The 115,343-nt window shown below is 47.0% G+C and carries 99 protein-coding genes, 2 tRNA genes and 5 pseudogenes; 37 read left to right on the top strand and 69 right to left on the bottom strand.

Annotated elements, in window-relative coordinates; all coding sequences use genetic code 11:
* The first annotated feature begins 115 nt into the window (after positions 1 to 115).
* Positions 116 to 1,150: a Fic family protein gene (locus ADH68_RS12125; protein WP_068960604.1), complete on the top strand. Its 1,035-nt coding sequence runs from the start codon at positions 116 to 118 to the stop codon at positions 1,148 to 1,150.
* A 71-nt stretch (positions 1,151 to 1,221) separates the two neighbouring features.
* Positions 1,222 to 2,754: a DUF1186 domain-containing protein gene (locus ADH68_RS12120; protein ID WP_068960605.1), complete on the top strand. Its 1,533-nt coding sequence runs from the start codon at positions 1,222 to 1,224 to the stop codon at positions 2,752 to 2,754.
* Between the two features lie 540 nt (positions 2,755 to 3,294).
* On the opposite strand, the pseudogene ADH68_RS12115 reads toward ADH68_RS12120, so the two are convergent.
* A pseudogene (locus tag ADH68_RS12115) lies at positions 3,295 to 3,720 on the bottom strand (ATP-binding protein); the annotation flags it as partial.
* 67 nt (positions 3,721 to 3,787) lie between these two features.
* Between ADH68_RS12115 and ADH68_RS12110 the strand changes: the two are divergent.
* The 4 genes from ADH68_RS12110 to ADH68_RS12095 all read left to right on the top strand — a co-directional run bounded on the left by ADH68_RS12110 (position 3,788) and on the right by ADH68_RS12095 (position 5,993).
* Positions 3,788 to 4,123, top strand: a complete 336-nt coding sequence (locus ADH68_RS12110; protein WP_068960607.1) for a hypothetical protein — start codon at positions 3,788 to 3,790, stop codon at positions 4,121 to 4,123.
* Positions 4,124 to 4,308: 185 nt separating this feature from the next.
* Positions 4,309 to 4,764, top strand: coding sequence for a hypothetical protein (locus ADH68_RS12105; protein ID WP_068960608.1), 456 nt, complete (start codon positions 4,309 to 4,311; stop codon positions 4,762 to 4,764).
* Positions 4,748 to 5,395, top strand: coding sequence for a hypothetical protein (locus ADH68_RS12100; RefSeq protein ID WP_068960609.1), 648 nt, complete (start codon positions 4,748 to 4,750; stop codon positions 5,393 to 5,395). The genes ADH68_RS12105 and ADH68_RS12100 overlap by 17 nt, the downstream gene beginning before the upstream one ends.
* Positions 5,376 to 5,993: a SanA/YdcF family protein gene (locus ADH68_RS12095; RefSeq protein WP_068960610.1), complete on the top strand. Its 618-nt coding sequence runs from the start codon at positions 5,376 to 5,378 to the stop codon at positions 5,991 to 5,993. The genes ADH68_RS12100 and ADH68_RS12095 overlap by 20 nt, the downstream gene beginning before the upstream one ends.
* Before the next feature lie 9 nt (positions 5,994 to 6,002).
* Here the strand turns inward: ADH68_RS12095 and ADH68_RS12090 are convergent, their stop codons facing one another.
* The 3 genes from ADH68_RS12090 to ADH68_RS12080 are packed head-to-tail and all read right to left on the bottom strand — an operon-like array spanning position 6,003 to position 7,860.
* Positions 6,003 to 6,893 carry a head GIN domain-containing protein gene (locus ADH68_RS12090; protein ID WP_068960611.1) on the bottom strand — a complete coding sequence of 297 codons (891 nt, stop codon included), beginning with the start codon at positions 6,891 to 6,893 and terminating at the stop codon, positions 6,003 to 6,005.
* Positions 6,894 to 6,925: 32 nt separating this feature from the next.
* Complete coding sequence (locus tag ADH68_RS12085; RefSeq protein ID WP_068960612.1) at positions 6,926 to 7,489, bottom strand: DNA-3-methyladenine glycosylase I; 564 nt, start codon at positions 7,487 to 7,489, stop codon at positions 6,926 to 6,928.
* Complete coding sequence (locus ADH68_RS12080; RefSeq protein WP_068960613.1) at positions 7,465 to 7,860, bottom strand: MmcQ/YjbR family DNA-binding protein; 396 nt, start codon at positions 7,858 to 7,860, stop codon at positions 7,465 to 7,467. Before ADH68_RS12080 ends, ADH68_RS12085 begins: the two co-directional genes overlap by 25 nt.
* A gap of 492 nt (positions 7,861 to 8,352) precedes the next feature.
* Here ADH68_RS12080 and istA (ADH68_RS12070) point away from each other — a divergent pair, with 492 nt between their 5' ends.
* The gene (gene istA / locus ADH68_RS12070) at positions 8,353 to 9,954 is read left to right on the top strand and encodes an IS21 family transposase (protein ID WP_068959738.1); all 1,602 of its coding nucleotides are present in this window, start codon (positions 8,353 to 8,355) and stop codon (positions 9,952 to 9,954) included.
* Positions 9,955 to 9,991: 37 nt separating this feature from the next.
* Positions 9,992 to 10,774 (top strand): IS21-like element helper ATPase IstB, encoded by a 783-nt coding sequence (gene istB, locus ADH68_RS12065; protein WP_068962006.1) that lies wholly within the window; start codon positions 9,992 to 9,994, stop codon positions 10,772 to 10,774.
* A gap of 23 nt (positions 10,775 to 10,797) precedes the next feature.
* Here the strand turns inward: istB (ADH68_RS12065) and ADH68_RS12060 are convergent, their stop codons facing one another.
* The 9 genes from ADH68_RS12060 to ADH68_RS12020 all read right to left on the bottom strand — a co-directional run bounded on the left by ADH68_RS12060 (position 10,798) and on the right by ADH68_RS12020 (position 17,092).
* Entirely contained in the window at positions 10,798 to 12,024 is a 1,227-nt protein-coding gene (locus tag ADH68_RS12060; RefSeq protein ID WP_068960215.1) for a transposase, read from the bottom strand.
* Positions 12,025 to 12,293: 269 nt separating this feature from the next.
* Positions 12,294 to 12,719, bottom strand: a complete 426-nt coding sequence (locus tag ADH68_RS12055; protein WP_068960615.1) for a PH domain-containing protein — start codon at positions 12,717 to 12,719, stop codon at positions 12,294 to 12,296.
* A gap of 18 nt (positions 12,720 to 12,737) precedes the next feature.
* On the bottom strand, positions 12,738 to 13,193 hold the full coding sequence (locus ADH68_RS12050; RefSeq protein WP_068960616.1) for a macro domain-containing protein: 456 nt from the start codon (positions 13,191 to 13,193) through the stop codon (positions 12,738 to 12,740).
* A 112-nt stretch (positions 13,194 to 13,305) separates the two neighbouring features.
* Positions 13,306 to 13,593, bottom strand: a complete 288-nt coding sequence (locus ADH68_RS12045) for a hypothetical protein (protein ID WP_068960617.1) — start codon at positions 13,591 to 13,593, stop codon at positions 13,306 to 13,308.
* A 15-nt stretch (positions 13,594 to 13,608) separates the two neighbouring features.
* Positions 13,609 to 14,097: an META domain-containing protein gene (locus ADH68_RS12040; RefSeq protein ID WP_068960618.1), complete on the bottom strand. Its 489-nt coding sequence runs from the start codon at positions 14,095 to 14,097 to the stop codon at positions 13,609 to 13,611.
* A complete protein-coding gene (locus tag ADH68_RS12035; RefSeq protein WP_068960619.1) occupies positions 14,094 to 14,621 on the bottom strand; it encodes a hypothetical protein in 528 nt (175 codons plus the stop codon). Before ADH68_RS12035 ends, ADH68_RS12040 begins: the two co-directional genes overlap by 4 nt.
* A gap of 12 nt (positions 14,622 to 14,633) precedes the next feature.
* Positions 14,634 to 15,308 (bottom strand): SIMPL domain-containing protein, encoded by a 675-nt coding sequence (locus ADH68_RS12030; RefSeq protein ID WP_068960620.1) that lies wholly within the window; start codon positions 15,306 to 15,308, stop codon positions 14,634 to 14,636.
* Positions 15,309 to 15,329: 21 nt separating this feature from the next.
* Positions 15,330 to 16,499: a class A beta-lactamase gene (gene bla, locus ADH68_RS12025; RefSeq protein ID WP_068960621.1), complete on the bottom strand. Its 1,170-nt coding sequence runs from the start codon at positions 16,497 to 16,499 to the stop codon at positions 15,330 to 15,332.
* A gap of 5 nt (positions 16,500 to 16,504) precedes the next feature.
* Positions 16,505 to 17,092 carry a DUF4893 domain-containing protein gene (locus tag ADH68_RS12020; protein WP_068960622.1) on the bottom strand — a complete coding sequence of 196 codons (588 nt, stop codon included), beginning with the start codon at positions 17,090 to 17,092 and terminating at the stop codon, positions 16,505 to 16,507.
* A 257-nt stretch (positions 17,093 to 17,349) separates the two neighbouring features.
* Here ADH68_RS12020 and ADH68_RS13835 point away from each other — a divergent pair, with 257 nt between their 5' ends.
* From ADH68_RS13835 to ADH68_RS12005, 4 genes are read left to right on the top strand one after another with little or no spacing between them, the layout of a single operon-like run.
* Positions 17,350 to 17,508 carry a hypothetical protein gene (locus tag ADH68_RS13835; RefSeq protein ID WP_394364973.1) on the top strand — a complete coding sequence of 53 codons (159 nt, stop codon included), beginning with the start codon at positions 17,350 to 17,352 and terminating at the stop codon, positions 17,506 to 17,508.
* Complete coding sequence (locus ADH68_RS12015; RefSeq protein ID WP_068960623.1) at positions 17,496 to 17,777, top strand: hypothetical protein; 282 nt, start codon at positions 17,496 to 17,498, stop codon at positions 17,775 to 17,777. The genes ADH68_RS13835 and ADH68_RS12015 overlap by 13 nt, the downstream gene beginning before the upstream one ends.
* 22 nt (positions 17,778 to 17,799) lie before the next feature.
* Positions 17,800 to 18,384, top strand: a complete 585-nt coding sequence (locus ADH68_RS12010) for a glycoside hydrolase family 108 protein (protein ID WP_068960624.1) — start codon at positions 17,800 to 17,802, stop codon at positions 18,382 to 18,384.
* On the top strand, positions 18,381 to 18,995 hold the full coding sequence (locus ADH68_RS12005; protein WP_068960625.1) for a hypothetical protein: 615 nt from the start codon (positions 18,381 to 18,383) through the stop codon (positions 18,993 to 18,995). Before ADH68_RS12010 ends, ADH68_RS12005 begins: the two co-directional genes overlap by 4 nt.
* 201 nt (positions 18,996 to 19,196) lie before the next feature.
* Here ADH68_RS12005 and ADH68_RS12000 read toward each other — a convergent pair.
* Positions 19,197 to 19,284, bottom strand: a tRNA-Ser gene (locus ADH68_RS12000).
* A gap of 581 nt (positions 19,285 to 19,865) precedes the next feature.
* Positions 19,866 to 21,296 carry a DUF3943 domain-containing protein gene (locus tag ADH68_RS11995; RefSeq protein ID WP_232321486.1) on the bottom strand — a complete coding sequence of 477 codons (1,431 nt, stop codon included), beginning with the start codon at positions 21,294 to 21,296 and terminating at the stop codon, positions 19,866 to 19,868.
* A 314-nt stretch (positions 21,297 to 21,610) separates the two neighbouring features.
* Between ADH68_RS11995 and asnA the strand changes: the two genes are divergently transcribed.
* Positions 21,611 to 22,645 (top strand): aspartate--ammonia ligase, encoded by a 1,035-nt coding sequence (gene asnA, locus ADH68_RS11990; RefSeq protein WP_068960627.1) that lies wholly within the window; start codon positions 21,611 to 21,613, stop codon positions 22,643 to 22,645.
* Positions 22,646 to 22,904: 259 nt separating this feature from the next.
* Here asnA and ADH68_RS11985 read toward each other — a convergent pair.
* The 11 genes and pseudogenes from ADH68_RS11985 to ADH68_RS11940 all read right to left on the bottom strand — a co-directional run.
* Positions 22,905 to 23,543 (bottom strand): annotated as a pseudogene (locus ADH68_RS11985) (MFS transporter); the annotation flags it as partial.
* 10 nt (positions 23,544 to 23,553) lie between these two features.
* On the bottom strand, positions 23,554 to 23,898 hold the full coding sequence (locus ADH68_RS11980) for a TonB-dependent receptor domain-containing protein (protein WP_157755896.1): 345 nt from the start codon (positions 23,896 to 23,898) through the stop codon (positions 23,554 to 23,556).
* A 48-nt stretch (positions 23,899 to 23,946) separates the two neighbouring features.
* Positions 23,947 to 24,090, bottom strand: coding sequence for a TonB-dependent receptor (locus tag ADH68_RS14230; protein ID WP_107033569.1), 144 nt, complete (start codon positions 24,088 to 24,090; stop codon positions 23,947 to 23,949).
* 18 nt (positions 24,091 to 24,108) lie between these two features.
* A complete protein-coding gene (locus ADH68_RS11975) occupies positions 24,109 to 24,723 on the bottom strand; it encodes a hypothetical protein (protein ID WP_133165720.1) in 615 nt (204 codons plus the stop codon).
* Positions 24,724 to 25,052: 329 nt separating this feature from the next.
* The gene (locus tag ADH68_RS11970) at positions 25,053 to 25,310 is read right to left on the bottom strand and encodes a FecR domain-containing protein (protein ID WP_068960629.1); all 258 of its coding nucleotides are present in this window, start codon (positions 25,308 to 25,310) and stop codon (positions 25,053 to 25,055) included.
* 27 nt (positions 25,311 to 25,337) lie between these two features.
* Entirely contained in the window at positions 25,338 to 25,907 is a 570-nt protein-coding gene (locus tag ADH68_RS11965; protein WP_157755895.1) for a FecR domain-containing protein, read from the bottom strand.
* Positions 25,908 to 25,981: 74 nt separating this feature from the next.
* Positions 25,982 to 26,266 carry a sigma factor-like helix-turn-helix DNA-binding protein gene (locus tag ADH68_RS14300; protein WP_084274005.1) on the bottom strand — a complete coding sequence of 95 codons (285 nt, stop codon included), beginning with the start codon at positions 26,264 to 26,266 and terminating at the stop codon, positions 25,982 to 25,984.
* 43 nt (positions 26,267 to 26,309) lie between these two features.
* On the bottom strand, positions 26,310 to 26,570 hold the full coding sequence (locus tag ADH68_RS11955; RefSeq protein ID WP_084274006.1) for an RNA polymerase sigma factor: 261 nt from the start codon (positions 26,568 to 26,570) through the stop codon (positions 26,310 to 26,312).
* Between the two features lie 117 nt (positions 26,571 to 26,687).
* Positions 26,688 to 28,751, bottom strand: a complete 2,064-nt coding sequence (locus ADH68_RS11950) for a ComEC/Rec2 family competence protein (RefSeq protein WP_068960631.1) — start codon at positions 28,749 to 28,751, stop codon at positions 26,688 to 26,690.
* A gap of 42 nt (positions 28,752 to 28,793) precedes the next feature.
* Entirely contained in the window at positions 28,794 to 29,750 is a 957-nt protein-coding gene (locus ADH68_RS11945) for a YeiH family protein (RefSeq protein WP_068960632.1), read from the bottom strand.
* 175 nt (positions 29,751 to 29,925) lie between these two features.
* Positions 29,926 to 30,687: a shikimate dehydrogenase family protein gene (locus ADH68_RS11940; protein WP_068960633.1), complete on the bottom strand. Its 762-nt coding sequence runs from the start codon at positions 30,685 to 30,687 to the stop codon at positions 29,926 to 29,928.
* A gap of 203 nt (positions 30,688 to 30,890) precedes the next feature.
* On the opposite strand from ADH68_RS11940, the gene ADH68_RS11935 reads away from it, so the two are divergent.
* Positions 30,891 to 31,592: a Crp/Fnr family transcriptional regulator gene (locus ADH68_RS11935; RefSeq protein WP_068960634.1), complete on the top strand. Its 702-nt coding sequence runs from the start codon at positions 30,891 to 30,893 to the stop codon at positions 31,590 to 31,592.
* A gap of 9 nt (positions 31,593 to 31,601) precedes the next feature.
* Here ADH68_RS11935 and ADH68_RS11930 read toward each other — a convergent pair whose 3' ends face one another.
* From ADH68_RS11930 to ADH68_RS11905, 6 genes are read right to left on the bottom strand one after another with little or no spacing between them, the layout of a single operon-like run.
* Complete coding sequence (locus ADH68_RS11930) at positions 31,602 to 32,594, bottom strand: AMP-binding protein (RefSeq protein ID WP_068960635.1); 993 nt, start codon at positions 32,592 to 32,594, stop codon at positions 31,602 to 31,604.
* Positions 32,585 to 33,637, bottom strand: a complete 1,053-nt coding sequence (locus ADH68_RS11925) for an o-succinylbenzoate synthase (protein WP_068960636.1) — start codon at positions 33,635 to 33,637, stop codon at positions 32,585 to 32,587. Before ADH68_RS11925 ends, ADH68_RS11930 begins: the two co-directional genes overlap by 10 nt.
* A 2-nt stretch (positions 33,638 to 33,639) precedes the next feature.
* Positions 33,640 to 34,458: a 1,4-dihydroxy-2-naphthoyl-CoA synthase gene (gene menB, locus ADH68_RS11920; protein ID WP_068960637.1), complete on the bottom strand. Its 819-nt coding sequence runs from the start codon at positions 34,456 to 34,458 to the stop codon at positions 33,640 to 33,642.
* A 46-nt stretch (positions 34,459 to 34,504) separates the two neighbouring features.
* Positions 34,505 to 34,744 carry a hypothetical protein gene (locus tag ADH68_RS11915; protein WP_068960638.1) on the bottom strand — a complete coding sequence of 80 codons (240 nt, stop codon included), beginning with the start codon at positions 34,742 to 34,744 and terminating at the stop codon, positions 34,505 to 34,507.
* Positions 34,741 to 36,255, bottom strand: coding sequence for a Y-family DNA polymerase (locus ADH68_RS11910; protein ID WP_068960639.1), 1,515 nt, complete (start codon positions 36,253 to 36,255; stop codon positions 34,741 to 34,743). Before ADH68_RS11910 ends, ADH68_RS11915 begins: the two co-directional genes overlap by 4 nt.
* Positions 36,256 to 36,275: 20 nt before the next feature.
* Positions 36,276 to 38,093, bottom strand: a complete 1,818-nt coding sequence (locus ADH68_RS11905) for a right-handed parallel beta-helix repeat-containing protein (RefSeq protein WP_068960640.1) — start codon at positions 38,091 to 38,093, stop codon at positions 36,276 to 36,278.
* A gap of 122 nt (positions 38,094 to 38,215) precedes the next feature.
* Here ADH68_RS11905 and ADH68_RS11900 point away from each other — a divergent pair, with 122 nt between their 5' ends.
* Positions 38,216 to 40,474, top strand: a complete 2,259-nt coding sequence (locus ADH68_RS11900; protein ID WP_068960641.1) for a helix-turn-helix domain-containing protein — start codon at positions 38,216 to 38,218, stop codon at positions 40,472 to 40,474.
* Between the two features lie 12 nt (positions 40,475 to 40,486).
* On the opposite strand, the gene ADH68_RS11895 is transcribed toward ADH68_RS11900, so the two are convergent.
* The 8 genes from ADH68_RS11895 to folD all read right to left on the bottom strand — a co-directional run bounded on the left by ADH68_RS11895 (position 40,487) and on the right by folD (position 49,827).
* On the bottom strand, positions 40,487 to 41,815 hold the full coding sequence (locus ADH68_RS11895; protein WP_068960642.1) for a dihydrolipoyl dehydrogenase family protein: 1,329 nt from the start codon (positions 41,813 to 41,815) through the stop codon (positions 40,487 to 40,489).
* Positions 41,816 to 41,827: 12 nt separating this feature from the next.
* Positions 41,828 to 43,285, bottom strand: coding sequence for an aminomethyl-transferring glycine dehydrogenase subunit GcvPB (gcvPB, locus tag ADH68_RS11890; protein WP_068960643.1), 1,458 nt, complete (start codon positions 43,283 to 43,285; stop codon positions 41,828 to 41,830).
* A gap of 374 nt (positions 43,286 to 43,659) precedes the next feature.
* Positions 43,660 to 44,991 (bottom strand): aminomethyl-transferring glycine dehydrogenase subunit GcvPA, encoded by a 1,332-nt coding sequence (gcvPA, locus tag ADH68_RS11885; RefSeq protein ID WP_068960644.1) that lies wholly within the window; start codon positions 44,989 to 44,991, stop codon positions 43,660 to 43,662.
* A gap of 37 nt (positions 44,992 to 45,028) precedes the next feature.
* Positions 45,029 to 45,394, bottom strand: coding sequence for a glycine cleavage system protein GcvH (gene gcvH, locus ADH68_RS11880; RefSeq protein WP_068960645.1), 366 nt, complete (start codon positions 45,392 to 45,394; stop codon positions 45,029 to 45,031).
* Between the two features lie 64 nt (positions 45,395 to 45,458).
* On the bottom strand, positions 45,459 to 46,571 hold the full coding sequence (gene gcvT / locus ADH68_RS11875) for a glycine cleavage system aminomethyltransferase GcvT (protein ID WP_232321488.1): 1,113 nt from the start codon (positions 46,569 to 46,571) through the stop codon (positions 45,459 to 45,461).
* Between the two features lie 93 nt (positions 46,572 to 46,664).
* On the bottom strand, positions 46,665 to 47,657 hold the full coding sequence (locus tag ADH68_RS11870; RefSeq protein ID WP_068960646.1) for a lipoate--protein ligase: 993 nt from the start codon (positions 47,655 to 47,657) through the stop codon (positions 46,665 to 46,667).
* Between the two features lie 67 nt (positions 47,658 to 47,724).
* On the bottom strand, positions 47,725 to 48,906 hold the full coding sequence (locus ADH68_RS11865) for a CapA family protein (RefSeq protein WP_084274007.1): 1,182 nt from the start codon (positions 48,904 to 48,906) through the stop codon (positions 47,725 to 47,727).
* 33 nt (positions 48,907 to 48,939) lie between these two features.
* A complete protein-coding gene (gene folD / locus ADH68_RS11860; protein WP_068960648.1) occupies positions 48,940 to 49,827 on the bottom strand; it encodes a bifunctional methylenetetrahydrofolate dehydrogenase/methenyltetrahydrofolate cyclohydrolase FolD in 888 nt (295 codons plus the stop codon).
* A gap of 506 nt (positions 49,828 to 50,333) precedes the next feature.
* On the opposite strand from folD, the gene ADH68_RS11855 reads away from it, so the two are divergent.
* The 4 genes from ADH68_RS11855 to ADH68_RS11840 all read left to right on the top strand — a co-directional run bounded on the left by ADH68_RS11855 (position 50,334) and on the right by ADH68_RS11840 (position 54,680).
* Entirely contained in the window at positions 50,334 to 51,155 is an 822-nt protein-coding gene (locus tag ADH68_RS11855) for a transposase (RefSeq protein ID WP_232321490.1), read from the top strand.
* 99 nt (positions 51,156 to 51,254) lie between these two features.
* Positions 51,255 to 52,856: an IS21 family transposase gene (gene istA, locus ADH68_RS11850; protein ID WP_068959738.1), complete on the top strand. Its 1,602-nt coding sequence runs from the start codon at positions 51,255 to 51,257 to the stop codon at positions 52,854 to 52,856.
* A 37-nt stretch (positions 52,857 to 52,893) separates the two neighbouring features.
* Entirely contained in the window at positions 52,894 to 53,676 is a 783-nt protein-coding gene (istB, locus tag ADH68_RS11845) for an IS21-like element helper ATPase IstB (RefSeq protein WP_068961956.1), read from the top strand.
* A gap of 62 nt (positions 53,677 to 53,738) precedes the next feature.
* Positions 53,739 to 54,680, top strand: a complete 942-nt coding sequence (locus ADH68_RS11840) for a hypothetical protein (protein ID WP_068960650.1) — start codon at positions 53,739 to 53,741, stop codon at positions 54,678 to 54,680.
* A 375-nt stretch (positions 54,681 to 55,055) separates the two neighbouring features.
* On the opposite strand, the gene ADH68_RS11835 is transcribed toward ADH68_RS11840, so the two are convergent.
* The gene (locus ADH68_RS11835) at positions 55,056 to 56,669 is read right to left on the bottom strand and encodes an RNA-binding domain-containing protein (protein ID WP_068962033.1); all 1,614 of its coding nucleotides are present in this window, start codon (positions 56,667 to 56,669) and stop codon (positions 55,056 to 55,058) included.
* A 100-nt stretch (positions 56,670 to 56,769) separates the two neighbouring features.
* Entirely contained in the window at positions 56,770 to 56,982 is a 213-nt protein-coding gene (locus ADH68_RS13975) for a hypothetical protein (protein ID WP_133165752.1), read from the bottom strand.
* 453 nt (positions 56,983 to 57,435) lie between these two features.
* On the opposite strand from ADH68_RS13975, the gene ADH68_RS11830 reads away from it, so the two are divergent.
* Together ADH68_RS11830 and ADH68_RS13970 are read left to right on the top strand one after the other, a co-directional pair.
* A complete protein-coding gene (locus ADH68_RS11830; RefSeq protein ID WP_068960651.1) occupies positions 57,436 to 57,648 on the top strand; it encodes a hypothetical protein in 213 nt (70 codons plus the stop codon).
* 12 nt (positions 57,649 to 57,660) lie between these two features.
* The gene (locus ADH68_RS13970; RefSeq protein WP_157517400.1) at positions 57,661 to 57,807 is read left to right on the top strand and encodes a hypothetical protein; all 147 of its coding nucleotides are present in this window, start codon (positions 57,661 to 57,663) and stop codon (positions 57,805 to 57,807) included.
* Between the two features lie 87 nt (positions 57,808 to 57,894).
* Here ADH68_RS13970 and ADH68_RS11825 read toward each other — a convergent pair whose 3' ends face one another.
* Positions 57,895 to 58,719 (bottom strand): tyrosine-type recombinase/integrase, encoded by an 825-nt coding sequence (locus ADH68_RS11825; RefSeq protein WP_068960652.1) that lies wholly within the window; start codon positions 58,717 to 58,719, stop codon positions 57,895 to 57,897.
* 17 nt (positions 58,720 to 58,736) lie between these two features.
* On the opposite strand from ADH68_RS11825, the gene ADH68_RS11820 reads away from it, so the two are divergent.
* The 6 genes from ADH68_RS11820 to ADH68_RS11795 all read left to right on the top strand — a co-directional run bounded on the left by ADH68_RS11820 (position 58,737) and on the right by ADH68_RS11795 (position 67,618).
* Positions 58,737 to 59,963 (top strand): transposase, encoded by a 1,227-nt coding sequence (locus ADH68_RS11820; RefSeq protein ID WP_068960653.1) that lies wholly within the window; start codon positions 58,737 to 58,739, stop codon positions 59,961 to 59,963.
* A 336-nt stretch (positions 59,964 to 60,299) separates the two neighbouring features.
* The gene (locus tag ADH68_RS11815; protein ID WP_068960654.1) at positions 60,300 to 61,139 is read left to right on the top strand and encodes an alpha/beta hydrolase; all 840 of its coding nucleotides are present in this window, start codon (positions 60,300 to 60,302) and stop codon (positions 61,137 to 61,139) included.
* 15 nt (positions 61,140 to 61,154) lie between these two features.
* Complete coding sequence (locus ADH68_RS11810; RefSeq protein ID WP_068960716.1) at positions 61,155 to 64,727, top strand: 1-acyl-sn-glycerol-3-phosphate acyltransferase; 3,573 nt, start codon at positions 61,155 to 61,157, stop codon at positions 64,725 to 64,727.
* A complete protein-coding gene (locus ADH68_RS11805; RefSeq protein WP_068960656.1) occupies positions 64,711 to 66,057 on the top strand; it encodes an alpha/beta hydrolase-fold protein in 1,347 nt (448 codons plus the stop codon). The genes ADH68_RS11810 and ADH68_RS11805 overlap by 17 nt, the downstream gene beginning before the upstream one ends.
* A 12-nt stretch (positions 66,058 to 66,069) precedes the next feature.
* Positions 66,070 to 66,294 carry an acyl carrier protein gene (locus ADH68_RS11800; protein WP_068960657.1) on the top strand — a complete coding sequence of 75 codons (225 nt, stop codon included), beginning with the start codon at positions 66,070 to 66,072 and terminating at the stop codon, positions 66,292 to 66,294.
* A 7-nt stretch (positions 66,295 to 66,301) separates the two neighbouring features.
* Positions 66,302 to 67,618 (top strand): class I adenylate-forming enzyme family protein, encoded by a 1,317-nt coding sequence (locus ADH68_RS11795; RefSeq protein WP_068960658.1) that lies wholly within the window; start codon positions 66,302 to 66,304, stop codon positions 67,616 to 67,618.
* Between the two features lie 313 nt (positions 67,619 to 67,931).
* Here the strand turns inward: ADH68_RS11795 and ADH68_RS11790 are convergent, their stop codons facing one another.
* The 8 genes and pseudogenes from ADH68_RS11790 to ADH68_RS11755 form a co-directional block, all read right to left on the bottom strand.
* Positions 67,932 to 68,657, bottom strand: a complete 726-nt coding sequence (locus ADH68_RS11790; RefSeq protein WP_068960659.1) for a DUF5131 family protein — start codon at positions 68,655 to 68,657, stop codon at positions 67,932 to 67,934.
* A 3-nt stretch (positions 68,658 to 68,660) separates the two neighbouring features.
* Positions 68,661 to 69,050 (bottom strand): hypothetical protein, encoded by a 390-nt coding sequence (locus ADH68_RS11785; RefSeq protein WP_068960660.1) that lies wholly within the window; start codon positions 69,048 to 69,050, stop codon positions 68,661 to 68,663.
* Positions 69,051 to 69,085: 35 nt separating this feature from the next.
* On the bottom strand, positions 69,086 to 69,676 hold the full coding sequence (locus ADH68_RS11780) for a DNA-3-methyladenine glycosylase I (protein ID WP_068960661.1): 591 nt from the start codon (positions 69,674 to 69,676) through the stop codon (positions 69,086 to 69,088).
* Positions 69,677 to 69,822: 146 nt separating this feature from the next.
* Positions 69,823 to 70,203: pseudogene (locus tag ADH68_RS11775) on the bottom strand (HU family DNA-binding protein).
* A pseudogene (locus tag ADH68_RS11770) lies at positions 70,193 to 71,155 on the bottom strand (IS30 family transposase). Before ADH68_RS11770 ends, ADH68_RS11775 begins: the two co-directional pseudogenes overlap by 11 nt.
* 324 nt (positions 71,156 to 71,479) lie before the next feature.
* A complete protein-coding gene (locus ADH68_RS11765; protein WP_084274009.1) occupies positions 71,480 to 71,698 on the bottom strand; it encodes a DUF3873 family protein in 219 nt (72 codons plus the stop codon).
* A gap of 50 nt (positions 71,699 to 71,748) precedes the next feature.
* Positions 71,749 to 73,011: a PcfJ domain-containing protein gene (locus ADH68_RS11760; RefSeq protein ID WP_068960662.1), complete on the bottom strand. Its 1,263-nt coding sequence runs from the start codon at positions 73,009 to 73,011 to the stop codon at positions 71,749 to 71,751.
* A gap of 11 nt (positions 73,012 to 73,022) precedes the next feature.
* Positions 73,023 to 73,466 carry a PcfK-like family protein gene (locus ADH68_RS11755; RefSeq protein ID WP_157755894.1) on the bottom strand — a complete coding sequence of 148 codons (444 nt, stop codon included), beginning with the start codon at positions 73,464 to 73,466 and terminating at the stop codon, positions 73,023 to 73,025.
* 1,087 nt (positions 73,467 to 74,553) lie between these two features.
* Between ADH68_RS11755 and ADH68_RS11745 the strand changes: the two genes are divergently transcribed.
* The 4 genes from ADH68_RS11745 to ADH68_RS11730 all read left to right on the top strand — a co-directional run bounded on the left by ADH68_RS11745 (position 74,554) and on the right by ADH68_RS11730 (position 79,566).
* The gene (locus ADH68_RS11745) at positions 74,554 to 75,753 is read left to right on the top strand and encodes an AAA family ATPase (protein WP_068960664.1); all 1,200 of its coding nucleotides are present in this window, start codon (positions 74,554 to 74,556) and stop codon (positions 75,751 to 75,753) included.
* 3 nt (positions 75,754 to 75,756) lie between these two features.
* Positions 75,757 to 76,371, top strand: coding sequence for an RloB family protein (locus ADH68_RS11740; protein WP_068960665.1), 615 nt, complete (start codon positions 75,757 to 75,759; stop codon positions 76,369 to 76,371).
* Between the two features lie 401 nt (positions 76,372 to 76,772).
* Positions 76,773 to 77,756, top strand: a complete 984-nt coding sequence (locus ADH68_RS11735) for a MarR family transcriptional regulator (RefSeq protein WP_068960666.1) — start codon at positions 76,773 to 76,775, stop codon at positions 77,754 to 77,756.
* Between the two features lie 583 nt (positions 77,757 to 78,339).
* On the top strand, positions 78,340 to 79,566 hold the full coding sequence (locus ADH68_RS11730) for a site-specific integrase (protein WP_068960667.1): 1,227 nt from the start codon (positions 78,340 to 78,342) through the stop codon (positions 79,564 to 79,566).
* A 381-nt stretch (positions 79,567 to 79,947) separates the two neighbouring features.
* Here ADH68_RS11730 and ADH68_RS11720 read toward each other — a convergent pair whose 3' ends face one another.
* Positions 79,948 to 80,493: an RteC domain-containing protein gene (locus ADH68_RS11720; protein WP_255201374.1), complete on the bottom strand. Its 546-nt coding sequence runs from the start codon at positions 80,491 to 80,493 to the stop codon at positions 79,948 to 79,950.
* Between the two features lie 111 nt (positions 80,494 to 80,604).
* Here ADH68_RS11720 and ADH68_RS11715 point away from each other — a divergent pair, with 111 nt between their 5' ends.
* On the top strand, positions 80,605 to 81,987 hold the full coding sequence (locus tag ADH68_RS11715) for a transposase (RefSeq protein WP_088294828.1): 1,383 nt from the start codon (positions 80,605 to 80,607) through the stop codon (positions 81,985 to 81,987).
* A gap of 163 nt (positions 81,988 to 82,150) precedes the next feature.
* Here the strand turns inward: ADH68_RS11715 and ADH68_RS11710 are convergent, their stop codons facing one another.
* The 3 genes and pseudogenes from ADH68_RS11710 to ADH68_RS11700 form a co-directional block, all read right to left on the bottom strand.
* On the bottom strand, positions 82,151 to 82,390 hold the full coding sequence (locus ADH68_RS11710) for an RteC domain-containing protein (protein ID WP_068960669.1): 240 nt from the start codon (positions 82,388 to 82,390) through the stop codon (positions 82,151 to 82,153).
* A gap of 236 nt (positions 82,391 to 82,626) precedes the next feature.
* Complete coding sequence (locus tag ADH68_RS11705; RefSeq protein WP_088294827.1) at positions 82,627 to 84,009, bottom strand: transposase; 1,383 nt, start codon at positions 84,007 to 84,009, stop codon at positions 82,627 to 82,629.
* A gap of 202 nt (positions 84,010 to 84,211) precedes the next feature.
* Positions 84,212 to 84,754 (bottom strand): annotated as a pseudogene (locus tag ADH68_RS11700) (permease); the annotation flags it as partial.
* 119 nt (positions 84,755 to 84,873) lie between these two features.
* On the opposite strand from ADH68_RS11700, the gene ADH68_RS11695 reads away from it, so the two are divergent.
* Positions 84,874 to 86,256, top strand: a complete 1,383-nt coding sequence (locus tag ADH68_RS11695) for a transposase (protein WP_068960596.1) — start codon at positions 84,874 to 84,876, stop codon at positions 86,254 to 86,256.
* Positions 86,257 to 86,634: 378 nt separating this feature from the next.
* On the opposite strand, the gene istB (ADH68_RS11690) is transcribed toward ADH68_RS11695, so the two are convergent.
* The 3 genes from istB (ADH68_RS11690) to ADH68_RS11680 form a co-directional block, all read right to left on the bottom strand.
* On the bottom strand, positions 86,635 to 87,417 hold the full coding sequence (istB, locus tag ADH68_RS11690; protein WP_068961956.1) for an IS21-like element helper ATPase IstB: 783 nt from the start codon (positions 87,415 to 87,417) through the stop codon (positions 86,635 to 86,637).
* A 37-nt stretch (positions 87,418 to 87,454) separates the two neighbouring features.
* Positions 87,455 to 89,056, bottom strand: a complete 1,602-nt coding sequence (gene istA / locus ADH68_RS11685; protein WP_068959738.1) for an IS21 family transposase — start codon at positions 89,054 to 89,056, stop codon at positions 87,455 to 87,457.
* 124 nt (positions 89,057 to 89,180) lie between these two features.
* Complete coding sequence (locus ADH68_RS11680) at positions 89,181 to 90,227, bottom strand: ISAs1 family transposase (protein ID WP_232321493.1); 1,047 nt, start codon at positions 90,225 to 90,227, stop codon at positions 89,181 to 89,183.
* Between the two features lie 402 nt (positions 90,228 to 90,629).
* Between ADH68_RS11680 and ADH68_RS11675 the strand changes: the two genes are divergently transcribed.
* Together ADH68_RS11675 and ADH68_RS11670 are read left to right on the top strand one after the other, a co-directional pair.
* Positions 90,630 to 90,702: transfer RNA gene (locus ADH68_RS11675), tRNA-Lys, on the top strand.
* 500 nt (positions 90,703 to 91,202) lie between these two features.
* On the top strand, positions 91,203 to 92,441 hold the full coding sequence (locus ADH68_RS11670) for a site-specific integrase (protein ID WP_068960670.1): 1,239 nt from the start codon (positions 91,203 to 91,205) through the stop codon (positions 92,439 to 92,441).
* A 58-nt stretch (positions 92,442 to 92,499) separates the two neighbouring features.
* Here the strand turns inward: ADH68_RS11670 and ADH68_RS11665 are convergent, their stop codons facing one another.
* The 5 genes from ADH68_RS11665 to ADH68_RS11640 form a co-directional block, all read right to left on the bottom strand.
* A complete protein-coding gene (locus ADH68_RS11665; protein WP_084274010.1) occupies positions 92,500 to 92,739 on the bottom strand; it encodes a helix-turn-helix domain-containing protein in 240 nt (79 codons plus the stop codon).
* A gap of 465 nt (positions 92,740 to 93,204) precedes the next feature.
* Positions 93,205 to 95,163 carry a DNA topoisomerase gene (locus ADH68_RS11655; protein ID WP_068960673.1) on the bottom strand — a complete coding sequence of 653 codons (1,959 nt, stop codon included), beginning with the start codon at positions 95,161 to 95,163 and terminating at the stop codon, positions 93,205 to 93,207.
* A gap of 193 nt (positions 95,164 to 95,356) precedes the next feature.
* Positions 95,357 to 96,805, bottom strand: a complete 1,449-nt coding sequence (locus tag ADH68_RS11650; RefSeq protein ID WP_068960674.1) for a DUF4099 domain-containing protein — start codon at positions 96,803 to 96,805, stop codon at positions 95,357 to 95,359.
* A gap of 45 nt (positions 96,806 to 96,850) precedes the next feature.
* A complete protein-coding gene (locus ADH68_RS11645; RefSeq protein WP_016411857.1) occupies positions 96,851 to 97,219 on the bottom strand; it encodes a hypothetical protein in 369 nt (122 codons plus the stop codon).
* A 179-nt stretch (positions 97,220 to 97,398) separates the two neighbouring features.
* A complete protein-coding gene (locus ADH68_RS11640; protein ID WP_068960675.1) occupies positions 97,399 to 97,995 on the bottom strand; it encodes a hypothetical protein in 597 nt (198 codons plus the stop codon).
* A gap of 302 nt (positions 97,996 to 98,297) precedes the next feature.
* On the opposite strand from ADH68_RS11640, the gene ADH68_RS11635 reads away from it, so the two are divergent.
* Entirely contained in the window at positions 98,298 to 99,635 is a 1,338-nt protein-coding gene (locus ADH68_RS11635; protein ID WP_068960676.1) for a sigma-54-dependent transcriptional regulator, read from the top strand.
* A gap of 51 nt (positions 99,636 to 99,686) precedes the next feature.
* Here the strand turns inward: ADH68_RS11635 and ADH68_RS11630 are convergent, their stop codons facing one another.
* From ADH68_RS11630 to ADH68_RS11600, 6 genes are all read right to left on the bottom strand, one after another.
* Positions 99,687 to 105,830, bottom strand: a complete 6,144-nt coding sequence (locus ADH68_RS11630; protein ID WP_088294826.1) for a MutS N-terminal domain-containing protein — start codon at positions 105,828 to 105,830, stop codon at positions 99,687 to 99,689.
* Positions 105,820 to 106,275 carry a DUF1896 family protein gene (locus ADH68_RS11625; RefSeq protein ID WP_068960678.1) on the bottom strand — a complete coding sequence of 152 codons (456 nt, stop codon included), beginning with the start codon at positions 106,273 to 106,275 and terminating at the stop codon, positions 105,820 to 105,822. Before ADH68_RS11625 ends, ADH68_RS11630 begins: the two co-directional genes overlap by 11 nt.
* A gap of 22 nt (positions 106,276 to 106,297) precedes the next feature.
* Positions 106,298 to 108,256, bottom strand: a complete 1,959-nt coding sequence (gene mobC / locus ADH68_RS11620; protein ID WP_394370495.1) for a conjugal transfer protein MobC — start codon at positions 108,254 to 108,256, stop codon at positions 106,298 to 106,300.
* Positions 108,257 to 108,313: 57 nt separating this feature from the next.
* On the bottom strand, positions 108,314 to 109,564 hold the full coding sequence (mobB, locus tag ADH68_RS11615) for a conjugal transfer protein MobB (RefSeq protein ID WP_068960680.1): 1,251 nt from the start codon (positions 109,562 to 109,564) through the stop codon (positions 108,314 to 108,316).
* Positions 109,565 to 109,645: 81 nt separating this feature from the next.
* Complete coding sequence (locus ADH68_RS11610) at positions 109,646 to 111,454, bottom strand: reverse transcriptase/maturase family protein (protein WP_068960681.1); 1,809 nt, start codon at positions 111,452 to 111,454, stop codon at positions 109,646 to 109,648.
* Between the two features lie 673 nt (positions 111,455 to 112,127).
* The gene (locus ADH68_RS11600; RefSeq protein ID WP_068960682.1) at positions 112,128 to 112,553 is read right to left on the bottom strand and encodes a plasmid mobilization protein; all 426 of its coding nucleotides are present in this window, start codon (positions 112,551 to 112,553) and stop codon (positions 112,128 to 112,130) included.
* Between the two features lie 656 nt (positions 112,554 to 113,209).
* On the opposite strand from ADH68_RS11600, the gene ADH68_RS11590 reads away from it, so the two are divergent.
* Entirely contained in the window at positions 113,210 to 114,403 is a 1,194-nt protein-coding gene (locus ADH68_RS11590; protein WP_068960683.1) for an IS4 family transposase, read from the top strand.
* Positions 114,404 to 115,343 lie beyond the last annotated feature (940 nt).

Below are 115,343 nucleotides of genomic sequence, written 5' to 3'. Positions count from 1 at the left end.
ATAGACACTATGAATATATCGGCTCAAATCACGTGCAAGTATGGCAAAAATCGGCTCGAATTGAGCCGATAATCCAATAATTTTTAGCAATTTTGAGCCGATAAAACTTTCAGATATGAATCAAGAGATTGAAATCCTTCAGTTCCTTCACTACAATCCAGAGGCATCACGTGCTGAAATAGGCTCGTCATTGACCAATACACCAAGTCCGGCAACACTCAAACGATTGATTGCCGATGGCGTCGCTAAAGGACACATAGAGGTTGTCGGTCGTGGTCCGGCTACTCGTTATAGACTTACTCCGCAGGCTCATGTGACTATGGAGCTGAACCTTGACACATACTTTGACAAGGATATCGACGAGCGTCAGGTGCAGGAGTCGTTCAATTTTGAGCTCATAAATGAAATTCTTCCAAAGGTGGATTTATTCTCCGATGAGGAACTGCAACGGCTTGATGACGCACAGCAAGTCTTCCGTCAGCATCTCTCGGAGATGTCCGAGTTGGAATATCGCAAAGAGATGGAACGTCTCGGAATCGATTTGTCATGGAAATCTTCGCAGATAGAGGGCAACACTTATTCTTTACTTGAAACTGAAAGGCTGCTGAAAGAGAAACAAACGGCAAGCGGAAAGACCAAGGAGGAAGCCGTGATGCTACTCAATCACAAGGATGCGCTCGACTTTATTCTCGATGTGCCAGACTATCTTAAAGATTTGACTGTCGCCCGTATCGAGGAGATTCATGCCCTACTAACAAAAGAATTAGGTGTTGAGAGAAATATCCGTCACCGCCGAGTAGGTATTACCGGAACCAACTACACTCCCCTCGACAATGAGTTTCAGATTCGCGAGGCTCTTGAAGATACCGTGCGACTAATAAACGGCAAGAATAATATCTTTGAGAAAGCCCTGCTCGCGCTCGTTTTACTCAGCTATATTCAGGCGTTCACCGACGGTAACAAACGTACAGCACGAATAGTGAGCAACGGCATTCTAATCGCCAACGGCTATTGCCCGATTTCATTCCGCACAGTGGATTCGATTGACTACAAAAAGGCAATGCTAATGTTCTACGAGCAGAACAACATCGCCGTTTTCAAACACATTTTCATCGACCAATTCCTTTTCGCCGTCAAGACTTACTTTTAGAAAATTTATATGGAACGGTAATCAATCTCTCTTTCAAATTTGTTTCATCAATAACAACATATCCAACTATTATGGCTAAGAAGAAATCCAAGAATAAAAGCAAGGGACAAAAGCAGCCCGCACTTTCTCCATATCGGTTCATGCGTGAAAAAGCGCGAACCCTGCCAGTTGGCAAATGTTATATCGCTCCTCCTGATTGGCAGGAATCCGGAATGGCTCATGTCATCGTTACCCGAATGCGACCAAGCGGCAATCTGGTTATGGGATCCTTTCTTGTCGATACGTTCTGTCTCGGCGTAAAGGATGCCGGGTACCATGAAAATATAACTCCGTATGATTTTGAACAGTACCTTGACAATTATAAAAACGGGATGGGACTTGAAGAAATCAGTTATAATGAAGCCCACAACATTATCTATGGAGCAATGGCTTTCGCTGAGGAAGGTGGCATTAAACCGTCAAAAGAGTTTGATCCGGCCGGATATATTCTGGAAGAGGATACGGATGACATACCGCTGATTGAATATGATTTCGGTAAAAACGGCAAACATTTTCTTGTTGTCAATCCTGACAGAAAGGAAATGCCATATTACCATACACTGAAGAAAAACCTTGGCGATGATTTTGAATATGTCATGCCTTTTGGAGAGGAATACGAGGACGACAGTGATGATGACGATGAATACTCTCCGTTATCCAAAATCGACTCTGAGACCATAAAGAAAGCGTTTGAAGGGATGAGCAAATGGCAAGAGGAGTCAGACCGTCATCCCGATGAAAAATACACCTATCAATACCCCGACTATCCTCAGACGCTTTCCGTCAAGAATCAGTTTATAGCGGATGAGCTGCTTTCGCCTGATAATTACAGCTGTCTGCCCCGTGAGGTCATCGACCGCATACTTGCTCTGCCGAAGGACGAAGCGGCACAAGACATCAGCAATGTCATGCTCTATTCTATCGGCAAAACATATAAAGGTATCAATGATGATACAATCGAGAGTTGGAACAACAGTGCTATTATGCACTCGCTCATACTTCTCGCCCAACTTCAAAGCGACAAGGGTCTTGATGCAGTTCTTGAGATTATGCGACAGACCGATGAGTTTGCCGACTATCATCTTGGCGACCTGACTCCGGAACTACTACACCCTGCTCTGTATGCGTGTGGCAAGGATAATATCACCGCAATAGAAGCGTATCTGAGCCAACCCGGACTGGACTCTTATCTCCGCTCACAGGCACCCGATGCTTTAGCAATGATAATCTTCAATCAGCCGGAAAGACGTGGCGAAATTATCGAAGTGTTCCGACGACTTCTGAACAATATGGTTTCAAATCTTCCTGTTCAGAGAGCTTGTGACGGCACATTCGCCGGTTTTGTGATGAGCAATCTGATGGACATAGACGCGAAGGAACTCATCCCCGAAATCAAAGCCACATTCGCAACAGATTGTGTGAATAAGACCATAGCCGGAGACTGCAAAAATGTCATCAAAGACATCGAACTCGGTCGTGGAGCAATACACAATGACAAATATCAGATTCCTGACATATATGAGCAATATGAGAGTCTCAAAAAATTCATAACGAAACCAGAATAGTCCCGTTTTGTACGCTCATCTGTATGTCGCGAAAAGTTAAAGATGCGATATCCCTTTGATAATCGGATTATTGTAGCTACCTTTGCATTGAGTCACTGTTGTCGGTTTGGCAAATGCGGCTTGTAATGATTTAAGTAGCAGACGGTTATCAACTTACAACTATAGAAAATTCACGTCACTTGTACGGATTAGAGTTACACTTATCTGTATATAAACAAATTAACCGCTTCTGCATCGGCAAGTAATTGGTTGATTATCAATGTGTTATATTGATAGCAATTGACTGTTACTGAACGATAAAACTTAAATCTTACAAGAACGCCTAATGCTGATAACTGTCAGTGTTAGGCGTTTTTATGCACTATTTTGTACGGATTTTGTACGACAGCGACTCATTTCACCACAAGCGTCAGCAAGGTGGTGGAGGTTTGCGGACGTAGACGGACGTCAACGGACGCGCACGAACTGTATCTAACATTTGAAAATGGACCCGGATAGCATTTGAAAAGGGGACCACCCGGGATGGGGATGCAAAGATAATTATATTTGTTGAGTCATCATTTCCTGAGTTTCTTTCATGCGGTATGATTTGCCTGTCATGTTAAGCAGTATAGCCTTGTGGGTCAGGCGGTCTACCATTGCGGTGACCAGTACTTTGTCGTCAATAATCTCGTTCCAGCGGTTGAAGGCGAGATTGGTTGTGACGACGGTCGTCTTCTTGTCGGTGCGGAGGGAGAGATGGTTAAAGAGCATCTCTGCGCCGGCCTTGTCGCAGGAGACGTATCCGAACTCATCACAGATGACCATGTCGTATCTCTCGAACTTGTTTTCCAGCGACCGGAGTGTCAAAGCGTTGCGGCACTCGCGTATCTGCGTGAGCAGTCTTGGCACGGATGTGAACAGCACCGAGTGTCCGGCATTACATGCGGCGATACCGAGAGCTGTCGCCAGATGAGTCTTGCCTGATGGCAGCAACAGCGCCCGGCGAGAGCTTTTAATCCCGCAGTTTCCATACCAAGTTTACCTTGATTCGATGGGCGAAGACCAGTGGTCTCCAAATATCGGAGATGACGGAGAAGGATTCGTGGCCATCAGCCACAAAATTCGTTATCCGGAAATGCCGGACACATTGACGTTGAGTCATTTTGTTGACTCTCTGCTTCAATGCTACAACATTGCTTTGGCCTTCAACACAATGGCCTATGATGTAAGCACCGCTGAACGCTATATGTCAGAATCGGACTTCGGATTGGAACAAGCCGATGCACTCGACTCAATAAATGTTTCCGGAATCAGTGAACGAGATATAAGAGAAGCCCTATTGTCGGCCTCCAAAACTGCCGCCGTATGGATAAGAAAAGGCAAATAACCCAATTCCCAAGAAAATCCTGATGTAGACAGATTCTATGAGGCTTATAATCGTATTCAACTGCCTTTATCGAAAACCATATATCCGATGAGGAGTTTAAGCCTGAAACAATCCTTAAGGAGTATTCAGAGATTCACGCCAAAGCACTGGCTGACACCGCTTCATTCCGTCGGGAGTTGTTGAGAATGACTCTTGAGGAGACAGATTTCTCAAAGCAGTGTGTTCTGGCTCGTGAGTTTGCTTATTGTAACTATCGCCATCCGCAAAGAAGTGACAAGGAAATGGTTGCAGTACTTGATAAGTTGCTTAGAGAAAATAAGTATTCGCCTCTGCTGGGCGAATTATGGAGAATGTGGCGAGTAGCTCTTCAGATAAATATTTTCGGCAGTAGAAGTAATGATGGTGCCATGTATAACTTGTTCTACAATGATATGCGGAATCGTGTCGCATTGGTCTATATTGCACACCTGAAGACTCATCCTCATGATAAGGTTGCTTTTAAGGAGCTCCTTCGATTGGCTCAGGCGTACAACATTACCAGGAATAGTCCATGCTTGTTTGGCAATAACGCCAATCTGGAGGATATGGAATTGTTTTACTCTGTTTATAATGAAAACACATCCGATGAAAACAACAGCTGATATTCTCGTATTATTGATAAGTATGGTGGCATTGTTAAGTTGCAATCAACGTAATTCTGCAAATGGTACAAACCGTGACTGGGATTCCGACAAAAAGCTTGTCGCCCAAAATGATTCCGTTGCATTGTATATTCAAATCGTCGATTCTGCAAAGGATGAATTTGATATCCCGGAGGTTGCACTATGGATAAAGAATAAAACCACCAAGAAGGAAACCAAACTCTATCAGACTATTCGGCCAGACTGGCATTGCTGGTATATGGCAGATGGAGACAGGTTTTATCCTGTGCCTATTGACTCGATTCTTGTTACGAGCAGAGTGAAGATTTACAATTATGATCCTCTACAGCTGATAGTTGAGGGATGTCCAGATATGAGGAATGAATTCTCGTACTTAATTGATGTAGATAAACGTAAAGCTTGGTATGTGCCCGCGAATCAAGGCTATATTGGTTCGACCTCTGAAGAAGGATATATGATATTTCAGTCGTATCGATATGTTTCAGATCCTGATATAGCAGGCAGATATACCTTCTTGCAGATATTTGACGAAACGGGTAATTTGGTGGATTCTCTCGACCTTGAACATGTACGATTAAAAGAGTATCGTAATGCTGTACAAACGAACTAAACAAATCTCATTCATCGCTATCGGATGTATGTTGACCGCGGTAGTAATTATTGCAATCTGCAATTATATTGTGGCAAACAATGCAAAAGGACGTACTTTCGATAATTTAGCTGATGTTCCGTCAAGAGAAATAGGCTTATTACTCGGAACTTCTCCAATAACACCCGATGGAGTGCATAACTACTACTTCGATAACCGCATCAAGCCTACAGCCGACCTATATCATGTCGGGAAAATCCGTCGGATACTTGTCAGTGGAGGTGATTACACAATGACGGAGAAACATGGATGTGATGAACCGACAGCAATGCGGGATTCATTAGTATCTCACAATGTTCCCGACACCTGCATCATTGAGCATTGGCAAGGATGGCGAACAATAAATTCCATTGATGCTGTCAGAAACCTTTATGATTTTGATTCCATCACAATTATTTCTCAAAAATATCACAATGAGAGAGCTTTATATCAGGCAGACCATTTTGGTTTGAATGCAGTCGGGTATAATGCCGAGCCTTCGCCCATCACAAGTAGCCGCATCAGAAATACTGTAAGAGAATATTTTGCAAGAGTCAAATTGTTTTTAGATCTTTTGTGAATCAACTCATTAATGATATTTGTTGTGGATGTCGCCGGAGCCTCTGACTCGGTCAGAGAGCCGTTCGACATTACAACGTATATCGCCAGAACCGGCAACGGAGGCTTTGCCTGTGTCTGCCTTGAAGTCACCTGCGTCTATGTCGCCGGAGCCTGCTATTGAGAAATTAACAGATTCCGTGCTCCCATTGATTTTCACATCGCCTGAGCCTTTTATGTCAATGGAGCATATCTTCGTTTTGGCAGTGCCGCAGTCAACATCAGCAGAACCGGATATGTGTACCATGAAAACATAAGCCTCTACTCCGGCAAGCTCTATATCTCCGGAACCGGATGTGGAAACAGTAACATCTTTACTGTCTGCTTTGATGACTCCACATTTAAAGTCGCTACTGCCGGAGCTGCGAACAGAGAATCCGTCAGAGGCGTTCAGATTGCCGTTTACTGTAAAATCGCCGCTACCGGAAGATGATACATCTTTCAATGTCTTGTTACTGACATAGATTGTGGGAGCTTCGCCATGAACGACAATGTTTTCGTATGAACCTGATTTCATGGAGATGTATAGCGTTCCACCTGAGACCTCAATGTTCATCTTTTTGATAAGATTCTCGGGCAGTCTTCCTCTGACCTCAAAATCGTCTTCTTTATCAGACTGAGTGAACACCACATCGACAAATCCTTTCGATATGATGGAATCGAAATCCGATGAAACATCGAACTTGTGGTCTGTCATCTTGCCGGGTGTAAATGGTTTGTAGTCTTCTCCCGTTCCGGCCTCAGATTCCGGAACATAGTGAATTCCATCAACATACACTTCTCCGTTAATGATAGAGATATTTCTGCCGTTTAGATTGCAGGAAGCCATACCACCTGCGAATATGTTTGAGTATCGTGCCATATAACTTTAACAACAATATGGGGATAATGTTATTATTTGCCCTGATATAAATAGCAGTCGGGGGCGTGTGAGTTGAATACTCCTATGGACTGAAGGAAGGCGTGGATTGTCGTAGAGCCTACAAACTTCATGCCCCTTTTACGCAGGTCGGCTGACAGGGCATCTGAAATTGTGGAGGTTGTGGACGTATGGTCGAAAATAGGCTCTTTGGGACACAAGCCTGAAAGATAAGCATCAAACGAACCAGATTCTTCCTGAATAGACTTGAAAACTGAAGTGTTAGATATCGCTGCCTTGATTTTTGCTCTATTGCGAATGATTCCGGAAGTGGACATAAGCTCATCAATCTTTTTTTCGTCGTAAGCAAGGATTGTGTCGCGATCAAATCCATCGAAAGCCTCGCGGAAAGCCTCTCGCTTGTTGAGCACACATTCCCATGACAATCCTGCCTGAAAGCATTCCAGAATAAGCAGTTCAAGCAATTTTGCATCATCATGAACCGGCTGTCCCCATTCCTCATCGTGGTATTTTATATAAAGCGGATTTTTTGGATTTGCCCAAAAGCACCGCTTCACTTGTTTCTGTCGTTCTTCCATAAAGTATCCAATAATTCTGTGAGACCAAGTTGAGTCTGTATCTTCTTTGGGAGTTTCATTGCTGTCTGACAATATGAATGAAATATTAGTTGTTCCTGAAGTCTGTCAGGCACATCGCCGTAGAAATCCACAGAAACCCAATGTCGCTTGTTCATGTGGTAGCCGGGGCGTATTCCTGAAAATCTATCACACAACTCCACTCCATAGTCAGGAGCGACTTTGAGATTATAAAAATCCCTCTGTCCGTCAAGTGTCATAAGACAAAACATTCTTCCACCAATTTCCATAGCAAGAGTGTCAGGTCCGAAAGGACTCCTCTCAGTGGCAAATGGCAATGAAAGACAATAATCCCGGACTTCCTCTATATTCATTTCTTTAGTCTATTGATGATTGCAATAGCGAAATGAACGAACATGCCATAAACCAGAGTTGCCAACAGTGCCATACCTTCATTGATTATGATGATGTGCGACAAAGGCATAGACCATTCCGGTCGTGCATGCTGAAAAGCAGCGACAATGGCGCATACCGAGAGGACGATGAAAACAACTATCATCGACAGTGGTGCGAATCCCAATTTATATCTGCCTATCTGTATCATCTGAATATTTTGACCCGGCCAAAGAGATTCCCTCGTTTGACCTGCTTTCGATAACACATATAGAAATGCTCGCAAATAGCAAATAGAGCAATTGTCACAAGCAAAGTCCACCAATGGGTAATACCATTGACTACACGCGCACATCTGTGCATCTAACATTTGAAAAGGGACCCAGGTAGAGCAATTGAAAAGGGACCCACCCCATGGGTAAGTTCAACCGGATATCGTTGATTAGAAAGAACGACATCAACGATTCCACAAAATGCTACACATGGAGGAAAAAACATCCATTATTCTGTCTCATCGCCGCGAGGGGATGAGCATCCGCGAGATAGCGCGCCGCAACGGCATGAGCCGCAAGACCGTGCGCAAGTATCTGCGCGAGTTCGAGAGAGAGGCCGGCCCGTCACCGACAGAGCGGGAGGTTGACGATTATCTGCTGACCAGGCCGAAGTATGACAGCAGCGGACGCGTCAGGCGTGTTGTGACCGATGATGTCCGCCGTCGCATCGATGGTTTTATCGCCCGCAACCGGGAGAACGTCGCTGCCGGATTGCACAAGCAGCAGATGCGCAAGCTCGATATGTGGCGACGTCTTCAGGACGATGGCGTGCGTATCGCCTATTCCACAGTATGTCAGTATGTCCGTGCGCTGGAGGCAGCGCCGAAGTCGCAAGAAAAGCCTGCAAAGGCATATATCCGTCAGGACTATGAGCCTGGATTCCGTTGCGAGTTCGACTGGGGCGTGCTTACCCTGTGGATCGGTGGAGTCAGGACTCGCCTTCACATGGCGGTATTCACCCTCGACCACAGCAATATGCGCAAGGCATATCTGTTTTCGCGCGAAGATACCCTGGCTCTTATGGAAGCCCACCGCAACTGCTTCCGGGAGTTGGGGGGCACCCCGCGCGTGATGGCCTATGACAACATGCGTACCGCCGTAAAGAAGTTCCTCGGGCGCGACCGCGAGCACACGGATGCGCTGCTGCGCATGGAGGTACACTACTGTTTCACACCCCATTTCTGCAACCCTCGCTCGGGATGGGAAAAAGGCAAGGTGGAACGTTCGGTGGAATATATCCGGCGTCGTGCATTCTCGTTCGAGGTCCGGTTTGACTCCCTGGATGCCGCGCAGACGCATCTGGCGGCAGTCTGCGACAGGCTCAACACAGAGGCGTCCAACATGTCGGCGGAAGAAAAACGCCTGCGCATACAGGCCGATCTGGCGGCGCTACGTCCGTTGGACCACGGTGACATCGGCTGCTTCGAGCAGCGGCTGTACCGCGTCGGAAAGTATTCAACGATAACCGTTGACGGAGTGCACTACTCTGTGCCCGACCGTCTGGTGGGCTCGCAGGTGGCGGTAAAGCTGTATTCCGAGCGCATCGTGGTGCTTTACGGACGCGACAAGGTGGCCAATCATGCCCGAAGCCGACGCTCCGGCGACTGGGTCATCGACCTGATGCATTATCTGGGTACATTCCTGCGCAAACCGGCCGCTCTGGGGCGGTCTGTGGCTCTGCAACAGGTACATCCGTCGGTGGCGGCGCTTTACCGCGAACACTTCCGCGAGTCTCCGCGAAGCTTCATAGAACTGCTTGTGTTCACCCGCGACAACAATCTGGCATACACTGACATCGTCCGTGCCGCCACAAGTCTTTCGTCCCGCGGGCTCCAGCGCCTCTCATCTGAACAGATACAGGCTCAGATGATCTCGGCGGAAGGACATATGCAGTCAACCGCCGATATCGCGGCAACGAACGTTCCCGACCCGCAACAGGCTGAAATAGAAAGTTCGGCAAGCCATACCCTTGACATGCTTTCATCATTTATGGAATATACCCGCGCATCGCAGGCAGACTGAATACCCCCCCAAAAAACAACCAATACACTGAATGACAATGACAGACATACATGAAACAGACCGTGACGGACTTCGGGAGCTCATTCGCTCATGCGCTTTCGACCTTAAACTCCCGCTTGTGCGGCGCGACATCGACCTGCTTATACAGCAGAGCGCCGACGAACAATGGAACCTATGGCGGTTTACAGCCGAACTGCTCCGGCGCGAAAAAGAGAACCGCTCTGAAAACCAGCGCCGTCACCGCATCAAAAACGCAGGGTTCCCGCAACTTCGCTATCTTAACGAAATCGACACCGACGCTCTGCCCGCCGATGCCCGGAAAGCGCTCCCGACACTCGAGACACTCGACTTCATCAAAAACGGACGCAACCTCATTCTATACGGCAATCCCGGAACAGGCAAGACTCATCTGGCGACAGCTCTCGGTATCGCCGCATGTAATGCCGGACACTCGGTGCTGTTCACATCCGTGCCAAGACTGCTCACGCAGATACGCGAGTGCCGCAACGCTTTGACACTCCGGTCGCTGGAAAACAAGTTCGAGAGATACGACATGGTCATCTGTGATGAGTTCGGATACGTCTCCTGCGACAAGGCCGGCGCAGAGATGCTCTTTAACCATCTCTCCCTCCGCACCGACAAGAAGACGACCGTCGTCACAACCAATCTCGCCTTCAACCGCTGGAACGAGATTATTGACGACAAAGTACTGGTCACCGCAATGGTAGACCGCCTGACCCACAAGGCTATACTGCTTAACATGACAGGCAAATCATACCGCATGAAAGAAACTCAGGAAATGATGACAATGATTCGGTAAAATTTGAGGTTGTTCAGCCTTGGCTAAGCCGCTAACTGAGCCAATCGATGATTTATTTTCTGAATTATTTTGAGATGCGGAGATTTTCCGCAAGTCGAAATAATTGTTGAGGCGAGATAAGATTCAAACATAAGCCGCTTGAACTGCGCTACCGAAAGATCCGGATAATCCTTCCTTATGACCTCTTTGCAGACATTGAGGGCTGTGAAGGAAAGATTGAACGCAAAGTCAAGCCGGGCTTTGTCGCGGGTCTGCTGTGACTGAAGTCCGGTGAACTGCTTGGCATCGCGTATGCCGAACTCAATCTGAAAGCGGGTGCGGTAGAAACCGATGATCTTTTCAGGCCTCATGTCGGTGTCGGTAGAGAAGTAAAGAAGAGACTCTCCGTTTTCAACCGGACAGACCACGATACGGATGTCGCGTTTCAATGCCCTCGAATGTACGACCGCCGTGTGACATCGGGTTTTGTTTCCTTTGGAATCCTCATATATGAATGAAGTGAACACGGACATATCAAGGTTGGAGAAATCCACTTTCTCTCCATACTTTTTCTTTCTGCCGCGTCTTCGCGGGGCGGAGGAATCCGGTATGGCCAGATACCTCAGATATGAATTGGCACGTAATCTCCCGACAAATCGGAATCCCATGCCAATCACTTCATTTACAAACTCATATTTGGAGAAAAATGCATCTGCGACCAGAATATCCGTCAGTGAAAGCAGCTCAGTAGCCTTTGACCTGACAAGTGCCACATACCAGTCAAGCATTGACATTTGTTTCTCGGATTCAAGAGTCCTGAAGTCCGGTGACTGGACAGCACCGAGCATCACGCATGTATGTTTACTCAGACTTATTGCTCCAATTGCCATTATCTCCAGACCGCGTTTCACACGTTGTGCCACCCCTGACCAGAAACGGCCTATGCCATACGTCAGTCTGCCTGCTTTTGAAATGAACGACGGATCGATTGCCACTGCCATGTCATCGGTCGGTCCAAAACAATCCTGCGCCATACCTATGTTGACTTTCATCCAGTCTACGGATGTCTTGAAATTGGAGGCAAAGGTCTTGGCTGTACGACCGCCATAGCGCGACAGCCGGGTAAAATTGACTTTGCCCGGAATCAACGCTACAGTGCGTATTGTTAAAATCAGCCAGTTGAGGAACCTTTTGCTCATCTTGGTTGTAGTATTTTCAAATACCGACTTACACCGAAAGGTGAAGTCTTTGAGAATCGCCAATACGTTCATACGCTAAGTTTTTTATAATGAACGATTTGGCGATTCATTTGTATTTGATAATTCGTTATATTAACTTAAGTTTCAACTACTTCGGTAATTTTTACCGAATCATTGTGATGACTCAACAAATATAATTATCTTTGCATCCCCATCCCGGGTGGTCCCCTTTTCAAATGCTATCCGGGTCCCTTTTCAAATGTTAGATACACATCTGTCAGGAATCATTAGGAATGACAAAATGGTTAACGTCAGCCATATATTTCGTTTTACTCGATTGCTCAGCATAATATTTCAATATTGGGATTGATAGATTTAAGCTGTGTCATGAATCCATCACGGTCTTTAGGGGAGATTTCAATCGGAGCATAGCTTTTCAACACCGAGCGGTATGTTAAACTTATCGAGACTCGAAGGTGTGACATTCCGGCTGTAGCGAGATAACCGGAGGTTTTCTTAACGTCCTTGATTTTTGATATTGGCAGTCGTGTAGGTCTGAAGAACTGATAAATCACGAGGTCTTCGCCGTCTATCTCATACCAGCATCCGAACATCAGCCACGCATAGAGCAGTGTCATACCTCCACATACAAAAACTACATACCACCATGACATGCCGATTGCCGATAGCCATATAACAGCGAGAAAGCCTACTGTCACAAGCCAGACCCACCAGTCGATTTTAGAACGATAGATTGTCTTTGTCATAGAAACATAGTGCCACTTTTATAACTTGCAATAATTCTCAACAGCGTATAAATCAACAGAAATATGTTGTACCGCACCCTTTTCCAATATTTGTTTAACATCTCCCCATAGAAGACCACCCAAGCCTGCGCCTATCGCAGGAAGGGCAATTTTTTCAACACCAGCACATTCAGCAATTTCCATCATTCTCTCTATCGCGTTCTCGATAAATTCGAGTTTTGCCTTTGTTCGCCATGTGGCTTGAGTCCCGAGGTTAAACACATATCCAGAGCCATAATTATAGGCATAGACATCCCCGGGATTAAACTCCCCGTTATCGCATAGGCGTTTGTATTCAACATACATTTCAGGGAATTTAGTCTTAAACTGTAATGCAATTCCTTTGCCCATGGCTCCGGCACAATTACATCCGTGGGCGTAACTCGTCACACCAGGAATCTTAAATATATCACCGTATTCAATGTAATGTATCATAAATGTTTATCTGATTTGAAATTCAACGTATGCCGTATCACTCTTCTGAATCACAAGCCAGACCCACCAGTCGATTTTAGAATGGTAGATTGTCTTTGTCATATTTTCCTGTTTAGCCGTTCACAATCCACTCCTCTGCCGGAGATTCCCTTTCCGCATAGCTGCCGCAAGGCATATCCTTCAGCAGACCGACCGAATGGTCAAGTTCATAAATATATCTAAGGGAGACGATTCTTGCTTCATCTTCCGAATGCTCTCCGCCACAAAGAAATTGCCACATGCCGTCGTCCTCGTCATGCGAAACGTAAAGCACGGGAGCGCCATCGTCTGTCACATGGCAACATGTTATTACTGCCGTGTCGGGAGCATCTGTGAAGGGGATCAGTTTATTTTCTTCCATAAGTTTTCAGTTATTTCATTTTATCTCTATCTGTGCCTTGCGAAGCACGATGTATTCCGACGGATTGCGGCTGTCAAGCCGGGCGATGGAATCAGTCTGGATATACACCGTAGCGATATTCGGGAGAATCCTGCGGAGAGCCTCCTCGACTGACATGTCGTCGCAGGCCATTTCTGTCATAGCTCCGTCGCCAAGGGTGATTGAATCCCCCTTGATGGTATATGAACCGGAAATTGTGTTGCAGTTTGTCTTGATAAAATATGTGTTGTCTTCAAAGACGATATACTGATGTATGCTTGAAAGCCGTTCGTCGGGACGCACGCGAACATAGTCGGAATCACTGAATACGATGCTATCCAGATACCACTGACCGCGCATGTCCACATTCGCTACGGTCTCTTTCTGCAGATTGCCGGCAGCCTCTTTATTTTCCTTGTTGCCTCCGCATGAGGCGGTGAGTATTGTCAGTGCCGTGGCTACCGACAGAATTGATTTTCTTGTCATATCTTTAGTTTTGATATTTTTGATTTTGTCTGACGGAGTGCGCTTTTCAGTCCCGGAGAGAGTGGCTGATATTGCATCATGTAAAGATGTCCCTCCAATTCAGAAAGTAGTTCGGGGAAATGTCGGCTCATCTTATAGGCAGCATATATGCAGTAACCTCTGACTGCGTATGACTCACACTCGGAATTGATTTTTGACATACAGTAGTCAAGGAAATCTGTCCGAATATCGCCAACGGCATATTCTTGTTCTCTAAGAAGATGGAGAAGCATACGCTTCTTGCCCGTGTCTGTCTCGGTCAGCAGTATATCAATCATCTCGTCGCGCAATGACAACAGCCATTCAGCGTCCGTTTCCGGCAGATGGGTCATGACCCAAAGCGCGTTCACACTTGTCCGCCTGTCGTCCGACCGGGCAAAGCCCCAAAGCATATTCAAGTTATCCCCTGAGCCGGAAGCCCATGAAACCACGCTTTTGATTTGCGGAAGATTGATTTTCTGCGACAGCAGTTCCCCGATGTTCATGCCGTTACTGTTTCACTGAAAGAGGTAGCGCACTTTCACGCTGTAACGACGCACGATGCGGCGCATGTTCTCCATGCCGGAACCGCCGTCATAAGCCACGTTGCTGAACGCTGAATACATTGACGGCTCATTTGTGGTCTCAACTATCTCATAAGGCATAAGCAGTTTCAGCCCCTCGTTCTCGGCGATAAACTCCGCTTTCTGCCGGGCCGCGTCGAGAGCCGCCTTTAGTCCCTGACGGTTGTACTGCCCCATGTCGGAGTTGTCGATTTTCGTGATATTGAAGCATACAATGCCCTTGCGGTCAAGGCGGTCGGATATGCGTTCTATATGATCGAAGTCAGATACAGTCGCCGAAAGTCGCTTTGCCATCAGAAATGTAGATGACATATCCCGGTTGCGGTAGTTGCCCAATTCCGAAACCACTATCATAGAGTCCGGAACTCCCGCCTCGCGTAGTGTCTTACGGACATCCTTCTCTATATCGTAGAGTTTTACAATGGTGCTGTCGCCTGACGCCTTATGCTTGTAATACTCCTCCATACCTATCTCTATTGTGATGCGGTCAGGGATGATATTCATTGTCGCCGATCCTGTCACCTCAATCACTGGGGTGTCCGCGCCCTCTGCATGTCCGGCAATGACGGACAGCAGAAGCATTGCCAGCAAGATAAATCTCTTTTTCATATTCTTATATTGTGCTGATTGTTAATTTTCTAATGATTGGTATACGATTTTGGATATATCCGCTATTATCTTTTCAGTCCGTGCCATATCATAGGCAGAGTCTGCTATGAAGACGGCTATGGCATAGCCGCGTCCGTTCGGGAGAAATACATATCCGGCATCGTTGATTCCGACAATACGTCCTTGAGTATTGCGTCCGCCTGTTCCGGTCTTGTGGGCGATTACAGCATCGGTGGCCGCAAGCGGAGCTGGAAGACGGTTGTCGCCGGTGCCGCACAACATCATCATCGCTCCAACAGCCTCGTGGACAGGACTGTCATGGCGCATTTCAAGACGGTAGAACTTATCGAAAAGACGAGCCATTGCAATCGGGGTCGCCCGGTTCTGATAACAGAGATACGGATCACGGTGCATTTCATCCTCGGTCGAGCCGATGGTGATGTCTCCATAGCCTGAAGCCTTCATCAGACTGTCGGAAACCTGCGGTCCTCCGATAAGTCGGAACAACACGTCGCAAGCGTTATTGTCGCTCTGTTGCAGGGAGTATTCAAGAATCTCCGACAGCGGCAGACGCAAATCACTGACACCATATTTATTCCGCATTGGACTCCAAGTATCCTCTTTTATCTCCTTTGCCTGAATGCCGATGGTGTCCGACAATGTTATACCTTTTTTCATGCAGTAATCGGCGACAGCCAGCGCCTGCGGGAACTTATAGACGCTTAACATCGGGAAATCACGATTGCCGTTGACCGATACGGTATCTTTTCCGTCGATTATCACGGCAACACCAATCCGGGTATCCTGTGCGGCAACATAAGTTTTCAGCCGCTCCTCGATCTGGGAATAGCGGTGGTCGTTTCTTATAATATTTCCCTTGTGGTCTATGTAAAACCACTCCGGACTAATCCATTGCCAATGTTCACCCTCTGCCACCTGATGACCCTCATGTGTCGCTTTCGCAAGACCATTTTCAAATGGGAACACGAATGCGAACCGGGGAGATATGACAACATTCCCTTTCTCATCGGCAAAACCGATTTTACAATCCTTGCCTACTATGCGGTGCAGCCCCTCGCGAAAATAGTCATCTCCGTTGTCATAACGGAAGATGGAATACTTTGGCGTGGAGCAACCAATCAAATAAAGCAGACAGATTGCCGACAATATTGAATATATGGTCTTCTTCATGACTGTTATTTTGTGAGTTCGTAGATTTCAACCCGGTCTTCTTCCGTCGGAAAAATCATGATGGCTTTGCGTGGGCCGATCTTATAGACCTTGCCGACAACTGAGTTTGTACTGCCGTATCCGGTCTGAGGGTCATCGTTAACGCTCCAGCCTCCGAGAAAGACAAGCGACTCCGGACTGTTCTGATAGACATATCCCGATTTACGCTGGCTACCGGTTGTCTTTTCAAAGAAAACCTTTCCATCGGCTTTCTTGAACCTGCAATTGAAATACGGATAAGAGAATATGCCGTCACGGGCATCTATCTGTATGGAACGCACACGGCGAAACCCTATCATATCTTTCGGTGTAATCGGATATGTCTTTGCATTCAGCAGTTTTTCCACCATATTTTTCTCCGCGTAGCCATATGATTCTGGGGTTAGGGTTGAGAGAGCTTCCCATGCTATATTCCGGTCACGAGCCAGCACACCATAATCTGACGGAAGTATGATATCTTCAAGTTCTGGGTTAAGATTTTCCGGCATCACAGGCTTTTCTTTAACAAGCTCGGCATTGCCGTTGAAATACCAATCATCGCCATGACTACCCATTTCAAGTTTTCCGACGAGTCTATTGTCAGACTCGATTTTGAAGCGTCCCTCGAACGATGGATGATTATCCCTGTTTTATGTCATTGAACCCGCTTGTCAGGCATCTTTGCTACTGCAAATTTAGCGATTTTTCCCGGCAATGCGAAGAAATATAGGCTTCGGAATGGACTCTGTGATTCCTATTCGTGGTTCCGCCACGTTTTGCATACCTACAAATTACTCTATATCAGTTAATTTTGCAAACAAAGAATAGAGTTATGAAAAAGAGCGGATTAAAGGTTTCGTTCTACCTTAAAAAGAGCGAGATGTCGGATGACGGTCTGTGTCCGGTGATGGGGCGTATAAACGTAGGCAGATACTCGGAGGCAGCTTTCAGCGCGAAACTCTCGGCATCACCTAAGGCATGGATGCCGTGACCGTGCTTGCCTACCTGATAGACACAATCATTTTCCCCGACATGGCGATGATGTTGCCCAACATCGTTGCCGGAACGGTGTGTTTTTGGCAAATATGGTCAATGCTTGAAAACGAATCGTCTTGCAATGATGCACGTTGGGCAGATGTCGCACAACGAATCATGGTTGATAAGACCGAAAGGCATTTTGACATCGACTTGCACGAATTGAAGCACCCCGAAAGGAACAAGAACAATGACACCACGGCAACATCGCCCGGTGTTGAGTAATTAACCCCAATCATTTATCCACATGGCAAATGTTGATTCCTTATTGCCTTACATCCTCAAATTTGAGGGTGGTTTTGTCAATGACCCCGCCGATGCCGGGGGCGCGACAAACAAAGGCGTAACAATCGCAACGTGGCGACAAGTCGGTTACGACAAAGACGGCGACGGCGACATTGATGTTGCCGACCTGAAAATGCTGACCGATGCCGACGTGCGCGACCGCGTGTTGAAGCCCGCTTTTTGGGATAGGTGGAAAGCCGACTGCATTTTGTCGCAAGGTGTCGCAAACATCCTTGTCGATTGGGTATGGGGGTCAGGCAAGCACGGCATTGTAATTCCGCAACGTGTCTTGGGTGTCACACCTGATGGCATTGTCGGCGAAAAGACCCTTGCCGCCGTCAATGCCGCCAACCCACAGCAGCTTTTCGACGCAATCTTTGAAGCCCGCAAGAAGTTCTTAAACGACATCACCGCGCAATCGGTGGCAAAGTATGAACGCAAAATCGGACGCAAGGCGACGGAAGCCGAATTGAAGAAGTACACCAACAAACGCTTCATCAATGGATCGTTGCGCCGTCTTGAAGCGATAAAAGAATTTCGCCCATGAAACGTGTGTTCTTCTTCATCGCCCTTGCCCTGATGCTTGCGTCGTGTGCTTCGACCCGTAAGGTTCAGGAAGCGACCACCACCGTGTCGGTAGAATCGGCAAGTGTTCAGGAAACGACCAAGCAAGAAACTGAAACGGTTGTTGACACGACCCGAACGGAACACGGCAAAGTCGTGATAACTGAAATCATCTTTGACACGACCCCAACCCCGGCAGCTTCGCCGGACGCAAGGGCATCGCCCGACACGGTAAGGGATAACCCCGAACCCGCCCCGACACGAACACCCCAGACCGCATCCGTTAACATTCCCGGTTTCGGTCAGGTGTCCGGCAACATCAAATCAATTCGGCAAACCGTCATTGAATCGGAAAACAGGACCAACGGTGAAAGCAAGGAATCCCGAAAGCAAGAGGAATCCAAATGCAATGCAAATGTTTCGGTCGCCGAAGAAATAAACAATCGTGTCGAACAACCCGCGCCCGACCCCAAGCGTTGGCGGTACATCTTTTATATTGTCGCCGTCGGCGCGGTTGCGCTTCTATACCTGAAACGTGTTCCAATCTTGAATTGGATAAAAAGAATTTTATCAGGGTTGCGCCGCATCTTTTGAAAAAAATTCTTACCTTTGCAACATCATTGTTGCGAAAGCCCCGAAAGGGGAACAATGACAATTCGCCCGGCAGCTTGTCGGGCGTTTTCTTTATGGGTGTGTGAGTGGTTACTCACACAAAAAAAAGCGACCCCGGAAATGTGACTTTCGGGGTCGTTTCGTGTACCTTTTCGATAATCACTTGATAATCAAGTGAGATTGCGGAGAGGACGAGATTCGAACTCGTGGTAGGATTGTATCCTACGTCGGTTTAGCAAACCGGTGGTTTCAGCCACTCACCCACCTCTCCTTTTGCTGATGTTTGCGTGGGTTATTTCCTTTTCAGCGGTGCAAAGTTAACAAGGATATTTTTATTATGCAAATTTTTCTTTGCAAAATTCTGCACATTTTTCAAAAAACGCAGAAAACGAGACAATGACACATCCCATCTAAGAACAACAATACGTACAGCATACCGCATGCTACCCCTCCAATCATGACATAAACCACAAATAGGACACCATAGAGAAATTCATATCAATTGATCAATCTCCCCAATCGACTCATGCTTCTACATTACACAGTAGTCCCCAATATTGCCATGACAAAACTTATTAATCCAACAACAGCAAAACTCTGCAACTATGCTCGGCTACCACCATTTAGTAAATTTCGTTTCGAAATATTTTTTATTTCAAAAACAAATATTATCTTTGCAAACGAAAACAATACAGACTATCTATACTGACATCGTATCGCATCCAATTTTATTCCCTTGAGGAATACTATAAAAATCAAGGAGTACTTAAAACAATTCATCCATACCATAATTCACTAAAGTGGCACTCACCGAGATGGTAAGTGCCACTTATTCATCCAATAGGCTGTCTATCAGAGCTTATAAGTAAGCATGACACGCACGCCGGTAGTATTCGACTTCACATGCGGATAGTCGCGATATCGTGTCGAACGATGATAATGACTCACCGCAGCCGAGAGATACAGTTTATTCCATATACGCAAATCGGCACGCAACTCACTCACATTGAATGAAGCTGCAGAATGGTCTCCCTGAACATCAAGCGTACGGGGATCGCTTCTTGCAAGATTCGTATCCCGATGATATCCCTTCCATGTAAAAAGTCGGTAGTATTCATGAGAGAGAGAGGCTGAAAAACGGTCGCGATTAAACACAAAATTTACGCCTCCTTTAATTGAAAAACCACTGGCAAGATTATAATTACGCTCATCCACATGATAATAGTCCGACAGTATCGAACCGAGCATCACCACATTACCGTGCAAATAAGTATCCAAAGTCCATTGAGGATTACTCGCGTCGCGGAACATCCATCCGGCCCCCAGGCTGGCAGGGATACCCAATTTATATGGCACCCTTGACACATGAGACGGATCCGCTTTATGTATCGTATCGGAATCATAATAATCAAAATGCTGATAAAGTCCAACACTCATCTTGCGAGAAGCAACATCATATATTTCGCGTGCGATAAGCCGACCTTTTATATTGAGCTGACTCAACAGCGGCTGACGGCTTACTACACCAAGATCTGCTCTGACTGTAAAATAATCGAACGGATTGGTTGAAGTCACCTCAAACCTGTCACCATATTCTACATTTATCTCTGCAGTCGCACCTACTGCCGACGACGATGCCTCATCGTTAAGGTATATCCCGCGAGTACCCACAGAGAATTCGACCGATACCGGAGGTGTCCCATACAGACGCCCACGTGTGGTACGAACGCGCCAGGCATCACCTGTGATAATACGTGTAAGTCCCCTCATCGGTGAAATTACAAACACCGCAGCTTCTCGGCCAAACCGGGAAGCTCCGGTATCGCGGTCATCTATGATTGCATCTGACGCGCGGAAAAACACCTCTCCGATTGCCGTGCCACCTATCGGAGTAGCTATAATGTCATTGGTCGAGGGATATTCACATTCCATAAAAAGCTCCCACATAGCGCTACCTCCAATAGAAAACAGAGCAGACTGCCAGTAGTTGAAACCATTGCTTCGTGCTGAATTATAATAGAGACTTCCGTTATAGGGGTGCAGAAACATATTTGTCCCCAGCTTGTCGTTATCCCATTTAAATCCTTTGCGAAAATTTTCCTTGACACTGTTCATACTTATGTATGCAAAATCTCCGCGCTGCACATAACGGTCAAATGCCCATAAGCCCAGATTAAACCCCACCACCTCTCCTGCCGCACGCCAGAAATGCGGCTTTGAATAATAGGCCACGTCAGCACTATCCGGCGGCACCTCCGGAAGCACCCGCAGCTTTATAGGCATTTGGGCCGACACAGTACAGGCGCCCGACAATATGCACATTAATAATATGAGGTATCTTAAGCTAATCATTAATCCATTGTTGAGATATAGTTGTTACAGAAGTATAACAACTGTTAATCTCATCAGTTCGATTTTACATTGCAAATATCATCTACCTCACCCTCACAAACCACCGTAACGAACAGACAAAAGCACACGCTACCGCCACTTTGAAACAAACTCCAAACCAAATCAATCTTTTTGTCATATAAATTTGCTTTTTATAAAACATTTGCTTTACTTTGCGGCATACTATTAACAAATGTATCACGACTATGCCACTTATCATTCCTAAAAAATATAAGCAGAAACTCCTCCCGGAGACCACTGAGATTGCCATCAAGACAATAAAAGAAGGCTTTCAAACCGAATTGGCACGCGCCCTAAACCTGCGGCGAGTCACCGCTCCGCTTTTTGTACTCAGCGGCACCGGCCTGAATGATGACCTCAACGGAGTCGAACACGCGGTATCATTCCAGATTGATGCGATGGGAGGAGCCAAAGCCGAAGTAGTCCATTCCCTGGCAAAATGGAAACGAGCCAAACTTGGAGCTTATGATATAGCTCCCGGATTCGGACTGTATACCGACATGAATGCAATCCGCACATTCGAGGACCTTGACAATACCCACTCGCTCTATGTCGACCAATGGGACTGGGAAAAAACAATCTCACCTAAAGATCGCAACCTCAACTATCTTAAGGAAACTGTAACAAAAATTTACGACGTAGTCCGACTTATTGAAGACCGCATATACCGACAGTTCCCTCACATTACCCCGGTGCTTCCTGAAAAACTGACATTCATCCACACCGAAGAACTACTACAGCAATATCCCGACCTGACACCCCGCCAACGCGAGGATGCAGCCGCCCAAGAATACGGCGCAATATTCCTCATCGGTATCGGAAATGAACTGAGCAACGGAGAGCCACACGACGGCCGGGCACCCGATTACGATGACTGGATTACCCCAAACTCCGACGGATATACAGGACTCAACGGCGACTTGATTTTCTGGAACCCCGTGCTATCGTCCTCATTCGAACTGTCATCAATGGGAATACGCGTAAGTCCGGAGTCACTTCGAGAGCAGCTTGACAAGCGTTGCTGTACCGAACGCAGCCAATTGCGATTCCACAAATCCCTGCTCGACGGACAACTCCCCTACTCCATCGGTGGTGGCATCGGCCAGAGCCGCCTGTGCATGTTTATCCTCCAAAAAGCACACATTGGAGAAGTGCAGGCCTCGATATGGCCACCGGAACAGATTGAAGCATGTAAAAATGCAGGCATCAATCTACTTTAGATACTCTTATTTCTCAGCTTGCTACAATTCATACTACTGTCTCAGGAGCAACGGCCCACCCATACGCTATATAACAATTACACTATCGAAAAGATATTTCGATAAAATCGGAGCACCTATAGTCCCGTCATAACAGTAATTCGTGAGCATTGCTCCTCTCCAGATATTTTTACTTGTTGTCATCTACTCAATCTGTCGGCCTGCTCAATCCGATACCTATTGCATACTGATAAAGCACAGCATATGCTGTGTATCGCTTTCAGTTATTTTTTGGGGCATTCCATACACAAAGAGTGAGCAATACCGATAACATTGCCGCACCTATCCAGAAATATCCCACACAAGTAAAATCGTAGACACCGCCACTTTCTGTCATCGTCTTATTATTCTCTATAAGCACACCGTTCATGATATCCTGAAGTGCCGCTCCGATATACGATGCAATACCCACTATACCCAAAGCCGCGCCAGAGGCTTTTTTAGGAGCTATGTCTACCGCCATCAAGCCCCCGAGAAAGCATATCAGCACACCGATACCAAGCCCGAACATTATCATCAACAAAACATCGACCCAGAAATGACGTCCGGGAATCAGAAGGAACATTGACAAAGCAGCCACATTAAGAATGCCGAATATCAGTGCCGGTACATTGCGACTCCCTCTGAAAAAACGATCGGAAATCAATCCCGAAAATTCAGTGCCGACAATCCCGCAGACCGAACTGATAGATATTATAAAGCTCGCATCAATTGTGTCATAACCTTTCTCTGCCTGCAGAAAAAACACGCCCCTGCTGTTTACCGCATAACAGCTTATATACATGAATGCACTTGCAAAAGCAAGAATCCATATAGCAGGCATCCGCAATACCATTTTCTGTGCATCGTTGAAATCCTCACAATCTTCATCATTGGATTTTATATCGCTCTCGACCGATGCATATCCATATCTCTCGGGGGAAACCCGCCAAATAAGGAGTGGGGACATTCAATAGCATATCGGAAGTATTACTGTTATATACATCCACTTCCAGACGCAACATATTGAACACACCGAACTCCAGACCGATATTGGTCATCTTTGTCTTTTCCCATCCCAAATCCGGGGTGCTGATTGTCGACGGATAAAGTCCGGGAGCAACAGACCCCACACCGGTGCCTACTACATAATTGTCGGCAACCAGCGATGCATAGTAGTCGTAATTGCCGATACTGAAATTACCCGACACACCATAACTTGCACGTAGTTTCAATGCGTCAAGCCATGTATAGTCTTTCAGGAAACTTTCTTCCGACAGATATCATCCGGCCGACACCGAAGGGAAGTATCCCCACCGGTTATTGCTACCGAAACGCGATGAGCCGTCAGCACGCAACGACGCCGACAACAGATAGCGGCTGTCGTAATTATACTGTATTCTGGCAAATACCGATGCCAGCGACAATGCCTGCCTGGAAGAATCCTAATTGGTCGCCACTGTCGACGCATTAAGAGTCGTGACAAGATCATTCGGAAAGCCATTGGCCGTAATACGGCTTCCTTCTATTGATTCACGTTGCATAGACTGACCAAGCACGGCAGAAATATCATGAATATTATTTATGCGGGTGTTATACGACAGTGTATTCTCCCATGTCCAGCTTAGATAATCTTTTATGCGCAGCGTGCCTTCGGGATTCGACGGCGGCACTTTGTTTACCGATGTAGGCAGTGTCGACGGACGATAAATCTCCCTGCGGTAACTGTTCCAGGCGGTGCTGAATTCGGTTTTCAAGTTAAGGCCGCTTATTATTTCCCAACTGAAGAAAGTCTTGCCCATTACCTTGTTGCGTTTCATACGGTCTTCACGCTCATTAGCCAGAGCCACCGGGTTAATTACAGCCTGCTGCTTATAACTCCAGTTGTAATTGTCGAAATTATAGCTGCCGTCCTCATTATATACGGGAAAGATAGAAGCCATTGCCAACGCGAGCGACGGTATGGTTTCTTTAGTGAAACGGTCCTCTGTAGGCACTATATCATATAAGATGTGCGCTATACTTGTATTTGCGCCGAAGGTGACATTCTGGTATTTCACATTGATGTTTGCGCGGCCGCCGAATGTTTCTTGCCCGGAGCCTATCACAATACCAACTATCCATCAACCACTATAGGACTTATATTCAGATACATAGCGCGCAATCATCCAACTAAACCGTTTTTTTTGCAAATATGCCTGAAGAACTTACGTCTTCCGCATTGTTTAACACTTATAGCTTGTTTAATAATAAATGCGTCAGCCACTACAGTCTACAGACCGTCGTAACCGACGCATATTAAGCCCGATGGCAATCCCCGAATTACCGGTCTACACGGGCGAGCGTGGTATTGAATGTTTTTTCGACTACAGCTGTAGCCAGTTCAATATTATCGAGATATCATTCCGGTAAGCCGTTCTGAAACAAGACTGCTGTCAAGAGTAAACGTATATCCATAGTATTCCTCCATCCTTGATACCACGGTAGGCAGCATAGCATTGCGGAACATCAACCGTCGCGATTTCCAGGCTAAAGGATTGTCATTGTAATCGACTGAGGTCACATTGATGTCGCCGGTTGCATATATCAGCGTAGCTTTCTGTTCCGGAACGAGGGTTACATTCTTTCCGGTGACGGTCGACTTCATGCTCACCGATCCTTCAACAAGATATAACTAGGCATATCCGTCCTCTTCTCGTACGGAAAGATTAAAGGATGTACCATGTACTGTTACTTCAAGACCATAGGATTCGATTATAAACTCTGAAGTCCTATCCTTTACAATATCAAAGTAGCCTTCACCATTAAATTCAACCCGACGGGTATCGCTATTGAATCCGGATAATGTATAGCTCACTGATGAGTTGCCGTTGAGTTCGATAGTCGAACCGTCGGGAAGGTTTACAGTAGCCCTGTCTGTAGCCGCAGTAAATACGTTAGTAGATAATGATTCAATATCATTATACCGATTGTACAGGTATGCCGACCCGGCCATCAAAACAACTATAAGAGCTACCGCTGCAACCGCTGCACAAACCATAAGACGATGCCGCCGGATGCTCGGTTTAATCAGCATCGTACTAAGCCTACGGTAAACTTCAGCTTCGGCATGAACATCTTCCTGTCCGGGAGCAGGCTCAAATTCATGCCGGTCGTCATATATTTCATGTCCAAGCTGATTGTCCGACAATGATTCGAGCTGCCTTCTCGTCTCCTCTAATTCGGATTTCGTGAGCTTGTTCATACGGTATTTTCTGACTAAATCTCTCATTATTGCATATGTATTTGAACTGGTTTATAGAGGGCTCTAAATGATATCTACAATCTACATGACATAATCACGGTAGAAATGACAATCAACATCCGGCTTATATGATAGCGTACATATTTCAATCCTTTTGACAGATGATTCTTTACACTCTGCTCATTAATGCCAAGTCTTATGGCAATCTCTTTATTCGACAGATTCTCGAGTTTTGACATTCTTACAACCCGAGCTTGCGCAGGAGACAGCCTGTCGATTATATGTTCGACCCGAGAGGCAAATTCAGCATACTCTATCGTCGAAGTATCCTCTCTCCCGATTGAATTGCAATAGTCCAAATAATCTCATAAACCGGCGCATTGACATTTCGTCGATATGCGCTTATAAGATTATTTCTGGCGATGGTGAACAGCAGGCCACGCAACGTGCTGTCGGCAATAATTGAATCCCGGTTACCCATAGCTTTGCAAATACTTCTTGAACAATATCTTCCGCGCCATAAGCCGATTTCGTAAATTGCCGGCAGTATACATAAAGACGCTGAAAGTATAACTTATATACTAATGCAAAAGCATCTACATCGCCATTCTTAAGACGACGTAAAAGTAAGGCCTCAATATCTTGGTTATCCGGATTCGCCATATGTCTCTTCACAGGCGCAAAATTAGTGTTTTTTTAATACAAATTACACATATATAGGAATGCACATTGCTCAACGCCATATTAACGAGTTGTACATAAACATATTACGCCATAGCATCATTCTATTTTTTTAAATATGTCGGGCAAGTCAGACGAACTGAGAGTGACGTCACGCAAAGATATGACGGGGATTTGTGAGCAGGATAATATCGAATCAAGCATTCGCATATGCCGGCGCTTAGGAATATCCGCCGAAAGTAGAATCCGGCAAGGGCGCAATGAATCGACGACCGTCTGCCAACCGCCACGATAACCGCGGCAAATCAACGCATAGTCGACAATACCCCCATCATAGCACGGGGCAGACAATATACTGTCGTGGTTCACTATTACAAGTCGACCGGTAGTACCGTCGCATGCCGGTAGCACGACTGTGTTTCCGCGAACTATCGAGATAGATTGCTCTGCGGCAGATGTCGGATGGCCGACAAATTTACGATAACGTTCCGCATACTCATCCCGCAGAGATTCTGCAGCTATATCCGGAGCGGTAGTGAGCATTTCCACTCGACTGCGACTGACATCGCCGCCGTCTGATGGCATTCTGCATATTATGGTCGTAAAATACGCATCATGCGGAATAAACCATTGTTCCTCCTCCTCCGACGTGACACCACCGACAAATACAGTCACAAGCACCATGACGGCCAGGGATATCCACCACCCGACACTGCGCCGCCACAGCGCAACAAGCCCCAGACACAGAGTAACATAGTAGGAAACCATAGCATACCACGTAATATTCACGCCATATATGGCAGAAGCCGGTAATGAGGTAATCAGTTCTATCCAGCGCAACATCACATCATATATACCGTCGACAGCCGAACACAACCACACAGGGTCTGAACCGACGGCCTCGCACACCATGACAGCAATTCCGCCTGCCATCACTATCGGAAGAATCATAGCAACCGGTATGTTTGCCAAAAGGAAATAGACCGGAAAAATATCAAAATAATACATCGCAATCATGCCTGTGCCCAGCATCGCGCTCAGCGATATCGCGATTGTCAGCAGCAACCAGCGCATGCACCATGGAGCACGCCTGACCCACGGCAGTACCACCGGCATCACAAGCAGAATACACCCCACAGCAAGGTAAGACATCTGAAACCCTGGCATCCACAACTGCCTCGGCGACACAATCAGAATCATCAATGCCGACACGAGCATACCGTTGAATGACATGTAAGGACGCTGTAATATAATCCCGCCACACACCATCGAAGCCATAAGAGCGGCACGCGTTACCGATTCCGACATCCCCGAAAGAAAGGCATAAATCCACAACGCGGCAATTACCACTCCGCATCGCACTCGCCAGTCCCAAAGCAGACCAAGCGGAAATAGCAAGAATCCAAGAATCATTACAAGAATGCCGACATGCAGTCCGCTTAGCGCAAGCACATGAGCTACACCGGCCGCAGAGAATGCCTCGCGTGTATCAGGCGACAACCATTCATCCTCCCCCACTATCACAGCAGCAAGAAACTGACACGTCTCCCCCGACAGACTGCTGCGCATCAGCAGCGACGCAGCCTCCCGACGCATACGCCATGCCAGATAGCGCCAGCTGTCGTAATGCCCGTCAACAGAGATTTCCTCAGAAAACCCCGTAGCCACTATACCCCTTCGTGCAAGAATACCGGCATAGTCCGCTCCTGCCGTTACCTTATCATTGCTCGGCATATCCAACGTACCGTGGAAACTCACTATATCCCCCGGCACCACACCATCGGCCACACCATGCAGAGTATGCACAAGCATATCGGCGACCACACCTGTCGTGTCATCCGACCTTACAACCATGTGTATCCCACGGTCATTTTCCGAAATCTCAAGTACCTCTCCGCTCCATTGCCCGCGCGACAGAAAATCATCGTTTACATCAGGCAATCTATTACACGACATATCGGCCCCACCCAAGCCGCAAAACAACAGCATCCCGCCCAGCGGCAACGTCCACACGGGCAACCTGCGCCTTGCCACAATAAGCGCTACACCCGATATTATCACCACAGGAATCCATAGGTATCCGGCCATCTCACAAACAAGCATGCCTGCAATGAATCCAACAAGTGGAAACAATGCAGGCACGTATGACAGAGGAGGACGCATGCCGATATCGGTAAATCTGTCAGAACATTTTGTATATTGCCGTCATTCTATGGTGAACACTACAACCATAAAACTTGATACTGCGATAAAAATCCATAAAGCAATCGCAAGCAACAGCGGAAGTGTTCCCACCGACTTGATGGTATTAATTGAAAGACTCGCTCCGATAAAGAAGAGAGTAAGTACAAGCCCCTTCTTGGCAAGCCATACAAGCCACTCGCTGACCTCTGCCGGTATACCGCAATATGTATTCACCACCATGGCGATGACAAACAGAAAAATAAACCAAGGTATACTTATGCGGGCTTTCTTATCACGGAAAATCAGCATTGTGACAAATGCAAGCGGAATAATCCACAAAGCACGAGTAAGTTTTATCAAAGTGGCTATACGCAATGCCTCCGGCCCATAGGCGTCTCCGGCACCGACCACCGACGAAGTATCATGAATGGCTATTGCAGCCCAGGTGCCAAACTGCTGCTGGCTCATCTCAAAGAAATGTCCTATAGGTGGAAATATAAACAGTGCTATAGCATTCAGAATGAATATAACGCCCAGCGATACCGCCATCTCCTTCTCATCGGCGTGCAACACCGGACCCACTGCGGCAATTGCGCTTCCTCCGCAAATAGCTGTCCCCGACGAGATAAGATATGCCGTTTTGCGATTGATATGCATCCAGTAGCCGAACATACACCCAAGCACCATCACACTTACCACAGATACAACCGTAAACAGCATACCCTCGCTACCCGACTTGAGCGACTCGACGACATTCATTCCAAACCCCAGCCCTACTACCGAAGCCTGCAGAAGATATTTACTGCTCTTCTTGTTGAATTTAGGGAACGGACAGCCAAAACAAAGAGCAAACATAAGCCCGACAAACAATGCCGAGGCCGGAGTGACAGGATTATACCCGGTAAGTATATCCCATGGAAACAATACAATAACAATCAGGGCGATATACATCCATCGTCCTATCACATTTAAAGGCATAATATATACTGATGAATTTTGGTTTAAACAGTTGAGGAGTGGCAACACCCGACGCGGATAATTGAAACATCCGGTCTTAGCCACAACATAACCGGACGAAAATGCGCATGATTATTTCATCCGGTAAAATACGGACACGCTCTGAAAGCGACACAAAAGATATGCGGAACTACTCCTACGCTTCCTCCCAGATTTGCCACGACACAAACGCCTGGAGCAATAGCATCTCAAGGCCGTTTTTTGTCTCGGCACCCATATCCGACGATTTCTTCATAAACAGAGTGACATCCGGATTATATAGCAAATCATAGCACAGATGGGATGATGTAAGAAGACCATAAGGTATATCCGGACATTCGTCAACATGCGGATACATTCCCAATGGAGTTGTATTGACTATAATCTTATGGGCATCCATCACCTCAGGAGTGATATCGGCATACGTTATAACGCCTTCATTAGGCGTACGGGATACCATTACAGGCTCGACACCGAGATTGATAAGCCCCTGTCTGACCGCTTTGGCAGCACCACCGGTACCAAGTATCAGCGCCTTGTTGCGTTCCGGATTGAGCAATGGCCTTATTGAGTCGGAGAAACCGATTATATCCGAATTATATCCCTTGAGTTTTATATCATTGCCTTTCTTACGGATAAACTTTATCACATTCACGGCTCCAATTTTACGCGCATCCTCATCTATTTCATTAAGATACGGTATAACCTGCTCCTTATAGGGAATCGTCACATTAAGTCCTGACAAGGTGGGATACTCCGATATCACCTCCATAAAATCTCCGATATCCGGCAACTCAAAATTAATATAATGGGCCGGAATGCCTTCAGCCTCGAATTTCCGATTGAAATAGGCTTGCGAGAATGAGTGGGTCAATGGAAATCCTATCAGCCCGTATGTACGTTCTATCCGATCTGCCATAGCAAAAAATTTATGATTGCAAAGATATAAAAATCCATATGATAGCTCGAAAAAAAAGCGTTAAAATCGTATTACACACCTTATTTTTGATTTCTTTACAATCATTTCGCGCAAAATCATCTTTTTCCCATCCAGTTATGCTTGATATTAAGAATTATTTGTAACTTTGCACAGCATGTTGCACAACATAGCTAAGCGACACGATGATTAATAAAAGTACATTGGAAAGGGTAATCTCCGAAGATTTGTCAGAGCTCTGGTCGACGTTAAGCAGCGACGACAAGCATCTCATCATTGACAATTTCACTACCCACACTTTCAAAAAAAATCAGATAATCTATGCTGAAAAAGAGATGCCGGAATACCTCTGGTGTCTTCTTAAAGGCAAAGTAAAATTATATAAAGACGGTATCGGAGGCCGTCAACAGATATTACGCCTGATTCGTCCGGTACAATACTTCGGCTATCGTGCATACTTTGCCGATGAACCATACGTCTCGACAGCGGCGGCGTTTGAGCCTTCGACGTTGGGATGTCTGCCCATGTCGCTTGTGCAGCAACTCATACAAAATAATGTAAAGCTCGCATGGTTCTTCATCAAGGAGCTTTCTCGCAACCTCGGCGGCTCCGACACAAAAATCGTAAACCTCACCCAGAAACACATACGCGGTCGTCTGGCCGAAGCTCTCATCGCACTAAGGGAGAGCTACGGATATGAGGACGACGACGCGACACTGCGTATTTACATGGCTCGCGAGGATCTTGCCAATCTATCCAACATGACAACCTCCAATGCCATACGCACACTTTCATGCTTCGTCAACGAAAAGATACTGATAGTCGATGGACGCCGCATAAAAATCATGAACGAATCCGCACTCCGCAAGATAAGCAAATTCGGATAATCCCATAATTCAACAAGGAAGCACGCGTTTTATTTTGCCATTTGAGGCATAAATAAAGCGCGGCACGTTTATTACCGTCTTAGGAACGGAACGCCGGTCCAAACTCTTGCGAGCACACTCCATTATCGCCACACATTCGGCATCCGTAGCATTTTCCATCACAATAACGGCCTCTTCACCCCACCGTTCGCTCGGACGTCCAACTATATAGAATGGCGACGATACGCACCCTTCGAGACGTTTTTCCATCTCCTCAGGATGGAGTTTTATGCCTCCGGAATTTATAACATTGTCATATCTGCCAAGCCATCTGAACTCCGATTCCGACACAAGTTCTACCACATCATTGGTAACAAGCCGCCCAAACGAATATCCTGGTGCATTTATCGCCAGACATCCCCTGTAGTCAGTCTCAAACATTATTCCAGGAAGTGCGGTATAAGTATCCTGTCCTGAAGTGATATTTCTCAGAGCCACATGGCTACATGTCTCCGTCATGCCATAGGTAGCCCAGCTCACAACCGGATATTCCCTAAGTCTGCACTCGATATCTGCTGCCAAAGCGCCCCCGCCGACAATGACATTACGCAGTCGCTCGACATACTTCCCTGAAAGCAATCCGCCTACCTGCGACGGCACGACAGCCGTAAGATCGACATGCCTGATTTCCGTAGGTAAAAAGTCCAAAGGTCGGTTTGACGGACGTTCCACAATCAGCGTCGCACCACTCACAAAAGCCCTTACCACCATCATTTTACCCGCAATATAATCGGTAGAAAGCGGAAGATGAAGCACCGATGATGCCACTATACCGAAATGACGGCACGTGGCTTTAGCTGACACAATCATATCTGCCTTCGACAACATGATTCGCTTGGGCACACCAGTCGAGCCTGAAGTGTTGGCATAAACGACAGGACTGTCCGACAGCCACTCCTTTATAAACTCCGAGGCCAGACCGTCAGGATCAATTATTTTGGGAATCGACAACATTATTTCCATTCCATCTCAGGCAGCTCCCAAACGCCCTCCGGGTCATACCGCAGTCCGTCACCAATCTGGCGCAATGGAGATGCGATGTTATTGACATAAAGACGTCCGGTGCCAAGCCCCTGAGGTATCTTAGTATTCATCGAGCCACACCATTGGGCTATTGCATTAAGACCGATATCACTCTCGAGAGCCGACGTAGCCCACCATCCTATGCCACGCTCGCAAGCCAGCGCCGCCCACTCCTCTGATGCCGCAAAGCCACCGCAGAGCGACGGTTTCAATATTATATACTGAGGCTTTATGCTGTCAAGAAGCGCAATCTTCGATTTGGTATCACGACATCCGATAAGTTCCTCGTCAAGCGCTACGGGAATAGGGCTCTTCCGACATATCTCAGCCATGGCCTCAGTCTGTCCGGCCTTTATAGGTTGCTCTATCGAGTGTATGCCATAAGGCGCAAGCGCCCGGAGATTACACAACGCGTCCGAAGGCGTGAAAGAGCCATTGGCGTCGAGACGCAATTCCAGCTCCTCCGGCGCATAGCGCTCCCTTATATGATTTATCAAATTCAGCTCCTCATCAAATCGTATGCCGCCTATTTTCAGTTTTATACACCTGAATCCCGCTTCAATCTTCTCGTCGATTCTCGCCAGCATGCGGTCATGGCTTCCCATCCATATAAGTCCGTTGATAGGGATAGCGATTTCACCGCGGGTCCATCTCCCCGGCCAAAGAAGTCTGCGGCCGCCGTTGCGCAGGTCGGCCAACGCGCTCTCAGCACCGAACCGTATGGAACTGCTGTCCGACGGCACGAATGCAGTAAGACCCTGCCGGGAGATATCCGCGCAGACTTGTGCCAGCATATCCTCATAATCGGGAGTATCGTCAGCACTCAGTCCACGGAAAAGAGCACATTCACCGATTCCGTATATCCCCGGACGTCGCTCGTCGGAAATACGGATAAAGTAAGTCTCCTTATCGGTCATCACATCGCGCGATGTGATTGCCGGCTCATGAAACACGAGCCGGTAACGACAGTATTCAGCTTTCACTGTCAGCCTGGGAATTTCTGAAACTTGCTGAAATCGGGGTCGCGTTTCTCAAGGAATGCATTCTTCCCCTCCTGAGCCTCGGCCATAAGATAATAAAGCAATGTAGCGTCGCCGGCAAATTCCATCATACCGCGCTGTCCGTCAAGTTCAGCATTAAGAGCACGCTTAATCATACGTATAGCCATCGGACTACGCTTAAGTATGGTCTCACACCACTCCACTGTTTCATCTTCGAGACGTTCGAACGGCACAACCTTATTGACCATACCCATCTCCTCAGCCTCCTTCGCCGTGTATTGACGACAGAGAAACCATATCTCGCGAGCCTTCTTCTGGCCTACGCAACGAGCCAGGTAGCTTGCTCCGAAGCCGGCGTCGAAACTGCCCACCTTCGGGCCGGTCTGCCCGAACCGTGCATTTTCCGAGGCGATTGTAAGGTCGCACACCACATGCAGCACATGGCCACCACCTATGGCATAGCCGTTGACCATAGCGATAACAGGCTTAGGGATGCTGCGTATGGCCTTATGGAGGTCAAGCACATTGAGACGCGGCACTCCATTGTCGTCGATATACCCACCGATTCCTTTCACCTTCTGGTCGCCGCCTGAGCAGAATGCCTTGTCGCCGGCACCGGTGAGCACTATCACTCCGATATCTGCGCGTTCGCGGCATATGGCCATCGCGTCGAGCATCTCCTCATTGGTCTTAGGGCGAAACGCATTATACACCTGAGGCCGGTTGATTGTTATCTTGGCTATTCCGCCATATTGCTGAAAGAGTATATCCTCATACTCCTTGATAGTAGTCCATTCTCTCATATCCGGTATATTTTATTTTACTGCAAAGATACAAAATTTCCATCTATCATTCATCCACGGATGCATCATATGGATACATACGGCATCCTCCGGTGGATTCCGAAAAATCATCGGGTTCACTTTCATATTCCCTCTCGTTGACACGCACGGTATCACTGAGTATCTCATCATGTCCTGTCAGCGCCGCAAATGGCGCGAACTGTGCGGCACGAGCCTCCGTAGACATCGGTCTGCGCACTGCCGACACATGCCGTGGCATATCTATTATATCATCATACTTGCTCATGCCTTATGTCCTCCTATCTGGAAATTACGCTCACGCTGAGTTGCTCCCTCCGCATAATTGAGACCACGCAGTATGGCGTTTTTGCCATATGTGTCTTTGATTCTCAATAGCGCCTGTTGCAGACTGCGCTCACGCTTCATCTTCTGTTCCTTCTCTTTCCGCTCGGCCTGCAGTTTGTCATAGTCCACAAACAATTCCAGCTGGCTCGTATCTGAGCCGGACCTATGCATTGTCTTTTCATCAGCCACACGCATGGCGGTGACTGTCAGGCGCCTCACAAGCAAATCATGGTTTACCGACCCGTCAAACAGCTCTGACACCGCCTGCACAATCATGCTTGTCGATGACGTATACTCCGACAGATTGGCTGTAACATGGGTGTGATAAGGCACTGGGCGTCCATAAAAATCAGAGGATACTCGCCCGTGGTACCGCATTGCAATATCCGGATCAGTCAGCGATGACGCATCATAGCCCACCCCAAGCATAATCCTGTCGGTCACGCATCCCTTGCGGAAAAGTTCCAGCGACAGAGTCTCGGCCATCTCAAGCGCAACTACACGAGCCTTATCTGCCGTATACGCACAACTCAATACCTGGCCGCTTCCCATCGAGCGGTTTTCCGGGCGATATGCCTTTACCATATCCATCGTCACAGGTTCCCACCCCCAGGCATGGTCAATCAGCAGCTCGGCATTCACCCCGAACATAGAATAGAGCAATTCCTCATTGTCTATCGAGCATCTCGCCACATCGCCCATCGTTGTTATTCCATATTGTTCAAGACGGCGCGAGATACCGCGACCTATACGCCAGAAGTCAGTCAGCGGACGATGGTCCCACAGCATATGCCGGTAACTCATCTCATCAAGTTCGGCGATGCGAACTCCATCCTTGTCTGGAGCCATCTTTTTTGCCACGATATCCATAGCCACCTTACACAGGTACATATTCGTGCCGATTCCCGCCGTAGCAGTGATGCCGGTAGTAGCCAGCACGTCGCGTATAATCCTAAGAGCAAGTTCGTGGGGAGTGACACCGTAACTGCGAAGATACGAGGTGACATCGATAAACACCTCATCAATCGAATAGACATGAATGTCCTCCGGCGAGATGTATCGCAGATACACCTTGTATATCTGGGCGCTCTTGCGCAGATACTCGGCCATACGAGGTTTTGCCACCACATAGTCAACAGCCATTTCCGGATGCGACGCAAGCTCCATGGCCGAATATGATCTACCGGTAAATTTACCACCTGGAGCATTGCGGCTACGCGCGATATTTACTTCACGTATGCGCTGCACGACTTCAAAGAGACGAGGACGCCCCTTCAGCCCGTACTCTTTCATCCTCGGAGATACCGCCAGACATATTGTCTTCTGCGTGCGCGAAGAGTCGGCTACCACGAGATTGGTGTCAAGCGGGTCAAGCCCTCTGTCGACACACTCGACCGAGGCATAAAACGATTTCAGGTCAATGGCTATATAACTTCGCTGTCTGTTATCCATAGGATATGTCGCTGCAACAGTCAGTCACGAATATTACCTGAAACTTTCACATTACGGCAATCAGTATTTTCGACACGAGGAGTACCCATCACGTTGCCGGAAATCACAACATCAGCACAACCGCGCAGTATGAATAGCGGGGTGTCTGTGCCTGCCACCGTATTGCCCGAGAATTTCAGATTACCTGTCGACTTGGCATATACTACGGGCCTCTCGCCTGATATTTCTATCCGGTTGTCCGTAATCGCAACCCCCGAATGCACTATATTATCATAGCTGACCTCTGTATTCGATGAATTCAGGGCAATCGTGGCGCCATTCATACTATTATTGTACCCGCAATCGACAAACAAATTGTTGCGTACAGTCATGTCACAGACGGGCCCCGACTCATACCAGTCGCGGGCATCTGATTCGATAAGGATTGCAGTACCGGCAATCCTCTCGAAACGATTGTTCTCTATCACAATCCGACGTGGAGTGGTAGCCAGAATGCCACGTGTACTGATTCTCGTCATCGTGCATCCGCTCACATGGAGCGAAGGTGTCCATGTAAGATTCTCGACACAGGTCGTACCAGGCGATATGCATCCTGCCGGAAGCGGAGCATCAAACGTCAGTCCGATTTCCCGAGGATTTTCCTTATCCATTCTCACACCTGAAACTACGGCAATGGCATCGCGCCTCATTGTAGCCGGATTGACAAATGCCACGGTATCACCGACATGAAACGCTCTGAAACCATAGCTCTGATGATGCATGAAGCGAGCGGTAAGGCCATGCTCTCCGTTTACCGACGTCACCTGCAGATTGGTTCCGTGCACATTGATTACGTCATCCTGAGCTCCCGCAAAGTTGCAGTCGACAATATCTATATGCCCGCGACATCCCGAGAAGTGGACAAAATCGGCAGAAGAGGCGAGTATTCGTCCCGACTCCGAATCGGGCATGCAGTTTACATTTCTGAGCGTGACATCAGTACTGTACTGGCTCACGATACCGAGCCCGTGCATATATCGTATATCAAGATTCTCCAGTCGGGTATTGCGGCTGTGTATATTCAGCATGCCCACCTCCCGGCGGATTATATCACGTATGGTGAGCGTGGCGCCTTCCTCAGGACGGAAATCCTCGGGAACGTCAAATTGAAGACTACCCGGCGATAGCTCCTCGACATCACACCCCGACAGCACGCCCCAGTCATGCGAATACTGAAAATGACGGTCCGAAGGTGTATACTTAATACAGTGGGGTATCTCCGTACACCACCCTTCGCCAATCAGCCGCAGACGTCGGCCTCTTATATCATACCTCGTGTCGCGGTGAGTGCCTACAATGATTTTTCCGGGTGCCACACGGGTGTAGGTCAGTTCGGAACCACCCGGCCTTTCAAAATCCACTGCGAAATCCGACAATGTGACATCCACACATGAATCCACTGCAATAGGGGTAATAGAGCCATGCATCATCAAAGTAGCGCCATTCCCCTCTACAGTGATTCCATCCAGGCCATACATATGTAGTCCTATGGTCTTAATCTTCGACGGGCATTCTACCTCCGACGAGGTATTGGAGATGTATATCTCTTTACGCACAGCTCCCTCAGGCCATATATCGTAACGTCCGGGAGCAAACGACAGGACTGCCCCGGGCTTCTCCCTGCATGCATCAATCGCTCTTTGGATAGCCTCCACCGCGTTTACATACGAATCGGCCACCGCACCGAAATCGGCCACGCGGACCGTATCGCGAGACTCAGCACCGGCACATACGACGAAACACGGCAACATTGTAATCGACACGATGGCTCTTCTTATTTTTCTCTTTATAATATCCATATCACAAAGATATTCATTTATAGTCGATTCAGTACGATAGTGTTGGATAAATTTTGTGTACCTGAATCAATTGGCAGCGGCAAATATCACTGTAATTGCACCATAATATGTAACTTTGCAGTATGGAACAGAACGAGGAACTGCAACGGGCATGGGAATTTGCCGAGCATACCCACACAAGCATTTTTCTTACAGGTAAGGCTGGAACGGGCAAAACCACATTCCTGCGCAATCTGCAACAGCATAGTTCCAAATCAATTGTAGTTGTCGCGCCTACAGGTGCGGCGGCCATCAATGCAGGCGGCGTTACAATACACTCGTTTTTCCAACTCCCGCTTTCTCCATATATTCCCGGAATAGAGATACGCGACAAGTTCAGTTTCTCCCGCGACAAGCTGCGCATAATCCGCATGCTCGACCTGCTGGTCATCGATGAGATATCAATGGTGCGTAGCGACCTGCTCGACGCCATCGACAACGCTCTGCGCAAATACCGCCGCGACAGTCGCCCGTTTGGCGGCGTACAGCTTATGATGATAGGCGACCTCCAGCAACTTTCTCCAATCATGACTCCGCAGGACGAGGAGTTGCTGGCTCCGCATTACCCCACCCCCTACTTTTTCAGCAGCCGTGCACTGCAACAGATTGATTACGTCACCATCGAGCTCACAAAAGTATACCGACAGCAGAACCTCACATTTATCAATCTGCTCAATCACATACGTACCGGAAATCTCGGACGTGAAGACATCGGTATTCTCAACTCGCGATACATCCCGGAATTCATCGCGCCACAGGGTTCTGGATATATACGCCTCACAACACACAATTCCTTTGCCGACCGCTATAACAATGATTGTCTCTCGCGCATTGCCTCACCGTCGGTGACATACCATGCCGAGGTAAAAGGCACATTCCCCGAGACATCATTTCCGACAGCATCAGAACTCACGCTGAAGGCCGGTGCCCAGGTGATGTTTGTACGTAATGACCCGTCACCCGCACGCCTGTATTACAACGGTAAGATAGGACATATCGTAAATCTGCAGAAAGACAAGATAACGGTAGCTTGCGGCGATGAAGCCATCGAGGTCTCCACTGCCGAATGGCAGAACACACGCTATCGTGTAGACGATACCACCGGTGAGCTTACCGAAGATATACAAGGCACGTTCACACAGTTCCCCATACGACTTGCATGGTCAATCACCATACATAAGAGCCAGGGGCTTACATTCGAGCATGCGATAATCGACGCAGGGTCGTCGTTTGCTCCGGGACAGGTGTATGTAGCTCTAAGCCGGTGCAAATCGCTTGAAGGGATGGTACTCGCTACCCCTATCACACCGGAAGCCATAATGACCGACACCAGAGTGTCGGAGTATGTCAGCCGGCAGCAGGACGAAGCGGCGCGAAGCATCGAGCGGCTGCCGATGATAAAGGAAGCATACTTCCGCATGCTTGTGACCGAACTGTTCTCGCTCGGCGCCATATGGCAATGTGAGGAGCGCCTTGCACGGTTTGTCGGAGAGCATTGCCGGCGCACGTATCCACAAATCGTGACAATACACCGCGAACTGGTCACCGACCTGCGCACACAAGTGCTTGAAGTCGCCGACAAATGGCTCCCGGTACTGCGGCGCATGAGCGACGCCGACCTACACTCCGACGCGACTCTCGATAGGGTAAAACGCAGCGCGACATATTTCCACGACACTCTGCTCAAACTGTTCGAACCTATGTTTGAACGCATCACCGATGTGTCAATCAGCAACAAGACTACGGCATCGCGATTCAAAGAACTCGTGACCGACCTCTTTCAGACCACCAAAGCGCGGTTGCTCCTGCTCGACGCAATCGCCCGCGAGGGATTCACAATACCGGGCTATCTCAACAATAAGCAGAGAGCCATTGCCGAGGCCACACGCGACAAGTCGAAGAAAATCACACGCCGTAAGCCCACGGCAAAGAGCACCAAAACGTCAGACTCATCGACATCGTACCCTACTGTCAATCAGCCGGCAGAACCGGTTGAGAAGATGCCCAAGGTGGTGAAAGTGAAGAAAGAGAAGCCCCCAAAAGAGCCTAAGGAAGCGTCGTGGATAGAAAGTTTCCGTATGTTCGGCGACGGACTCACCCCGACTGCAATAGCCGAACGCCGCGGCCTGGCGGAGTCTACAATATGGACTCACCTTACCAAGGCTATGCAGGAAGGAAAACTTGATATCCACGACCTGCTTGACGACAGCACCATCGACAGCATAACCAAAGCCGTTGAAAATTTCGATGGCGTGCCGACACTTACCGAAATCAGGGAAAGGCTACGCAACAAAGTGTCATTCAACGAAATACGCATCGTGCTGACTCATCTCAATCCGTAAACCGGACTATTCTCAGAGGGGCAACGCCGACAACAGCAGTTCGGAGAGCGTAGGATGTGCAAACACCGCACGTGTGCGCAGAGTGTCGGCTGTCATGTCCCCGGCCATCGCTATCGACGCTTCCTGCACTATTGCATCGGCTCCGGCCCCTATAGCACAGCATCCGGCAATACGACGGGTTGCAGCATCTACCGCTACCTTAACAAAACCTTCTGTCTGGCCCATAGCCGAAGCCATGCCGTTGGCTCCATACATTGCTTTGCCGACAATCAGCGCACCGGGAGTGTCGGAATTCAGCGTACCAACCTGAGCACACTCAGGCAACGTGAACACAACAGACGGTACACTCTCGACAGAATCGCGCACACCCATGGCTACTTCAGCCTGGGCAGAGGCTGCATGCGCAAGCATAAGGCGTCCGTTGCAGTCGCCTATGGCATAGATGCCCGGTACCGACGACATCATTCTGTCATCAGTGGATACAGCCCCCGAGGCCGTAAGCACTACACCGGTATCAGTCAACCCGTCAGGAAGTACCGCACGCCGTCCGGTAGCCATCATAACCATCGGAGCTGTAAGCGTATGGTCGCCACGCCGATCGGCATATGTTACGGTTATTCCCCCTTGCTCGGTCGACTCCAGCGATGTTACCTGAGCACCGACAACGACAGTCACGCCACGGCGCGACAGCATCGAGCGCAAGCGCTTGGCCATCTCTGCGTCAAGGCCTGGAAGTATCTCCCGACAATATTCCACCACCGTCACCTTGCAGCCGAAAGCATGGGCTATGCATGCACACTCCATACCTATCACTCCTCCGCCGATTACCACAAGTTCCGAAGGAAGTTCGGTCAGGCGCAGAAATTCATCGCTCGTTATAGCAAGTTCAGCGCCCGGCACACGGAGCCGTGCAGGTCGTGAGCCGGAGGCAATTATCATCCGCTTTGCAGCATGCAGCAACGTACCTCCGACCTCTACCGTGTCGGCAGAAACTATACGTGCATCACCATATACTACAATCCCGGCGCCTATCGACATTTCTGCGCCTTTTCGCAACGAAGCCACCACCTCATCCTTACGGGCGGATGCTACGGAATAGTCATGCTGTATCTCTCCCGCTATCCCGACACCGAAGCCGGAGGCTGATGCGACAACAGATATCACCGATGCCGACTGGACAAGAGCCTTTGTGGGTATGCAGCCGCGATTGAGGCATGTGCCACCTACCTCTCTGCGTTCGACCACGCACACGCTCTCGCCCCTCTCACGAGCAATAGCGCAGGCCCGCATTCCGGCCGGGCCTGCGCCTATTATTATATTGTCAAATTCCTTGTGGTCCATATAAAGGAGCTATTACAAGTCAAAGAATGTAACCTTTGGATGAAGAGCCGCTTCAGTATCGTCGGCATGAGCCACAGGGGTCTCGTAAGGGGCACCCTTGACGAATTCCGGACGCGATGAAGCGTCCTCGGCAATCTCGCGCATGGCAGCTATAAAACTGTCGATGGTCTCAAGACACTCGGTTTCGGTAGGCTCAATCATAAGCGACTCATGAAACAGCAGGGGGAAATATATGGTCGGGGCATGATAGCCGTAGTCAAGCAGACGTTTGGCGACATGCAGTGTCGTCACCCCACCCGACTTGTCGCGCAATCCGTCGAATACAAATTCATGCTTGCATACTCCATCTACCGGCAGAAGATATAAATCGCGCAACGATTCCTTTATATAGTTGGCATTGAGTGTGGCAAGAGGCCCTACCATGGCCAGCCCTTCGCGTCCGAGAGTAAGCAGATATGAAAGAGCGCGTTGCAGCACGGCGAAATTGCCGAGCGTACCGCTAATCCTGCCGAGGGATTCTTCGCTCTCAACCACCGAAAATGTATCATCGGCATTACGCACCACACGCGGATTGGGGAGCAGATGCTCAAGCCCGGCACGTACTCCTACCGGACCGGAGCCAGGGCCGCCTCCTCCATGCGGAGTGGAGAAACTCTTGTGAAGATTCACATGCATTACATCAAATCCCATATCGCCCGGACGGCATTTGCCAATCAGTGGATTAAGATTGGCTCCATCATAATACATAAGCGCACCGGCATCATGCACCATACGTGCGATTTCCGGAATATTGCGCTCAAACATGCCGAGTGTGTTGGGATTGGTCATCATCATGGCAGCCACAGTGTCGTCGAGCAGAGGGCGCAGGGCATCGATATCCACCGTGCCATCGGGCAGGCTTTTGACCTCCACTACCGACAGTCCGGCTACTGCGGCACTTGCAGGGTTGGTTCCGTGGGCCGAATCGGGCACTATGACTTTGGTCCGGCGAGTATCGCCGCGTTGCTCATGATAGGCGCGAATTACCATCAGACCGGTAAGTTCTCCGTGTGCTCCGGCATATGGATTAAGCGTAAACTCCGCCATACCTCCGATTTCGGAGAGCATGCGTTGCAAAATCCAGTACAACCGCAATGCTCCCTGTGTAGTAGTGTCAGGCTGCATCGGATGAAGCGAAGCAAATGCCGGCTGTGAGGCCATCTCTTCGTTGATTTTAGGATTGTACTTCATCGTACACGAACCCAACGGATAAAAACCGGTGTCGACTCCGAAGTTGTTGGTGCTCATGTTGGTATAATGACGCACAACGGCCGGCTCATCAACCTGAGGCAGAGGCAGAGCCAGCGAGCGCATGAGCGATGCGGGGATGGAATCAAGCCCGTGGGCTGAGGCATGAGGCGGGAGAGTGGCGCCGCGGCGTCCGTTCCGCGACAACTCAAATATAAGATTGCCGTATAATTTCCTGTTCATAGCTATAAGAGCTTGTTTAATAATAAATGTTACCGTCAGGGCGGTCAGTCGTCGGGCAGATTTTCGCTTGTGATGAGGGAGTTATGGGGTCCCATAACGACCGAAGAACGGGCGGAAATATGCCGGCGAATGACCGACGGGAGGTAATTTGTTTCATATAGTTGATATATTTTTGCATTTATTTTAGAAGCAGCCAAGAGATTGTATAGGTTATAAAGTTACCTTTTGTCTCGTATATCTTGGCCGCTTTTCGCCCTGTCCCTGCGGTCATGTACATAAAGTACGCTCCTTCGGCACATGTCGAAAATCGACTCAAGCTATACGACCCTGGCGGCAACATTTATTATTAAACAAGCTCTAAGTGTTACAGGCAATCAGATTGATGCGAATATATCGACCAATGATTGCATCTCGGTTTCAGTGCGCATCTCAGTTACAGCCACAAGAATCCTGTGGTCGCCGATTTTCACTCCGGGGAGCACACCTCGGTCTATGCCCCCGGAAATAACATCGTCGACTGTGGCATCCGTGTCAAGTACAAACTCGTTGAGCCATGGAGCATCGGGCCATGCCATACGGGCCTTTCCTGTAGCCTCGATTCTTTCGAGCAGCCATCGGGCATTGGCGGCTCCCGCCTCATTTACCTCCCGCATGCCGTCAGGTCCCATAAGCGAGAGATATACGGTAGCAAACAGGGCCATAAGTCCCTGGTTGGAACATATATTGCTTGTAGCCTTCTCACGACGGATATGCTGTTCGCGAGCCTGAAGAGTGAGCACAAACACACGCTGTCCGTTGCCGTCGACAGTCGCGCCGACTATTCTGCCCGGGAGCTTGCGTATATGGGCCTTCTTGCAACAGAGGAACCCGAGATACGGGCCACCATAGTTCAACGGCATGCCGAGCGGCTGAGCATCGCCACAAGCAATGTCGGCGTCCCACTCTCCCGGAGTCTTGATTACGGCAAGAGCCGACGGATTGGCATACATGGCAAGAAGTGCCTTGGCGGAATGTGCCTCATCGGCAAGCCCGGTATAATCCTCAAGTATGCCGAAACGGTTGGGAGTGGCCACAAGCACACCTGCCACATCGCCTTGTGCAAGCATCATTGAAAGAGCTTCGCGATTGGTGACACCACCTTCGGTTGCAGGCACCTCATCAAGTACTATGCCATGATAATGCGCATACGTAGCCATCACGGCACGCACTTGCGGAAGCACTGTGGCGCTCACAAGCACACGATTGCGCTTGCGTGACGACGCCACCATCATCAGCATCGCTTCGGCCGCAGCGGTAGCGCCGTCGTACATTGATGCGTTGCTGACCTCCATTCCTGTAAGCGCCGCCATCATTGTCTGATACTCGAATATATACTGCAGAGTGCCCTGGGAAATCTCCGGCTGGTAAGGAGTGTAGGCCGTCAGAAACTCAGAGCGCGAAAGAATCGACGGAATGGCCGCCGGAGTGTAATGGTCATAGTAGCCTGCCCCCGCGAAACATGTGAGAGTGTGGTTCTCGGCTCCAAGAGAGGCGAAGAAATCGCGCACCTCCTTTTCAGACTTCGCCGCAGGGAGATTGTACTCACGTGCGAGCAACAGTTCCTCCGGGATGTCGTCATAAAGCCGGTCGAGCGACGTCATGCCGCAACGGTCGAGCATGGCGGCAACATCCTCGTCAGTGTGAGGGAAATAGTGATGATAAGCCATGACGGTAAAGATTATGTAACCCGAATCAGCAAACAAGTCAGCCTATCAATGCGCGATAGCCGGCCTCGTCGAGCAGCCCTTCAAGCTCTGAAGGGTCAGAAAGTTCCACCTTTATAATCCAGGTGTTCATGGCGTCCTTGTTTATGAGACCAGGATTGTCGGCAAGCTCCTCGTTGACTTCAATCACAGTGCCACTTACCGGGGAGATAAGGTCGGAGGCCGCCTTCACACTTTCGACACCGCCGAAATCCTGTGAGGCCACAACCTCGTCATCGACTTCAGGAAGATCGACATAAACTACGTTTCCAAGCTGATGCTGCGCATAGTCGGTTATGCCAATCATGCCTGTGTTGCCTTCTACAGTGATATACTCGTGGGTCGGAGAATAATAAGTCTTGCTCATGGGAATTATATAATGGACTGTTTTAATTATTTATGATTCAGTAGAGAAAATCCAAGCGTAAAATCTATTTCTTGTAACGCTTGTCATAGAAGCGTTTCTTCACAACGCGCCCCGGGAATGTCTTGCGTCGTATACGTATCTTCACGGGAGTATCCAACGAGGCATATGGCGCCTCAATCAGAGCCATCGCCACGGATTTATCCGTTGATATAGCGTGATAGCCGGTAGTGACATGGCCTATGACGCAATCCGTATCGGCATCAAGCACATCATAGCCATGACGGGGAATAGCACGGTCGGAGAGTTCGATTCCTACAAGGCGGCGCTTGGGCCCCTCCTCTTTAACGCCGGCAACCGCATCACGACCGATGAATCCACCCTCTTTATCAAGTTTGACAAAAGTAGAGAGTCCCGCCTCCACCGGCGATATATCTTCGTCGAGTTCATCGCCATAAAGAGGGAGTCCGACCTCGAAGCGCAGTGTATCGCGGCATCCAAGTCCGCATGGAGCACAACGCCCCGACTCAATAAGCGCATCCCACATAGTACATATCACTTCATGTGAGGCGTATATCTCGAATCCGTCTTCGCCGGTATATCCGGTACGCGAAACGATTATTTCACTGTCGCGCCATGTCGTGCATCGGAATGTATAAAATCCGAGGTCGGCACACAGCAATGAAAGTACGTTTTCTATCACTTCCTCAGCCAAAGGCCCCTGCACGGCGATTTCGCCAAGAGTGTCACATAAATCCTCAAGTGTCACATCATATCCCTCAGCATGGGTGGAAATCCAGCGTCGGTCTTTTTCTATATTGGCGGCATTGAACACAAGGAAGAATTCGGTATCCGATAATTTATATACAAGCAAATCATCGACAACGCCACCTTGCTCGTTTAGCATCATGCCGTAGAAACATTTTCCGGATTGTCCGACAGCGACATCGTTAGTGAAAATATGATTGACGAAGCGCATGGCATCAGGCCCCTTGACCCACATCTCGCCCATATGACTCACATCGAACACACCGCAGGCATTGCGCACTGCATTATGTTCCTCGACGATTCCTTCATACTGTATAGGCATGTGGAATCCCCCGAATGGCGACATAAGCGCGCCGAGCCCGACGTGGCGCGAATGGAGACAGGTAGGTTTGTTATCTTGTGTTTCCATCATTATATTTAGGTTGATTATTTAATTCGTAAAACTCTATCAAAAACCGACTGACGCAAGATTTCTCATGACATTACGGTCTGTTGTCGCTCCTGTTCATTCAAACAATAGAGAGACAAACGCTTCAGGCGTAAGCGACATTATAACTGCCGATGTGTCAGTAGCCAGCTCGGCAAGCCTGCCTGCCACAGCCGCGGGATTGTATCTGCAACCACGGAGTGGACGCAACAAAAGCCTGTCAACGTCGGCCAACGGAAAATAATCACCGGAAATTAACACATTATCTATACAGTCGAGACGGGTTGAGACGCATACTCTGAATTCCCCCACCCCTTCTATACGCCTTATGTGGGAATGGGTATCGCTCACGCTATCGCCATATATCCATGACGGGTGGTAGTACTCCAGAGAACGGTGATGTATGCCGACAACGTCCGACGGAGTCAAGGCAAATACCTCGTCGCCACAAAAAGCATGCCTCGCATATTTCTTGAATTCTGAGATATCAAGTTCCGGGTTATTTGAGCGGAGAGTGGTGATACGGCTTTTTACCGACGATATACCGCGTGCATCAAGTTTGGTCCCGGAGGGAGAAATTGCATTAATCATATGCTGCAGATTGGTGTCAAACAGCATAGTGCCATGAATGATACATTTGTCGGGAAGCATATATACGGCATTGCCTGATACCTTACGGCCGCCGACCAGGACATCGTTGCGCCCCGAGGCGCATGCGTCAAATCCAAGAGAGGCCAACATATCAACCACCATCTGCGTATATCGCGAAAACATTGTGGAAACATCACCGCTTCGAGGCATTATCGCGCTAAACATTATGTTGTCGCCGTCGGCATATACACATCCGCCACCACTCTTGCGGCGGAAGAACTGTATGCCATGGCTTTTGCAATAATCTACGTCAACCTCGCTCTCGATACGCTGGTTGCGACCGAAAATTACAGTAGGAGCAACCTGCCACATAAAGAAAAGTTCGTCATCGCACGGAAGTCCGGCAAGATACTCCTCCATGGCCAGATAAAACGGCAATGGCCTTGATTTGGTTTCACACGGCAATTGAGCGTATTTCATCGGGAAAAGATTTTGGTCAATGCCCAAATTTAGCGAATGTTTCCCGAAAGACAAAAATAAATCGCCACTATTTATCGTCGGCAAATTCGCCGAATGCACGCAACGGAATGGTGTGGTCGGAAAGATTTATGGCAGGAAGAGGAAAAATGCGTGGACGCAAAGATGATGAATCGCGCTGAACATCTTTATTATACCGGCGGAATACGGACTCGACGCTTCGGGTGAAATCGGAGCATGCGTTGCGCCACTGCACAGGTATATCTGTGCGTGAAGGGTCGGACACGACCTCGACCGGAATCAGCCGGAAGTTGGGCACAGCCGGAGTCGGCGGCACTGTAAAGAACAACCGGTAATCGGCAGTGTCCACGACAGCACGGCCAAGCAGGTCGCGTGTCAGACGCACATGCGCTACAGCTCCTCCACGGGTATCACGCGTACGCATGTTGGAAATGAAGTTACCGAGCGAATACACTACGAGAGCACGTCGTCCGAGGGAATCCGTGCGCATCTCCATTGGCTGTATCACATGGGGATGCCCTCCAATCACGACATCCGCGCCATTGTCTACAAGAAAATCAGCCAACGAGTGCTGCGTGGCATTTGGCTGAAGCCGATACTCTTCTCCCCAATGCATACACACCACTACCACCTCGGCACCCTTCATGCGTGCGAGCCTTATATCAGAGGATATCCGGCTACGGTCGATATAGTCGACAACGGCATCGGTGCGCAACGTTATGCCGTTGGTACCGTAAGTATAATTAAGGAACGCGATACGAAACCCTGCAATGTCGCGCAATAGCGGCAATACGGAGTCGCGTTCGGCAGCATTGCGGTATGTGCCCAAATGGTCAACCGGCGATGCGTCAAGACGGTCGAGTGTGCGCACAAGTCCTCGGTCACGCCGATCAAGAGTGTGATTATTGGCCGTGAGCATCATATCGAATCCGGCCGAGGATAAAGCATCAAGATATTCGTCGGGGGCGCTGAAGCATGGATAGCCTGTGTATGGAGCGCCCCCGAGAGGAGTCTCAAGATTTACTACTGCGTAATCGGCTCCCTTTATATAAGGAGAAATCTCTGAAAAACATTGAGAGTAGTCATATGTGCCGTCAGCGCGACGAGCAGCGTCAATCTGAGCCTGATGCTGCATGGCATCTCCGGCAAACACCAAATCGACCGATGAGGCCTGCTCACCCCACGAAAGCATGGAGGCGAGCGACAGTAACAGGCATGATAGAATCGTCATCGCGCAAAACGCTTATATGATTACCCCGGATTCTCAGTTACGTGGATATATCGCTCCCTGTCCGGCAAGAAGTGTATTCCTCATCAGGGAGCAGATGGTCATCGGACCTACCCCACCCGGCACAGGTGTGATATAGCTGCACAAAGGAGCGACGTTGTCGAAATCAACATCTCCGCGCAGGCGGAAACCGCTCTTGCGTGTTGCATCGGGTACACGGGTTGTGCCTACGTCGACAATCACAGCACCGGGTTTTACCATGTCGGCGGTGACGAAACCGGGCTGGCCGAGAGCGGCGATAATAATATCGGCCTCACGGCATATCTCCTTGAGATTAACGGTAGCACTATGACATACAGTCACTGTGGCATCGCCGGGGATATGCTTTTGCATCATAAGCGATGCGACAGGCTTTCCTACTATGTTGCTACGGCCAAGTACCACACAATGTTTACCCTTTGTGGGGATCTCATATCTGGCAAGAAGCTCGATTATACCTGCCGGAGTAGCCGAAAGATAACAGGGCAGACCTATGGACATACGCCCTACATTAATCGGATGGAAGCCATCGACATCCTTGCGGTAATCAATCGCCTCGATTACTTTCTGCTCCGATATATGCTTCGGGAGAGGAAGCTGCACGATAAAACCATCGACATCCGGGTCATTGTTGAGACGTTCTACAGCCTCAAGCAGCTGGGCCTCGGTTGCATCGTCTTCCATGCGAATGAGAGTGGATGTGAAACCGCACTGCTCACACGCACGCACCTTATGGGCCACATAAGTCTCACTACCGCCATCGTGTCCTACAAGTATGGCAGCCAGATGAGGACGTTTCTTACCTTCAGCCACCATCTTCTCTACAGTGGCTGCAATCTCCTGTTTGATTTCGTCGGCGACTTTTTTGCCGTCAATAAGTGTCATATAAGGGAATAATGTTAACCGGTTATCACTAAAAACAAAAACAGTTTATCCTCAATCTTAGGATAAACTGTTTTCAGTGGTCCCACTTGCTCTATCAGCTAATGGCTAAACGAGTGTGGTTCAAATATTTAACGCTTCTATAATAGGCACTAAACCACCATAGAGGCACCTTTATTATTCAAGATTTTTCAATAATCTAATTTTGCCGAAGTAGTGTCGCTACACAACTTCGATAGTTCATTACAAAGTTAGTTGTTTCTGGACAATTTCACAATATTCATAGTCCAAAATAATCTTAAAATGAACTACACTTATAATGAAGTAACCACCCCGTTATTTTTGAAAGGACATTTTCGTAGTGTTCATTCCTAATTCTTAAATAGGGATATTCAGTTAATGGCTAACTGATTATTTGGCAGAGTTATAGATATTTTGTAACTTTACAAAGAACCCCCGATGAACCCATCACGGGCTTATTCGGGGGTAATTCTTAAAAATAAATGTTCGTGAAGTTACGGAAAATATCTGAGATTACGGCCACGTTGCCGTTTACCGAGTTCGATTTTATGCAAAAATATCGCGAGAGTTTTGCCGTAAGCGAGCTCGGGCGCATCCATGCGCAACTGCCATTGAAGGAGCTGGCAGAGAAAATCCGCTCGCATTTTCCCAAAACGCATCCTCAAGGCAACACGCCGATGTTCCCGCCGGAGGGAGAGGTGGCGCTGATGTTCCTCAAACCATATACCGGACAATCGGATGACGGCCTGATCGAGATGCTCAACGGCAACATACACATGCAGATGTTCTGCGGGGTGCTCATAGATCCCGCCAAGCCCATAAAGAACGGCAAGATAGTCAGTGCTATCCGTCAGCGCATAGCCGGAGTTCTGGACATCAGAGAACTGCAGAAAATCCTGTATGGCAAATGGGGCGGCTCGCTGAGAAACAAGGATTTGTGTCTGACCGATGCCACCTGCTACGAGAGCCATCTGCGGTTCCCGACAGATGTAAAACTGTTGTGGGAATGCTGCGAGTGGCTTCAATCTCTAATTGCAAAGACCTGTAAGGCGCAGAAGGAACGGCTGCCGCGCAACAAGTATCGTGATATTGACCGCGCCAGACTCACCTATGCCAAGCATCGCAAACACAGCAGGGCGGCCACTGTCAAACTCCGCCGTCGATTGCTCGGCTTGCTTTCCAAACAGATAGGGCAATGGAACAGAATCTGCAAGATACACACCGTTGACATCGCGCTCACCGCCGAGCAAAGCAAGCGTCTCTTCGCTCTTAAAGAGGTGTATCGACAGCAGAGTGCATCTAACATTTGAAAAGGGACCCAGGTAGAGCAATTGAAAAGGGACCCACCCCATGGGTAAGTTCAACCGGATATCGTTGATTAGAAAGAACGACATCAACGATTCCACAAAATGCTACACATGGAGGAAAAAACATCCATTATTCTGTCTCATCGCCGCGAGGGGATGAGCATCCGCGAGATAGCGCGCCGCAACGGCATGAGCCGCAAGACCGTGCGCAAGTATCTGCGCGAGTTCGAGAGAGAGGCCGGCCCGTCACCGACAGAGCGGGAGGTTGACGATTATCTGCTGACCAGGCCGAAGTATGACAGCAGCGGACGCGTCAGGCGTGTTGTGACCGATGATGTCCGCCGTCGCATCGATGGTTTTATCGCCCGCAACCGGGAGAACGTCGCTGCCGGATTGCACAAGCAGCAGATGCGCAAGCTCGATATGTGGCGACGTCTTCAGGACGATGGCGTGCGTATCGCCTATTCCACAGTATGTCAGTATGTCCGTGCGCTGGAGGCAGCGCCGAAGTCGCAAGAAAAGCCTGCAAAGGCATATATCCGTCAGGACTATGAGCCTGGATTCCGTTGCGAGTTCGACTGGGGCGTGCTTACCCTGTGGATCGGTGGAGTCAGGACTCGCCTTCACATGGCGGTATTCACCCTCGACCACAGCAATATGCGCAAGGCATATCTGTTTTCGCGCGAAGATACCCTGGCTCTTATGGAAGCCCACCGCAACTGCTTCCGGGAGTTGGGGGGCACCCCGCGCGTGATGGCCTATGACAACATGCGTACCGCCGTAAAGAAGTTCCTCGGGCGCGACCGCGAGCACACGGATGCGCTGCTGCGCATGGAGGTACACTACTGTTTCACACCCCATTTCTGCAACCCTCGCTCGGGATGGGAAAAAGGCAAGGTGGAACGTTCGGTGGAATATATCCGGCGTCGTGCATTCTCGTTCGAGGTCCGGTTTGACTCCCTGGATGCCGCGCAGACGCATCTGGCGGCAGTCTGCGACAGGCTCAACACAGAGGCGTCCAACATGTCGGCGGAAGAAAAACGCCTGCGCATACAGGCCGATCTGGCGGCGCTACGTCCGTTGGACCACGGTGACATCGGCTGCTTCGAGCAGCGGCTGTACCGCGTCGGAAAGTATTCAACGATAACCGTTGACGGAGTGCACTACTCTGTGCCCGACCGTCTGGTGGGCTCGCAGGTGGCGGTAAAGCTGTATTCCGAGCGCATCGTGGTGCTTTACGGACGCGACAAGGTGGCCAATCATGCCCGAAGCCGACGCTCCGGCGACTGGGTCATCGACCTGATGCATTATCTGGGTACATTCCTGCGCAAACCGGCCGCTCTGGGGCGGTCTGTGGCTCTGCAACAGGTACATCCGTCGGTGGCGGCGCTTTACCGCGAACACTTCCGCGAGTCTCCGCGAAGCTTCATAGAACTGCTTGTGTTCACCCGCGACAACAATCTGGCATACACTGACATCGTCCGTGCCGCCACAAGTCTTTCGTCCCGCGGGCTCCAGCGCCTCTCATCTGAACAGATACAGGCTCAGATGATCTCGGCGGAAGGACATATGCAGTCAACCGCCGATATCGCGGCAACGAACGTTCCCGACCCGCAACAGGCTGAAATAGAAAGTTCGGCAAGCCATACCCTTGACATGCTTTCATCATTTATGGAATATACCCGCGCATCGCAGGCAGACTGAATACCCCCCCAAAAAACAACCAATACACTGAATGACAATGACAGACATACATGAAACAGACCGTGACGGACTTCGGGAGCTCATTCGCTCATGCGCTTTCGACCTTAAACTCCCGCTTGTGCGGCGCGACATCGACCTGCTTATACAGCAGAGCGCCGACGAACAATGGAACCTATGGCGGTTTACAGCCGAACTGCTCCGGCGCGAAAAAGAGAACCGCTCTGAAAACCAGCGCCGTCACCGCATCAAAAACGCAGGGTTCCCGCAACTTCGCTATCTTAACGAAATCGACACCGACGCTCTGCCCGCCGATGCCCGGAAAGCGCTCCCGACACTCGAGACACTCGACTTCATCAAAAACGGACGCAACCTCATTCTATACGGCAATCCCGGAACAGGCAAGACTCATCTGGCGACAGCTCTCGGTATCGCCGCATGTAATGCCGGACACTCGGTGCTGTTCACATCCGTGCCAAGACTGCTCACGCAGATACGCGAGTGCCGCAACGCTTTGACACTCCGGTCGCTGGAAAACAAGTTCGAGAGATACGACATGGTCATCTGTGATGAGTTCGGATACGTCTCCTGCGACAAGGCCGGCGCAGAGATGCTCTTTAACCATCTCTCCCTCCGCACCGACAAGAAGACGACCGTCGTCACAACCAATCTCGCCTTCAACCGCTGGAACGAGATTATTGACGACAAAGTACTGGTCACCGCAATGGTAGACCGCCTGACCCACAAGGCTATACTGCTTAACATGACAGGCAAATCATACCGCATGAAAGAAACTCAGGAAATGATGACTCAACAAATATAATTATCTTTGCATCCCCATCCCGGGTGGTCCCCTTTTCAAATGCTATCCGGGTCCCTTTTCAAATGTTAGATACATTTTTGAGCTTCGTTGAGGATCAATTAATGAGTGATAAGAGATTGCTTGCGACTATAGCAGACGAGATTTTAGGTAGTGGTGATAGTGGATTCTCTAGGATTTTAAATTTTCTTCTATTCGGTGAATCTGTAGGTGATTTAAACTTAACTGAGATGCTGAATTCTTATGAAAATGAGGTTGGGAAAGCATTGACGACGGCAGAGAACATAGAAGGTCTCAGTAGGGCTGATAAAAAGCAGCTCCAAAAGGCCACTGACTCTCTACCCAATCAATTACCTAACATACTGGAAAATCAAGCGGAGGAACTTAACATTTCATCGAAGACACTTAATGTTATGACCACACTTATTGATAAGTGGCTGGTGATTAAAATCCATGAACATATAAAAGATAATGTCCATGAGGCTGTCAATATTACAAACCATCTAATTGGAGAGGATGGGGTTGAAGCGACCGAGATAACCCTCATGCGATTTTTCGATGACATGCTTGTCTTTAACGGCCAGAAGAGAATAGAATTTATAAATAAGTATGTTAAAAATCTCTCTGAGTTCTTTAGTGTTATTGATAAGACAATAGCCCTCTATTCTTTTGCTTCGTTATTTTACCCATCTGTTCCCAAGCTTGGAAGATATTCTAAAGATCAAGTCTCTCCAGCAACACGACTTATGGGGGGCATTCAATGGAAAACAGACCCGAAGGACGAGAAAGAAGTAATCGACATGCTGATAACTTTGAATCCGGCTATGATTAATAGCCTTAAACCATGCAAAGAAGAAACATTAAGTCCTGCTAGAAGGATGGATTATTTGGTAAAACTTTACTGCGATAAGAGTGATCGGTATTCTTGGATAAAAGACTTCATCGAAGACTACTGGCCTCAAGTAGCACAAGAAGAATTTGAAAGAAAGTATAAGATCAAGAAATAAGAACAAACATAACAGTTCATAAACATTCACCCACGCAGAGCTATCAGGTATATGAAATTCTATGATTGTGTGTGATACGTCAGGGGACTAAAAAGGGGACTGAAATCAGCGACAAAAAGAAAAGTCGCTGAAATTCAGCGACTTTTGATTGATAGTAGTGGTCCCACTTGGACAATGGGACTATAAATTAAGTATCGTGTCTATCAGACATTTAATCCGAGAGCGTTCAGGGCGCGTTCCCTTTCTATACTCCTACAGATTTCAATGTTCTTACGCCATGTGGGACATGACTGAGAGCAAAATTACTGATTTTTCAGCGATTATCCAACACTTCCAGAGTTAAAAATACTTATCAAACGATAACAGTTATTCCTTTTAGGGGAGTTTCCAATGCCCAGTTTTAGGATGTCCTTCCCACGAAATCCCGAGTTTTGAAAGATAGCGTCCTACGGTCTTTGAAGAAATGTTTAACTCCTTTGCAATATGCTCGCGAGTGATTTGTAAATCTTCATTGATCAATTTAACTATCTCCTTTTTAATATCGAAACTTTCGTTTTGAGGGATATCCTCTTCGTTTTGAAGGACGTTTATGTTGTTTTGAGGGACATTCTGAAGGACACTCTCTCCATTTTGAGGGACATCCTTACTTTCTCCCTTACTTTTCGGTGTATCACTTACCTCAATAAGCTCATCAGGATTGTCATAGAGAAGTTTCATCGCCTCTATATCGGGCTGGTGTCCTTCAAAACCGAGGGTAAGAGTTGTGCGGTCAACGCCGCCGGAGGTTGTCACTTCCAGTTTGGGCGCACAGTGATATACGCTCTGCCATGTCTTGAAAATGCCTTGAAGACCGCTGCCGGCACGCTCGCCATATTTTACCATCGCAAGCATTTTCATCATTACACCGTTTCGTGGATCTGATGCGCTGTCCTGTATCGCTTCGGCAAGCGACACACGCATACTGCCGGGGTTGGCAAATCTGAAACCGTCGGCTCCTTTCTGTACGATTACACCGCGACGACCATAGAAATCAGCGTTTGCAAGCATATTTACTGTAGCCTCGCGCACCGTCTTGTGCAATGGGGTGTCCTCATTCAGTTGATTGCCTTTGAACATGAAGGGCACTTTCAAATCAGCCTGCAACTTGGGAATCACTCTCAAAAGGAAGTCAAACACGTTGCCGCTCCAATCTCCCGACTGCGACGTAATGCGGTCAGTCCAGCGGGCATAGATGCCGTTGGTGCGGTTTTCCTGATAGTCGAGGAAATAATTTGGGAATACAGCGGTTATCTCATATTCGTAGCCAAACATAAGAAGTCCTGCCACAGTAGGATGAAACTTGCCTGTATCCTTATCCTCGCGCACCGCACCGATACGACGCAAAAACATTGCGTCATCCTCTTTATTCCACAGATGGTTTTGGCGAATGAGTTGAAATATATTACGATATGACTTTACCGTATCCGGACAAAATACCGACACGTCAAGGTCGGTCAGCAGTTTATTGTCATCCGTCACCAATGCAGAATCGCGAATCATCAGCGACACCTCATCAATCGAGCAATGGTAATCGCCCTCGAAATTGCGGCGATACGTTCCGGTTCGCGGGTCAGAGCCGACATATACCGGACGCGAAGTGCGCTCGGCTCGCGGCACACGGATTACAATCACATCCTTTCCTTCAATCCTGTCAGGAACCGCCATGCTGTCAGTGAGGATATTGCAACTGACTTTCTGCCGGTTGTTCACCATGTTCCAGAAATCCTTGAGCAGCTTATGCACATCATCAAGACCCTCGACATATAGCGAACCATCCTTACTGTTTTCCTTTACACCCAACACAATCACTCCGCCCTCGCTATTGGCGAAAGCGGAATAAGACTCCCATAAGGAATTAGGCAGACCTCCCCGGGCCGACTTGACTTCAAGCAGGGAGTTTTCTTTATATGTTGCCAGCATTTCAAGGCTGAAAGAAGAAGGCGTATCCATATCTATTGCACTTATAAATGCAAATTTACGAAAATTTCCTGACATACAGACTACGAAAAATCAGATGCTTACAAATATGACTGAATTATTCGATTCGGAACTACGAGAGGCGCAACGGCTCGACTTTGGCAATCGCAAGCGAGGCATCGCAGGTATTGGGCAATGCCGTCAGCGGCGTTTCTTTGCGGAGTAAAGCGGCAAGCCGATAAGGAGCGAGTCCGGCACTACCGCTGACCGCATTATCAGAATTGAAGAGTCGGCTAAACACCGAGTGTCTGATAGCCTGAGCAGGTTGCTTCGCTGTACCTGCCAAGTCTATCTGCCACTCCGTGTTCTTATGCCACCTCCATCATTCGTTATTTGAGCCGTTGCGCCACTCTCCGTTAGCAGCAGTCCACGGGCCGAGACGGTGATGTGCCGCCTTCCTGCGTTGTCGGCATATCACAGACTCGACTTTTCGGGACCGGACAATTCTATTAGCATTTCAATATTACGAAATTTTCTTTCGAGTATGTGACTATATGTTTTCACCGTGCCGGAGTCGTGGCTCCTGTTATTGTCTAATCAACAACGATTTTCAACTTGCTTGCCAGTGGGTAACGTGCGGTGCCGGGGATATTCTGATGCCTATTGGCTAAAAAATCTCCAGACCTGCGGCTTGTATTTTTCCGTCAAAGGCGAACATCCCCTCTGTTCACCACACGCCTTGCAGGTGTCAAGCAAGCGAAAACCGATGGTGATATACAAATAAAAAAAAGTCGCAACGATGAAAACAAACAGCCACATAAAAAGTCAAAGCGAAGCTCAAAGCCTCAGGTTCAACCAAATAAAAAGGGTTGCAAAGGTGGTGGCAATCATCATCGGAGCAATAATCGGAACTCTGGTGTGGGCGATAGTCAGACCTGTAATCCGAGGTGCGGGCTGGGTTATATCCCTCATAACCGCAATACTGATAATCTATTGGTTATTCACACTTTAATACCATACTGATATGGCAAACTCAATGAAATCCAACAACGCTGCAATCGCAGTTATGCAGCAGATGCTCCAAGAGCGTTGCATCGCAGAACCCACATTCGCTATCAAGATGGCGAACCCATCCAAGAGTATGGAAGGTGCAGTAAATCATTATGAGTAGAGGCATATTATGAGAAGTCCATTTCAAAGCCGCCAGATATTCAGGCGTCTATCATTGCTACTTATCAGATGGACTTCTCATAAAGATTTAATGGCCCAGTTGTTTAAGCCAGGTCAACAGGTTTTTGTCATTTTCCCATTCTCTTTCTGACATTTTAGATGTTACGCCTTTATAAGCTTTTTCCAAGGCTTCCCGTTTGGCCTTGGAGTCTGCTCTTGCATAAACTCCTGTAGTAACTATCGAAGCATGGCCGAGGAAGTCCCTCAGGTCTACGATATGCATGGCCCCTTTATGAAGAAGGTGCATGGCTCTGCTGTGTCTTATGCAGTGGGGACTTATTCTTTGCGGAATGAGCTCCGGATTCAAATGTCTTGCCATATCTGCATATCTTTTTAGTATGTAGGCGATTCCTTCTCTTGTAAGTTTCTCGCCTCTGGAGTTTTGGAACAAAGGCGATGTGTGAGAAACGAGCGATTTCTGATTTTCAGACATATACTGTTTAATCAGAGATACCTGTTCCTTTGAAAGTGGTACTATTCGGGCTTTGTTCCCTTTGCCTACTATTTTAATCGTATATGGCTCTGACTGAATACGAAGACTGCCGACGATTAAGTCTGCCATTTCCTGCACTCTTGCAGCGGTATCGTACATCAGAGCCAAAAGCGCAAGATGTCTGCGCCCCATAGAGGTCAATTGATCCGGCTGTTCGAGAAGGAGCTTTATACCCTCAGGAGTAAGATATTCCAACGCTTTTTTTTCTGTCTTGGCCTTAGGTATGGACATTATATTCTGCCATTGAGCCATTCGATCGATGTCTTTATACACAATGATTCGGTAAAAATTACCGAAGTAGTTGAAACTTAAGTTAATATAACGAATTATCAAATACAAATGAATCGCCAAATCGTTCATTATAAAAAACTTAGCGTATGAACGTATTGGCGATTCTCAAAGACTTCACCTTAAGGTGTAAGTCGGTATTTGAAAATACTACAACCAAGATGAGCAAAAGGTTCCTCAACTGGATGATTTTAACAATACGCACTGTCGCGTTGATTCCGGGCAAAGTCAATTTTACCCGGCTGTCGCGCTATGGCGGTCGTACAGCCAAGACCTTTGCCTCCAATTTCAAGACATCCGTAGACTGGATGAAAGTCAACATAGGTATGGCGCAGGATTGTTTTGGACCGACAGATGACATGGCAGTGGCAATCGATCCGTCGTTCATTTCAAAAGCAGGCAGACTGACGTATGGCATAGGCCGTTTCTGGTCAGGGGTGGCACAACGTGTGAAACGCGGTCTGGAGATAATGGCAATTGGAGCAATAAGTCTGAGTAAACATACATGCGTGATGCTCGGTGCTGTCCAGTCACCGGACTTTAGGACTCTTGAATCCGAGAAACAAATGTCAATGCTTGACTGGTATGTGGCACTTGTCAGGTCAAAGGCTACTGAGCTGCATTCACTGACGGATATTCTGGTCGCAGATGCATTTTTCTCCAAATATGAGTTTGTAAATGAAGTGATTGGCATGGGATTCCGATTTGTCGGGAGATTACGTGCCAACTCATATCTGAGGTATCTGGCCATACCGGATTCCTCCGCCCCGCGAAGACGCGGCAGAAAGAAAAAGTATGGAGAGAAAGTGGATTTCTCCAACCTTGATATGTCCGTGTTCACTTCATTCATATATGAGGATTCCAAAGGAAACAAAACCCGATGTCACACGGCGGTCGTACATTCGAGGGCATTGAAACGCGACATCCGTATCGTGGTCTGTCCGGTTGAAAACGGAGAGCCTCTTCTTTACTTCTCTACCGACACCGACATGAGGCCTGAAAAGATCATCGGTTTCTACCGCACCCGCTTTCAGATTGAGTTCGGCATACGCGATGCCAAGCAGTTCACCGGACTTCAGTCACAGCAGACCCGCGACAAAGCCCGGCTTGACTTTGCGTTCAATCTTTCCTTCACAGCCCTCAATGTCTGCAAAGAGGTCATAAGGAAGGATTATCCGGATCTTTCGGTAGCGCAGTTCAAGCGGCTTATGTTTGAATCTTATCTCGCCTCAACAATTATTTCGACTTGCGGAAAATCTCCGCATCTCAAAATAATTAAGAAAATAAATCATCGGTTGGCTCAGTTAGCGGCTTAGCCAAGACTGAACAACCTCAAATTTTACCGAATCATTGATATTAGACAAATTATCTGAGATATATCCAAGTCTTAGAGAAGCGGTGGAGTACATAGATTCCGCCACGCCTTTAACAATCCACGATTTTACGGGTGTTAGGCATGGAGCTATGTGTGGTTTGCGCAAAGATTGTAATGATGCCATTCCATTTATTCCCTTGCGTACCAAGATTCCCAACTTGTTTCTTACAGGACAAAGTATAAATATGCATGGCTTTTGTGGCGTGACATTGACCGCAGTACAAACTTGTGAAGCGATTCTTGGCAAGGATTATCTTATCAATAAAATTTAAACGAAATGAAGAGAATCACCTCCATAATAGCTGCAATAATAATGACAATCAACTGTTTTGCCCAAATTAATATATGGGAGAATACAGATTGCCATAAAAAGGTAAAGCTAACTCCTTATATAGTCAATGGCGATAATAATATCGGGATTATTGTATGTCCCGGTGGGAGTTACTTTTGGCATGATAGCGAAACCGAGGGGCATGAAGTGGCTAAATGGCTCAACAATAACGGAATTTCTGCGTTTGTTTTGGACTATCGAACTGCCTATGTCCCCGCATTTATATTCCATCATCGGTATCTATTTAGAGGAAATCGTTATCCTGACCCACAAGATGATTTACGACAGGCTATAAAAATAGTAAGAGAGAACGCAAGTGAGTTTGGGGTGGATTCTACTAAAATTGGGGCCATGGGATTTTCAGCAGGTGGACATCTCGTAATGTCTTCTGCAGAACTATTTGATCCGCAATATCGACCGAATTTTATTGTTCCGATATACCCTGTTGTTACCATGACTGAAAAATGCGTTCATAAAAGGTCTCGCAGAGGATTATTGGGTGATAATAAACAGAATGACCCGGAATTAAAGAATTTACTTTCACTAGAAAGACATGTTCCGGAAGATTGTCCGCCTGTCTTTTTGGTGAATTGTAAGGATGACCCTATTGTGGATTACCACAATTCTGTATTGTTGGATTCGGCTCTCACGTCAAAGAACATTCCTCATCAATATCTTTTGTTTGAGACAGGAGGACATGGATTTGGTGCATCTGAAACAAAGGGTTCTGCTGAATGCAGGGAATGGAAAGAAGCATTCCTAAACTGGATAAAGACAATATTCTGATAAAGATACTTCCAAATGACTAAGATTGCACTCAAAATACATGACTTCATGCAGAGCCGCAGAAGGTTTTGCCTTCTGTCGTTTATCATAGTCACGTCAGTCCTCTCCTGCCTGTTGCTACGTCTGGATTTTAAAGAAGATATTTCGGATTTTCTTCCATTGGAAGGCAATCATCAGGAGGCGATGCAGGTCTATCAAGATGTGTCGGGGGCAAGTAAGATTATTGCCATATTTCAAGCGTCAGATTCGCTTAATGCAAATCCTGACGATATGGTGGAAGCAATCGATTATTTTGAAAATATCGTCTCTGAAAAAGATTCTGCTGCATATGTCAGGGAATTGACTACGCAAATCAACTTGGAGAAGATTTCGGAATATACCGACTTCGTCTATTCTAATATCCCTTATTTCCTCTCCGAGGAAGATTATACGAGAATGGACAGTCTGCTGAATACCCCCGGCTATATTTTATCTCGGCTTGAAGAGGATAAGGAACTGTTAATGTTCCCCACATCCGGATTGCTGTCTGAAAATCTTCAAAGAGATCCGCTCAATCTTTTCTCTCCCTGCGTAGGTAGGCTTCAAAGTGGCCAGTCTGCAGATAATATTGAGATGTATGACGGTTATATCTTTACTCCGGATATGAGCCGCGCCTTGGTTCTAATGGAATCTCCATTTGGAAACAGTGAAACTCATAACAATGCCGTTTTAATGGATTTCCTTGCGGAACGGGCAAACGAGGTTGAAAACGAGTTTTCAGGAGTGACTGTTCATTACATCGGGGGGCCGGCCATTGCAGTCGCCAATGCTACACAAATTAAAGAGGACAGTCTGTTATCCATTGCAATTGCCGCAGTTCTGATTGTGGCGTTACTTATTATTGTATTCAGAAAGGCTTGGAACATTATCCTTATTGTCATTTCGGTTGGATGGGGATGGTTGTTCGCAATGGCGATGGTATCGGTGATTCATAGTAGTGTTTCATTGATTGTTGTGGGAATATCAAGCATTATACTCGGTATTGCAGTCAATTATCCGCTCCATCTGATAGCTCATACTGCGCACACAGGTTCGATGAAACAAGTGCTAAGAGAGATAATAGCCCCCTTGATAATAGGTAATATAACCACTGTAGGAGCGTTTGTTGCACTTGTCCCATTGAAAGCGGCTGCTCTCCGCGATTTGGGGATTTTCAGTGCTTTGATTCTTATTGGCACCATTTTATTTACCGTTGTATTTCTGCCTCATGCAGTTCGTAAAAAAGGAAACCGTCAACATGAGATTTCTGTCAAATGGCTAGATTGGTTGAGCAACATTAGACCGGAAAAAAAACGTTGGGTTGTCCTTGGCGTGGTGTTACTCACTGTCATATTTGGCTATTTTAGTCTCAAAACAGACTTTGACTCTAATATGAGCCATATAAATTTCATGACCGACCGTCAGAAAGCGGATATGGTATATTTTAAGGAACTGACAAGCAATAACTCAGACAACACTGAAACTTTATATGTTGTAAGCTCCGGAAACACGCTGGATGAGGCTATTGATAACAATGCCGCGTTAAGACCCAAACTCAAACAAGAACTTGCTTCGATTGATAGCGTTTATCAATCTGACATGCAATTTCTACCATCATCAAAACAGCAAGCTGAAAGATTGGAAAGGTGGACTAATTTTATAGCGACTCATAAAACTCTTTTGACAGATTCCTTGACGCAGGGGGTACTTACAAAGGGCTTCCAGAAAAAAGCATTCTCTCCCTTTGAAGATATTCTATCAGGAGAATATGCCCTCCAAGACAAAGACTTCTTTAGCCCTCTTAATTCCATTAATTCTCAGCACCTCAGCATTGACAGTATAAATGGGAAATACCGGGTTGTCAATCTGATTTCTGTGCAGAAAGACAAAATGGAAGTTCTCCGTCAAAAGATTGATAGCCTCGAAGGGTCCCATTTCTGCTTTGATGTGCAAAGTATGAACAGTGCTATTGCCAATGGCCTCTCAGACAACTTCAGCTATATTGGATGGGCCTGTAGTTTGATTGTGTTCTTTTTCCTATGGGCTTCTTTTGCCTCCATTGAATTGGCTTTGCTCTCGTTCCTGCCTATGGCAGTCAGTTGGATTTGGATTCTGGGAATTATGGGAATGACCGGAATACAATTCAACATTGTCAATATTATTCTCGCTACTTTCATCTTTGGACAGGGAGATGATTACACAATCTTCATGACCGAAGGCTGTTGCTATGAATATGCTTTTAGGAAAAAGATGCTTGCTTCCTACAAAAGTTCGATTCTTGTGTCCGCTCTCATTATGTTCATCGGAATCGGAACTTTGATATTTGCAAAACATCCGGCACTCCATTCATTGGCTGAGGTTACCATTGTTGGTATGCTCTCGGTTGTATTGATAGCTTATCTATTGCCTCCTTTGGTATTCAATTGGATCACAAAATCTCATGGCAAATATAGGAAACGCCCTCTAACGCTCGGACCGTTACTTCGTACTTGGTTCTGTGGAGCATGGTGGCTATCTCAATTACTAATCGGATATATCTTGGGCTTCTTCCTGTTTATTATTGGTCCGAGGACACCAAAAACACTGGCTCTTTTCCATCGTTTTGTCACTTGGTCACATAGAATTGACCTTAAATTGATGCCCGGTGTTAAATTCAGAATGCACAACCCGTATAATGAGACTTTGAATAAGCCCTGTGTTATCGTGTGCAACCATCAGTCCTTGCTCGACCCGATGTATTTTATGGCATGGAGTCCTAAGATTCTCATTGTGGCAAATGAGAGGTCAAGTATGAATCCGGTGGTTCGTATAATGTTCAAGTGGTTGGGATTCTATACAATCCGGCAGTCCAACTTTACTGCATGGAAGGATTCTTCTTTGGAGAGAGACTTGGAGATTTTCAAGAAGTATGTCGAGGAAGGCTATTCAATAGCCTTCTTTCCGGAAGGAATGCGTAATCCCGATTCTTCCATTCTCAGATGCCATAAAGGACCGTTCTATCTTGCAAAGCAACTTAACATTGATGTTTTGCCTGTGTTGCTGCATGGCGTTAACTATCTTATGCCCATCCAAAGCTTTGCCTGCTACAAGGGAGAAATCAATATGCGGATAGGTAAACGGATAACATCGTCAAGTCCTATATGGAATGAATCATACTCTGCATTCGCCCAGAATGTTCATCGCCACATGAAGGTTGAATACAAGGCAATGTGTTGCAAGTATGAGACGGCAACCTATTTTGCATCTCTTGTAAAAGACCGTTATCGATATAAGGGGACGGAACTATTACAGGAAGTAACCCGTAACCTAAAAAAGCACAACAATTATTCCGATTTGGTAGACCATACTCAACCGGGATGTGTTGTTATTAAAAATTGTGGATATGGTGAAATGGCTCTATTGATGGGTCTTGTCCATCCCGACATCAAGGTATTTGCAATTGATTCGGACGAAGAAAAAATAACAGTAGCAAAATATGCTGCTGAGGGAATTGTTACTAACGTAGAGTTTCAGACCTCTATGGATTTATCAACGATAGAAAACTTAAAGCTTTATGAATTTTCAGTGTAAACAGACATACGTTCCTAAAAAAGTATGTGGTGCAATATTGGCCGGTCTGATATTGTTTTCCTCTCTTCATGTCAACGCTCAGGAACCAATTACCATCAATAGCGACAACTCTGTCACAATTACTTATATAGATCCGAAAGCCGAGAAAGTAGAAGTACAGGGTACATTCTTCCAAAAAGGGAATTCTTTAATTCCTATGGCTGGAATGTTCTCCAAAGATGGTAAAGCTGAAATGACGAACACTGGAAATGGAGTTTGGACTTATACGTCGCAGCCGCTCAGTTCTGAACTCTACTGGTACGATTTCGTAGTGAATGAAGATTCTGTGCGTTTCGATAAAAGGAATAGGGACACAACTCGGGATATAGGCTCTACCTATAACTATTTTATCATCAAGGGCGGGATTGGAGATAACTTTACTGATGCGCAAACAAAAAAAGGCACATTAGAATATGATTGGTACCCATCATCGTTGAATGGAATGAGTAAACGCCGTATGGCTGTATATCTTCCTCACGGATACAAATCATCATCTCGACGCTATCCAGTCCTTTATCTCCTTCATGGTTCGGGAGGTGATGAAACTGCGTGGGCTGATTGCGGTCGTTTATCCCAAATAATGGATCATCTTATTGCAAATGGCACATGTGAACCAATGATTGTTGTCATGCCCAACGGCAATGTGGAGTTAGCAGCCGCTCCCGGAGAAGATCCTAACAATCCGAATGTTCAACCTTCTAGCAACAATGTTTCATCGATGTTTGGTAAATTCGAGAAATCATTTGTCCCCGAGATTGTCAATTATGTTGACAAGAATTATCGTACGGTTGCAGATAAGCAACATCGAGCCATAGCTGGGTTGTCTCTTGGTGGCCTTCATACACTGTACACCTCATTAAATAATCCTAATGAATTTGATTACATTGGATTATTCTCGGCTCAAACAACAAACGCTCTTGGAGACAAAAGTGTCGGCGGATTGAAAAGTATAGGAGAAGGTTGGAAGCAACTAAAGCAAGCACTTCCTTTTTTAGGGGGTGGTAGCGTTGACCGAAAGATTAGCAGTATCACTGGAGGAGAATCCGATAAGAATTTGGATATATATGATAATTTTGATTGGAAATTGAAGAATTTCTTTAAGAAAAATCCCAGACTCTTCTATATCGCCGTAGGGAAGGATGATTTTACAAAGAAACTTAACGATGACTTAAGAAAAAAACTTAACAAGGGTTGCTATACTTTTTTGTATAATGAATCAGATGGTGGACACACTTGGAGCAACTGGCGTAAGTATCTGATTGACTATCTTCCCCGATTGTTTAAAAATTGATAACTACAGAAAATGAAAGAACATATTAGAACTTTACTGGAAGACCTTCTTCCTCTCGTAGATTTAGATTCGGACTTCCTTTTTGCCGAATTGGATTCTCTTGGCGTAACGACTATTTTGATGGTGCTGTCTCAGGAATATGGCATTGAACTAGAAGCTAAAGATGCCACTCCCAAGAACCTCCGTTCGCTTGACAGCATAGTCGAAATGGTAAACCGTAGGCTGGCAGAAAAATAAAGGTTATATGAACCGACTGGAAGATTATCTACGTGAACATGCACAATCTTCGCCCCAGAGGATTGCTTTCCAAAATTCCGATGGAATTTTGACTTATAGTGAACTATGGACGGCGGTCTGTGAACGTGCGTCGGAAATTGAATCCGAAACCTCCCGTGTCTATGTATTAAGATCCGCGCATGATTTTGATTTCATCATAGACTATTTCGCAGCTCACAAGGCCGGGAAAGTGGTTGTTCCTCTTGAAAAGGACTTGCCCGATGCTCAATTTCAGGGAATACTGGAATTGACATCGCAGGCTGATATGCCGGGAGATGTAACCGACATACTTTTTACGACCGGAACAACCGGTAAACAGAAAGGGACTATGATTAGCCAAGGTATCATTATATATGATGCTGAAAACTTGATTGATGCACAAGGCTTTTCTTCGAACCTGACGTTTATTATTACCGGTCCGCTTAACCACATAGGAAGTTTGAGTAAGATATGGCCGTCAATAATAGTTGGTGCTTCCATTTATATCATGGACGGGCTCAAAGACTTGCCAGCTTTCTTTAAGGTGGTTAAGGATGCTCCTTGGAAGGTGGCTACTTTCCAAGTTCCGGCCAGTCTCCGTATGATGATACAATTCGGTGAGAAACAACTAAGGGATTGTTCTGAAAAATTTGATTTCATCGAAACTGGAGCCGCTCCAATTTCGCAATCCGACATGGAGAAACTATGCGAATTGCTTCCGCATACTCGTCTTTATAATACTTACGCCTCCACAGAGACCGGAATAATCGCGACCCATAATTTCAACGGAGGATATTGTGTAGCTGGGTGCTTAGGAAAGCCGATGAAACACTCAGCCTTAACAATTGATGATGATGGGTTTATTGTATGTCAAGGTAAGACGCTAATGATTGGCTATTGCGGAGACCTGGATGAAACAAATCGTGTTCTCAGAGAGAATAAAATCTTCACGAAAGACAAGGGAATCCTCGATGAAGAGGGCCGATTGCAATTAGCCGGACGAGATGGAGATATTATAAATGTCGGAGGGTTCAAGGTAAATCCTGTTGAGGTTGAGGATGCCGCCCAGTCGATGCCGGAGATTGATGACTGTATTTGTATTCCATCACAGCATCCGGTATTAGGAATAGCACTCCGTCTTCTCTATGTTGTAAAAGAAGGTCTTTCCGTTGAGAAGAAAGCGTTAGCCAAACACCTTGCATCAAAGCTTGAAGGTCATAAGGTTCCTCAGTTATATACCCAAGTCGATAAAGTTGAGCGCACCTACAACGGTAAGCTCAACCGAAAAGCGTATAGCCCGAAGTAGGAATAACTTTGAAACTCATCTTTCCAATTGTCCATGTGGTGGTTGGGATAACGGCCTTTGAAGACGCGATAGCAGATTGGGGTTCCCTTGGGAATGCGTTTGCTGCCGTAGCCCATGCGGTCGATGTAGATGTCATAGCCTTCGGCTTTTAGACGCCGTGCTATATCGTTGGCGAAGTCTTGTATCGGACAATTTTTGTAAATTTCAGGGAAGTCGACAAAAAATGGAAGTTCATAGTTTTGATTTCTGATGCAAAGTTATTCCTCTCATATCGCAAAAGGTGATACAGCTTTACGAATTTTCAAAAAATAAATCAGAAATCAAAATCCAATCCGGCTTTTTTAGCTTGGGAATGCTGATGTTCCCTCGGAATATGGTATTGACGACCGTCTTTAATCAGATATGAGCCAGTCTGATGAAAGTTGAACGGTACTCCCGACTCCCGGCATTGTCTTTGCATATCAAGAACCCAGTTAAAGTCCAGAGGTCTGGCATATTTGCCGGATTCACCACCGACCGAGACCTCCTCAATCAATTCCGGATTGAGGTATTTGCTTATGTCAATCTTTTCTATCATTGGCGCGACAATTACCATGCGGTGCTTGATTGGCAATGAGAGAAATATCGGCAAACGATAATCTGCGCGGTCCTGATTTTCGACCGTGCACCCGATACCAACATGGTTATATCCTTCGCCCCAATCATCCGGGAAGCACTGCATAAGGCGTTCTATGCGTTTTGTGAAGAAAAAGAATGTGCAATCAGTCCGTTGGCGGATAATATCCCAGATTTCATCACGCCACTCATCGGCTTCTTCAATCAGAAAATCAGAGGTGAAGCACAGCGCAAATTCCGTGCCTGACGGAAATTTCCAATTCTTCTTTCTATCGCGCTTTATAGGTAGATTGAACGATGCCGTTTTACGCACTTCATTTGACGGTGTGACCGTGCCAAACGCCGCATCCTCACGGTAAACGTAACAATGCTTGCATCCCGTACTTATCTTGTGGCAACCATGCCACGGATTCCACATCGGCATAATTCAATCTCCGCAACTGTCAAGTCCTAATTGCACAATATCTTCTGAATCCTCAATCACTTCGGGACTGCACATCGACTCTTCCGCTGCTTTTACTGCGCGACGTGCGTCTTTGGCTTTCTTCTTAGCCTTGCGTTTGATCTCGTCCTCTATGAGTTGCTGTTTCAGAGATTTTACAACCTCAGGTTTTTCACGTTTGAAACGTTTCTCATATAGATTTTCAATGTGCTGTGGCAGTAGTGTCTTCCACGGTTCCTGCTTATGATTGTCAATCTTGCGAAGTGAATCCGGTTTGAATCCAAGTTCACGCGCCATCTGTACCTGCATGTCAGAAAGATGGTGACGCTTCTGCGCCACCATCCAGTCTTGTATGATTGTCCGTCTCGAAGCCATAACTATTGTTTCTTAGTATAACGCCAATCAAAGTTTTATAGTTGTCCTTTGCAGGGGCAATCGTTAAGGTGGTCATCTACGAAGCCTGTGGCTTGTAGATGGGCGTAGCAGATTGTTGAGCCGAAGAATTTGAAACCTCGCTTCTTCATATCTTTAGCGATTGCATCCGACTCAGGCGATGTGACCGGAATATCAGCCATTGTTGCCGGATGATTTACAACGGGGAAATCTCCGTGAAAGACAGACCTCAGATAGTTGAAGAAGCTGCCGAACTCTTTCTGAATCTCGATGAACAGCCGGGCATTGGAAATAGCCGACTGGATTTTACGGCGATTCTTGACTATTCCGTCAAATTTCATCAATCGCTCAACATCTTCTTCGGTCATGGCAGCAACTTTCTCAACATCGAAGTTGTGAAATGCCTCACGATAGCCTTCTCGTTTGCGCAGGATTGTTATCCAAGCCAGTCCAGCCTGTGCGCTTTCCAACGTGAGGAACTCAAAGAGTATATGGTCATCCGTGACAAGGCGACCCCATTCTTCATCGTGATATTTCACATAAAGAGGGTCGTCTCCGCACCACGGACAACGACTCAGTTTCTCAGATACCATTTTAATCCCAGTCATTAAGGTTGGCTATTATGCGGTCGATGTCACTTTCATCAAAAATCTCCGGCTGTTTCTCGTGACAATGACAGTCACCATCGCAATGACAACCGCATTCACAGGTATCCGTCAGTTCTTCGACTGTGTTCTCATTTTCATGTCCCATCTTACTTCGCCACCTCCTTCTTGAACTCGGCTGCGGGTTTGAAAGCCGGGATATTGTGAGCCGGGATAATGATAGTTGTATTCTTGGAGATGTTACGGGCAGTCTTTTCCTTGCGCTACTTTACGATGAATGAGCCGAAGCCACGGAGATATACATTTTCGCCGTGTGCGAGGCTGTCTTTGATTGAAGTCATCAGTCCTTCTACTACTGCGAGTACGCTCGCTTTCTCGATGCCAGTTGTCTTGGCAATCTCGGTTACTATTTCCGCTTTTGTCATATTATTTTTTGAAATTGGGTATGCAAAATTAGCGAAAAATCCTGATATTTGGAATAATAAGTTGCCTCTGTAGAGTCCAACAGCAAATGCAAAGTTAACCGACATTGGCGAAAAAGCGCTGTTTTGGAGAATCAAAGTTGATTTTCTCGCGAGGACGACGGTTTAATTTCTTCTGTATCTCCATTATTCATTTATCGGAGAAGTCATCGAAATTGGATTTTTTAGGGATATACCTTCTTATGAGTTTATTTGCATTCTCAATTGCGCCTTTTTGCCATGAGCAGTATGAATCAGCGAAGTATACGATAACTTTTTCGCGATTTTTCATGCTGAGCAGACGCGTTATCTCAAGATGTGCAGCGAACTCGCATCCATTATCAGTGGTGATTGTTCTCAAGGTGTCACGGTATGGATAAAGAAGCCTTGCCACAGTCTGTGCCGTCGGCATGGCTTTGCGTCCATGAGGAAGTTTCCGCATAAGAATAAAATTGGTGGATCGTTCGGTCAGGGTTAATATAACATGTCCGAACGAATCGACAATGGTGTCCATCTCCCAATCGCCGAAACGCGTGCCGTCGGCCTCTTCAGGGCGTTCATGTATGCTTGTCCTGTTGGCAATGTTGGTCGCCTTTGTGGGGTGTAAGGCCTTGGTTCTCCGGGTGTATTTCAGCCTATGAGGCATATGCGCGGCCAGTTTTCCGGATCTATCGGCATGAACATGATTATATATGGTCTGCTTTACGATATGGATGCCTTCCTTGCGTAGAACACCGGCAATCTGAGCCGGCGACCAGTCTTCGTCTATGATCAACTGCTCTATACGCCACCAGAGTTCAGGTGACTTACGATGATTGCCCTGAAGCCTATGTTTGCGTGCCTCTGATTTAGCCTGGGCATTAAACCAGACATACTCGCCATTGGAGTTGACATTGCGTGTCAGCTCCCTGCTCACCGTAGAGGTGCTCACGCCGATCTCTCTTGAAATGCGGCTTCTGCTCCAGCCCCTTTTTCTTCCAAGGTAAATTTCGTACCTTTGTTCCGAGGTTAAGTGTTTCATAATTAGCAATACAAAATTGCTTAATCTTAGGGAGACTTCGGTCTCCTTTTTTGTATTGCTGTTTACCTCTACAACATATCCTTTTGTCTGAGTTCGCTCTTGGGGGCGGACTCGCCCGCCCCCGCCGCTTAGGCATCCCCCTCCGAGGAGAGAGAAATACCTTTATTCAGCGAACTGCAACATAAAAACTGTGCGTTTCTATTTGGATTCTTCATAATAAGTTGCCTCTCGCCGCCTCCAAAGGCGGCCGAAATTTTTAGGATTTTGAGCGTAAATCAGCGGAGCAATTCTTCACAGGATTGCTCCGCTTGGCGTATATTACGACTATTGGCTATTATTGCTCCTTTCTGCAAGCCATTCATCGCGCCATTGGCGACAAAGTTCAATAGTGGGTGCTGTTGCTGAGAATAATTCGCCATCGGTATGACGATATTCGTATATCCATTGGAATTTCTTTGAATATGGGCGATAGGGATTGTAGGCTTTAGAGTATAGTTCTTGTCCCAACTTGGGAATTAAGAAGTCATATTCAGAATTGCACATATAATGTTTTGATTGTGACCTCCACCGGTGCGGTGGAGGTCGGGTTAAACTTATGCTCTCTTTCTCTCTGCTATCATCTTGATGTTGTCGCTGATGATTTTGGCAATGCGGTCTTGATATTGGCAGACTTTGTTGGCGAATGCCCTGCATTGGATGATTGAGTAGTCTTTGAGGGAGATTTCAATCGTAGCGATTGTCTTGTCCTTGATTTTTGCGGTGAAAACCAATGTGTTCTCTTTGAGGTAGTAGGACGATGAACCTACACAGATGTGCTGACGGCTTCCCTCATCATAATACTCGGCTACGGAGTTGAGGGTATGGACAACGATTTCTCCGTCTGTCATTACCAATCCAGTGTATCTGCCTTTGAGTTCCTCAAACTTGGCTTCATCTTCCTCCGCTCTCTTGCGGTCTTTCTCTCTCTGCTCCTTGATACGCTGACGTTCAGCCTTTGCCACATATTCATCGTGTACGGCTTTGAGGTCATTTGGCGCTACCAACGCGGGGGAATGGAGGTCTCTGCCCATTCTATCCAACATCTTGATGTAGTCAAACCACATCTGCGGGTCGTCAATCTTGTAACCTGCCCGACGTGCCACCTTGATTGTGTCCCAATATTTGTCAACCTCTTTAGGATGGTGGCAAAGGTAGCGGAACAATCCTTCCTCTCCGGCTTTCATCAGCGTCTCAGCCTTGGGGTTGGTGAGCAACTGCTGAAACATCGTCACAGGGTGTGCGCCATAGGCAAATGTTGTGTATCCGTTGCGCTTGATTGTGTCAGTAACCTTAATCCTCGGATACACCCATTGGTTGGCGATGTGCCAGAATGCGTCATTGTCGTGTCTGATTTCCAATGGAGAGCCAAAAGCGAATGAGTCAATGTAGTGACCCAATGTTCGCTGAAGCCCTACTACGGTGGTGTGTCCGTGCTTGTCAATCCAATAGGAGCCGATTTCAATGAAGCCGGGATTTGCCTTCATACCTTTGCGGAACTCCACAATCATCAGAAACATTCGGATTACTTGAAAATCCTTGACTGCGGTGATGATGTTGAAGTATGACCTCTCCCTTACAACTCGCAGGGTGGTAGCCTTGACCTCAACCGTTGCGCCACAATGTGGGCAACGGCACATTCCTTCCTCGGCTACCCATTCGTGACCGCATATCAGACATACGGCTTTCCCTTTCTTGAATTTAAGGGCATAGTTGTCGATTGTATGGGTCAGTGCCCACTGCTTTTGGGCGGTGGTGAGTGGGCGAAGCTGCCCACTCATTGCCAATATCTGCTCTTGCTTCTTATTTCTCGGTTTCATAGTCGTATGCTTTAGAAGTCATCTCCGAAGAGATTGGGTTGAACATTGATTTCTGCACCTGCTTTCGGTGCTGTGGCGGTGTGCTTGGGTGCGGTTGCCTTTGGCTGGTTCTGTCTGCGGAGTTCTCGGAGTTGTTCCTCCCTGTACTGCTCCATTGCCTGTTCCTTTGCCTCGGCTCTCTCGCTGTCGGTGAGTTCCTTTGCAACAGCTATCTTGCAGTTGACATTGGGGACATCCTCCAAATTTTCATCGTAATAATGAAGGATTAGACCGAACACGCTATCCGAGTCCATAATGGTGAGTCCGCTTTTCTGCACCTCGTGAGCCACATAGTTCAGTGCCTTTTCTAATGACTTCGCTGGATTTGCGTACTTGATAGCGAGGATAGGGTCGCTTGCGCAACGCTTCTCCATATAGTTACGGACAACCTCCATAACTGCGTTTGATGATTTCATTTCGTTTGCCATAGTCGTATATATTTTAGAATGTTAATACAAAGTATATCATTGCGATAAGGGTCAGTATGCTGATGAGCCACCCGATACCTCTTATCATCGGTTTCACTACCACCCAAAGGACAATCCCGATTATCATTCCGAGTATTATCCCGGCCACCTTAGTCAGCCGTCTTAATGCGGTATGAGCTGGTGATGGTGTGAAGCTCGTATTTCTAATATGTCGGTTATTTTGTGTCATAAGGCGATATTTTTTTATTTGATTTTCCGCTTAATGCGTCTAATCACTGTTTGAAGTATGTTCGCTCGTTTACTATCCCTGCGTGACGGGGAAATAGCGGGCTGTTCGCCGACGGCAGAAAAATACTACCCATAGGGCTGGAGATTTTTCTGACAGGCGGCAAAAGAATAGCCCGTTCCCGGCACGTTATTCCATCACGAGCGAATATGCTTTCCAATAGTTGATTGCATTATGCTGAAATTGCCGAATAAACATAGAGCCGAAGTGCCTCTTTGGAGACACAGAATAACCGACATACGGAAATGCTTTTCTGAAAAATCAGTCGAAGTGTTACCTACATGAAATTTGAATTGCCACACTCCCGGAAAGGCGAATGTATGTGACGGAATCAGGAAATGGAGGCTTGCCGTAATGAACGGAGGCTGTCACATTCTTTCGCATCGTGGAGTGCTTTCAACGGAAGAGTGGCGCGATGGCTAAAAGTTACGAGCAATGGAGCGGGCGTTAAGAATACGGAGTTGCAGATAAGCAAGAGCAGGATTGGCGAAGCTCCGGCTCCGGCGTTCAGCAACTCGGTGTTTAGCCCGCTCTCAACCATTGGCAATGCGGTCGTCGGTAGAGCAGCCTCCGGCAAACGCCGCGGACGGCATTGCCATCACATAACAATGTTTCGCTATGCGATAACAAGCTCAGCCGTCACGCCTCTCTGGAGTTTACATTGCTGAAAATCGCATCTGAATAAAGCATTGACCAGATTTAGCCTTGATTTTCTTGGAAACGCCAAAAATTATAGCTAATTTTGCAGCCAGCCTGTAATATAGGCTTAAATTTTAGATAAAATACAAAATGATACGCGAATTCTGGACTGAAAACTACCTGTCAATTCGGGAACGCCAAACGATGAACTTCGAGACGGACGGCGATGATGAAAACTGGATGAGTGCCGAAATCTCAAAAGGAGTTCATCTTGGCCGTGTGGGAATAATATTCGGAGCCAACGCTTCGGGCAAATCGAATATGCTCAAAGCGATGCAGAATGCTTTTGAACTTATGTTCATTGACCGTAAGGATCGAAATGAAAGAGTACATTCTGAAATGCCTTTTGCTTTGATCAAGAATCAGCCGACAAAGATGTTCGTGTCTTTTTATGCCGACGGTATCAGATATGATTATATGATTTCATATCTCGGAAGCCATATCATCAGAGAGGAATTGAATTACTATCCCAATAAGAGCAAGTCTCTGTTTTATGAACGCGAGTTTGTCGGTGAAGACAGACAATGCGAGATTAAATTTGGAACAAGCATCGGGATAAAGGCGAAGACCCTCCGGGTTCTGAAAGAGCATACTCTCAACAATCATTCGGTCCTCTCTACGTATGGAAAAGTGTCCTTGCCGGAAGACGCATGTAAGATTGCGGCACTGTACAATTGGATTAAGTCCCATGTACATGGAGTCAGCAATGACGGTGAAAGTCTCGTCTCTCTTTTGAAGGAAGTAAGTCAGGATGAGAAAAAGAAAGAATTCTTCATACAGATGTTGAAAAAGGCTGATTTCAATATTTCAAATTTCAGCGTCATATCGGATGGTGTCGAAAATCATGTGGAATTTGTAAATACATCAGATGAAGGTAACTTCATGTTGCCTCTCTCCACACAGTCTGCCGGCACAATTAAATATCTGGTTGATCTTAACTATCTGTATAATGCCATAACCGGAGACCATATCTACATGCTTGACGAATTAGGCGAGGATTTGCATTATGATCTGCTTCTGTATTATATTCAGGTTTTCCTTGCCAATTCGTGCCAATCGCAGTTGTTTTTCACAACACAGGAGATGACATTGCTTTCAGAAGATCAGTTTAATGAAAACCGTCAATCAGTGTGGTTCGTAGAGAAGTCATCTGAAACTGCGGCATCTGAATATACCCGCGCTGACAAACTCGGCCTCCGCAGGGAACACTCACTCTACAATTCCTATCGTATCGGTCGATTTGGGTCAAAACCAGTGTTGGGTTCACCGTTTGTATTAAATCAGGAATGAGCCATGCCAAAAGTAAGGAAACAAACCACTGTGATTATCGGCGAAGGCCCTACGGAGTTCTTCTATCTCAATTCATTGAAGGATGAGTTCCGCCAGTTACAGAGCATCAAACCGGACACTCCGAAGAATACGAGCCTGCGTGAATTGGAACGCTCGATTGAATCTGCAATAGCAATCGGATATGACAGGATTTTTTGTCTTATCGACATGGACAATAAGAAGAAAGACCCGACAAGTTGGGCAGCCTATTCTGAATTGAAACGGAAATATCATGGTAAGAAGGTCCATAATGAGAAAAAGGGACTCAATTATGAAGTCCGCTTCTTTGAGACTGACCGCTGCACCGAACTGTTCTTCCTTTATTATTTCAGATATACGGGACAAAACTATGCCGATTCAAAAAGCATAGAGGACGAGCTTTGCCGGATATGCGGCTACGAAAAAACTCAACGTTTTTTCAGGACACATCCATTGCATCAATATTTCCAGAAGAAAGGCGGCGATTGGGTAAGGGCGATTGAGAATGCCCTGAAATCTGATAAATGCCTGATTGACGGAGAACGGGATTATACTTATTCCGAAATAGGCTCAATGTTCAAAGAACTGGGAATTGTCTGATTTTTCAGTATAGTATGAAATAAGTCCCATCACAGCACGATGAGAAAAAAGCATGGCTATCACAATAACTTAATTTCGGCAATAAGCGGGTTCTATTGCCGAAATTAAGGAGGAGCGTGTTATTCCGAATTAATTCATAAACCTTGCAGTGTTCAATGACATTGAACATCCAGCAATAATTGAACAAAAAAAGATAAGCAATCAGGAAATTCAATAGAGCCGTTGTTACGTTGGGCACATGTCTTTACCGCGTGAACACCACGGTGTATTATAACTGGGATTGATGTAAAATGTGTCCTTGTTAAAAAAATGAATCCTGATATATTTGTAAAATTAGATTATTCTCCGCAATTTTGCATTATTCCCCAACACTCGGAGAATAATGCAAAATATCGTAGAACATGAAGGAGATAACAATCGCCGGACAGCGGATAGAGCTTAAAGAACTATCCATTCAAGACAAAAAAGGTCTATGGCTTGACCTCATTGCAAATTTCAATATGATGCAGTTTGAGTTCAATGGGCAAATCATGCTTTTGTTGGTGGCCAAAGGCGAGGTGGATTATACGAATGTGCAACGACGTAAGATTTCGGAAAGAATTGAAAGCGTCAAACACATTCCGGCTGTATTTTACTTTGACAATCTATTGACTTATGAGCGTGACCGGCTGGTGGAGCAGGGAGTGTATTTTGTCGTAGCCGATAAATTCGCATTTGTGCCGACATTGATTATCAACAGGCGGTCAACAAAAAGTGAGATTAAGGAATTGTTTTATCCGTCAACCCAATATATCATTCTTTATCATCTACAGATTGAGAGTCTTGACGGATTGTCGCTTAAAGAGTTGGAGGATAAAGTTCCTTATAAATATAAGACAATCGCTAAATCCATAAAGCAACTTGAAGCATTGGGATTGGTTCGTCTGGAAGGTAGCAGGAATAAGAAACTTGTGTTTGAACTGTCAGGGAAAGAACTTTGGAATAATGTGTCAACCAATCTGATTGATCCAATCAAAAGCATAGAATATACATCAGATGTATTTCCCGAAGGAGATGTTGGTGGAATCTCCGCATTGTCGCATTACTCAATGCTTGCACCGGAAGATGTCCCGACAAGAGTTTTGACTGCGGAGTGGGTGCGTGAACATAAATCTTCCATACCCGAATTGCACTCTTTTGAAGATACACAGTGCATCGAGATATGGAAATATCCACCGTTAGGCACTTCCGGCTATGTGGATAAACTGTCATTGTACCTGACATTGAAAGATGATAAAGATCCGCGGGTTGAGAAAGAAATTGAAATAATGATGAATGAAATAAAATGGGAGGAGGACTTGAAAAATTCAGGGAAGCATTTGCCGATTTCTCTGACAACTTTGTGATTATCGGAGACACAGCCTGCGATGAAGTCCTTTCCGAACATCCCTCAAACGAGCCCGGAGATTTCAAGAGAGACAAGATAATTGAGATTTGACAGCAGTATAAGGGCTAATATGCTGATTCCGATTGCAGAAACTTTAACATTTAGGATAGCGTGTACATCGCGGAAAATGATTAAATTTGCACTATCGGATGAAAAATGCCGAAGAACATTGAAACACTGTCGTGTGCGTAACGTGTACATCACAGGAAGAGCAATGTCAACAACTTGATTATCAATGCAAAGCATAAAGTTCGCCAACCCCACGCGGATCACAGAAACGCTGGACAGAAATGGACAGTAAATGTACAACTCCTACAATATCAAGGTGTTGTAAGAGTTTTTCTTTGTATAATGTCTGTGACCTAAGACACGAAAAGGTCACAAAAAGACACACTTTCGTGACCAATTCGTGACCTGTCCACCCTCTAAGATTTTAGGTCACGGAATGTCCAAAATTGGCGGTTTGTTGTCTTGATTTGTCCGTACTGCAAATATCTCATTTTCAGTTTATCAATTTAAGTTTGTAACTAAAAAAAGAGATTATGAGAAGTACTTTTAAGCTACTCTATTTCGTCAAACGAAATGCAGTAAAGAAGAACGGTAATGCACCGATTATCGCACGTATCACTATCGACCAAGTTGTAGCCCAGTTTAACACCAAACTGGAAATAAATCCGACTCACTGGAGCGTGGAATTAGGCAAGGCTTCCGGCAGAACCGCAGAAGCCGTACACATCAATTCCATGCTGGAAAGTATTCGTAGCACAGTTCATCAACATTACCATGCGTTAATGGCGCAAGACGGATATGTAACCGCAGAACTGGTAAAGAACGCTTTTTTAGGTAAGATAGCAAGGGAACGGACTTTGATAGAGTTCTTCAAACAGCACAACGAGCAGTATTTGCAAAAGGTCAAAATGAATACCGCAGACAAGACCTATTCACGTTATGAACTGACAAAGAAACGGCTTATGGAGTTTATGAAGTTTAAATACTCCGTTTCCGATATGCTCATTAAAGATATAAATGTGGTATTCATTGAAGATTTCCTGTTGTTTATCAAGAATAACTATGGGTGCAGCCATAATACGGCTATGAAGTTCATACAACGTTTTCGCACGGTAGTAAACTTTGCCAAGAATACGGGTTTAGTGACTGCCGACCCTTTTGGGAGTTATCGGGTAAGGTTTGAACGTACCGATAGGGATTATCTGACTATGGAAGAAATTACCACCATTTACAACCACGAGTTTAGCTCTAAACGGTTGGAGCAGGTACGTGATTTGTTCATTTTCAGTTGTTACACGGCACTTTCATACATTGATGTATGCGAGTTAAGGCAGGAGGACATTCGCACCGGATTTGACGGTAATTTGTGGATTATACGGAAAAGACATAAAACAAATGTTACATCTACTGTCCGATTGCTGGATATACCAAAAGCCATATTGGAAAAGTACAGAGACAAATTGCCAAACGGTAAGATTTTACCAGTTATCAGCAATCAGAAAATGAATGATTACTTAAAAGAAATCGCAGCCATTTGCGGGATTGAAAAGACCTTGACCTACCATGTAGCCCGGCATTCGTGCGCCACTTCGGTGCTGCTCGCAAACGGTGTTCCCATTGAAACTGTATCTAAGATTTTAGGTCATACCAACATCAGAACTACTCAAATTTATGCGAGGATTACCGATTTGAAAGTAAGTGGCGACATGGAAATGTTGGCTCAAAAACTGGACGTTCCAAATCGTACTGCCAGCCGTTGAAATCGTGTTATCGTCAGATAACAGCAAGGTGTGATTTGTGGCACACAAATCTGTTTTCCGTGCCGCAAAACACCTTGGGCAAATTCACTCCAAAGTCGTGTTGCCAATGAAAGAAAGACATTTCCTAACTAAAGATTTTTTCGCTCGTCGGGACGGGTGGTCCCGCCCCTTGCCGCTGGGCGTTCCCCGACCGATGAGTTTATTTTTGTAATTCTGCAATCTTGTTTTATTGAAATATTGATAGCCTGATTGATTGAAAGCAAGATTTCAAGAAAACTGGATTGATTGAAAACAATAAACCATTCAATATTGATTGAAATACTGAATGGTTTATTTATTATCAAGAATATAATTACTTGCGAAAAGAAAATAAAACTCGCATCATGTATCGTTTTCATCCATTCTTCGGAGCAGACTTTTTTGCAATGTCTCCAAATACCGAGTTCTATTTATTTTACGGCTTCGCATTTCCAAATAAGAATGATATAAATCACCAATATCTATACTGAACACATTTTCAAAATATCCTGCAATCTCTTTTAAAGTAGCCGTTCCTTTATTAAAATCCCCATTCGCTTCTAAAGCATAAATCAGTTCTACCAACGCCCTTTTAGAGCCAGTCCAACGCAAAATACTTTCTACAACCTGTCCGTTATCCGCTTTGCGCTGTACAATACGCTCCAATTCCTGCAATCTGTTAGTCAAATAGATTTTCAACAGTTCGTTAGTAATAATTTTAGCCACTTTAAAATCATATCCGGTTGAATATAGAGGGTCTTTATCAATATGGGAACTGTCTGTACATATTCGTAAATCATTTTGATTTCGGGTAAAATAGTATCTATCCAAATAAGTAGATTTAGAACGGTAATACTGGTAAAAGTCCAAATTCCTACTGAAATAGAATGTTAAACTATTTAGGGATATTCAGTTAATGGCTAACTGATTATTTGGCAGAGTTATAGATATTTTGTAACTTTACAAAGAACCCCCGATGAACCCATCACGGGCTTATTCGGGGGTAATTCTTAAAAATAAATGTTCGTGAAGTTACGAAAAATATCTGAGATTACGGCCACGTTGCCGTTTACCGAGTTCGATTTTATGCAAAAATATCGCGAGAGTTTTGCCGTAAGCGAGCTCGGGCGCATCCATGCGCAACTGCCATTGAAGGAGCTGGCAGAGAAAATCCGCTCGCATTTTCCCAAAACGCATCCTCAAGGCAACACGCCGATGTTCCCGCCGGAGGGAGAGGTGGCGCTGATGTTCCTCAAACCATATACCGGACAATCGGATGACGGCCTGATCGAGATGCTCAACGGCAACATACACATGCAGATGTTCTGCGGGGTGCTCATAGATCCCGCCAAGCCCATAAAGAACGGCAAGATAGTCAGTGCTATCCGTCAGCGCATAGCCGGAGTTCTGGACATCAGAGAACTGCAGAAAATCCTGTATGGCAAATGGGGCGGCTCGCTGAGAAACAAGGATTTGTGTCTGACCGATGCCACCTGCTACGAGAGCCATCTGCGGGTCCCGACAGATGTAAAACTGTTGTGGGAATGCTGCGAGTGGCTTCAATCTCTAATTGCAAAGACCTGCAAGGCGCAGAAGGAACGGCTGCCGCGCAACAAGTATCGTGATATTGACCGCGCAAGACTCACCTATGCCAAGCATCGCAAACACAGCAGGGCGGCCACTGTCAAACTCCGCCGTCGATTGCTCGGCTTGCTTTCCAAACAGATAGGGCAATGGAACAGAATCTGCAAGATACACACCGTTGACATCGCGCTCACCGCCGAGCAAAGCAAGCGTCTCTTCGCTCTTAAAGAGGTGTATCGACAGCAGAGAGCGCTTGCTCAGAAAAAGGAGGTGAAGAAACGCATCGTCAGCATAGACCGTCCGTACATCCGGCCCATCGTCAGAGGCAAGGAGAACAAGCGAGTGGAGTTCGGAGCCAAGGTCAACAACATCCAGATTGATGGAATATCATTCATCGAGCATCATTCCTTCGAAGCCTTCAACGAGGGCGTGAGATTACAGGAGTGTATTGAATATCAACAGGAATTGACCGGAGTCAAAGTCGCCAAAGTCGGAGCTGACACCATCTATGCCAACAACGACAACCGGCGGTACTGTACCGAAAACGGCATAACGACATGTTTTGTCCGCAAAGGCCCGAAGCCAAAGGATGAAAACACCGACATAAGCACAGCCCGACGAATAATCGGGACACTGCGCTCTACCGCCATGGAGGGCAGCTTCGGAAACCAGAAACAGCACTACGGTGTCAGCCGGATTGCTGCACGCAACTCCCGCAGCGAGACGCTGCTGCTCTTTTTCGGCATCCACATGGCAAATGCCGCAACGCTTGCCGCCCGACAACTCGCCATCGAAGAAAAGAAGAAACAGCGAGCGTGAAAAATCATACTGTCACCTCACCTCCGAAACATATCGGAGGCGAATCAGTGTATTCCTATCTGTCCGAAATGTCATATTTTATGCGCCGAGAATTGAAAATTTGCCCTCATAATCAAAACAGCACCGCCATAGGGCGACCACGCTCCATTTTCAGCTTGAAAAATCAAGCCATTAACTGAATATCCCTATTTAGTTCATTGTACAGATATTCTTTTTGCGCAACATCACTACCTGTTGGGAATTTACTTTCTATAACATAAATTTTGTTGTAGTACATATATTTACTTAATACTTCCGGCTTTAGTTCTTTAAAGAAATAGATTTCTTCCGCCTCGTCCCTAAACTGATAATTTACTGTATGCTTCCTAAGTTCATCACACAAAGGTCTAATAAAACGCATCATGTGTAACGCCCTATCAATCCCTATACATTCGTCAGAATTAGAAATATTTAGGGATATTCAGTTAATGGCTTGATTTTTCAAGCTGAAAATGGAGCGTGGTCGCCCTATGGCGGTGCTGTTTTGATTATGAGGGCAAATTTTCAATTCTCGGCGCATAAAATATGACATTTCGGACAGATAGGGATACACTGATTCGCCTCCGATATGTTTCGGAGGTGAGGTGACAGTATGATTTTTCACGCTCGCTGTTTCTTCTTTTCTTCGATGGCGAGTTGTCGGGCGGCAAGCGTTGCGGCATTTGCCATGTGGATGCCGAAAAAGAGCAGCAGCGTCTCGCTGCGGGAGTTGCGTGCAGCAATCCGGCTGACACCGTAGTGCTGTTTCTGGTTTCCGAAGCTGCCCTCCATGGCGGTAGAGCGCAGTGTCCCGATTATTCGTCGGGCTGTGCTTATGTCGGTGTTTTCATCCTTTGGCTTCGGGCCTTTGCGGACAAAACATGTCGTTATGCCGTTTTCGGTACAGTACCGCCGGTTGTCGTTGTTGGCATAGATGGTGTCAGCTCCGACTTTGGCGACTTTGACTCCGGTCAATTCCTGTTGATATTCAATACACTCCTGTAATCTCACGCCCTCGTTGAAGGCTTCGAAGGAATGATGCTCGATGAATGATATTCCATCAATCTGGATGTTGTTGACCTTGGCTCCGAACTCCACTCGCTTGTTCTCCTTGCCTCTGACGATGGGCCGGATGTACGGACGGTCTATGCTGACGATGCGATTCTTCACCTCCTTTTTCTGAGCAAGCGCTCTCTGCTGTCGATACACCTCTTTAAGAGCGAAGAGACGCTTGCTTTGCTCGGCGGTGAGCGCGATGTCAACGGTGTGTATCTTGCAGATTCTGTTCCATTGCCCTATCTGTTTGGAAAGCAAGCCGAGCAATCGACGGCGGAGTTTGACAGTGGCCGCCCTGCTGTGTTTGCGATGCTTGGCATAGGTGAGTCTGGCGCGGTCAATATCACGATACTTGTTGCGCGGCAGCCGTTCCTTCAGCGCCTTACAGGTCTTTGCAATTAGAGATTGAAGCCACTCGCAGCATTCCCACAACAGTTTTACATCTGTCGGGAACCGCAGATGGCTCTCGTAGCAGGTGGCATCGGTCAGACACAAATCCTTGTTTCTCAGCGAGCCGCCCCATTTGCCATACAGGATTTTCTGCAGTTCTCTGATGTCCAGAACTCCGGCTATGCGCTGACGGATAGCACTGACTATCTTGCCGTTCTTTATGGGCTTGGCGGGATCTATGAGCACCCCGCAGAACATCTGCATGTGTATGTTGCCGTTGAGCATCTCGATCAGGCCGTCATCCGATTGTCCGGTATATGGTTTGAGGAACATCAGCGCCACCTCTCCCTCCGGCGGGAACATCGGCGTGTTGCCTTGAGGATGCGTTTTGGGAAAATGCGAGCGGATTTTCTCTGCCAGCTCCTTCAATGGCAGTTGCGCATGGATGCGCCCGAGCTCGCTTACGGCAAAACTCTCGCGATATTTTTGCATAAAATCGAACTCGGTAAACGGCAACGTGGCCGTAATCTCAGATATTTTCCGTAACTTCACGAACATTTATTTTTAAGAATTACCTCCGAATAAGCCCGTGATGGGTTCATCGGGGGTTCTTTGTAAAGTTACAAAATATCTATAACTCTGCCAAATAATCAGTTAGCCATTAACTGAATATCCCTATTTATTTCGGTCTGTATCTGAAAGAGTAATTTACTAACGTAGCTTTTAATTGCTGCATATTCCATACTCACAACATATTGCGCTATAACACAATGTTATAAAGATAACCTAATACAATAATAAATAAGGTTATCAATCCAAAGAATATCCCTATCAGCCGCCAAGTCATTACTTTTTTCAACAGCGTAGCTTCGGGCAATGACAGCCCAACAACTGCCATCATAAAAGCAAGCGCAGTTCCTATGGGGATACCCTTAGCTACAAAAACTTCAATTATCGGTACTATTCCGGCAGCATTGGCATACATTGGAACTGCCAACACTACTGATAAAGGAACTGCAAACCAATTATCCTTAGACATATACTGCTCAAAAAATCCTTCCGGTACATAGCCGTGCATAAATGCACCGATACCGATGCCGATAAGGATATACAGAAGTACACCTTTGACAATGCCCCATGCTTCTTGCATGATAATCGGCAATCGTCTAAAGAACGGAGTATGCTCTTTTTCCCATGTTCCGGAGTCGGAAGTTGAGTTTTGCTGAATTTGTTTTACCCAATCACTCAAATAAGGCTCCAATTTCATCTTGCCCAAAATAAATCCACCTACCATACCTAACATAGGGATATTCAGTTAATGGCTAACTGATTATTTGGCAGAGTTATAGATATTTTGTAACTTTACAAAGAACCCCCGATGAACCCATCACGGGCTTATTCGGAGGTAATTCTTAAAAATAAATGTTCGTGAAGTTACGGAAAATATCTGAGATTACGGCCACGTTGCCGTTTACCGAGTTCGATTTTATGCAAAAATATCGCGAGAGTTTTGCCGTAAGCGAGCTCGGGCGCATCCATGCGCAACTGCCATTGAAGGAGCTGGCAGAGAAAATCCGCTCGCATTTTCCCAAAACGCATCCTCAAGGCAACACGCCGATGTTCCCGCCGGAGGGAGAGGTGGCGCTGATGTTCCTCAAACCATATACCGGACAATCGGATGACGGCCTGATCGAGATGCTCAACGGCAACATACACATGCAGATGTTCTGCGGGGTGCTCATAGATCCCGCCAAGCCCATAAAGAACGGCAAGATAGTCAGTGCTATCCGTCAGCGCATAGCCGGAGTTCTGGACATCAGAGAACTGCAGAAAATCCTGTATGGCAAATGGGGCGGCTCGCTGAGAAACAAGGATTTGTGTCTGACCGATGCCACCTGCTACGAGAGCCATCTGCGGTTCCCGACAGATGTAAAACTGTTGTGGGAATGCTGCGAGTGGCTTCAATCTCTAATTGCAAAGACCTGTAAGGCGCTGAAGGAACGGCTGCCGCGCAACAAGTATCGTGATATTGACCGCGCCAGACTCACCTATGCCAAGCATCGCAAACACAGCAGGGCGGCCACTGTCAAACTCCGCCGTCGATTGCTCGGCTTGCTTTCCAAACAGATAGGGCAATGGAACAGAATCTGCAAGATACACACCGTTGACATCGCGCTCACCGCCGAGCAAAGCAAGCGTCTCTTCGCTCTTAAAGAGGTGTATCGACAGCAGAGAGCGCTTGCTCAGAAAAAGGAGGTGAAGAAACGCATCGTCAGCATAGACCGTCCGTACATCCGGCCCATCGTCAGAGGCAAGGAGAACAAGCGAGTGGAGTTCGGAGCCAAGGTCAACAACATCCAGATTGATGGAATATCATTCATCGAGCATCATTCCTTCGAAGCCTTCAACGAGGGCGTGAGATTACAGGAGTGTATTGAATATCAACAGGAACTGACCGGAGTCAAAGTCGCCAAAGTCGGAGCTGACACCATCTATGCCAACAACGACAACCGGCGGTACTGTACCGAAAACGGCATAACGACATGTTTTGTCCGCAAAGGCCCGAAGCCAAAGGATGAAAACACCGACATAAGCACAGCCCGACGAATAATCGGGACACTGCGCTCTACCGCCATGGAGGGCAGCTTCGGAAACCAGAAACAGCACTACGGTGTCAGCCGGATTGCTGCACGCAACTCCCGCAGCGAGACGCTGCTGCTCTTTTTCGGCATCCACATGGCAAATGCCGCAACGCTTGCCGCCCGACAACTCGCCATCGAAGAAAAGAAGAAACAGCGAGCGTGAAAAATCATACTGTCACCTCACCTCCGAAACATATCGGAGGCGAATCAGTGTATCCCTATCTGTCCGAAATGTCATATTTTATGCGCCGAGAATTGAAAATTTGCCCTCATAATCAAAACAGCACCGCCATAGGGCGACCACGCTCCATTTTCAGCTTGAAAAATCAAGCCATTAACTGAATATCCCTAACATAATACCGCTAATCACATAAATAGGGATATTCAGTTAATGGCTAACTGATTATTTGGCAGAGTTATAGATATTTTGTAACTTTACAAAGAACCCCCGATGAACCCATCACGGGTGTATCTAACATTTGAAAAGGGACCCGGATAGCATTTGAAAAGGGGACCACCCGGGATGGGGATGCAAAGATAATTATATTTGTTGAGTCATCATTTCCTGAGTTTCTTTCATGCGGTATGATTTGCCTGTCATGTTAAGCAGTATAGCCTTGTGGGTCAGGCGGTCTACCATTGCGGTGACCAGTACTTTGTCGTCAATAATCTCGTTCCAGCGGTTGAAGGCGAGATTGGTTGTGACGACGGTCGTCTTCTTGTCGGTGCGGAGGGAGAGATGGTTAAAGAGCATCTCTGCGCCGGCCTTGTCGCAGGAGACGTATCCGAACTCATCACAGATGACCATGTCGTATCTCTCGAACTTGTTTTCCAGCGACCGGAGTGTCAAAGCGTTGCGGCACTCGCGTATCTGCGTGAGCAGTCTTGGCACGGATGTGAACAGCACCGAGTGTCCGGCATTACATGCGGCGATACCGAGAGCTGTCGCCAGATGAGTCTTGCCTGTTCCGGGATTGCCGTATAGAATGAGGTTGCGTCCGTTTTTGATGAAGTCGAGTGTCTCGAGTGTCGGGAGCGCTTTCCGGGCATCGGCGGGCAGAGCGTCGGTGTCGATTTCGTTAAGATAGCGAAGTTGCGGGAACCCTGCGTTTTTGATGCGGTGACGGCGCTGGTTTTCAGAGCGGTTCTCTTTTTCGCGCCGGAGCAGTTCGGCTGTAAACCGCCATAGGTTCCATTGTTCGTCGGCGCTCTGCTGTATAAGCAGGTCGATGTCGCGCCGCACAAGCGGGAGTTTAAGGTCGAAAGCGCATGAGCGAATGAGCTCCCGAAGTCCGTCACGGTCTGTTTCATGTATGTCTGTCATTGTCATTCAGTGTATTGGTTGTTTTTTGGGGGGGTATTCAGTCTGCCTGCGATGCGCGGGTATATTCCATAAATGATGAAAGCATGTCAAGGGTATGGCTTGCCGAACTTTCTATTTCAGCCTGTTGCGGGTCGGGAACGTTCGTTGCCGCGATATCGGCGGTTGACTGCATATGTCCTTCCGCCGAGATCATCTGAGCCTGTATCTGTTCAGATGAGAGGCGCTGGAGCCCGCGGGACGAAAGACTTGTGGCGGCACGGACGATGTCAGTGTATGCCAGATTGTTGTCGCGGGTGAACACAAGCAGTTCTATGAAGCTTCGCGGAGACTCGCGGAAGTGTTCGCGGTAAAGCGCCGCCACCGACGGATGTACCTGTTGCAGAGCCACAGACCGCCCCAGAGCGGCCGGTTTGCGCAGGAATGTACCCAGATAATGCATCAGGTCGATGACCCAGTCGCCGGAGCGTCGGCTTCGGGCATGATTGGCCACCTTGTCGCGTCCGTAAAGCACCACGATGCGCTCGGAATACAGCTTTACCGCCACCTGCGAGCCCACCAGACGGTCGGGCACAGAGTAGTGCACTCCGTCAACGGTTATCGTTGAATACTTTCCGACGCGGTACAGCCGCTGCTCGAAGCAGCCGATGTCACCGTGGTCCAACGGACGTAGCGCCGCCAGATCGGCCTGTATGCGCAGGCGTTTTTCTTCCGCCGACATGTTGGACGCCTCTGTGTTGAGCCTGTCGCAGACTGCCGCCAGATGCGTCTGCGCGGCATCCAGGGAGTCAAACCGGACCTCGAACGAGAATGCACGACGCCGGATATATTCCACCGAACGTTCCACCTTGCCTTTTTCCCATCCCGAGCGAGGGTTGCAGAAATGGGGTGTGAAACAGTAGTGTACCTCCATGCGCAGCAGCGCATCCGTGTGCTCGCGGTCGCGCCCGAGGAACTTCTTTACGGCGGTACGCATGTTGTCATAGGCCATCACGCGCGGGGTGCCCCCCAACTCCCGGAAGCAGTTGCGGTGGGCTTCCATAAGAGCCAGGGTATCTTCGCGCGAAAACAGATATGCCTTGCGCATATTGCTGTGGTCGAGGGTGAATACCGCCATGTGAAGGCGAGTCCTGACTCCACCGATCCACAGGGTAAGCACGCCCCAGTCGAACTCGCAACGGAATCCAGGCTCATAGTCCTGACGGATATATGCCTTTGCAGGCTTTTCTTGCGACTTCGGCGCTGCCTCCAGCGCACGGACATACTGACATACTGTGGAATAGGCGATACGCACGCCATCGTCCTGAAGACGTCGCCACATATCGAGCTTGCGCATCTGCTGCTTGTGCAATCCGGCAGCGACGTTCTCCCGGTTGCGGGCGATAAAACCATCGATGCGACGGCGGACATCATCGGTCACAACACGCCTGACGCGTCCGCTGCTGTCATACTTCGGCCTGGTCAGCAGATAATCGTCAACCTCCCGCTCTGTCGGTGACGGGCCGGCCTCTCTCTCGAACTCGCGCAGATACTTGCGCACGGTCTTGCGGCTCATGCCGTTGCGGCGCGCTATCTCGCGGATGCTCATCCCCTCGCGGCGATGAGACAGAATAATGGATGTTTTTTCCTCCATGTGTAGCATTTTGTGGAATCGTTGATGTCGTTCTTTCTAATCAACGATATCCGGTTGAACTTACCCATGGGGTGGGTCCCTTTTCAATTGCTCTACCTGGGTCCCTTTTCAAATGTTAGATGCACCTTTATTCTTATCCGATTGTTTTTTTGCGAAGTCCTTTCCATATTGAGAACACCGAGTAAACGATTCTCTGTATGGTGTCGAGGTTTCGGGCAGCTCTCGACGACTTGCGTTTTATATTGTCCTGCTGAAGATTGTGGTCCAGCCCCCAGTGCATGCATTCTATCGACCAGTGGTTGCGTACGATGGTTCCGGGCTGCGGAGTATCCGTGGGCATACTGCTGACGTACAGGCGTTTTTCTGAGGTGTGTACTCCTGTTGACTTTTTGACTGTGGAGGATTCATACTCTATGATGGTCATGTTTCCGCCCCATTTCTTCTTGTCTGCGATAATGTCCGGTCCGTCATATACGCGGTAGGTTCCCGTCTCTATCCTTCCGTGGGCCAGTTCGGGACCTTCGGTGTAAGAATATACCGGTGTGTGTTCCACCGGCCTGTCCTCAATGCCGTATCGCAATGACGGCTGGCTGGCTTTGAGTTCTATCAGAAAGTCTCCGCCTTTCTTTCTGATTTTCTCGACAATGTCCTTCTGCATAGACATGGCGTCGGCTGTGACAATCTTTCCTAAGATATCTATTTTATCAAGAAGTATCGGTACGGCCTTTATCCCGTTGCTCTTTTCATTACAGGCTTCGGTGGCGATTGTTATGCCGGTGTTGAACGAATAGGCCGAGACGATATCCGGGCTACGCCCGTTTTCCTGAACGGTGCCGCGCTCGGCCTTGCCGTCCACACAGACTATCTCCCTGTCACGACATGCCTTAAACAGTTCGTTATGGAAGTTTTCGGCAAATACCTGCATACTGTCCGCCATGGCCGGGTCATCGATGCCGTTCTCTACCCGGCAAAGGGTTGCCACCGATGGAATCCCATTCTTCAGCATCCCCATTTTACGGAATTTATTAAGATTATATTTGCCGAACGCTATTATATCGGAACGTCCGACATGCCCGCACGTCCGTCCGAGTATCATCAGAATGATGATGTCGTTGAGTCGATGCCGGATGTTTCCTTTGTCGCATCTGCGGAAATCAGGGACTGAGGCGGCAAAATCCATCAGCCGTTCCGGAATACTGCCCTGTGGAACGAATTTATTACTTTTGCGGTGTGATTGAGCTTATGCGCGTCAATCGAAAGGCTTTGGTCAAGTGGCTCCATTTTTATGTAACTGTTTGATATTCACCCATAAAGTTACTGAAAATCTACCACTTGACCAAATTTTTAATACACTTATTTTCTTGAAAATAAGTGGTTAAGCTCTCTCCATCCGAACTGCCCTCGCTATAAAATAACACATTTCTCGACAATGAGACGGAATCTTAAATGAAAGAACCGTGTGTTTAGTATGGTATGTTTAGAAAATATTTTAAAAAAAGCGACAAAAAAATTTGGACAATTCGAAAAAAGTCCATACCTTTGCATCGCTTTTGAGAGATAACACTTCTCAAAACTAAAGAACGATTCGCTAGCTCAGCTGGTAGAGCACAACACTTTTAATGTTGGGGTCCTGGGTTCGAGCCCCAGGCGGATCACGAAAGGGTTCGGAAGAACACCGCAAAGCACTGAAATCAGTTGATTTTCAGTGCTTTTTCTTTTTGGTGAAATTGCAGGATAACGCAGAATATTACCTACAGGCGTGTACAAAACGTGTACATCGTGTTTCGTGTACAAAAATGTACACGGTTACACGGAAAGGCCCGCAACAGGTTGAGGACTGCACATTTGCAGAAATTCAACTTTGAAAAAGTGGGGTTCTGCGGGCGGGAACGCGACCCTCGACCCACAATTCGGGTGTGATACGGCTAATTTTAACTTTATTTAAGATTTGGCCTTGTCCGATGATTTTGTCAGTCGTCCCTGCTGTGGTCTTCCCCATTCTGCCGTGTGAAATTCGTGTACAATGTTAAATCTCGCTGAAAAATCGGCCGGATGTACACGGTTACGCCACCGCCGGAGTATCATGTTCCGAAGCGCATTTGGAATCCGGGTTAAAAATGAGTATCTTTAAGTAACCATTAAACCCGTAAGTAACATGACAAACAACCCTTATTTCACCCTGACCTTCTTCACAAGGAAGCCAAGGTCGGAAGGCTACACCGACCACAAGGTGTATGTCAGAATTTCAGTGGCAGGTCAGCAGACTGACCTCGCCATAGGCCGCTCGGTCAATCCTGAAAACTGGGACCAGAAACGCAAGCTCTCGAAAGGTCGCTCCCGGCGCGATCTGGAGCTGAACAAGTACCTCGATGAGATACGGGCCAGATTCTGCGAGATTCATACCAATCTCGTCCGTGAGAAGAAACTCGTCAACCCTATTGTTATGCGCGACCTGTTTCTCGGCAAAGTTGAGAAGCCTAAGATGCTATGTGAGATTTTCACTGAATCCAACGTAAAGAGAAAAGAGGAAATGGAACGCGGCGATATGGTCAATGCAACCTATCTGCGCTGGGAACGTTGCGTAACATACCTCGGTGAGTTCCTGCGTCTGACTATGAATGTCGATGATATTCCGGTAAGGGATGTCACGGCAGGAATGATAGATGATTTCGAGCATTTTCTGCGTGTCAGCAAGAACTGCGCCAACAACACGGCTGTGAAGTACCTCCGCTATCTCAAGAACACTATCCAGTATGCCATCGCGCATAAGTGGATAACAGAAGACCCGTTCATCGGCAGGAAGTTCCACCGCACTCAGGCGAAACGCCAATTTCTGACTGAGGCTGAGATTATGGAGATTCTCAAACTCGACTTCTCCATGATGCCGCGTCTGGAACTTGTCAGGGACACATTCGTGTTCTGCTGCTTCACCGGCCTTGCATTCTGCGATATAAAATCGCTTCAATGGAGCGACATAGAGAAAGACCGCGACGGCAATATGTGGATACGCAAGTCCCGCGAGAAAACCGGCGAGTTGAGTATCATACCGATGTTGGAGGTACCGCGTCAGATAACCGACAAATATGTCAACCATCCCGTTGCAGTATCTACAGGAGTAGTACTTCCCGTATGTTCCAATCAGAAAATGAACGCTTATCTCAAAGAGATTGCGGATCTCGCAAAGATAACCAAGCCTCTGACCACCCATATCGCGCGACACACTTTCGCGTCTCTGTCGCTCAACAACCATGTCCCTCTCGAATCAATCCAGAAGATGCTCGGACACAGCGACATCAAGACAACGCAAATCTACGCAAAGATTCAAGACCAGACCGTCTATGAGGATATGCAGACCATGCGCAACCGATTTGACAGACTGAGCATTAACAGATGACATCAATATCAGATAACTGAAAAGGGAGAGCTACCGGTCGATTCGGTAACTCTCCCTTTTAATATTTGGGTATGTAGATTGAGGACAAGTATTCCGCTATATCCTTTTCTTCATAAAGTATCTTTCCGTCAAGACGATAGAACGGAATAATGCCTCTGTCGCGGAAGTCCTGCAATGTTCGGCGCGAAATGCCAAGTCTTTCCGATAATTGGGCATCGGTCATAAAGCGTTTGCCCATCAGGAATGGTTTATATTCCAATGCTATTTCCTCCAGCATCTCAATATTTCGCCTTCCCATCGAGAGGAATTTTCTTATAACGTCATGTTCTTTGTCATATATTTCTTTCACTCTTGCCTTTGTTTATTTTTGAATATACGTCCTCTGACTTGTAAAAACATTTCCGTCCATGTTTGACGTAGCCGAGTTGTCCGAGCGTTTTCATAGTTCTCACTTTCCGGGTTGAAACACATAGCAGTTCCGCGACGGTCTCAGTTGGAATCCATTTGCCGGATTGGATTGAGCGGCACTTCTCATACATCGCCGCAATCAAAAGGGACTGATACTCCATTATCTCGAACATTGCATCAAGTGCCTCTTTGTCGATTCTTACGTATTCCAATGTTTAGCGGTTTCAATTGTGACCGAGTGAAAAAAGAAGGCGGAGTCCCCTCCGCCTTCAACCACTAAATCCGCAAGTCGTATGTTACATAGACTGCGATTCGATTGCGAATTTAGTGAATTATTTTCAAACGGCGGTTATTTTCAGTATAATTTGGCTTCAATCGGGGCGAATGACAGCCCTTTGCCCTTGCCGCGCACAACGATGTCGTAGAACTCATGGCCGTGACGGTTGGTGAACATTATCTGCGATGTGTAGCCGTGGGTCAGAAGGCTGGCGACCTCCTTGTCGGTGAACTTGTGGCCCATGAACTGCAAAGGCATGGTGAATCCGCAGACATGGCATTTCGCAACGCGGGGATAGCGGATGACCGAGTGTCGGCCGCATATCGGGCAGACATGGATATCTACCTTAGCCGGGAACAGACGGTGGTCGGTGATGAGCTGTTCGGTCTTGTTATAGATCCATTTGCCATACTCATTCATGAGCTGCGCTCCGCCGACACTGTTCTTGCGGTCGCCGTAGAGCCGTTCAACCTCTACCTGATATGCCATAAGGTGACCGAGGGCATAAGTTGCGTTGAAGGTTTCAAGCAGGAGATTTCCCTCGCCGGTGATTGCCGGTTCACCGCATACGTCCAGAAGAAGGCGGTTGTCGCGGAGACGGTCGAATGCGTCCGCCACATCATGGTGTGCCAATGTGAAAGGCATACCGGGATTGTATTTGTCCGACAGTGAACGGAGCAACATTGAGATGGCGCAGAGAAGGTCGTTCATCTTGGGCGCGGTGGGAGCCACTGAGGTGTGGGAGAACTGGGATTTACCGGTGAGTTTCACTTCCACGACTTTCGGCACCTTGATGTCGGGAGTGTAAGGGATAGTTCCATAGAACGGTTCGCCGTTGATTTCCACCTCGATAACCAGCTCGTTCACTGCGGTAGGGCCGGCAAGGTTGGCATAGAAGCGAGAACGGATAAGGTCATATACACGCAGTTCATCACTGTCGAGGAACAGAGGCTTGTTGCCAGAGATGATGATGCCATGATTGCCGGAGATTGTACCGTCAGCGGCAAAGGGATACTTCCTGCACCATTTGTAGCGGCGGAGTTCATCGCGCAACGATTCGGGCAGTTTTGCGCATGATGTCAGGGGCGACGAGATAAAACCACGCTCATAGAGGCTGACGGCGATGTCGCGGGTGGTTGAGAAATTGAGGTTAAGTTTTTCCCATGCCTCGCTCTGGAACGTGGCGAGAGTGAAGAGTGCCGGAGCCGGACTCATCTCGGTGTCGAGCATAACATCGGAAGCCTCGACTGTCGCCGGAACAGAAAGAGTCTTGTATGCTTCCGCTGCCTCATCTTTGGTGGAGAATGTCGAGCAGGGATAGAATTTGACATCCTTGCCGAGAACCACGCCGCTCACCATAACGGAATGGGTGGTGACGGAAACGTGTTGGCCACGGGCTTCTGCGTCAGATTCAAGATAGTTCTTGACGGCGGCAAGTACAAGCACATCCTGACGGCAGATAGGCGACTTCATTTCCTTGAACAGAGTGCGATAGGCTTCTGAAACATTGTACTCGAAAGCCTCGTCCATCGCCATGCCCACCAGTCCCGTCTGGGAGAGATTATGGAATTTCCGTCCCCACTGGCGGGTCTTGAAAGCCGACTTGATTGCCTTGCGCTCCAGACGGGTCAGGAACATACGGCTTGTGGGTGCGCCGACCTTGAAGAAACGGCAGATGTTGGCGAAACGTCCCTGAGCATCGGCTCCGCCGTCGGAAGCGAAAATTACCTCATCGCCGCCACGGATAAGTTTGCCGATATAGTCGGCGTAGGTCTTGTCCTCGGTCGAGATTCCGTAACGTCCGTTCTCATTGGGAGTATGGCGGATACCGTAGGTGTAGCGTTCCGGCACGATGGGGAGGGCGTCCTTGCCGGGAAGCACTCCGAGTCCGAAGGGACGGATGAAGTCAGGAGTGACGGTGATGACAGCGATGTCATTGTTGTAGATTACGCCGGGGACGGCTACATTGGTGGTTACGTTAAGGGCGCGGGCGATGGCTGAAGCCACGGGAGCGGCCTCGGTAATTATGACTTTCATGTCTGAAAATTTTTTAGAGTTTGTAAATTGGGTTTGTTGAAGGCTGACACTCTCAGCCGGGAGGTTTGGAGAGAATGACACGGGGAGTTCGCGACCTCCCCATGTCGGCGGAAGGATTGCCATATCATCGCTTGCGCACGCGAGGGAATGGCGGTCTGCTCAATCCAGAGCTTGCGGATAAAGTGGTTGAAGGTCAGAGTTTGGGGCCTTTTGGCTTTTGCTGTTTCTTCTGCTCTTCGTTTTTGGGTTCGGTCTGCCCCCTCTGGAGCGGTTCCTTAACCCCTTTTGTGGGTTCGTTGGTCTTACCCTCATTGTTGACAGCATATTGCGTCTTGCTCTCGCTGGCTATGCCGACAACCTTCTCTTTGTCGGGATAGACATAGGTCTGCTTCGGACGCTGCTTTTCAGGGTCAAACTGGAGATAGACCGTGCAGGGATTCCCGTTTCGGTCAGGGATTTCTCCTACCATAATCTGTTTGCCGGCACGATAGTCAGCTTGGGCGGTTTCGGAGAGCGGCACACCTTTCCATTTGGTGAGGTTCTTGATGTTGCCCTCCTTGTCGAGCCATGAGTTGTACTGCTGTCCACCCTGTTCCTGAGATTGCTCCCGCTTCTGGCGGTATTGTTCCGAGTTGACGAAAACCACATCGCGCTTGTCGGCATTGTACTGAAGGTCGGCGGTAAACTTCCGTCCGTTGGGCAGTTCGATATGCTGCTCTCTGATTATGCCTCCGTCTTTGAGGATGCCGATCTGCTTCATGTCAAGTTCGATGTTGGCGACCTTGTTCTTGATGTAGATTTTATCCATGGGGATACTTTCAATCTCATTGGTGAGACGGTCGATGCTGACGAGCGACTTCTTGACCTCCCCGGTTTTCGGGTCGGTGAGGTCAACAGGTCTGCCCAGATTTCCTGTCTTGCGGAGCTGAGCCTTGTCCTCGTCCGTGAAGGTATAGCCTTTATAGGCTTTGTCGAGCTGAGGCTCGTGCTTCACGAAATGAGGCGTGAGGGTAAAACTGCCGTCAGGATTGGACTTGAACGAGAGCCGGGCCTGTGCCTCGAATTTCTCGCCGCCGATTTCCGGTCTCACGGTAAAAAGCTGCGGAGACTTGTGGTTATATACAATCTGCTGCATTGCTCCGGATTTTTCGAGGTCATCTCTCTTGATGCCCCATTGTTTTTCGATGGTGTCCCAGTCAACTTTGTTGGGGTCAACCGGTGCCATCTTGATTGCGGTCGAAGTCTCCTTTGCCGGAGTCTGGTCATGCTGTTCAGTAACCGTCTGTTCCTTTGCCATTGATTTGGTGTCAACCTCAAATGGTTTAAGGAGGTCGGCGTTAGCCACAGGGTCTTGGAGCATATCGGACATTGCCGGGCCGATTTTGTCGAATTCAGTTTCAGGAATCTTGAAGAAACCGAATAGCGAAGGGTTCTTTGCCTGTCGGATGAAGTTCGACATGAAGGCTTCGAGGGGATTCTGACCTTTGGAAAATTTCACAAGGTCACTGAGCTTCGCGGATTTTACATCCGCCATTTTCGGGGTGCCGTCGGGATTCTGTCCCACGACTGCGCCGACCTGCCCTGTTTCGTTGTTGCGGGCAATCAGCACTTCAGATTGTTGCTGTTCTTTGTTTTGTTCCATTAAAATTATTTGGTTAAACATTACGCCGGACTTGCGGCGCGATAATTATCTCTGGGGTGCGGTTGATTCATCTTCAATTTCGTTGGGAACAAAATTGTTGGTGATGTAATCATCGAACTGGTCTTGTGTTACAAAGACAGTGTGTCCGTCTTTGCTTGACCAATAACTGATTTTCTTCTCAGCACGAAGTCGCCGGAATGTCCTCGGACTTTTGTTGAGACCTATGGCGAGGTCTTCAAGCATTATTATCTCTTTGCCTTTGTATTTCAGCTTGGCTTTACCGGACTTTTCGGCTATTTCTTTCAAAGACTCTGTCATTGAGCCGAGAAGAAATACCATTGTTCCTACTGCGTCCATGATCCATTTCTTGAATGGTTCGGACTCCGGATATTGAGGAGGTGGTGAAGTATTCATATCGGGTGTTGTTTAAGTTTTACGATGCAAAGTTACTGCGGCTTTTCTCGGGCATTGTAAGCATCGGATAAGTGCTGATGTTTTATTGTTTCAAATGTCTTATCTTTACTGAAATTCAGATATATATTTCTCTCATTACACTCAAAACCATAAGCAAGTATCAGCGTCTAAGCATACTATCATGCTGCAAGCTCGGCATTTACTACATCCACCATGCTGTCGAGGAAGTAAGTAACGCGGCTACCTTTGGCCGGACAACGGCGTTTTATTCCGTCTCTTGCATTTTGGTATTTCTTCGGGTCGAATTCCAGACCAAAAAGGGAATGGAGACCTTTTTTAATATGCTGCTGTGTCGCTTTACTTCCGCCGTTGATGAGTTTGCAAGCAATTATAAGGTGTATGAGTTCACAGAAGTCTGCATAATTGCCTGTAAAAGTAACTTCTGCCGTAGTTTCCTGCACTTCTTTATTTTCAGTGACAGGGTCTAATGCTATTTTCGCTGATACAGCCATCTCAATCTGATTGAGCAGACATTTGGCTATTTCAAGGATACGCTTTGCATAACGGCTCAACAAGCCCTTAGCATAGCCAAGTATTTCAGCCACTTCGGAAATGAATATTGACAACCCCGTGTGTATTACTCGCCAATGGGTGTTGCTGTGAGCATATTCCACAAGTTCGGCTCTCATATCTGAATAGTGTGCCTTGATGTTGTCTTCATCGCCATCTTCCAACTGGAGAAAGAACTTGGCGTTCAGGAGGGTAAATATTTCCATATCATTTGTCGTTTTGTGTTACGCCAATCCTTAATTCGTTTTATTGAAAATGGTTCGCCGTGAAATTGAATTTATTTTTAGTTGCTTATTATCCAATATATTAACTGCGTAAATATGAGTCTATATGTCTTTTATTAAATTGTTAAAAGTGTTGTTTTTGTTATACACTGTGTTGTATATTCAACATTTTATGACTGCGATTAAGTATGTATTTATCTAAGCAACATGACTTAAAATTGGATGAAATTTAGTAACTTTGCAATGATTATTTGCGAACAAATACCCTATATACATTTGTTATTATGGATGAATTTCTAATCACAACCCAAAATAGTCTTATGAATATAGACAATGATCCACCGAGTAGTCGGCGCCTTCTCATCTATAGTTCCCGGATAGAGGATGGCAAGAAGCTGGAAGAGGTATTTTCCAAAACGGGGACAAAAGTACAGACTACCAATAGTGTCAGCGATGCAAAAAGGATACTCGAAAGAAATGATTTCAGTATGCTTGTTGTGGCAGTCGCAGACAAAGATTGCGATGGAATGAAACTATTGGAATGGACAAATGATACTATTTTAGGTATCAAGAAAGTTGGAATCGCAAAAAATCAATGTGTCGAGCTATATAATAAGGTGTATAAGCTCGGTGCAGACCATCTTTTCTATTTCGACTCGCTTGTAATAGACAAGCTCACACTTGCTATCGAAGAGTTGCATAAGAACGGGAAAAGATGGTTTGAGCGTAAAAGCGGAGGATTTCAGGGATGCTCCAAGAGAATCATTGCTGAATGTAGTTCAGATGCCACATTACTGCTTGCCGGGCCTCATGGCGTAGGCAAAAGTGCCATAGCAAGACTCATACACGATAACAGCCCTCGTCGTTCTGAACCATTCATCGTTGCGGAATGTGCCCATTACATGAGCGCAGCGGAAACAATGGATATATTCCGTGGAAAAGAATTAGGTATCAAGCATCCTCTCTACCGCAACCAACAAGGGTTATTGGCTCAGGCCAACAGAGGAACGCTGTTTATCCATGAGGTATGCCACCTTCCTATCCATGTTCAGGAAGTTCTTGCAACTGTTATCCAACGAGGCGTTTTCACACCGCAGAACCTCACGAAAGAGGTAAAATTCTCAGGTCGTATAATATTCTCGACAAATGTTGATCTCGCTGAAAAAGTAAGAGCCGGTGAATTTTCGGAAGCATTATATCATTGCATACATAGTAATGTATTGCGAGTTCCACCCCTATCAGATTGTCTTGATGATGTGATTCCACTTGCAGAATGCTTCATAAAACAGTATTGCGCCGAAAATGGATTAAGTGTCCCCCGTTTGACAAAAGGGGCTATCAACAAATTGAATAATCACATCTGGGTCAGCAATGTCCGCGAATTATACAGCACTATTGTCCGTGCATGTTCTGAATACAGAGGCGACACCATTGGCAAGGATGATATTACATTGTATGAGACAGAAAAAGAAGTCAGCCATCACTCCCGAAGGTATCGTGTCACCAAAGCCTTACAGCACACGAAGGGAAATAAAGCACAGGCGGCTAAACTGCTCGAAATCAATCGTACAACTCTATATGCGTGGATGAAGGCAGAAGGTATTTCAAAGGATTATAGATAAGGAATTGAATGGCGACGCTCTATTTTTCAAGAGTGTCGCCATTCAATTTATCTACAATTTCGGGCCGGCGGCGCGGAACCCTCCGGGGGGAGTTATGCCACAACCACCAATTATGATGCGGGAACTTAACGGTTCCCGTTCTTTGTATATGGTTGTCGGCTCTGCCACCATTGACTTCTTGGAGTCCTGACTCTGAGACGGTGCAGGTTCATCGAGTAGCTCTCCGTTGCCTTTTGTCGGCGTGACTACTTTGGCACGGGCGGCTTCCTCAGTATCGCTGGGTTTCAGTTCCGCAGTTATCTTGCGGTCGAGGCTGGCGAGTTCGGATTTGAGCTGCTTCAACTCCTCCTCTTTGCCCCATTGCTTGGCGACAATGCCTTCCAAGATTGGGACATCGGCTTTGAGTTTGGCGGTGCGCTCCTCATATTGCTCAACTATGCCGGGGATTTTCTCCAGTGCGTTGACAAAATTCATACAGGCGGCGTGAGTGTCGCTCATGGCAATGAAGCCGTTGTTGTACTTGTATTTATATGAGCCTTCGACAACGAAGCGGTTCTGCACTCCCTCACGACCGTCAATCAGGGTATGCTCTGATATAATGGAGATTGGGAAGCCATAGACCTCACCAACACGCTGATATTGTCCGTGGGTGTCGGTACGCTGTGCCAGCCCTTGCAGGTGAACTCCCATATTCTGCTCGTCCTTGAACTTGCAGCCATCAACAGTGAGGTTGTTGACGGGGTTGCCATCCTTATCTCGCTGGACTACGGAGGAATATTTTTCATAGTCCGCCTTCATCCGCTCCATAGCCGCTTCGTTGTTTTGAATATCATGGGAAATGGTACTCAGACGGAACTCGGCATCAGCACGGCCCTTTCCAAAGGATTTACGCTCACTCTCCAGTGACGCGATGCGTTTCTCCAACTTGGCTTTATCCAACAGGTCTGTATTGCCGGAGAGGATAGCCATATACTCAGAGAAATTCATGCCTGATTTCTCATCCATAGCACCTTCGTCAATAGTTCTCGCTCCGAGCGCTCCGGATTTCAACTGCGCAATGAAAGTGGCCTTACAATGAAGAAGGTTGAACTTGTAGGAGTCCAGCGATTTCTCTACTGCATAGATGATTACATCCACTTTGTTGTCAGCATATAGTTTGGCAATCTCGTTGCCTGCACGGACTCCTCGACCGTTGCGCTGTTCCAGATCACTTGGGCGCCAAGGTGTATCGGTATGATGAATTGCGACACACCTTTTCTGGGCGTTGACTCCGGTGCCAAGCATTGAGGTAGAGCCGAACAGGACACGAACATCACCGTCGTTGGTCGCCTGAATCACAGCCTTTCTTGACCGCTCAGTCTTGCACTCCTGAATGAAGCGGATTTCATGCGGCGGTATGCCATAGTCCTCAATGAGTTTGCGCTTGACCTCCGAATAGAAGTTCCATTCGCCGGGCTTGTATGTCCCAAGGTCGGAAAATACAAACTGAGTCCCGCGCTGCTCATCATATTTATGGTAATACTGAGAAATCATCTTGGCGCAATGGCTGGCCTTGTTGTTCGGATCATCGGAATAACTGGGGTCAATCATTCTCATGTCGAGAGCCATCTTTCGGGCATAGTCGGTGGCTATGAGCATCTTCGCCTTCTCCTCGGTGTCTGACAATGGCGCACGACCTAAGATTGTGGCATCGCCACTTTTGGCAAACTCCATAAGTTTCTGAATGAAAACCTCCTGCTCCTTTGTCGGAGGGATGTTATGGAGAATCTCATTCTTCATCGGTCGGTCAACACCCACATCTTCTGCGGTTCTATAGTCCGTGATTTCGTTGTAAAAGGCTGCCAACTCCGGCACCTTGATGAAGTAGCGAAAACGCTCCTTCTGTACCAGATTGTTGGTAACATTGAACTCGAAGTCGGTAGTCTTCTTGGCGAATATTGCCGCCCAAGCGTCGAAACACCTTATCTCCTGCCTTTCAAGTTCTTTCGGACGCAGATACTTGAACAATAGATACAACTCTGTCAATGAGTTGGAGATTGTCGTACCACTGAGGAAAGTAGCACCGAGGTCTTTGCCATTCCTCTCTTGGATGGTACGGATTGCATACAACAGGTTGAGTGCCCTCTGGCTTCCCTCACTATTGCCTAGACCTGCCACTCTATCATGGCGTGTGTTGAACATCAGGTTCTTGAAGTTCTGCGACTCATCAACGAAAATGTGGTCGATGCCCATCTGCTTGAAATCCACGACACTATCCTTATTCTGCTCCATCTGATATTGGATGGTGGCTATCTTGGCGGTCAGATTTTCCTTTCGCTTGATAAGACCTTTGAGCATACCACGGGAAATGTCGTGTCCCTGCTGCTTGATGACTTCAAGATTCTCCTCAACCGTATCAAGTTCCGCTTGCAGGATTTGCTGCTGCATTTCCGGCGACTGCGGTATCTTGCCGAACTGGTCGTGCGACATTATCACGCAGTCATAATCGTTGGTCTTAATCTGATTGAAGAAGGCGACTCGGTTATCTGCCTTGAAACTCTTTTCATCGGCGTACAGAATACGGGCATTGGGATAGGCTGTCTGGTAGGTCATGGCAATCTCCGCGACATTCGCCTTCATGCCGATAATCATCGGTTTGTTGGCGAGTCCGAGACGCTTCATCTCATGTGCTGCAATGCACATTATCAGCGTTTTACCCGTACCGACTTCATGGTCGCAGATGCCACCGCCGTTCTGTTTCAGCATCCATATACAATCTTTTTGCGACTGGTATATAGAGCCGATTCCATATCGGTCGCCCAACAACTTCATATTGAGGTCAGGGAATGTCTGATGCGCTCCATTGTAATGTGGACGGACGTAACAGTTGAACTTAGAATTGTAAAGGTCAACCAATCTGTCCTTAAACTCCGGAGACTGAGCATCAAGCCATTCAGAGAAACCATTGCGTATTTCATCAATCTTGGTGTTGGCGAGTTGGATTGCCTCTGAATCCGGTACTTTGATGTCGTGACCATTCTCATCCTTGCCTATTGACTTCTTGATGTCGGGCACTGTGTTGTGCAGGGCGTGTTTGAGAAGGCTCATGCCGTCATATACACGATAGTAGCCTCTGACACAGAACTCCTCCCATATCTTCATATTCTTGCGGCGTGCGTCACAAGAATACTCATCCATTGATGAAGAATAGGCAATTTTCACATCAGTACCATAGAGATGACTCATGTAGGCCGAGTAAATGCCTGTCGGTATCCAGCGTTCACCGAAGTTGAAGTCCAGTTCATCGAAAGTAATCTTTCGTGGAATGGCTTCCTCCAACGCTTTCAACGAGTCTTTGGAAATTTCGATGAACGGTTCTATGCCGTCATAACCGGGGAAATTCTCGATGCGTTTTTCCTCACGGTCAATCCATGCCTTGATGTCCTCCGCTTTCTGAACCACATTTCCGGCGATGAAGCGGTCGGCAATCTCATACTTCTCCACAAGTGGATTGTAATAGATGTGACCTTTGAGAGCATCAAGCAAATCCCATTCATATTCACCGACAATGGATCCGGCAGTCTTGTCAATGCCGAGAAGGTCTGCCATGTAGTCCATATTGACCTCGCCGTATTTATTGAGCGAAGCCATAAGAGCGTCCTGCGGCATCTCAACCGATGTAATTTCATCCTGTGAGAATGAGACCGGATGGTCGAAAATATCAGCCTTTACGAATACACCATTTTCTCCACGTTCAAGGGCAAGAGCGTCGCGACCGTTGGCATCCATGAGAATGAACTTGACATTCTGTTTCTCATTAAGGTTGCCATACTTATCCACGAACTCATCGTAGTAGTCATTGAGGTGTTGACGCAACTCGGTTGAAGCCTCATGCGTCTCGGCCTCGAAGTTGTAGAGCTGCTGATACGTTTCAGAGAGGGTAACATATAGCATTGCTCTTTTCTCCTGCTCTGGTTTGAGTGACAGCGGCGAGAAAGTCGCGCCATTCTTGCGAACCTCCGAGAGAAAACCGACCTGCCCCTTGTCAACGACCATAGAACCGTTGTGGTGGAAGAACTGAATATCCTCCGAGAAAGGACGGGGAGACATATCAAGTTTTGCCGGTTTGGGAGCTTCTGTAGCTACTCTTGGCTTCGGGACAAAATCACCTTTTGATATTTCGATAATAGTGCCGTCTTCGGTGATTGTCTCTTTCTTGGCCGCTTCCATTGCCTGACGTTCAGCCTCCATTTCTGCGAGTTGACGATGGGCGATGCTCATCATCGTCTCGTAGAAGCCATTGATGGGAGGATTGGTTTCCCAATCAAGAGATCCGTAAAATTCCAACTCCTTTTCAGAGAGCGGACGGAATTTCTTTGCCTGAGTGTCGGTTATCGTAACCGTTGGCTTTGGCTTTTCTTCCGGCTGTGCAGGTTTTGGTTGACGTTGTGGCTTGCCGATAGGCTCCAGTTCTCCGAAAAGATTGTAGGCGAACAAACGAGGGTCAGGATTATCATTGTAATCCGGGCTACCAGATGTTTCTATTTCCTTATCGGATGGTATTGGGGTTGGAGGTGGCGTTGGATCATCATCCTTTGGTGCAGGAGAAGGTTCTGGCGGTTCTGGCTTGGGAGGGTCAGGTTTCGGCTGATTCTCTGGCTTCGGAGTGTCGCGCTTCACCGTCTTTTTCTTCATCTTCGGGTCTTCCAACTGCTCACATATAGCGACGCGGTTGCCGGCTCTGACCAGTTTGGGCAGATACACATCGAGAGCATGGTGCGGAAATCCTGCCAACTCTATGCTACTCTTGTCACCATCCATACGGCGAGTAAGGGTAATTCCCAAAACCTCCGACGCTTTGACCGCATCCACACCCATGCACTCGTAGAAGTCACCGACACGGAAAAGAAGAATGGCATCAGGGTGTTTCTTCTTCATCTCCCGATATTGCTGCATCAACGGAGTATCCGCTATACGCTTCGGTTTTTCGACCTTATTTTCAGAGGTTCGTTTTACAGGTTTAGGCGATGGCGGTTCAGGTGTTGGCGGCGTAAGACTCCTATTATTATAGAAGTCCAGATTCAGACGCAGTTTCAGCGACTCATCGAGTGCCGTTCGCATATCGCTGGCGATACCATCAACCCCGCCCTCATGCTTGTAGATGATAGCCGGTTTGCCGAACTGGTCAGTGCCGACCTTTGCCTCAGTGCAGATAACGTTCTGAGGGAATGCCGCAAAATATTTGTTGTTGGGAGCTTTTGTCTCACGGTCAACAATCGACTGGATAAAAAATTCCTCATCAGCCGACAACGCCTTCTTGTTGGTATGCTTCTGAAGAATAATCAAATCAGACCCGGCATCAGTTCCGGCATTGTCTGAAAAGGTATTGTTCGGCAGACGGAAAGCTCCCACAAGGTCAGCACGACGCATCATCTCCATGCGCACAAAGGGGCTGGCGGCATTCATCACCCCTTGCGAGGCTATGAAAGCGACAATTCCACCCTCATGTACGGAGTCGAGCGACTTCAAAAAGAAGTAATTGTGAATAGCCTTAGTTGACTGACGGTAGGCAATCTCTTTGCTTGTCGCATATCGAGGGTCGGCAACCGCAAAGTCCCCAAAAGGAATATTGGAGGCTGCCACATCGAAATATCCCTCAAAATCAGGATCAATCTTCTCAAATCCCTTTATTTCGGCTGAGATTGAGGGATGCAGAGCCGATAATATTTTGCCTGTCAGCAAATCCTTTTCAAATGCCAGAGTCTCTGCTCCGGGGTAGTGTTGCAGAAATGAATCAACGAAAGCGCCTTGTCCGGCAGACGGTTCAAGAAAACTGCCAACTTTTACACCACGCTCCTTCATTGTATCAGCCAAAGCATCAATCACCGGCGAAGGTGTATAGAATGCCGTCAGAACAGACGCTTTCAGCGAGTCCATATAGGCGGCAAACTCCTTGTCATTCTTGGAATAGTCGTGGATAAGGCGGCGAAGTTCAACGGTTGGCGCAAACAATTCAATGTCAGATTTGCTCCATTTGGCTGCATCGGCAAGTTCATTAGCATCGTTGAGTATGCACTTCAACCCACCGAATCCGGCATATCTGCCCAGCGCCTCGCGCTCAGCGGCGGTGGGCGGTCGCTTCTCGACACCGAGACGAAACGCGACGCGAATAGCCTCAATGTTGTTGCGCATTGTTTGCAACCTGTTATAAGCCATACTCCTCAAAGAATAAGGTAATACGGCCAATAACCGTCAGTCGGAATACTTCTCCTTCGGTAGTGTTGAAGAACTCTTCGCCAAGAGTAATTCCTTTGAACTCCTCTTTCAACTCATCAATGAACGTGAAAGTCCAGAACTCAATGGATTCATCTTCAAGTGAGATGTTGTCTTGAAACTCATCAAGCAACAGGCCGCTGATGAAATCGTAAGGTGACATTTCAAATCCGGCATAAAGTGCCGCCATTGCTTTTTCATTGGAAATATACCACTCGTCACCGGCAAGGCGGGATTCAACGAAAACATCGTATGCGTGTTCCGTGCGTGTGGCAATAAACAGATCATCCTCTGCTTCCGGAAATCTATGCTCTGAAAGGTACCGGCGGAGAAAAAGGTTGTAGTAGTCGAGGTCATATCCCCGGCTGTCAAAATGGTTATTTGTCATCAATAAACTTCGATTGATGTTTTCAACCCTTCTGTTGGAGAAGGTGTCGCAATTTAGGGTCAGCATCTATGCGGGCAATCTCATTGTCAACTATATCCCGCACGTCCTGCTTGATTTGGTCGTAGTTCGCCTGAATGTCGGCTTTCATCTTGTGCTTATCCTCCGAGGCATCTTTGAAATCGGTCAGGATTGGAATCGGCACATATTTTTTCATTTCGGCATCGACTTTTTTACTGTCCACGACAATCTCTGCGTGAAAAATCTTCTGGTCAATGCGTTGGTCGATGTTGTCGGAAACCGCTCCGACAAATATTCCCTGTGTCAATGTGGAAATCTTGCTCGGTGGAATAAGCGAATCCATCTGCGTGTTGAATGAGTGGCTTACATCCTGACGATTGATTGATATTGACTGCCGCTTCTGCAACACCTTTCCAAACCGTTCCGACAATGTTTTGGCGGTCGAGCCTACTACTTGCCCGGAGAAGATATTGCCGACGGTATTCATCACGACCGCCGCCTCCGGCTTCCCATAATCACGTTCCAACTGTGAGAAATCCTGAAAACCGAGGCACACGGCAACCTTATTGCTTCGTGCAGTGGCAATTAGATTATCCAAGCCCTTGAAGTATATCGTGGGAAGCTCATCTATTATGACACCGGACTTCAACATTCCTTTCTTATTGATTAGTTTCACGATTCTCGAATTGTAAAGTCCGAGAGCCGCGCCATAGATATTCTGACGGTCAGGATTGTTGCCGACGCATAGAATCTTCGGCTCTTTCGGGTTGTTGATGTCAAGAGTGAAGTCATTGCCCGTCATTACCCAATAGAGCTGTGGCGAAATCATACGAGAGAGAGGTATTTTTGCCGAGGCAATCTGACCTGCAAGCTGCTCCGCTGCTCCTCCGAGCCAAGCATCCATGAATGGTGACAGATAGTTTTCCAAGTCCGGATAGCTGGTTAGAATCGGAAAAATATCCTCATATCTGCGGCACAAAAACTCAATAGCATGAGGGAACGTGCAATATTGTCCACCTTTGTAGATTCGCAAAAACCAGATGATAGCCGCGAACAATACAATCGGAGATTCGACAAAAAAGTCTCCCTGTTTTTGCACCCACGACTTATTAAGGTTGAGCATTATGGTATATGCGCTCTCATAGGCATCGGCAATATCCGACATGAAATCGGGATGAATTGGATTGCAACGGTGGCTGCGCTCCGGATCATCAAAGTTTATCATGTAGAATTTTGGCTCAACATCTCCGTACTTGTCAAGGTGGTTCAACAGGTGGTTGAAAGCGATGGTACTGAGGTCGGGACTCTTGAAATCATAGACATAAAGCGAGTACCCTTTCTCAATCATCTGTTTTATGAAGTTATTGACAACGGCGTATGACTTACCGGAACCGGGAGTGCCGAGTACGATTGTCGCTCTGAAAGGATTGACAATGTTTATCCACCCCTCGTTCCACCGTTTTTTGTAGTAGAATTTTGTGGGAAGGTTTATGGAATAGTCATTCGTAAGCAGGCGTGTTTCCTGCTGAAATGATTCATTCTCATCGTTGAAACGGTCGTCCATCATGTTATTTTTCAACATTCGGCTCATCCATATTCCTCCCAAAAGGAGGCAAACATATCCGGCAACTGTGGTCACGATGTAAGTAATTTGCCAACCTAAACTCATCATCCACCAGTTTAGAAGAAACAGGACACCACCAATGCCAATGATTATCCAAATCTGCCGCCACTTGATTTTCTCATCCTTGACACCTTTTGTTCCGAAACAAGAGAGAGCCAACAATAGAAGGGCCCACCATTTGGCGTTCCATAGATTGTTGTAAAGACCTCCTGCTTCATTCAGACCGTTCAGAATTTTCATAGTCTGGGCATGGAATACCCAATCACCGATAAGGTTATGGCAGTACCAATAAATTTGTGTGACCACAACGAGGATGCTAAGGCCACGGATTAAATCCATGATTTTAGCCAATGCCCGCAGGTCGTCCTCTTGCTGAGACATTTTTATATACAATATTTAGAATTTCGGTCGTTGACCGCGCTTCTTCCGCTTCATGCGGCGTTTGAAATCCTCCTCATCAGCGTCAACTGTCGGACTGAGCTGAAACAGATCAAGACCGGGGAGTGAGTAATCATAGTCGTTACCGCTATCCTGAGGCTGTTGAGTAGGAGCCGAGTTGGTTGATGTCTGCTGCTCTTGATTTGTTTCATTATCCGGATTTGTCGGTTCAACAATATCAGGAGTCCGGCTAACCTCATTATCTCCGGAGAATCGTTCATTAAGAGCATTGGCGGCAAATTCCCTGCCAAGGCGAGAGCCATTCAGTACGGTATGCGTATCATGGTCTATGAATGTTGCGCCATAGATTCGACCCTCATCGGTATATCTCAATACAAGGTCGATGTTGCGCTCTTTCAGTGTAGCAATAAATTCTTCCTTACTGTGAGATTCATTCAGGGACTGAGCAACTCGCCTTCTTGTCTTTGCAACTGCCTCATGAGTTATATTCTGTTCGGAACGGTTGATTTTTTCGTGGACTGCATTAAGGCTTGAGAACTTACCGAGGCGTGAAGCCTTGAACGGGTTGCCAATCTTTCTTCCGTTTTCATCCAGCACGGAATAAACTAACCCATGATACTCCCTGCCATTAACTCTGCCGTTGGTTTCTTCTGAGGTCAAACCATAGAGCGACAACACAGCGTTGTATTCTCCCATTGTCTGAAATGAGTAACGGCTCATTATGAGCTTGACGGTGTTGGCAACCTGACGCTTTACATCACCGGCATTACAGTCAACTTTCTTTAATGGAGTATCCGGATTCAAACGCTGACGCTCTGCCTTACGGAGATTATATTTCTCCTCAATTTCGGTAGTTGCCTTTTTACTTCGCCGATGGATAAAATCCATGTTGAGTCGCTTTCCCTGTTCATCTACATTGACCGTCACGATATGGATATGGTGTCGTTCAATATCAGTGTGCTTATAAATTATGTAGGGCTGCTCACCGAATCCGAGTTTGTTGAGATACTCGCGGGCAATGTTAGCGAGGTCAGAATCAGACAGAACATCATCAGGATGCGGATTGAGGGAGATATGGAGAACCGGTTTCTTTGTGCGTCCGGCCTTCGGCATATAATTTTTGAAATCCTCCACCATTTCCGAAATGCCGATTTTTCCGTCAGGTGGCACATAAATCTTGTTAGTAGAGAGTACGCGACCCTCCTCCTTGTTGATTTGTAGGCTCGACACCGGGGCGCCTTGCCGCATTTCTGCGGTAGGTTTCCCCGAGTCTGCCCCCGAACCGGACTTACACCTTTCAGCGTATCCGGCTCTCCATTGGTATATACTCTAACGCTCACTTTCTTTGATTTTGGCATAACACTCCGCACATACGGCTACCGTTTTACGGTGCCGATACAGCATCTGTCGCCCCCAAGGGGTATCGCCATTAACTGTCTTTAATGTGCGAACATGGTGCATAATGAGAGGTCCCTTGGTCCCACAGACTTCACATATGCAAGACCTTAGCCTATCCGCAAGGGTGGCTTTTGGAAGATACATTGTGCATGGGAGACGGTCACAGAAATCGAATTCTGACGGTTTTCGTCTTTTGAAACCTCCGTTGTATAGTGTACGAGTTCGGTCTTTCCCTTTCTCGTCTTTATAAGACACTGTGAACACCTTGTCTTTTTTATATTTGGCAAGGATGCCCTGCACAGTACTGTTAAGTTTCTGAGCAAGTGTCTTGTAAAGGCTATACGACATTATGTAGCCAAAACCTGCGCAGGCTTCGGAGGAGTTGTTGGCAAAACCGTAATAGTTGTAGAAACCTCTGATTTCAAGGTCATATTGAGCGACCATTTCATGTGGTTTCATTCCTATCATCGGGGTTCTTGCTTTCGGTTTCCAAACTTCTTTGCCTTTTTCTTGGGTAAATTTTACCGCTCCGAGTTCAATCAGTTTCTTTCTGACAGTTTCGGACGATAGATTTACTTTGACTACACCTACAAACATACGTTGGATGACACCTCGCTTGTTTCTTTTTGTATCATCCAATGTTTGGACGGTGATGTCAAAGCCAAGAAATTTTGCGTTCTCTGACGCATGGGTTATCAAGGTCTTTTCAGCGGATAGTTCAAGGAGCAGTTTTTCACTCATATATTGTGTGATGTCTGCCTTTATACTTTCGCTGTCGGCTTTCGACCCGATGACCCCAATCAAGAAGTCATCCGCATATCTGACATATTGAAGTCTGCGATAGTTCGCATCCATCTGTAGCCCTGCGGGTACTGAAAGACATTTTGCCTGCAATTCCTTAATCCGTTCAAACAAGCAGGCTTTCACCGTCTCATCTGTTTCGGATTTCCATTTCTTGCGCACTTTCGCGAGTTTCTTGTTAAGACTGTCGTATTCGGGATTTACCTTACGTTTATTCCCTTTCTTGAAATTTTCAGCGTATTCTGCCATGTATTTATCGAATTGGTCGAGGTAAATATTGGCGAGAATAGGGCTCACAATACCACCTTGCGGTGCTCCCGAATAGGTGTTGTGATAGTGCCAAATCTCAAGATAACCTGCACGGAGAAATTTCCATATCAGACGGATAAACCGCTCGTCGGCAATACGCTTACGGAGTATGTCCACAAGTACAGAGTGGTCAATGTTGTCGAAGAAGCCTTTTATGTCCCCTTCGATAAACCACCTGCTACCCGTGAACCGTTTCTGAAGACTGTTCAGTGCGGTGTGGCAGCTTCGGGATGGTCTGAAGCCATGTGAGGTATCCTCAAAGTATCCCTCATAGATAGCTTCCAAAATCATCCTTGCCACCTCTTGCACCAGTTTATCTTCGATTGTAGGTATGCCGAGAGGTCGGAGTTTTCCGTTTTTCTTAGGAATATAGACCCTCTTTGCAGGGTTAGGAATGTAACTCTCATCTTTTAGCGAAGAGATAAGAGCGTTGATTCTCTCCAGCGACATTCCATCTATGGTCTTTCCGTCCGAGCCGGGTGTCATGTTGCCAGGCTTGGATTTTATGCGCTCATACGCTACCATAAACAGTTCTTCGTTGAAGAACAATCGGTAAAGCCGCTCATACTTGTAGTCAGCATCGCTACTGTGTGAGCATAGAGTGTTCAATATTATCTCTGGATTTCTCATACGTCTCTCACGTTATCCGTTGATTACATTGAAGATACCAACTGCGTCCCTTTGCCATGTACAGGGCGTTACCCTGCTCGGACTACTATGGACGCTCCGTTGCCATGTCGGATATTCAGAACCGAAGTCCATAGCCTTGCGGCATTCCGATTTAGGCAATCTCCGTTTAGCACGCATCACAACTATTGGCACGACTGACTGTCGGATGCGACTTTCACCTTTTTCTCCGCTTATTGCGGTCTCGCCGTGGTAAGTTCCAGCCGTGTCAACGCGAGAAGATAGACACGGTGCCACGGGATGGCGTAAATAGCTACCTTCCGCCACCGTCACAACTGATACCGATAGATTATCGTTCAACCATTCAGGCTTCATCCTTATGTCAGTCTTTTTCCCTTGCAGCTCAGTCGCAACATGGTAGTTAGTTGACTTGCCGCTTCTCCGAAGTGCTATGTTCCCCCTAAGGATTTCTCCGCAGGGTAAGTCGGATGGGAATAGATAATATAACATAGTTAAACTTTGTTATTTGGTTGTTAACAACTGTTTGTTGGGGTGATTTTACCCCAATATGTTATTTGGAACACTTATCTAACCTCTTGCCAAAGAGGTATTTGTTATGCGACCATTACGGACGCACTCTCGCCGTTGTATGAGAGTGCGCCATACAGACTGCTGCCTACTGAGATTTTTGCGACCATTGGTTGCGCATATCCTCAGTAAGTGCAAGTACTTTGGCGGTGACAGCCGCCAGTTCCTTCGTTTCCTTTTCAAGACGGTAGAGCAACGTCATTGCCTTTTTCTCGGAGAATCCTGCTTTGAGTTCCCTCACCACGATGTTGTAGTTGACGCCGATGTTACGGTATTCGGCAAACAGAGCTGAAAGTTTGGTGAGATAATCGAGCATTGTCTTGTCGATTTTATGCACCTTGAAAGTCTTTCCAAAGACCAGCCCCTTGATGAAAGTAGCCTTGACGCTCTCTCCGGCAAGCTCCATCATACGGATAAGTTTGTCAAATTCGAGGTCATCGAAGCGTAGCATTACGCAGTTGTGGCAACGGTTGGCGACCGTTGGACGCCCTCCTTTGTTGAAATTTTCTGCCATAACAGAACGGGATTGAAAGTGACGCATGGCGTTTTTGTAGCCAACGGCAGGTCTATTCAAGGTAAATGCGACTTCGGAGCATTTACCCAACATTGCAAGGTCGTTTTGTGGATACCCGGTAACCCAAAACCTTTTCAGTAACTGAAAAGACACCTTGCTATGTTCTTGCTATGTTCTTGTGAACATCCGATATAATATAAGGAAGTGGATTTTGGTTGATGTATATCAGAATCCGTGTTTTTCATTCGCTCCTGCCTGATTTTCGGCTTCGTCATGCGCTATTGCTCCTACAAAGATACGACATGGGAACCCCGAAATGCAAATTTTTGACCCTCTTGGAAGCACTTTTTTGAAAAAGCCAAGGATTTTGGTTTGGCACGTTGATACCGGAGCCGCCATAGCCATGTTCAATTATTGCGGTCAAATACGGCCATTTCCAGACCAAATGCGGACAGCCCTCCGTCACATTAGAAAATATTGGGAAATATGTATAATGATACAGTTAAAGAGATTTTCATAGTTCAATACCTATGTTCATTAGTGTCCACTAAAAAATCATAAAAGTTCTTTGAAAATATTGAAAGTTAGGTTGTTACAAAGGTTTTGAGACCGCGCCGATTTGAAATTATCTTTGCCAGACCAACGTGGAATGGCATATGCATAACGGAAAATTCGTGTTCTCTCAGCTTTTAGATTTCCTTGATAAGGATATATTCCTCAGAATATCAAATAAATACAACGGAAATCGGTACGTCAAGTTTTTTACGTGCTGGAATCAGCTCGCAGTCTTGATGTTCGGTCAACTTTCCAACCGTGAAAGTCTTCGTGACCTTGCACTTGCTACGCAAGCGCTATCGCGTAAAGCCTTTCATCTCGGCTTTGGAAAGTATGCCACCAAAAGTAATCTCTCTAAGGCGAATAATGGCCGAGATTACCACATCTTTGAAGAGTTTGCATACCGTGTTATCGCAGAAGCCAGAGAATGTCGTGCAACTGATATCTTCAAGCTGAACGGACACGTTTATGCGTTTGATTCAACAACGATAGAGCTTTGCCTAAATGCATTCAAATGGGCCGTGTACAGAAAGAATCAGAGGAAAGGCGGTATCAAGGTTCATACTCTGTATGATATTGAAACATCGATTCCGACATTCTTCCACATAACGGAAGCCCGTGTGAATGATATGAGAGCCATGGATGCCATTCCATACGAGGAAAACTCGTTCTACATCTTCGACAGAGGATACAACGACTTCAAAAGGCTATATGCAATCGAATCAATCGGAGCTTATTTCGTGGTCAGAGGCAAGAAGAACAATGACTTCAGGCCCATGAAATGGAAGAGGCGCTTTCCGCCGGGTTCAGGTATCTTGTCTGATGCAATCGGCTATATGGATGGCCAACTGACCATGGGAAAGTATCCGGACAAGATCAGGAGAGTCATCTACTGGAATGAGGAAAGCAAGAGAAAGTTTATCTTCTTTACGAACGCCTTCTCAGAGGATGACAGGTTGGATATCAGTCCTGTGATGGTCGCTGAACTGTACCACAATCGATGGCAAATCGAGCTGTTCTTCAAATGGTTGAAGCAGCATCTCAAGATTAAAAAATTCTGGGGTACCAGCGAAAATGCCGTCAGGATCCAGATTTACTCCGCAATCACAGCCTATTGTATGATGGCCATTGTGCAGAAAAAGATGAGAACCCAAAGACCAATCTATGAGATGCTACAATTGGTAAGTGTTTCTCTTACAGAGACTTTACCGCTTGGGGAACTCTTTGACAAACCTAACAACAATATTATCAATGAGCTTGATGATTCAAGTGAACCAAATTTGTTTAATTGTTAAACTTATATAAACCGTCCACAATTTTTAGTGGACACACATGACCTATGTTAATAAAAATACCGATGTCGTGAGATATATACTTTGTACTATCTCAATGTATCAATAGAAATATTATTCTAATTATCTGCATAGAGATTAGTATGTGTATTTATTGTCATAGATAGAATGATGTTTCTATTTATCCCTAATACTATCGTTCTATCGTAGTATCTATTTATGTTTATTTGGTGTAGTAGATGTATCGCTATTTCTATCTATATTCAGTTCTATCTATATAGAAATATATTTCTCTTAATATTTAGGATATAGGTCTATATGTCTATAAGGACATAGGGACTTATGGACGTTGGAAGTTGTGTGAGGAGTCACCATGCTTTAACCGCACCTGAACATAATGATTGACTTCAAGAGTATGTGGCCAAATGCGGCCATTTCTATACTTTGTGCGTCCAAGGGTCTTGAAAATTTGGAAATCGCTGAGCTGTTGTTGTAATTTTGCATCGCATTCCAGCTGACGAAAACTCCTGTGCGTTCAAGTTAATGGTTATAGGAACAGCGACAGCAAGACCTCTGAATCTGAAATGCACCCCCTTCTCATAAAAGATTCGGGTTAAGGATATATCACGAGTACCCGGCCAAATGCGGTCATATCTATACTTTGTGCGTCCAAGACCCTCGAAATTTTGGAAAACGCTTACCTTGTGTTGTAACTTTGCAGAGCATTCCGGTTGACAGAATCCCCTGAACGTTCAAGTTAATGGTTATAGGAACGACTCCAGCGCGATTCATGATTCTTGAAATGCGACACAATATACAATTCACACGGCCGATGCTATGGCTGTGATTGGTGCCCGCTGAGTTCAAAACAGTTACCCTATGGGACTGCACGTCAGGGCTATTTAAGCCATTTGTAAGGCTGACTTCCAATACATTTTATTAT

Source organism: Muribaculum intestinale (assembly GCF_002201515.1).
Taxonomy (GTDB): Bacteria; Bacteroidota; Bacteroidia; order Bacteroidales; family Muribaculaceae; genus Muribaculum; species Muribaculum intestinale.
Note: the sequence above shows the minus strand (reverse complement) of the source record. Positions and strands in the feature narration are given on the sequence as shown.

Bases quoted from the DNA above. Each gene is read 5' to 3' on its own strand.
- ADH68_RS12125 (WP_068960604.1), top strand. From the start codon at position 116: ATGAATCAAGAGATTGAAATCCTTCAGTTCCTTCACTACAATCCAGAG.
- ADH68_RS12120 (WP_068960605.1), top strand. From the start codon at position 1,222: ATGGCTAAGAAGAAATCCAAGAATAAAAGCAAGGGACAAAAGCAGCCC.
- ADH68_RS12110 (WP_068960607.1), top strand. From the start codon at position 3,788: ATGGGCGAAGACCAGTGGTCTCCAAATATCGGAGATGACGGAGAAGGA.
- ADH68_RS12105 (WP_068960608.1), top strand. From the start codon at position 4,309: ATGACTCTTGAGGAGACAGATTTCTCAAAGCAGTGTGTTCTGGCTCGT.
- ADH68_RS12100 (WP_068960609.1), top strand. From the start codon at position 4,748: ATGAAAACAACAGCTGATATTCTCGTATTATTGATAAGTATGGTGGCA.
- ADH68_RS12095 (WP_068960610.1), top strand. From the start codon at position 5,376: ATGCTGTACAAACGAACTAAACAAATCTCATTCATCGCTATCGGATGT.
- ADH68_RS12090 (WP_068960611.1), bottom strand. From the start codon at position 6,893: ATGGCACGATACTCAAACATATTCGCAGGTGGTATGGCTTCCTGCAAT.
- ADH68_RS12085 (WP_068960612.1), bottom strand. From the start codon at position 7,489: ATGGAAGAACGACAGAAACAAGTGAAGCGGTGCTTTTGGGCAAATCCA.
- ADH68_RS12080 (WP_068960613.1), bottom strand. From the start codon at position 7,860: ATGAATATAGAGGAAGTCCGGGATTATTGTCTTTCATTGCCATTTGCC.
- istA (WP_068959738.1), top strand. From the start codon at position 8,353: ATGCTACACATGGAGGAAAAAACATCCATTATTCTGTCTCATCGCCGC.
- istB (WP_068962006.1), top strand. From the start codon at position 9,992: ATGACAGACATACATGAAACAGACCGTGACGGACTTCGGGAGCTCATT.
- ADH68_RS12060 (WP_068960215.1), bottom strand. From the start codon at position 12,024: ATGAACGTATTGGCGATTCTCAAAGACTTCACCTTTCGGTGTAAGTCG.
- ADH68_RS12055 (WP_068960615.1), bottom strand. From the start codon at position 12,719: ATGACAAAGACAATCTATCGTTCTAAAATCGACTGGTGGGTCTGGCTT.
- ADH68_RS12050 (WP_068960616.1), bottom strand. From the start codon at position 13,193: ATGATACATTACATTGAATACGGTGATATATTTAAGATTCCTGGTGTG.
- ADH68_RS12045 (WP_068960617.1), bottom strand. From the start codon at position 13,593: ATGGAAGAAAATAAACTGATCCCCTTCACAGATGCTCCCGACACGGCA.
- ADH68_RS12040 (WP_068960618.1), bottom strand. From the start codon at position 14,097: ATGACAAGAAAATCAATTCTGTCGGTAGCCACGGCACTGACAATACTC.
- ADH68_RS12035 (WP_068960619.1), bottom strand. From the start codon at position 14,621: ATGAACATCGGGGAACTGCTGTCGCAGAAAATCAATCTTCCGCAAATC.
- ADH68_RS12030 (WP_068960620.1), bottom strand. From the start codon at position 15,308: ATGAAAAAGAGATTTATCTTGCTGGCAATGCTTCTGCTGTCCGTCATT.
- bla (WP_068960621.1), bottom strand. From the start codon at position 16,499: ATGAAGAAGACCATATATTCAATATTGTCGGCAATCTGTCTGCTTTAT.
- ADH68_RS12020 (WP_068960622.1), bottom strand. From the start codon at position 17,092: ATGGGTAGTCATGGCGATGATTGGTATTTCAACGGCAATGCCGAGCTT.
- ADH68_RS13835 (WP_394364973.1), top strand. From the start codon at position 17,350: ATGAAAAAGAGCGGATTAAAGGTTTCGTTCTACCTTAAAAAGAGCGAG.
- ADH68_RS12015 (WP_068960623.1), top strand. From the start codon at position 17,496: ATGGATGCCGTGACCGTGCTTGCCTACCTGATAGACACAATCATTTTC.
- ADH68_RS12010 (WP_068960624.1), top strand. From the start codon at position 17,800: ATGGCAAATGTTGATTCCTTATTGCCTTACATCCTCAAATTTGAGGGT.
- ADH68_RS12005 (WP_068960625.1), top strand. From the start codon at position 18,381: ATGAAACGTGTGTTCTTCTTCATCGCCCTTGCCCTGATGCTTGCGTCG.
- ADH68_RS11995 (WP_232321486.1), bottom strand. From the start codon at position 21,296: ATGCCTATAAAGCTGCGGGTGCTTCCGGAGGTGCCGCCGGATAGTGCT.
- asnA (WP_068960627.1), top strand. From the start codon at position 21,611: ATGCCACTTATCATTCCTAAAAAATATAAGCAGAAACTCCTCCCGGAG.
- ADH68_RS11970 (WP_068960629.1), bottom strand. From the start codon at position 25,310: ATGAAGTCGACCGTCACCGGAAAGAATGTAACCCTCGTTCCGGAACAG.
- ADH68_RS11965 (WP_157755895.1), bottom strand. From the start codon at position 25,907: ATGAACAAGCTCACGAAATCCGAATTAGAGGAGACGAGAAGGCAGCTC.
- ADH68_RS11955 (WP_084274006.1), bottom strand. From the start codon at position 26,570: ATGGCGAATCCGGATAACCAAGATATTGAGGCCTTACTTTTACGTCGT.
- ADH68_RS11950 (WP_068960631.1), bottom strand. From the start codon at position 28,751: ATGCGTCCTCCTCTGTCATACGTGCCTGCATTGTTTCCACTTGTTGGA.
- ADH68_RS11945 (WP_068960632.1), bottom strand. From the start codon at position 29,750: ATGCCTTTAAATGTGATAGGACGATGGATGTATATCGCCCTGATTGTT.
- ADH68_RS11940 (WP_068960633.1), bottom strand. From the start codon at position 30,687: ATGGCAGATCGGATAGAACGTACATACGGGCTGATAGGATTTCCATTG.
- ADH68_RS11935 (WP_068960634.1), top strand. From the start codon at position 30,891: ATGATTAATAAAAGTACATTGGAAAGGGTAATCTCCGAAGATTTGTCA.
- ADH68_RS11930 (WP_068960635.1), bottom strand. From the start codon at position 32,594: ATGGAAATAATGTTGTCGATTCCCAAAATAATTGATCCTGACGGTCTG.
- menB (WP_068960637.1), bottom strand. From the start codon at position 34,458: ATGAGAGAATGGACTACTATCAAGGAGTATGAGGATATACTCTTTCAG.
- ADH68_RS11915 (WP_068960638.1), bottom strand. From the start codon at position 34,744: ATGAGCAAGTATGATGATATAATAGATATGCCACGGCATGTGTCGGCA.
- ADH68_RS11910 (WP_068960639.1), bottom strand. From the start codon at position 36,255: ATGGATAACAGACAGCGAAGTTATATAGCCATTGACCTGAAATCGTTT.
- ADH68_RS11905 (WP_068960640.1), bottom strand. From the start codon at position 38,093: ATGGATATTATAAAGAGAAAAATAAGAAGAGCCATCGTGTCGATTACA.
- ADH68_RS11900 (WP_068960641.1), top strand. From the start codon at position 38,216: ATGGAACAGAACGAGGAACTGCAACGGGCATGGGAATTTGCCGAGCAT.
- ADH68_RS11895 (WP_068960642.1), bottom strand. From the start codon at position 41,815: ATGGACCACAAGGAATTTGACAATATAATAATAGGCGCAGGCCCGGCC.
- gcvPB (WP_068960643.1), bottom strand. From the start codon at position 43,285: ATGAACAGGAAATTATACGGCAATCTTATATTTGAGTTGTCGCGGAAC.
- gcvPA (WP_068960644.1), bottom strand. From the start codon at position 44,991: ATGGCTTATCATCACTATTTCCCTCACACTGACGAGGATGTTGCCGCC.
- gcvH (WP_068960645.1), bottom strand. From the start codon at position 45,394: ATGAGCAAGACTTATTATTCTCCGACCCACGAGTATATCACTGTAGAA.
- gcvT (WP_232321488.1), bottom strand. From the start codon at position 46,571: ATGATGGAAACACAAGATAACAAACCTACCTGTCTCCATTCGCGCCAC.
- ADH68_RS11870 (WP_068960646.1), bottom strand. From the start codon at position 47,657: ATGAAATACGCTCAATTGCCGTGTGAAACCAAATCAAGGCCATTGCCG.
- ADH68_RS11865 (WP_084274007.1), bottom strand. From the start codon at position 48,906: ATGACGATTCTATCATGCCTGTTACTGTCGCTCGCCTCCATGCTTTCG.
- folD (WP_068960648.1), bottom strand. From the start codon at position 49,827: ATGACACTTATTGACGGCAAAAAAGTCGCCGACGAAATCAAACAGGAG.
- istA (WP_068959738.1), top strand. From the start codon at position 51,255: ATGCTACACATGGAGGAAAAAACATCCATTATTCTGTCTCATCGCCGC.
- istB (WP_068961956.1), top strand. From the start codon at position 52,894: ATGACAGACATACATGAAACAGACCGTGACGGACTTCGGGAGCTCATT.
- ADH68_RS11840 (WP_068960650.1), top strand. From the start codon at position 53,739: ATGTTAGATACATTTTTGAGCTTCGTTGAGGATCAATTAATGAGTGAT.
- ADH68_RS11835 (WP_068962033.1), bottom strand. From the start codon at position 56,669: ATGGATACGCCTTCTTCTTTCAGCCTTGAAATGCTGGCAACATATAAA.
- ADH68_RS11830 (WP_068960651.1), top strand. From the start codon at position 57,436: ATGAAAACAAACAGCCACATAAAAAGTCAAAGCGAAGCTCAAAGCCTC.
- ADH68_RS13970 (WP_157517400.1), top strand. From the start codon at position 57,661: ATGGCAAACTCAATGAAATCCAACAACGCTGCAATCGCAGTTATGCAG.
- ADH68_RS11825 (WP_068960652.1), bottom strand. From the start codon at position 58,719: ATGAACGATTTGGCGATTCATTTGTATTTGATAATTCGTTATATTAAC.
- ADH68_RS11820 (WP_068960653.1), top strand. From the start codon at position 58,737: ATGAACGTATTGGCGATTCTCAAAGACTTCACCTTAAGGTGTAAGTCG.
- ADH68_RS11815 (WP_068960654.1), top strand. From the start codon at position 60,300: ATGAAGAGAATCACCTCCATAATAGCTGCAATAATAATGACAATCAAC.
- ADH68_RS11810 (WP_068960716.1), top strand. From the start codon at position 61,155: ATGACTAAGATTGCACTCAAAATACATGACTTCATGCAGAGCCGCAGA.
- ADH68_RS11805 (WP_068960656.1), top strand. From the start codon at position 64,711: ATGAATTTTCAGTGTAAACAGACATACGTTCCTAAAAAAGTATGTGGT.
- ADH68_RS11800 (WP_068960657.1), top strand. From the start codon at position 66,070: ATGAAAGAACATATTAGAACTTTACTGGAAGACCTTCTTCCTCTCGTA.
- ADH68_RS11795 (WP_068960658.1), top strand. From the start codon at position 66,302: ATGAACCGACTGGAAGATTATCTACGTGAACATGCACAATCTTCGCCC.
- ADH68_RS11790 (WP_068960659.1), bottom strand. From the start codon at position 68,657: ATGCCGATGTGGAATCCGTGGCATGGTTGCCACAAGATAAGTACGGGA.
- ADH68_RS11785 (WP_068960660.1), bottom strand. From the start codon at position 69,050: ATGGCTTCGAGACGGACAATCATACAAGACTGGATGGTGGCGCAGAAG.
- ADH68_RS11780 (WP_068960661.1), bottom strand. From the start codon at position 69,676: ATGACTGGGATTAAAATGGTATCTGAGAAACTGAGTCGTTGTCCGTGG.
- ADH68_RS11765 (WP_084274009.1), bottom strand. From the start codon at position 71,698: ATGTGCAATTCTGAATATGACTTCTTAATTCCCAAGTTGGGACAAGAA.
- ADH68_RS11760 (WP_068960662.1), bottom strand. From the start codon at position 73,011: ATGAAACCGAGAAATAAGAAGCAAGAGCAGATATTGGCAATGAGTGGG.
- ADH68_RS11755 (WP_157755894.1), bottom strand. From the start codon at position 73,466: ATGAAATCATCAAACGCAGTTATGGAGGTTGTCCGTAACTATATGGAG.
- ADH68_RS11745 (WP_068960664.1), top strand. From the start codon at position 74,554: ATGATACGCGAATTCTGGACTGAAAACTACCTGTCAATTCGGGAACGC.
- ADH68_RS11740 (WP_068960665.1), top strand. From the start codon at position 75,757: ATGCCAAAAGTAAGGAAACAAACCACTGTGATTATCGGCGAAGGCCCT.
- ADH68_RS11735 (WP_068960666.1), top strand. From the start codon at position 76,773: ATGAAGGAGATAACAATCGCCGGACAGCGGATAGAGCTTAAAGAACTA.
- ADH68_RS11730 (WP_068960667.1), top strand. From the start codon at position 78,340: ATGAGAAGTACTTTTAAGCTACTCTATTTCGTCAAACGAAATGCAGTA.
- ADH68_RS11715 (WP_088294828.1), top strand. From the start codon at position 80,605: ATGTTCGTGAAGTTACGAAAAATATCTGAGATTACGGCCACGTTGCCG.
- ADH68_RS11710 (WP_068960669.1), bottom strand. From the start codon at position 82,390: ATGATGCGTTTTATTAGACCTTTGTGTGATGAACTTAGGAAGCATACA.
- ADH68_RS11705 (WP_088294827.1), bottom strand. From the start codon at position 84,009: ATGTTCGTGAAGTTACGGAAAATATCTGAGATTACGGCCACGTTGCCG.
- ADH68_RS11695 (WP_068960596.1), top strand. From the start codon at position 84,874: ATGTTCGTGAAGTTACGGAAAATATCTGAGATTACGGCCACGTTGCCG.
- istB (WP_068961956.1), bottom strand. From the start codon at position 87,417: ATGACAGACATACATGAAACAGACCGTGACGGACTTCGGGAGCTCATT.
- istA (WP_068959738.1), bottom strand. From the start codon at position 89,056: ATGCTACACATGGAGGAAAAAACATCCATTATTCTGTCTCATCGCCGC.
- ADH68_RS11680 (WP_232321493.1), bottom strand. From the start codon at position 90,227: ATGGATTTTGCCGCCTCAGTCCCTGATTTCCGCAGATGCGACAAAGGA.
- ADH68_RS11670 (WP_068960670.1), top strand. From the start codon at position 91,203: ATGACAAACAACCCTTATTTCACCCTGACCTTCTTCACAAGGAAGCCA.
- ADH68_RS11665 (WP_084274010.1), bottom strand. From the start codon at position 92,739: ATGGGAAGGCGAAATATTGAGATGCTGGAGGAAATAGCATTGGAATAT.
- ADH68_RS11655 (WP_068960673.1), bottom strand. From the start codon at position 95,163: ATGAAAGTCATAATTACCGAGGCCGCTCCCGTGGCTTCAGCCATCGCC.
- ADH68_RS11650 (WP_068960674.1), bottom strand. From the start codon at position 96,805: ATGGAACAAAACAAAGAACAGCAACAATCTGAAGTGCTGATTGCCCGC.
- ADH68_RS11645 (WP_016411857.1), bottom strand. From the start codon at position 97,219: ATGAATACTTCACCACCTCCTCAATATCCGGAGTCCGAACCATTCAAG.
- ADH68_RS11640 (WP_068960675.1), bottom strand. From the start codon at position 97,995: ATGGAAATATTTACCCTCCTGAACGCCAAGTTCTTTCTCCAGTTGGAA.
- ADH68_RS11635 (WP_068960676.1), top strand. From the start codon at position 98,298: ATGGATGAATTTCTAATCACAACCCAAAATAGTCTTATGAATATAGAC.
- ADH68_RS11630 (WP_088294826.1), bottom strand. From the start codon at position 105,830: ATGGCTTATAACAGGTTGCAAACAATGCGCAACAACATTGAGGCTATT.
- ADH68_RS11625 (WP_068960678.1), bottom strand. From the start codon at position 106,275: ATGACAAATAACCATTTTGACAGCCGGGGATATGACCTCGACTACTAC.
- mobC (WP_394370495.1), bottom strand. From the start codon at position 108,256: ATGGATTTAATCCGTGGCCTTAGCATCCTCGTTGTGGTCACACAAATT.
- mobB (WP_068960680.1), bottom strand. From the start codon at position 109,564: ATGCGGCAAGGCGCCCCGGTGTCGAGCCTACAAATCAACAAGGAGGAG.
- ADH68_RS11610 (WP_068960681.1), bottom strand. From the start codon at position 111,454: ATGAGAAATCCAGAGATAATATTGAACACTCTATGCTCACACAGTAGC.
- ADH68_RS11600 (WP_068960682.1), bottom strand. From the start codon at position 112,553: ATGGCAGAAAATTTCAACAAAGGAGGGCGTCCAACGGTCGCCAACCGT.
- ADH68_RS11590 (WP_068960683.1), top strand. From the start codon at position 113,210: ATGCATAACGGAAAATTCGTGTTCTCTCAGCTTTTAGATTTCCTTGAT.